At 36.7% G+C, this 115,343-nt stretch carries 105 protein-coding genes (1 of these 105 running past the window's edge); 78 read left to right on the forward strand and 27 right to left on the reverse strand.

All coding sequences use genetic code 11. The features are described 5' to 3' along the window. The 29 genes from Q8S25_RS01285 to Q8S25_RS01420 all read left to right on the forward strand — a co-directional run. On the forward strand, positions 1 to 769 hold a 769-nt coding region (locus Q8S25_RS01285; RefSeq protein ID WP_305534103.1), incomplete at its 5' end, for a GDP-mannose 4,6-dehydratase. Next, positions 762 to 1,688: a GDP-L-fucose synthase gene (locus Q8S25_RS01290; RefSeq protein ID WP_305534105.1), complete on the forward strand. Its 927-nt coding sequence runs from the start codon at positions 762 to 764 to the stop codon at positions 1,686 to 1,688. The genes Q8S25_RS01285 and Q8S25_RS01290, both read left to right, overlap by 8 nt. A 12-nt stretch (positions 1,689 to 1,700) precedes the next feature. Then, complete coding sequence (locus Q8S25_RS01295) at positions 1,701 to 2,969, forward strand: nucleotide sugar dehydrogenase (RefSeq protein WP_305534107.1); 1,269 nt, start codon at positions 1,701 to 1,703, stop codon at positions 2,967 to 2,969. A 26-nt stretch (positions 2,970 to 2,995) separates the two neighbouring features. Next, a complete protein-coding gene (locus Q8S25_RS01300; RefSeq protein WP_305534109.1) occupies positions 2,996 to 4,225 on the forward strand; it encodes a class I SAM-dependent methyltransferase in 1,230 nt (409 codons plus the stop codon). Between the two features lie 22 nt (positions 4,226 to 4,247). Next, positions 4,248 to 5,129, forward strand: coding sequence for a GDP-mannose 4,6-dehydratase (locus Q8S25_RS01305; protein ID WP_305534111.1), 882 nt, complete (start codon positions 4,248 to 4,250; stop codon positions 5,127 to 5,129). 29 nt (positions 5,130 to 5,158) lie between these two features. Next, positions 5,159 to 6,532: a lipopolysaccharide biosynthesis protein gene (locus Q8S25_RS01310; RefSeq protein WP_305534113.1), complete on the forward strand. Its 1,374-nt coding sequence runs from the start codon at positions 5,159 to 5,161 to the stop codon at positions 6,530 to 6,532. Further along, positions 6,529 to 7,614 carry a hypothetical protein gene (locus Q8S25_RS01315; protein WP_305534115.1) on the forward strand — a complete coding sequence of 362 codons (1,086 nt, stop codon included), beginning with the start codon at positions 6,529 to 6,531 and terminating at the stop codon, positions 7,612 to 7,614. The genes Q8S25_RS01310 and Q8S25_RS01315 overlap by 4 nt, the downstream gene beginning before the upstream one ends. Further along, positions 7,614 to 9,026, forward strand: coding sequence for a hypothetical protein (locus tag Q8S25_RS01320; protein WP_305534117.1), 1,413 nt, complete (start codon positions 7,614 to 7,616; stop codon positions 9,024 to 9,026). The genes Q8S25_RS01315 and Q8S25_RS01320 overlap by 1 nt, the downstream gene beginning before the upstream one ends. A gap of 20 nt (positions 9,027 to 9,046) precedes the next feature. After that, on the forward strand, positions 9,047 to 10,957 hold the full coding sequence (gene asnB / locus Q8S25_RS01325; protein WP_305534119.1) for an asparagine synthase (glutamine-hydrolyzing): 1,911 nt from the start codon (positions 9,047 to 9,049) through the stop codon (positions 10,955 to 10,957). Next, positions 10,948 to 12,093 carry a glycosyltransferase family 4 protein gene (locus Q8S25_RS01330; RefSeq protein ID WP_305534122.1) on the forward strand — a complete coding sequence of 382 codons (1,146 nt, stop codon included), beginning with the start codon at positions 10,948 to 10,950 and terminating at the stop codon, positions 12,091 to 12,093. Before asnB ends, Q8S25_RS01330 begins: the two co-directional genes overlap by 10 nt. Positions 12,094 to 12,097: 4 nt before the next feature. Next, on the forward strand, positions 12,098 to 12,922 hold the full coding sequence (locus tag Q8S25_RS01335; RefSeq protein WP_305534124.1) for a class I SAM-dependent methyltransferase: 825 nt from the start codon (positions 12,098 to 12,100) through the stop codon (positions 12,920 to 12,922). 7 nt (positions 12,923 to 12,929) lie between these two features. Beyond that, positions 12,930 to 14,021, forward strand: coding sequence for a glycosyltransferase family 4 protein (locus Q8S25_RS01340; protein ID WP_305534126.1), 1,092 nt, complete (start codon positions 12,930 to 12,932; stop codon positions 14,019 to 14,021). After that, on the forward strand, positions 14,018 to 15,151 hold the full coding sequence (locus tag Q8S25_RS01345; RefSeq protein ID WP_305534127.1) for an N-acetyl sugar amidotransferase: 1,134 nt from the start codon (positions 14,018 to 14,020) through the stop codon (positions 15,149 to 15,151). The genes Q8S25_RS01340 and Q8S25_RS01345 overlap by 4 nt, the downstream gene beginning before the upstream one ends. Then, complete coding sequence (gene hisH / locus Q8S25_RS01350; RefSeq protein ID WP_305534128.1) at positions 15,148 to 15,762, forward strand: imidazole glycerol phosphate synthase subunit HisH; 615 nt, start codon at positions 15,148 to 15,150, stop codon at positions 15,760 to 15,762. Before Q8S25_RS01345 ends, hisH begins: the two co-directional genes overlap by 4 nt. A 2-nt stretch (positions 15,763 to 15,764) precedes the next feature. After that, the gene (locus Q8S25_RS01355) at positions 15,765 to 16,526 is read left to right on the forward strand and encodes an AglZ/HisF2 family acetamidino modification protein (protein ID WP_305534129.1); all 762 of its coding nucleotides are present in this window, start codon (positions 15,765 to 15,767) and stop codon (positions 16,524 to 16,526) included. Positions 16,527 to 16,552: 26 nt separating this feature from the next. Further along, the gene (locus Q8S25_RS01360) at positions 16,553 to 18,679 is read left to right on the forward strand and encodes a bi-domain-containing oxidoreductase (RefSeq protein ID WP_305534130.1); all 2,127 of its coding nucleotides are present in this window, start codon (positions 16,553 to 16,555) and stop codon (positions 18,677 to 18,679) included. 12 nt (positions 18,680 to 18,691) lie between these two features. Next, positions 18,692 to 19,792 carry a non-hydrolyzing UDP-N-acetylglucosamine 2-epimerase gene (gene wecB, locus Q8S25_RS01365; RefSeq protein ID WP_305534131.1) on the forward strand — a complete coding sequence of 367 codons (1,101 nt, stop codon included), beginning with the start codon at positions 18,692 to 18,694 and terminating at the stop codon, positions 19,790 to 19,792. Positions 19,793 to 19,797: 5 nt separating this feature from the next. Continuing rightward, positions 19,798 to 19,947: a DUF5989 family protein gene (locus Q8S25_RS14695; RefSeq protein WP_305547726.1), complete on the forward strand. Its 150-nt coding sequence runs from the start codon at positions 19,798 to 19,800 to the stop codon at positions 19,945 to 19,947. Positions 19,948 to 19,955: 8 nt separating this feature from the next. After that, positions 19,956 to 20,321: a hypothetical protein gene (locus Q8S25_RS01370; RefSeq protein ID WP_305534132.1), complete on the forward strand. Its 366-nt coding sequence runs from the start codon at positions 19,956 to 19,958 to the stop codon at positions 20,319 to 20,321. Continuing rightward, entirely contained in the window at positions 20,321 to 21,502 is a 1,182-nt protein-coding gene (locus Q8S25_RS01375; protein ID WP_305534133.1) for a hypothetical protein, read from the forward strand. The genes Q8S25_RS01370 and Q8S25_RS01375 overlap by 1 nt, the downstream gene beginning before the upstream one ends. A 47-nt stretch (positions 21,503 to 21,549) precedes the next feature. Next, positions 21,550 to 23,415 (forward strand): carbamoyltransferase, encoded by a 1,866-nt coding sequence (locus tag Q8S25_RS01380; RefSeq protein ID WP_305534135.1) that lies wholly within the window; start codon positions 21,550 to 21,552, stop codon positions 23,413 to 23,415. A 96-nt stretch (positions 23,416 to 23,511) separates the two neighbouring features. Then, positions 23,512 to 25,284: an alginate lyase family protein gene (locus Q8S25_RS01385; protein WP_305534137.1), complete on the forward strand. Its 1,773-nt coding sequence runs from the start codon at positions 23,512 to 23,514 to the stop codon at positions 25,282 to 25,284. Then, positions 25,281 to 26,513 (forward strand): glycosyltransferase family 4 protein, encoded by a 1,233-nt coding sequence (locus tag Q8S25_RS01390; RefSeq protein ID WP_305534139.1) that lies wholly within the window; start codon positions 25,281 to 25,283, stop codon positions 26,511 to 26,513. Before Q8S25_RS01385 ends, Q8S25_RS01390 begins: the two co-directional genes overlap by 4 nt. 4 nt (positions 26,514 to 26,517) lie before the next feature. Next, a complete protein-coding gene (locus Q8S25_RS01395; protein ID WP_305534141.1) occupies positions 26,518 to 27,141 on the forward strand; it encodes an acetyltransferase in 624 nt (207 codons plus the stop codon). After that, a complete protein-coding gene (locus Q8S25_RS01400) occupies positions 27,128 to 28,273 on the forward strand; it encodes an aminotransferase class I/II-fold pyridoxal phosphate-dependent enzyme (protein ID WP_305534142.1) in 1,146 nt (381 codons plus the stop codon). Before Q8S25_RS01395 ends, Q8S25_RS01400 begins: the two co-directional genes overlap by 14 nt. Positions 28,274 to 28,280: 7 nt before the next feature. Next, positions 28,281 to 28,889: a sugar transferase gene (locus Q8S25_RS01405; protein WP_305534144.1), complete on the forward strand. Its 609-nt coding sequence runs from the start codon at positions 28,281 to 28,283 to the stop codon at positions 28,887 to 28,889. Positions 28,890 to 28,928: 39 nt separating this feature from the next. Beyond that, a complete protein-coding gene (locus tag Q8S25_RS01410; RefSeq protein ID WP_305534146.1) occupies positions 28,929 to 30,881 on the forward strand; it encodes a nucleoside-diphosphate sugar epimerase/dehydratase in 1,953 nt (650 codons plus the stop codon). A gap of 55 nt (positions 30,882 to 30,936) precedes the next feature. Next, positions 30,937 to 32,385, forward strand: a complete 1,449-nt coding sequence (locus Q8S25_RS01415) for a capsule assembly Wzi family protein (RefSeq protein WP_305534148.1) — start codon at positions 30,937 to 30,939, stop codon at positions 32,383 to 32,385. A 2-nt stretch (positions 32,386 to 32,387) separates the two neighbouring features. Beyond that, positions 32,388 to 33,971 (forward strand): capsule assembly Wzi family protein, encoded by a 1,584-nt coding sequence (locus Q8S25_RS01420; protein WP_305534150.1) that lies wholly within the window; start codon positions 32,388 to 32,390, stop codon positions 33,969 to 33,971. A gap of 1 nt (position 33,972) precedes the next feature. Here the strand turns inward: Q8S25_RS01420 and Q8S25_RS01425 are convergent, their stop codons facing one another. The 13 genes from Q8S25_RS01425 to Q8S25_RS01485 form a co-directional block, all read right to left on the reverse strand. Beyond that, positions 33,973 to 35,043, reverse strand: a complete 1,071-nt coding sequence (locus Q8S25_RS01425; protein WP_305534152.1) for a Wzz/FepE/Etk N-terminal domain-containing protein — start codon at positions 35,041 to 35,043, stop codon at positions 33,973 to 33,975. 1 nt (position 35,044) lies between these two features. Next, the gene (locus Q8S25_RS01430; protein WP_305534154.1) at positions 35,045 to 37,336 is read right to left on the reverse strand and encodes an SLBB domain-containing protein; all 2,292 of its coding nucleotides are present in this window, start codon (positions 37,334 to 37,336) and stop codon (positions 35,045 to 35,047) included. A 26-nt stretch (positions 37,337 to 37,362) separates the two neighbouring features. Beyond that, on the reverse strand, positions 37,363 to 38,988 hold the full coding sequence (locus Q8S25_RS01435; RefSeq protein WP_305534156.1) for a hypothetical protein: 1,626 nt from the start codon (positions 38,986 to 38,988) through the stop codon (positions 37,363 to 37,365). After that, a complete protein-coding gene (locus Q8S25_RS01440) occupies positions 38,978 to 40,384 on the reverse strand; it encodes an undecaprenyl-phosphate glucose phosphotransferase (protein WP_305534158.1) in 1,407 nt (468 codons plus the stop codon). Before Q8S25_RS01440 ends, Q8S25_RS01435 begins: the two co-directional genes overlap by 11 nt. Continuing rightward, entirely contained in the window at positions 40,347 to 41,483 is a 1,137-nt protein-coding gene (locus Q8S25_RS01445; RefSeq protein ID WP_305534160.1) for a glycosyltransferase, read from the reverse strand. Before Q8S25_RS01445 ends, Q8S25_RS01440 begins: the two co-directional genes overlap by 38 nt. Beyond that, on the reverse strand, positions 41,483 to 42,646 hold the full coding sequence (locus Q8S25_RS01450; protein ID WP_305534162.1) for a glycosyltransferase family 4 protein: 1,164 nt from the start codon (positions 42,644 to 42,646) through the stop codon (positions 41,483 to 41,485). Before Q8S25_RS01450 ends, Q8S25_RS01445 begins: the two co-directional genes overlap by 1 nt. Before the next feature lie 19 nt (positions 42,647 to 42,665). Then, complete coding sequence (locus Q8S25_RS01455) at positions 42,666 to 43,253, reverse strand: DapH/DapD/GlmU-related protein (protein WP_305534164.1); 588 nt, start codon at positions 43,251 to 43,253, stop codon at positions 42,666 to 42,668. A 140-nt stretch (positions 43,254 to 43,393) separates the two neighbouring features. Continuing rightward, entirely contained in the window at positions 43,394 to 44,890 is a 1,497-nt protein-coding gene (locus Q8S25_RS01460) for a Fic family protein (RefSeq protein ID WP_305534166.1), read from the reverse strand. Positions 44,891 to 44,971: 81 nt separating this feature from the next. Beyond that, a complete protein-coding gene (locus Q8S25_RS01465; protein WP_305534168.1) occupies positions 44,972 to 46,129 on the reverse strand; it encodes a glycosyltransferase family 1 protein in 1,158 nt (385 codons plus the stop codon). Positions 46,130 to 46,145: 16 nt separating this feature from the next. Then, the gene (locus Q8S25_RS01470) at positions 46,146 to 47,027 is read right to left on the reverse strand and encodes a bifunctional 2-polyprenyl-6-hydroxyphenol methylase/3-demethylubiquinol 3-O-methyltransferase UbiG (protein WP_305534170.1); all 882 of its coding nucleotides are present in this window, start codon (positions 47,025 to 47,027) and stop codon (positions 46,146 to 46,148) included. 5 nt (positions 47,028 to 47,032) lie between these two features. Then, positions 47,033 to 48,391, reverse strand: a complete 1,359-nt coding sequence (locus tag Q8S25_RS01475) for a hypothetical protein (protein ID WP_305534172.1) — start codon at positions 48,389 to 48,391, stop codon at positions 47,033 to 47,035. An 18-nt stretch (positions 48,392 to 48,409) separates the two neighbouring features. Further along, entirely contained in the window at positions 48,410 to 49,081 is a 672-nt protein-coding gene (locus Q8S25_RS01480; protein ID WP_305534174.1) for a methyltransferase domain-containing protein, read from the reverse strand. Between the two features lie 6 nt (positions 49,082 to 49,087). After that, complete coding sequence (locus Q8S25_RS01485) at positions 49,088 to 49,750, reverse strand: hypothetical protein (protein ID WP_305534176.1); 663 nt, start codon at positions 49,748 to 49,750, stop codon at positions 49,088 to 49,090. 67 nt (positions 49,751 to 49,817) lie between these two features. Between Q8S25_RS01485 and Q8S25_RS01490 the strand changes: the two genes are divergently transcribed. After that, a complete protein-coding gene (locus Q8S25_RS01490; RefSeq protein WP_305534178.1) occupies positions 49,818 to 50,774 on the forward strand; it encodes a class I SAM-dependent methyltransferase in 957 nt (318 codons plus the stop codon). 45 nt (positions 50,775 to 50,819) lie between these two features. Here Q8S25_RS01490 and Q8S25_RS01495 read toward each other — a convergent pair whose 3' ends face one another. Together Q8S25_RS01495 and Q8S25_RS01500 are read right to left on the reverse strand one after the other, a co-directional pair. Then, positions 50,820 to 51,728, reverse strand: coding sequence for a glycosyltransferase family 2 protein (locus Q8S25_RS01495; RefSeq protein WP_305534180.1), 909 nt, complete (start codon positions 51,726 to 51,728; stop codon positions 50,820 to 50,822). 10 nt (positions 51,729 to 51,738) lie between these two features. Further along, the gene (locus tag Q8S25_RS01500; RefSeq protein ID WP_305534182.1) at positions 51,739 to 52,986 is read right to left on the reverse strand and encodes an oligosaccharide flippase family protein; all 1,248 of its coding nucleotides are present in this window, start codon (positions 52,984 to 52,986) and stop codon (positions 51,739 to 51,741) included. A gap of 54 nt (positions 52,987 to 53,040) precedes the next feature. Between Q8S25_RS01500 and Q8S25_RS01505 the strand changes: the two genes are divergently transcribed. The 4 genes from Q8S25_RS01505 to Q8S25_RS01520 all read left to right on the forward strand — a co-directional run bounded on the left by Q8S25_RS01505 (position 53,041) and on the right by Q8S25_RS01520 (position 55,751). Next, on the forward strand, positions 53,041 to 53,724 hold the full coding sequence (locus tag Q8S25_RS01505) for an SDR family NAD(P)-dependent oxidoreductase (protein WP_305534184.1): 684 nt from the start codon (positions 53,041 to 53,043) through the stop codon (positions 53,722 to 53,724). Beyond that, positions 53,699 to 54,793, forward strand: coding sequence for an FAD-dependent oxidoreductase (locus tag Q8S25_RS01510; RefSeq protein WP_305534188.1), 1,095 nt, complete (start codon positions 53,699 to 53,701; stop codon positions 54,791 to 54,793). The genes Q8S25_RS01505 and Q8S25_RS01510 overlap by 26 nt, the downstream gene beginning before the upstream one ends. Positions 54,794 to 54,849: 56 nt before the next feature. Beyond that, on the forward strand, positions 54,850 to 55,293 hold the full coding sequence (dut, locus tag Q8S25_RS01515; protein WP_305534190.1) for a dUTP diphosphatase: 444 nt from the start codon (positions 54,850 to 54,852) through the stop codon (positions 55,291 to 55,293). A gap of 290 nt (positions 55,294 to 55,583) precedes the next feature. Beyond that, positions 55,584 to 55,751, forward strand: coding sequence for a DUF6364 family protein (locus Q8S25_RS01520; RefSeq protein ID WP_305534192.1), 168 nt, complete (start codon positions 55,584 to 55,586; stop codon positions 55,749 to 55,751). Between the two features lie 329 nt (positions 55,752 to 56,080). Here the strand turns inward: Q8S25_RS01520 and Q8S25_RS01525 are convergent, their stop codons facing one another. Then, the gene (locus tag Q8S25_RS01525) at positions 56,081 to 56,626 is read right to left on the reverse strand and encodes a hypothetical protein (RefSeq protein ID WP_305534194.1); all 546 of its coding nucleotides are present in this window, start codon (positions 56,624 to 56,626) and stop codon (positions 56,081 to 56,083) included. Positions 56,627 to 57,026: 400 nt separating this feature from the next. Here Q8S25_RS01525 and Q8S25_RS01530 point away from each other — a divergent pair, with 400 nt between their 5' ends. The 8 genes from Q8S25_RS01530 to Q8S25_RS01565 all read left to right on the forward strand — a co-directional run bounded on the left by Q8S25_RS01530 (position 57,027) and on the right by Q8S25_RS01565 (position 64,960). Then, positions 57,027 to 57,854, forward strand: a complete 828-nt coding sequence (locus tag Q8S25_RS01530) for a DUF4292 domain-containing protein (RefSeq protein WP_305534196.1) — start codon at positions 57,027 to 57,029, stop codon at positions 57,852 to 57,854. Between the two features lie 86 nt (positions 57,855 to 57,940). Beyond that, positions 57,941 to 59,377, forward strand: coding sequence for a murein hydrolase activator EnvC (locus Q8S25_RS01535; RefSeq protein ID WP_305534198.1), 1,437 nt, complete (start codon positions 57,941 to 57,943; stop codon positions 59,375 to 59,377). A 41-nt stretch (positions 59,378 to 59,418) separates the two neighbouring features. Beyond that, complete coding sequence (glpK, locus tag Q8S25_RS01540; RefSeq protein ID WP_305534200.1) at positions 59,419 to 60,903, forward strand: glycerol kinase GlpK; 1,485 nt, start codon at positions 59,419 to 59,421, stop codon at positions 60,901 to 60,903. A gap of 122 nt (positions 60,904 to 61,025) precedes the next feature. Beyond that, entirely contained in the window at positions 61,026 to 61,223 is a 198-nt protein-coding gene (locus Q8S25_RS01545) for a helix-turn-helix domain-containing protein (protein ID WP_305534202.1), read from the forward strand. Positions 61,224 to 61,227: 4 nt separating this feature from the next. Continuing rightward, the gene (locus tag Q8S25_RS01550) at positions 61,228 to 61,563 is read left to right on the forward strand and encodes a HipA N-terminal domain-containing protein (protein ID WP_305534204.1); all 336 of its coding nucleotides are present in this window, start codon (positions 61,228 to 61,230) and stop codon (positions 61,561 to 61,563) included. Continuing rightward, complete coding sequence (locus Q8S25_RS01555; RefSeq protein ID WP_305534207.1) at positions 61,556 to 62,521, forward strand: HipA domain-containing protein; 966 nt, start codon at positions 61,556 to 61,558, stop codon at positions 62,519 to 62,521. The genes Q8S25_RS01550 and Q8S25_RS01555 overlap by 8 nt, the downstream gene beginning before the upstream one ends. Before the next feature lie 105 nt (positions 62,522 to 62,626). After that, positions 62,627 to 64,243, forward strand: a complete 1,617-nt coding sequence (locus tag Q8S25_RS01560) for a glycerol-3-phosphate dehydrogenase/oxidase (RefSeq protein WP_305534209.1) — start codon at positions 62,627 to 62,629, stop codon at positions 64,241 to 64,243. Between the two features lie 9 nt (positions 64,244 to 64,252). Continuing rightward, positions 64,253 to 64,960, forward strand: coding sequence for an MIP/aquaporin family protein (locus Q8S25_RS01565; protein WP_305534211.1), 708 nt, complete (start codon positions 64,253 to 64,255; stop codon positions 64,958 to 64,960). A 23-nt stretch (positions 64,961 to 64,983) separates the two neighbouring features. Here the strand turns inward: Q8S25_RS01565 and Q8S25_RS01570 are convergent, their stop codons facing one another. After that, on the reverse strand, positions 64,984 to 66,048 hold the full coding sequence (locus Q8S25_RS01570; RefSeq protein ID WP_305534213.1) for an AI-2E family transporter: 1,065 nt from the start codon (positions 66,046 to 66,048) through the stop codon (positions 64,984 to 64,986). 30 nt (positions 66,049 to 66,078) lie between these two features. Here Q8S25_RS01570 and Q8S25_RS01575 point away from each other — a divergent pair, with 30 nt between their 5' ends. From Q8S25_RS01575 to Q8S25_RS01635, 13 genes are all read left to right on the forward strand, one after another. After that, positions 66,079 to 66,321: a YtxH domain-containing protein gene (locus Q8S25_RS01575; RefSeq protein ID WP_305534215.1), complete on the forward strand. Its 243-nt coding sequence runs from the start codon at positions 66,079 to 66,081 to the stop codon at positions 66,319 to 66,321. Positions 66,322 to 66,351: 30 nt separating this feature from the next. Continuing rightward, the gene (locus tag Q8S25_RS01580; protein WP_305534217.1) at positions 66,352 to 66,690 is read left to right on the forward strand and encodes a hypothetical protein; all 339 of its coding nucleotides are present in this window, start codon (positions 66,352 to 66,354) and stop codon (positions 66,688 to 66,690) included. Continuing rightward, complete coding sequence (locus Q8S25_RS01585; protein WP_305534219.1) at positions 66,690 to 66,953, forward strand: hypothetical protein; 264 nt, start codon at positions 66,690 to 66,692, stop codon at positions 66,951 to 66,953. Before Q8S25_RS01580 ends, Q8S25_RS01585 begins: the two co-directional genes overlap by 1 nt. 55 nt (positions 66,954 to 67,008) lie before the next feature. After that, a complete protein-coding gene (gene atpD, locus Q8S25_RS01590) occupies positions 67,009 to 68,511 on the forward strand; it encodes a F0F1 ATP synthase subunit beta (RefSeq protein WP_305534221.1) in 1,503 nt (500 codons plus the stop codon). Between the two features lie 3 nt (positions 68,512 to 68,514). Continuing rightward, positions 68,515 to 68,766: an ATP synthase F1 subunit epsilon gene (atpC, locus tag Q8S25_RS01595; protein WP_295186623.1), complete on the forward strand. Its 252-nt coding sequence runs from the start codon at positions 68,515 to 68,517 to the stop codon at positions 68,764 to 68,766. A gap of 306 nt (positions 68,767 to 69,072) precedes the next feature. Next, positions 69,073 to 70,359, forward strand: coding sequence for a Fic family protein (locus Q8S25_RS01600; RefSeq protein ID WP_305534223.1), 1,287 nt, complete (start codon positions 69,073 to 69,075; stop codon positions 70,357 to 70,359). 233 nt (positions 70,360 to 70,592) lie between these two features. Continuing rightward, the gene (locus Q8S25_RS01605) at positions 70,593 to 72,020 is read left to right on the forward strand and encodes an ATP-binding protein (protein ID WP_305534225.1); all 1,428 of its coding nucleotides are present in this window, start codon (positions 70,593 to 70,595) and stop codon (positions 72,018 to 72,020) included. Between the two features lie 301 nt (positions 72,021 to 72,321). Next, positions 72,322 to 72,510 (forward strand): hypothetical protein, encoded by a 189-nt coding sequence (locus Q8S25_RS01610; protein ID WP_305534227.1) that lies wholly within the window; start codon positions 72,322 to 72,324, stop codon positions 72,508 to 72,510. 18 nt (positions 72,511 to 72,528) lie between these two features. Next, positions 72,529 to 72,726 carry a hypothetical protein gene (locus tag Q8S25_RS01615; protein ID WP_305534229.1) on the forward strand — a complete coding sequence of 66 codons (198 nt, stop codon included), beginning with the start codon at positions 72,529 to 72,531 and terminating at the stop codon, positions 72,724 to 72,726. Positions 72,727 to 72,807: 81 nt separating this feature from the next. Beyond that, complete coding sequence (locus Q8S25_RS01620) at positions 72,808 to 73,293, forward strand: type II CAAX prenyl endopeptidase Rce1 family protein (RefSeq protein WP_305534231.1); 486 nt, start codon at positions 72,808 to 72,810, stop codon at positions 73,291 to 73,293. A gap of 7 nt (positions 73,294 to 73,300) precedes the next feature. Further along, entirely contained in the window at positions 73,301 to 74,449 is a 1,149-nt protein-coding gene (locus Q8S25_RS01625) for an HlyD family secretion protein (RefSeq protein WP_305534233.1), read from the forward strand. After that, positions 74,439 to 76,598, forward strand: coding sequence for a peptidase domain-containing ABC transporter (locus Q8S25_RS01630; protein WP_305534235.1), 2,160 nt, complete (start codon positions 74,439 to 74,441; stop codon positions 76,596 to 76,598). Before Q8S25_RS01625 ends, Q8S25_RS01630 begins: the two co-directional genes overlap by 11 nt. 11 nt (positions 76,599 to 76,609) lie before the next feature. Next, on the forward strand, positions 76,610 to 77,170 hold the full coding sequence (locus Q8S25_RS01635) for a hypothetical protein (RefSeq protein ID WP_305534237.1): 561 nt from the start codon (positions 76,610 to 76,612) through the stop codon (positions 77,168 to 77,170). Here Q8S25_RS01635 and Q8S25_RS01640 read toward each other — a convergent pair. Then, on the reverse strand, positions 77,167 to 77,715 hold the full coding sequence (locus Q8S25_RS01640; protein WP_305534239.1) for a YqgE/AlgH family protein: 549 nt from the start codon (positions 77,713 to 77,715) through the stop codon (positions 77,167 to 77,169). The genes Q8S25_RS01635 and Q8S25_RS01640 overlap by 4 nt on opposite strands. A 123-nt stretch (positions 77,716 to 77,838) precedes the next feature. Between Q8S25_RS01640 and Q8S25_RS01645 the strand changes: the two genes are divergently transcribed. Further along, positions 77,839 to 79,164, forward strand: a complete 1,326-nt coding sequence (locus Q8S25_RS01645; RefSeq protein ID WP_305534241.1) for a sensor histidine kinase KdpD — start codon at positions 77,839 to 77,841, stop codon at positions 79,162 to 79,164. Positions 79,165 to 79,174: 10 nt separating this feature from the next. Here Q8S25_RS01645 and Q8S25_RS01650 read toward each other — a convergent pair whose 3' ends face one another. After that, positions 79,175 to 80,521 carry an S-adenosylmethionine:tRNA ribosyltransferase-isomerase gene (locus Q8S25_RS01650; RefSeq protein WP_305534243.1) on the reverse strand — a complete coding sequence of 449 codons (1,347 nt, stop codon included), beginning with the start codon at positions 80,519 to 80,521 and terminating at the stop codon, positions 79,175 to 79,177. Positions 80,522 to 80,692: 171 nt separating this feature from the next. On the opposite strand from Q8S25_RS01650, the gene mraZ reads away from it, so the two are divergent. From mraZ to Q8S25_RS01720, 14 genes are all read left to right on the forward strand, one after another. Next, a complete protein-coding gene (mraZ, locus tag Q8S25_RS01655; protein ID WP_295186642.1) occupies positions 80,693 to 81,196 on the forward strand; it encodes a division/cell wall cluster transcriptional repressor MraZ in 504 nt (167 codons plus the stop codon). Positions 81,197 to 81,201: 5 nt separating this feature from the next. Continuing rightward, positions 81,202 to 82,119 carry a 16S rRNA (cytosine(1402)-N(4))-methyltransferase RsmH gene (gene rsmH / locus Q8S25_RS01660; protein WP_305534246.1) on the forward strand — a complete coding sequence of 306 codons (918 nt, stop codon included), beginning with the start codon at positions 81,202 to 81,204 and terminating at the stop codon, positions 82,117 to 82,119. A 10-nt stretch (positions 82,120 to 82,129) separates the two neighbouring features. Further along, a complete protein-coding gene (locus Q8S25_RS01665) occupies positions 82,130 to 82,441 on the forward strand; it encodes an FtsL-like putative cell division protein (RefSeq protein ID WP_305534248.1) in 312 nt (103 codons plus the stop codon). Beyond that, positions 82,441 to 84,552, forward strand: coding sequence for a penicillin-binding protein (locus Q8S25_RS01670; protein ID WP_305534250.1), 2,112 nt, complete (start codon positions 82,441 to 82,443; stop codon positions 84,550 to 84,552). The genes Q8S25_RS01665 and Q8S25_RS01670 overlap by 1 nt, the downstream gene beginning before the upstream one ends. Positions 84,553 to 84,562: 10 nt before the next feature. Further along, positions 84,563 to 86,026, forward strand: a complete 1,464-nt coding sequence (locus Q8S25_RS01675) for a UDP-N-acetylmuramoyl-L-alanyl-D-glutamate--2,6-diaminopimelate ligase (RefSeq protein ID WP_305534252.1) — start codon at positions 84,563 to 84,565, stop codon at positions 86,024 to 86,026. A 9-nt stretch (positions 86,027 to 86,035) separates the two neighbouring features. Further along, entirely contained in the window at positions 86,036 to 87,352 is a 1,317-nt protein-coding gene (gene mraY, locus Q8S25_RS01680; RefSeq protein ID WP_305534254.1) for a phospho-N-acetylmuramoyl-pentapeptide-transferase, read from the forward strand. Positions 87,353 to 87,355: 3 nt separating this feature from the next. Then, positions 87,356 to 88,696, forward strand: a complete 1,341-nt coding sequence (murD, locus tag Q8S25_RS01685; protein WP_305534256.1) for a UDP-N-acetylmuramoyl-L-alanine--D-glutamate ligase — start codon at positions 87,356 to 87,358, stop codon at positions 88,694 to 88,696. Continuing rightward, a complete protein-coding gene (locus Q8S25_RS01690) occupies positions 88,696 to 90,054 on the forward strand; it encodes an FtsW/RodA/SpoVE family cell cycle protein (RefSeq protein ID WP_305534258.1) in 1,359 nt (452 codons plus the stop codon). The genes murD and Q8S25_RS01690 overlap by 1 nt, the downstream gene beginning before the upstream one ends. Continuing rightward, positions 90,047 to 91,138, forward strand: a complete 1,092-nt coding sequence (murG, locus tag Q8S25_RS01695; protein ID WP_305534260.1) for an undecaprenyldiphospho-muramoylpentapeptide beta-N-acetylglucosaminyltransferase — start codon at positions 90,047 to 90,049, stop codon at positions 91,136 to 91,138. The genes Q8S25_RS01690 and murG overlap by 8 nt, the downstream gene beginning before the upstream one ends. Beyond that, positions 91,135 to 92,505 carry a UDP-N-acetylmuramate--L-alanine ligase gene (murC, locus tag Q8S25_RS01700; RefSeq protein WP_305534262.1) on the forward strand — a complete coding sequence of 457 codons (1,371 nt, stop codon included), beginning with the start codon at positions 91,135 to 91,137 and terminating at the stop codon, positions 92,503 to 92,505. The genes murG and murC overlap by 4 nt, the downstream gene beginning before the upstream one ends. A gap of 6 nt (positions 92,506 to 92,511) precedes the next feature. Further along, positions 92,512 to 93,339: a cell division protein FtsQ/DivIB gene (locus Q8S25_RS01705; protein WP_305534263.1), complete on the forward strand. Its 828-nt coding sequence runs from the start codon at positions 92,512 to 92,514 to the stop codon at positions 93,337 to 93,339. Next, positions 93,336 to 94,733, forward strand: coding sequence for a cell division protein FtsA (ftsA, locus tag Q8S25_RS01710; RefSeq protein ID WP_305534264.1), 1,398 nt, complete (start codon positions 93,336 to 93,338; stop codon positions 94,731 to 94,733). The genes Q8S25_RS01705 and ftsA overlap by 4 nt, the downstream gene beginning before the upstream one ends. 19 nt (positions 94,734 to 94,752) lie before the next feature. Beyond that, positions 94,753 to 96,732: a cell division protein FtsZ gene (ftsZ, locus tag Q8S25_RS01715; protein WP_305534265.1), complete on the forward strand. Its 1,980-nt coding sequence runs from the start codon at positions 94,753 to 94,755 to the stop codon at positions 96,730 to 96,732. 121 nt (positions 96,733 to 96,853) lie between these two features. Continuing rightward, positions 96,854 to 97,846 (forward strand): TIGR01777 family oxidoreductase, encoded by a 993-nt coding sequence (locus tag Q8S25_RS01720; RefSeq protein WP_305534266.1) that lies wholly within the window; start codon positions 96,854 to 96,856, stop codon positions 97,844 to 97,846. An 18-nt stretch (positions 97,847 to 97,864) separates the two neighbouring features. On the opposite strand, the gene Q8S25_RS01725 is transcribed toward Q8S25_RS01720, so the two are convergent. The 3 genes from Q8S25_RS01725 to Q8S25_RS01735 are packed head-to-tail and all read right to left on the reverse strand — an operon-like array spanning position 97,865 to position 100,701. Then, complete coding sequence (locus tag Q8S25_RS01725) at positions 97,865 to 98,692, reverse strand: ABC transporter permease subunit (RefSeq protein WP_305534267.1); 828 nt, start codon at positions 98,690 to 98,692, stop codon at positions 97,865 to 97,867. A 17-nt stretch (positions 98,693 to 98,709) separates the two neighbouring features. Beyond that, positions 98,710 to 99,606, reverse strand: a complete 897-nt coding sequence (locus Q8S25_RS01730) for an ABC transporter ATP-binding protein (RefSeq protein WP_305534269.1) — start codon at positions 99,604 to 99,606, stop codon at positions 98,710 to 98,712. A 9-nt stretch (positions 99,607 to 99,615) separates the two neighbouring features. Continuing rightward, positions 99,616 to 100,701, reverse strand: coding sequence for a glycoside hydrolase family 5 protein (locus tag Q8S25_RS01735; protein WP_305534271.1), 1,086 nt, complete (start codon positions 100,699 to 100,701; stop codon positions 99,616 to 99,618). Positions 100,702 to 100,750: 49 nt separating this feature from the next. On the opposite strand from Q8S25_RS01735, the gene Q8S25_RS01740 reads away from it, so the two are divergent. From Q8S25_RS01740 to Q8S25_RS01755, 4 genes are read left to right on the forward strand one after another with little or no spacing between them, the layout of a single operon-like run. After that, entirely contained in the window at positions 100,751 to 102,121 is a 1,371-nt protein-coding gene (locus Q8S25_RS01740) for a sensor histidine kinase KdpD (RefSeq protein ID WP_305534273.1), read from the forward strand. Positions 102,122 to 102,138: 17 nt separating this feature from the next. Beyond that, positions 102,139 to 104,160 carry a cellulose biosynthesis cyclic di-GMP-binding regulatory protein BcsB gene (locus tag Q8S25_RS01745; protein ID WP_305534275.1) on the forward strand — a complete coding sequence of 674 codons (2,022 nt, stop codon included), beginning with the start codon at positions 102,139 to 102,141 and terminating at the stop codon, positions 104,158 to 104,160. A gap of 27 nt (positions 104,161 to 104,187) precedes the next feature. Beyond that, positions 104,188 to 106,056 (forward strand): glycosyltransferase family 2 protein, encoded by a 1,869-nt coding sequence (locus tag Q8S25_RS01750; RefSeq protein ID WP_305534277.1) that lies wholly within the window; start codon positions 104,188 to 104,190, stop codon positions 106,054 to 106,056. Next, positions 106,056 to 107,624 carry a hypothetical protein gene (locus Q8S25_RS01755; RefSeq protein WP_305534279.1) on the forward strand — a complete coding sequence of 523 codons (1,569 nt, stop codon included), beginning with the start codon at positions 106,056 to 106,058 and terminating at the stop codon, positions 107,622 to 107,624. The genes Q8S25_RS01750 and Q8S25_RS01755 overlap by 1 nt, the downstream gene beginning before the upstream one ends. On the opposite strand, the gene Q8S25_RS01760 is transcribed toward Q8S25_RS01755, so the two are convergent. After that, the gene (locus Q8S25_RS01760; protein WP_305534281.1) at positions 107,621 to 109,996 is read right to left on the reverse strand and encodes a 3-hydroxyacyl-CoA dehydrogenase/enoyl-CoA hydratase family protein; all 2,376 of its coding nucleotides are present in this window, start codon (positions 109,994 to 109,996) and stop codon (positions 107,621 to 107,623) included. The genes Q8S25_RS01755 and Q8S25_RS01760 overlap by 4 nt on opposite strands. Positions 109,997 to 110,492: 496 nt before the next feature. Here Q8S25_RS01760 and gatC point away from each other — a divergent pair, with 496 nt between their 5' ends. From gatC to Q8S25_RS01775, 3 genes are read left to right on the forward strand one after another with little or no spacing between them, the layout of a single operon-like run. Continuing rightward, the gene (gene gatC / locus Q8S25_RS01765) at positions 110,493 to 110,783 is read left to right on the forward strand and encodes an Asp-tRNA(Asn)/Glu-tRNA(Gln) amidotransferase subunit GatC (RefSeq protein ID WP_305534282.1); all 291 of its coding nucleotides are present in this window, start codon (positions 110,493 to 110,495) and stop codon (positions 110,781 to 110,783) included. A gap of 7 nt (positions 110,784 to 110,790) precedes the next feature. After that, positions 110,791 to 111,483, forward strand: a complete 693-nt coding sequence (locus tag Q8S25_RS01770; protein ID WP_305534284.1) for an ABC transporter ATP-binding protein — start codon at positions 110,791 to 110,793, stop codon at positions 111,481 to 111,483. 51 nt (positions 111,484 to 111,534) lie between these two features. Next, the gene (locus Q8S25_RS01775) at positions 111,535 to 112,095 is read left to right on the forward strand and encodes a cob(I)yrinic acid a,c-diamide adenosyltransferase (protein WP_305534286.1); all 561 of its coding nucleotides are present in this window, start codon (positions 111,535 to 111,537) and stop codon (positions 112,093 to 112,095) included. An 18-nt stretch (positions 112,096 to 112,113) separates the two neighbouring features. Here the strand turns inward: Q8S25_RS01775 and Q8S25_RS01780 are convergent, their stop codons facing one another. After that, positions 112,114 to 112,764, reverse strand: coding sequence for an ABC transporter ATP-binding protein (locus Q8S25_RS01780; RefSeq protein WP_305534288.1), 651 nt, complete (start codon positions 112,762 to 112,764; stop codon positions 112,114 to 112,116). A gap of 107 nt (positions 112,765 to 112,871) precedes the next feature. On the opposite strand from Q8S25_RS01780, the gene Q8S25_RS01785 reads away from it, so the two are divergent. Continuing rightward, a complete protein-coding gene (locus Q8S25_RS01785; protein WP_026751298.1) occupies positions 112,872 to 113,093 on the forward strand; it encodes a DUF2795 domain-containing protein in 222 nt (73 codons plus the stop codon). A 40-nt stretch (positions 113,094 to 113,133) separates the two neighbouring features. Here the strand turns inward: Q8S25_RS01785 and Q8S25_RS01790 are convergent, their stop codons facing one another. The 3 genes in view from Q8S25_RS01790 to recN are tightly spaced (at most 24 nt apart) and all read right to left on the reverse strand, a layout consistent with a single transcriptional unit that may run on beyond the window. Continuing rightward, the gene (locus Q8S25_RS01790; protein WP_305534290.1) at positions 113,134 to 113,397 is read right to left on the reverse strand and encodes a SemiSWEET family sugar transporter; all 264 of its coding nucleotides are present in this window, start codon (positions 113,395 to 113,397) and stop codon (positions 113,134 to 113,136) included. Positions 113,398 to 113,421: 24 nt separating this feature from the next. Beyond that, the gene (locus tag Q8S25_RS01795; protein WP_295186693.1) at positions 113,422 to 114,246 is read right to left on the reverse strand and encodes an enoyl-ACP reductase; all 825 of its coding nucleotides are present in this window, start codon (positions 114,244 to 114,246) and stop codon (positions 113,422 to 113,424) included. An 11-nt stretch (positions 114,247 to 114,257) separates the two neighbouring features. After that, positions 114,258 to 115,343, reverse strand: partial view of a DNA repair protein RecN gene (gene recN / locus Q8S25_RS01800; RefSeq protein WP_305534292.1) — the 3' portion only. 591 nt of this gene lie beyond the right edge of the window; only the last 1,086 of its 1,677 coding nucleotides appear in the window; the start codon falls outside the window, past its right edge; the stop codon is at positions 114,258 to 114,260.

Genomic DNA, 115,343 nt, shown 5'->3' on the forward strand with positions numbered 1-115,343 from the left:
TCGATTATTAGGGTTAACTAAAAAGACCAAATTTTATCAAGCATCTACTTCTGAATTATATGGTTTAGTTCAAGCGGTTCCACAGAGTGAAACCACTCCTTTTTATCCAAGGAGTCCTTATGCAGTAGCTAAATTATATGCCTATTGGATTACGGTGAATTATCGTGAAGCCTATGGTATGTATGCTTGTAATGGAATTCTATTTAACCATGAAAGTCCTTTGCGTGGAGAAACATTTGTAACCAGAAAAATTACTAGAGCAGTGGCTAGAATTTCGATGGGATTACAAGAAACTCTTTATTTAGGAAACCTAGATGCACAAAGAGATTGGGGCCATGCTAAAGACTATGTAGAAGGCATGTGGCGCATGTTACAACAAGATACTGCAGAAGATTTTGTATTGGCAACAGGCATTACCACTTATATTCGTGATTTTGTTAGAATGGCATTTGAAGAAGTGGGGGTTGAATTGAGTTTTACAGGAGAAGGAGTGAATGAAGTGGGTGTGATTTACAAAATATCCAATACCCAAGCCCATGGAATGAAATTGGGCCAGGTGGTGGTTAAAGTAGATCCACGCTATTATCGCCCTACTGAAGTAGATTTATTAATAGGAGACCCTACAAAAGCCAATACCAAAATAGGCTGGAAACCCAAGTACACATTGGCTGCTATGGTAAAGGAAATGGTAGCTGCGGATATAGAATTATTTAAGAAAGAACAATTTTTAAAAGATAGCGGCTTTACCATTAATAAGGAACATGAATAAGGATAGTAAAATATATATTGCTGGACACCGTGGTATGGTAGGTAGTGCCATTTTTAGAAAGTTAACTGCAGAAGGCTATACCAATATCATTACGAAAACTTCTGCTGAATTGGATTTGCGCAATCAACAAGCAGTTGCTGATTTCTTTGCAAAAGAAAAACCCAACTATGTTTTTTTAGCTGCAGCAAAAGTGGGTGGTATTGTTGCCAATAACACTTACCGAGCAGAGTTCATTTACGATAACCTGATGATGGAGAGTAATATTATTCACCAGAGTTATGTAAATGCAGTAAAAAAATTATTGTTCTTAGGCTCTTCTTGCATTTATCCAAAAATGGCACCACAACCATTAAAAGAGGAATATCTATTAAGCGGTTATTTGGAAGAAACTAATAAGTCATATGCCATTGCTAAAATTGCGGGAATTAAGTTGTGCGAAAGTTATAGAGAAGAATATGGCTGCAATTATATATCGGCAATGCCTGCCAATTTATATGGCCCCAATGACAATTATGATTTAGAAAAAGGTCATGTACTAGCAGCATTAATGCGAAAATTTATCACAGCTAAAAAGAACAATGACCCTTCGGTTACTATATGGGGAACAGGTACTCCTAAAAGAGAATTCTTGCATGTAGATGATTTAGCCGAAGCCTGTTTATTTTTGATGCAACATTACAATGAAAAAGGTCTAGTAAATATTGGAACAGGTATAGATGTGACCATACTTGAACTGGCTGAGTTGATTCGAAAAATAACAGGATATGAGGGTAGTACAGTTCTAGATGAATCTAAGCCTGATGGCGCACCTCGTAAATTATTGGATGTGCAAAAAATTAATAACCTTGGTTGGCAATCTAAAATTAAACTTTATGATGGTTTAAATAAAGTATATATTGATATTAAAAATTTATTTTAAAAATTAAAAATAATGAATGACTTCTTTATTGAGAATAAAATTGCTGTTATAGGATTAGGGTACGTTGGATTACCCCTTGCTGTAGAGTTTGGAAAAAAGTTTGAAGTACTAGGATTTGATATTAATAAAAATAGAATTGATGAATTAAAATCAGGAATAGATAGAACACTAGAGTCAAATTTTGACGAAATAAAAAGTGCTAAATTTCTTAATTTTTCCAATGATATAGTTGAATTAAGAAATTATAATAGATTCATTGTAACTGTCCCAACTCCTATTGACAAATTTAATGCTCCTGATTTATTACCATTGATTAAAGCTTCTGAAATGATAGGTCAGGTCTTGAAAAAAAATGATATCGTTATTTATGAAAGTACAGTTTATCCTGGTTGCACTGAAGAAGATTGCGTTCCTGTTTTAGAGAAAGTAAGTGGGTTGAAATATAATATTGATTTTTTTTGTGGGTATTCGCCCGAAAGAATAAATCCTGGGGACAAAATAAATACGTTAACAAAAATCAAAAAAGTAACATCAGGCTCTACAGTTGAAGTTGCAAAACTTGTTGATGAATTATATAAAAGTATTATAAAAGCTGGCACTCATTTGGCTCCGAGTTTAAAAGTTGCAGAAGCATCAAAAGCAATTGAAAATGCACAGAGAGATTTAAATATTTCTTTTGTAAATGAATTAGCCTTGATTTTTGATAAACTTGGAATTGACACAACCGATGTTATAGAAGCAGCAGGTACAAAATGGAATTTTTTAAAATACAGGCCGGGATTAGTGGGTGGGCATTGTATAGGAGTGGATCCATATTATCTAGCACATAAATCTGAAGCGATGGGTTATCATCCTGAAGTAATATTAAGTGGCAGGAGAGTAAACAATAATATGGGTCTATTCATTGCTAATAAAGTAGTTAAATTAATGATTCAGAATGGCATAGTAATTAAAGGAGCTAATGTTCTGGTTTTAGGTGTAACCTTTAAGGAAAATTGTCCAGACATTCGTAATTCTAAAGTTGTTGACATTTACAATGAATTAGTGCAGTTTGGTTTAGAGGTGGATGTGTACGATCCACACGCAAATCAAAATGAAGTATATGACGAATATGGAATTAAAATTACTCAAAAAATGATTGCTTATGAGGCTATCATATTAGCTGTATCTCACAATGAATTTTTAGCTCTAGATTATAACAAATTGAAGTTAAACTCAAAATCCATAATATATGACATAAAAGCTTTTTTGCCTAGAGATTTAGTTAACGCCAGATTATAATTTATTACCACATTATAAAAATTTATATGTATTCAGAAATCAAAAAATGTAGAATTAGTAACAGTACAAATTTAATTACAGTATTATCATTAGGGGAACAGTATTTAACAGGTGTTTTCCCAAAGAATAAAGATGAAATAGTTACAAAAGGCCCCTTAGATTTAGTTTGGTGTCCTGATAGTGGATTGTTGCAAATGAAACAATCTTATAGTTTAGATGAAATGTACGGGGAAAACTATGGTTATAGATCTGGGTTAAATAATTCTATGGTCACTCACTTGCAAAACAAAATCAAATTTCTTGAAAAATTAGTTAAACCCAATGATCAAGATTTGGTAATTGACATAGGTAGTAATGATGCTACTTCTTTAAAAGCATATACAGGCAAACATCGAAAAGTTGGCATTGACCCAACAGGAAACAAATTCAGACAATACTATTCGGATGGTATAGAATTGATACCTGATTTTTTTAGTTCTAAAAAATTCCATGAATTTTTTCCTCAGGAGAAAGCTAAAATTATTACATCAATCGCAATGTTTTACGATTTAGAAAGTCCCCTTGATTTTATTCGTGACATTGAAATCTGCTTAGCTGATGATGGAGTCTGGCATTTTGAACAAAGTTATATGCCAAGTATGCTAAGAACAAATAGCTACGATACAATTTGTCATGAACATTTAGAATTTTACTCATTCAAGGTAGTAAAAAGTATCCTCGAACAAAGTGGTATGCGTGTAATAGATGTGCAGATGAACGCAATCAATGGTGGAAGTTTCGCAATTACGGCTTGTAAGGATAGCGCACCTTATAAATCAAACCTACCAATTATTAATTGGCTTTTACGTCAAGAAAACGATATGGGCCTTGATACTGAGAAACCATACCGCGACTTTGAAGAAAGGGTATTTAGGCATAGAAAGAATTTGAAGGAATTAATAGAAGCTTTGGTGGCGGATGGTAAAAAAGTATTTGGTTATGGTGCCAGTACAAAAGGAAATGTATTACTTCAATTCTGTGGATTTACTTCAAAAGAAATTCCTTACATCGCAGAAGTAAATGAAGAGAAATTTGGAGCATTCACCCCAGGAACATTAATTCCGATTATTTCTGAAGCAGAAGCAAAAGCGATGAAACCTGATTATTTCTTAGTACTACCATGGCACTTTAAAGACAATATTCTTTCACGAGAAAGGGAATATTTGGAAAACGGTGGAAAGTTTATCTTCCCTCTTCCTGAAATAGAAATTATTTAGTTTATATATCGTTTAGTAAATTTTGAAAGCAATCATTTTCGGCGCTAATGGACAAGATGGGTATTATCTTGGCTTATTACTTAAAGAATCAGGAATAGAGGTTCATGAAACCTCACGCACAGCTGGGAGGTATATTGGAGATGTTGCAGATTATTCTTTTGTATCGAGTCTGATAAAAACGATTCAGCCTAGTTATATTTTTTCTTTTGCAGCTAATTCTACTACCAACCATAGTGCACTTTTTGAAAATCACCAAACAATCTCGACAGGTACTTGGAATATCCTTGAATCTGTTCGTTTGTATTGTAATGATTGTAAGGTTTTTTTATCTGGAAGTGCAATGCAGTTCCAAAATACAGGAAAACCTATTAATGAATCAACTTCATTTGAAGCATCAAGTCCATATTCAGTAGCAAGAATTCAATCTACTTATGCAGCTAGATATTATAAAGATAAATTCTCCATGCATGTATATGTAGGCTATTTTTTTAATCATGATAGTCCGCTTAGGTCAGACCGTCACATTAACCAAAAAATCGTTTCAGCAGTTAAACGAATAGTAAGAGGGTCAAGCGAGAAAATTGAAATCGGTGATTTATCAGTAAGAAAAGAATTTGCTTTTGCTAAAGATATTGTGGAAGGAGTATGGGTACTAGTTAATCAAGAACAAGTTCATGAAGCTGTAATAGGAGTAGGGGTGGACCATTCAATTCAGGATTGGATTGAGATCTGTTTTAAAACATTTGGTTTAAACTGGCGAGACCACGTAGTTCAAAATGTAAGCTTTAAACCTGAATATAAAAGATTAGTTAGTGATCCCAGTTTAATTAGGAGTTTGGGATGGAATAGCGAAACAGATATTTTTAAACTAGCTGATTTAATGATTCGTTATTCAACTATTTAATAGCTTCTTACAATTCATAATAATAGTTTTTGCCAAAAATTACCAGTCTTCTTAAAAATGTAGCAGCAAACTCAATCACAATGGGTTTGATGATGTTGTTTCAGCTTTTGTCTGTTCCTATTTTCTTAAAATATTGGGGAGTTGAACTTTATGGAGAATGGCTCACATTGAATACATTAACTGCCTATTTCCAAATGACTGATGTCGGTTTAAATACTGCTACGGGAAATAGTTTTACGTTTAATTATTTAAGAGGCCAGTTTGAAAAGTGTACAATTCTAATCAATAACAATATCTTCTTTATTTTATCGGCCTTTGTAATTATCTTCTTACTTATAGTTGGGTTAGGAGAAATGGGTTTTTTTATACGATTATTTCATTTCTCATTAATAGAATCTTCTGTTGTAAATACCTGCCTATTGCTTTTATTCTTTCAGGTAATGATTGGTACGTTTAATAATTTGCTAAATACCTTCTATACAGCTACTAATAATTATGCTAGAGGTATTATGATAGATAATTTAATCCGCTTTTCTGAGTATGCTGTTCTAGTAATTGGAGTTGTTTCTCGTATTTCTATTGTTTATGTACTAGTTTTTGGAGTTTTTGTCAAGCTTGTAGGGTTAGTTTATAAATTTATTGATTCATCTCGTTTTTACCAATTGTCGTTAGGTTTTCGTTTTTTACGTAAAACAGAATTAAAGGAGATATTCTTACCTGCTATATCATTTTTTTCATTCCCTGTGGCTAACTCACTTAGTTTTCAAGGGGTCACTCTTCTGATTAATTTTTTTCTAGGAAGTGCATCAGTTGTTGTATTCAATACAACCCGGACATTGGTGAATTTTTCTAGGTCTACTATAGACATTCTTCATAAATCAGTTTGGCCGGAAATCTCTATCTCTTATGGGAAAGAGGATTTATTCAAATTACGTCAAATTCATTATCGTACAATGGGCTTTTCTATTTTATTGGCTATTGGTACTACCTTGATACTGTTTTTTACTGGTGATTTTCTTTATACTACCTGGACTAAAGGAGCAGTTAAGTTCGACCTGATTTTATTTACACTATTACTACTAGCATTAATTACAAATACGATTTGGAATTCAAGTGCAGTCTTATTGCAAGCCACTAATAATCATAAGAATTTTTCACTTTTTTATCTCTTTACTGCCATACTCATTTTCCTTACAAGTCTTTTAATTTTGACAACCATTAAGCAAGTTCAATATATTCCAATTTCGATGTTATTTGTTGATATTTTATTAATGGCTTATGTTATAAAAAAAACATTACGAATTACTGAAGACTCTTTTTCGCATTTTTTTGCCGGGACACTAAGTTCAATAAGGGCAGTCTTTAAATCATTTCCCACTGCATTTTCTAGTTTTATTAAATGATGACCGTCTTATATATTGATACATTTTCCCAGTTTGGTCACACAAACTTGAATAAAGTATTTATCCAACAATTCAGAAATAAAGGATATAAAGTTTCAGTAATTGCTCGTACTAATTATTTAGAAGATATTGAGGTACCTATTGAAGATATTTTATTAAGAATCCCTGAAACTTATTATAATAGTAGTGCAGGGAGAATTAGAGACCGGTTATTGCAATTTCGAATACTTCAGTTTATTAAAAAACGGGTTTCTTTAAGAAAATACGATATAGTATTCTTTTCATATTTTGATGAAATTGTATTTCCCTTATCTGTAATTAAGGGTAATCTTATTTTCATGAACCATTCAAATGTAACTGGGCTCGAGAATACACTTAAGCGCTTTTTCTTAAAATGTATTGCTAAAATGGGCACAATTTTAGTCTTTCATGAAACGATTCGTGATCAATTTTTAAAATTTGGGATCACTAATGTAATTGTTGAACCTCTGGGCTTGACTTTACCTTATGATAATGATTCAGCGAATAACAGAAATTTGTTAAATAAAATTGATACTCGGATAGTTAGCTTGGATTATAGGTTAAAAATCTTTATCCCTACGGTTTCGAAATACCAAGATGATTTTTTGTACAAAGTACTATCAAATGATTCTTTTCTTAATTTTTTGATATTAAATAAGGTTTTGCTAGTACTAAAAGATAAGTCTATTGAAATTAATCATCCCAATATTTGCCTACTAAAAAGTTTTTTATCCGAGGAAATCTATCAAGCTGTTTTTATAAGTGCTGATTTTTTAATGTTGCACTATCCAGCTTCTTTCAAATACAAAGTTAGTGCTTCACTCTTTGAATGTTTCTCTAATAATAAACCCTGTTTTTTGTCTGACATAGATGCTTTTCGTGTTTTTCAATCGCATTTTAATTATGATCCCTATTATAATTCTATTGAAAAATTTACAGAGTTAATACAAGTTTCACTTGACCGTAAAGACCTGATTGTTAAGTATCCTTACAATAACACTTCATTATTGAATCCTTCTCTTGAAACTATATCAAGCAGTATGAACCAATTAACTATCTAATGACCCTAAAGAAGGATTTTATATTATATAGGTTTGAAGTACTTTTCTTATTTGTTCTTCTGGAAGTCTTGCTCTATGATAAACTACCTCTTGTTCAGGCAATTATTTCAATTATTGAGTACGCATTTATTTTCGCATGTGTAGTTTTCAATAAACGTGTTGGTATCATGTATTTGATTTCATTCACTCTATTGTCTATGGGTGCATGGAGCTATGTTACACAAGAAACACTTCCCTATAATTTTTGGGGTTTACGATTATTCGGGTTCTCGGCAAATGTTTTATTCTATATTGCTATTTCCTTTTATTTATTTTTTTCTAATCGATTTAGGATAAGGCTATATATGCAAAATTCAGCAGGTCGCTTCTATATTTATTTTATTTTATATTCCTTTTTAATTGGTTTATTGTTTACGATACTTTCAAAAAATTATTATGATAATTTTTTGAAAGATTTTCTAGTTTATTTGCCATTCTTCTTTTTTTTATATTTAATAAGTTTTTTATCTAGCGATGATACACGATTAATTTTAAAATATGGGATAGCATTATCAATTATTGCAATGTTGATCTCTTACTTTACGGGACAACTTTTTGATTATGGAGCGGGTAATACCTTTGTATTAATGAATGCTTTTGCATTCTCAATTATTTTCCCGATTTATTTCTTTAAAGATCTTTTTAAGTGGACACATCTTTACTTTCTTATATTTTCAGTTTTGTTTTTATTGATTCAAGGTAAAGTGTTTATTGGAAGTAAGTCAATTATTCTTATTATTTTCTTGCTAGTTTGGGTACTTACATCTTCATATAAAGTATTCAAGTATTTTCTTTTAATTTCTTTTTTTTTAATTCTTTTAATTGGTCCATTAATTACATGGATATCGCAGAATGTTGATCCTGATCTTGTTGTTTCATATAAGTTCAACCAAATTTTTAGCGTATTTGAAATTGTCGATCTTGAGTTAATTGCATTATCGAATACTAGTATGGGTAATATTGTAGCAGAAGCAATTACTATTGTAAAATGGATTAGTAATAATTTTGGGCAATTTTTAATTGGTAAAGGTTTTGGAGGAGGTCTTAACGATACAACTGGGTATTTAGCTACGTATGTAGGACCTGGAGCGGGATATAGTGAGATAGATTTATCTCGCGACCAATTTACTCGACTCCATCTGCCATTATTTGAAGTTATTGTTAAGGCAGGATTTTTAGGTACATTAGCTTATTTATGGGCTCTCGTACTTTTATTTCGAGAAAAAAATATTTTTTCTTTTTCTTTTTTTATGATTCTAATGTCTGTGTTTTCGAATTCTAAGGAAATGATATTGCTAAGTTTGGTTTTCAATCATTTAGCAATGTCATTTGTAAATGATAAAAAGACAAAATCTTCACTTATAGTGAAATAATGCAAATAAATAATTGAATCATGTGTGGGATTTTTGGAATTTATAAAACAACTAAGTTATCAATTGATATTGATAAACAAAAAGTTAGGGACTCGACGCTTTTAATGAAACATAGAGGGCCAGATGCGTATGACCAATGGGGCATAGATGGTCTAATTGAGTTTGCGCACGTCCGATTAGCAATTATTGATTTAGCTGCCGTAAGTAATCAACCTTTTATTTCTGATTGTGGTAATTTCATTGTCGTATATAATGGAGAAATATACAATTATATTGAACTCAGGAAAGAATTAACAAATCAGGGGGTTAAATTTAGAACTACTAGTGATACTGAAGTTTTATTAAATGGTTATATAACTTGGGGAGACAAATGTGTTGAAAAATTTAATGGTGATTGGGCCTTTTGTATATATGATATTAAAAGAAATCGAATCTTTTGTTCAAGAGATAGATTTGGGATTAAGCCTTTCTGCTATACCTTTCATAATAACAGTTTTGTGTTTTCATCAGAAATTAAATCTATTATAAATTATTATCCTGATTTAAGAGTCCCCAATTTTAATGTAATTAATAATTATTGTAGAAATAGTTTGGGCGCACAACATAATGAGACTTGGTTTAAAGATATTTTGCGATTAAAACCTGCACATAATTTAGTTATTGAAAATGGGAATGTTAGTATAAATCGTTATTGGGACTATCCAACAAAAGTAAATTCATCTATACAATTACTTAATGCCAAAGATGAATATCTTCAACTATTTAAGTCGTCATTAGAAATACGAATGAGAAGCGATGTTCCTGTTGGAACAACATTGTCTTCGGGTATTGATTCTGGCTCTATTGTGTCTGTTTTACGTGAATGGAACTCAGATAATCACAAGACTTATACTGCAGTATTTAATAGTAAAGATTATGATAAAAGAGAGAAAAAAGCATATAGCTCGAATATTGAAATTGATGAAGCTAGTTTGGTCATAAAATTGGCTGAAGAATTAGATCTTGAGACAAATTTTATTGATTGTAGTAATATTGATTTGATCAAAGAACTCTCTTTTGTTCTTTACCATTTAGAATCAGGCCATTCTTCTCCTGCTGTTCTTCCGCTTACTAAAGTTATGGATAGAGCATCTAATGATGTTAGAGTTGTATTGGAAGGTCAAGGAGCAGATGAATTATTGAGCGGCTATATTGTTAATACGTTTCCTACATTAATTTTTGAATTACTAAAAAAATGGAAATTTCACCAAGTTGTTAAAGAAGTCAGGGCTTTTAGTAAACTCTATTCACTTAAATTCGCACTCATTCAATTTGTACGTTTATTCAATTCTAATTTCTTAGAAAAAATCTATCATCGATTTGTGGGAATCGACACAATTTTCACAGGGGCAATGAAAAATTATAAAAGAATTAATGATTACCCTAAGGAGAAAATTTCCTTCAGCGAAAAGTTTAATGAGGTTTTATACAGATCACATATTGGGGGGTTAGTTAATTTGTTGCATTATGGAGATGCTATATCTATGTCTAAGTCAATTGAAAGTCGATTACCTTTTTTGGATTATAGGTTGGTTGAATTTGTTTTTCAACTTCCATTTGAATTTAAAATGCAAAATGGAGTAGGGAAAGTAGTACACCGAAAAGCATTGGAAGGGATTGTACCCGATTTTATTTTGCATAATCCCCTTAAATTTGGATTTAATACTCCGTTATCTGTATTTTTCATGGACCGAAATAATGAAGCTATACGAATACTATTATCTGAGCGAACAAGCAATCGTGGTTTGTTTGATAAGAAGTGTTTAAACAAACTTATCGAAAGGCACATTTCAAAGAAACATGATTATTCTACTTTTTTACTACGTTTGTTAAGTGTAGAACTCTGGTTCAGATTATTTATTGATGAGAAAAAAGATCAGAAATGCGTGTAGCTATACTTCAACGTGTATGTACATCTTATCGCGTACCATTATTTCAGCAATTATCTGATGATCCGGAAATTGAGTTTAAACTTTTTATTGGAGCAAACGTTCCAGATAGCAAAGTCAAAAATGCTTCGGACTTAAGTGGGATTAATTTCATTAAATTGAAATCTTTTTTTGTAAAGCTACGTGGACATTATTTTCCAATTCATACCAATCTTATAAAGGAACTTAAGCGGTATCAACCAGAAGTTATCATTTGTGAAGGTGAAAGTAATTTTTTCGGGTATCTACAAGCAATTATTTTTAAGATTCTATTCAAGAGGAATACCAAGTTAATTCATTGGTGTTTTATAGCTTTACCTGGTGAAGATGTATCCAAAAAGCAGATTATAGCTAGTGTTAAATCTTTTTTTCGAAATTTCTTCAGCGGGTTTCTTTTATATTCTTCTTATAGCAAAATGCGACTACTACAAATTGGTGGTGTACCAGAGGAGAAAATGTTTGTTGCTACAAATGTTGGTAATACTGAGAAACTAATCAAAGCTTATAGGGAGTGTAGTTTCTCGAAAAGTGAATCTCGACGTCAACTTGGATTATGTGATCAATTTACTATTTTATATCTCGGTACTTTAGATAGGAATAAGCGACCTGAATTGTTATTAGAATTACCTAGATCTTATGACTGCTTGCGTAAATATAATTTTGTAGTAGCAGGGGAAGGGCCCATGTTTTCTTATTTAGAAAGTGAAAAAAAAAGATGGGAACTAGACAATGTTTATTTAGTTGGAAAAATTACATCTGAAATATTTTCATACTTAAATGCTGCTGATGTTTTAATTATTCCTGGTAGGGGCGGTATTGTTATATCAGAAGCTTTAGCCTTTGGAGTGCCTGTAATAGTTCATCAAGCTGATGGCACTGAATATGATCTGATTAAACCAGGTGAGACAGGAATAATATTGGGAAATGGAGCAATTGAAGATTTTAAAAATGCGATATTAAGTTTTTCGAATCTCCCTATTGAAAAACTAGAACAGATTAAAATTTTATGTCACCAAACTGTGTTAAGTGAATTTAATTCTCAAAATATGGTTAATCAAATAAAAATTGCAGTGAATACTGTTCATTCAATCAAAATGTAAATTTATGGATAATATTGAAGAGTTTTTTTCTGGAAAGAAGTTGTATGGAGATGATTTTACTATTGACCAAATCAAAAGTTGGTATAGTGCAGAAGAGGAGGGCTATGCAGAATTGGTTAAAAAAAAGAGTAAGTCTTCGAAAGATGACTATAGATATATTTATAATTCTATGAATATTGTATTTGGATTTGGTTATATTGATAAGAATAGAAGATTCTCAAATGCATTAGGTTTCGGGTCTGCTTTCGGGCACGAGTTTTTTCCAGTTATAGATCAAATTGATAAACTTACAATTATTGAGCCTTCAGAGTATTTAATTAGTAAGACGTTAGGTCACCTACAACCTAAATATGTAAAACCTGAAATAAGTGGTAAGCTATCATTCGAGGATAATAGCTTTGATTTTATTACCTGTTTTAGCGCCTTGCATCATGTACCTAATGTTGGTTTTGTGTTAAGTGAGCTTACTCGTGTTCTAAAACCAGATGGTATAATGATAATCCGTGAACCTATAAGAACAATGGGTGATTGGAGATATGTTCGTAATGGATTAACTAAAAATGAGCGAGGAATACCTTATCAATATTTTGATGCATTCTTTGATGAAAAAAAATTAGAGGTTATTAAAAAAACTTATTGCGATTCAAATTTCGCTTATCAGATAATATCTAAATTTTTGCCAATTAAACGCGATTCAATACTTTATCAAAAATTTGATAAAGTGATTTCTAAAATATTCTCATTTAATATACACTATCACGCAAATAATAGTTTCAAGAAACTTGCACCTGCAAGCGTTTTTTATGTATTAAAAAAGGGATATAATTAGTAATACAATGAGAATACTATTTATAGCCCCGCTTCCACCTCCAATTAACGGTCAATCAATAGCGGCTCAGTTGCTCTTTGATAACCTAATAAAAAGAGTGGATGTCGATATAGTTAATATGAGTAAAACTAGCCACAAAGACGGACTGACTAGCTTTACAAGGGTATTAGAGGTGTTTAGATTTTTAATGAATGTAAACAAGTATAAAAATACAGCGGATGTTATTTATTTGCATATTTCAGAGTCTTTATTTGGTAACCTAAAAGACCTTCTGATTTATTTTCTTTGTCGAAATAAATTAAACAAATTTTATATTCACTTACACGGCGGAAGTTTTGGTAATCAGATACTTAAAAAATATACATTCCTTGCGAGAGTAAATGCATACTTTTTGAAGAGAATAAATGGGGTAATTGTACTCGGTCCTAGCCATAGGTTTTATTTTGATAAATATTTGCATTCTAGTAAAATTCATAGTATACCTAATTTTTACCTTCCTGAATTTCTAATCGAGGATGAAAAAATATCAAAAAAATTTGATTCCCTTAAAAAAATCAATTTTTTATTTTTAAGTAATATGATTCCTAAGAAAGGGTATTTAAACCTTTTGAATGCGTTTATACTTCTTGATAAAAATTTAAAGGAACGAATACAAATTGATTTTGCTGGACATTTTAATTCGGCAATAGAAGAAAATATTTTTCGCGAGAAAATCAAAGAGCTAAGCAATGTTTCATATCATGGAGTAGTTTCAGGTGTAGCAAAAATTAAATTATTAGCAAATGCCAATGTGTTTGTTTTGCCTACTTCATATAGTGAAGGACAGCCTATTTCAATTTTAGAAGCTTATGCCTCAGGTTGTGCTGTTATAGTAACAATGTCGGGAGGAATTCCAGACATTTTTAAGCCAGGTATTAATGGCTTTGCATTGGCTAATGATACTCCAAATGAAATCGCTAAATCATTAAAATATTGTATTGATAAAACTGATGAAGTTAAGGCAATGGCACTAACCAATCATTCTATCTCAAAGACTTTTTACTCAGCAGATCTTCATGTTAAAATGTTATTAGATTTATTATTAAAAAAAGATAGATGAGAACTTATCAAATTTGTACAAACTGTGTAATGGATACATCAGATACGAGAATTGTTTTTGATGATAACGGTGTTTGTGATCATTGCAACGATTTTAACAATAATATAAAACCTAATTGGCATACCGATGGACGCGGCAAAGCCGAATTAACTAGTATCATTGAAAAGATCAAAAAAGAAGGTAAAGGTAAAGACTTTGATTGTATCCTCGGTTTAAGTGGTGGTGTGGATAGTTCTTACATGTTGCATATTGCTGTTAAAGAGTTCGGATTACGACCATTGGTATTCCATGTAGATGGAGGATGGAATTCTGAACTTGCGGTACACAATATTCAAATGTTAGTGGACAAACTTGGCTTAGATCTATATACTGAGGTGATTAATTGGGAAGAAATGCGTGATTTCCAATTAGCGTTTTTTAAATCTGGGGTTCCTCATATTGATATACCCCAAGACCATGCTTTTGTGGCTACTCTTTATAATTTTGCATATAAATATAACATTAAGTATATACTTAATGGTGGAAATATATCTACTGAGTGTGTCCGTAATCCAATGGAATATCTTTATTACGGTACTGATATGACTCAGATTAAAGACATAATTAGTCAGTTTAGTACTGTTGAAATGAAAACATATCCGTTCAGTTCTATATTTCGACATAAGTTTTTCCTTCGTTATATTAAAGGCTTAAAAGTAATTCGATCACTGAATTATATGCCATATATCAAAGCGGATGCATTGAAGTTGTTAGAGTCAGAATATGGCTGGAAACCTTATCCACAAAAACATTTTGAATCGCGATTTACTAAATTTTATGAAGGTTTCTGGCTGCCTGAGCGTTTTGGTTTTGACACGAGACGTGTTCAGTATTCAAGCCTGATTCTAACGGGGCAAATGAGTAGAGAGGTTGCATTAGAGTTATTAACGAAAAAGGCGTATAATCCAGAAACTATTGAGGATGAATTTAATTATATAGCTACTAAAATTAGAATTACACCTGAAGAATTAAGGGGTTATTTCACTATGCCTAAGAAGTTTTATTGGGACTACAAGAATCAAGAGAAGGTATTTAATTTAGGAGCAAAAGTATTAAAGTTCATAGGTGCTGAAAAATCAATTAAAAGATGATCTGTATTATTAACTATGGTTCAGGGAATGTAAGAGCGATTGGGAATATTTATGATCGCTTGAAAATATCTTATAAGATTGTAACTAAGCCATTAGAGATATTACACGCAGATAGAATTATTCTTCCTGGTGTTGGTGCATTTGATGAGACAATTGGGATGTTAAATAAATCTGGTTTTCGAGAAATGCTCGAACGAAAAGTAAGTCAAGAAAATGTGCCTGTTTTAGGTATATGTGTAGGCATGCAAATTTTATCTGAAGGAAGTGAAGAAGGCTCTCTGGATGGTTTAGGTTGGATTAAAGGAAGAGTTCATAAGTTCGACAAAGAAATTATAAAGCATAAACCGAAAATTCCACATTTAGGTTGGAATTCCATTCGTTCAACTAAGACGTCTAAACTTCTAGAGGGTATTGATGAAATGCTAGGTTTCTATTTTATTCACAGTTACTATTTTAAATGTGCAAATGAGCAAGATATTTTGACAACCACACATTATGGTGTTGACTTTTCTTCAGCTGTAAATCATGATAATATTTATGGCGTTCAATTTCATCCTGAAAAAAGTCATCAAAACGGAATAACCTTACTTAAAAATTTTGCATCTCTTTAGCTATGCTTCGATCAAGAATTATTCCCTGTTTGTTAGTGCATCAACGAGGGCTTGTAAAAACAGTTAAATTTAAGGATCCGAAATATGTTGGTGATCCTATTAATGCTGTTAAGATTTTTAATGAAAAAGAAGTAGATGAGTTAATAGTGCTTGATATTGATGCTACCGCTGAAAATAGAGGGCCTGATTTCGAACTTATTAAAAATTTAGCAACTGAGTGTAGAATGCCATTTTGTTATGGTGGTGGTATTACAACAGTAGAGCAGGCTAAAACAATCATCAATCTCGGTGCTGAAAAATTAGCAATTAGTGCTGCTGCAGTTCGGAATTTTCCTTTATTGAAAGAAATAGGCCATGCTGTTGGAATGCAAAGTGTAATAGTTGTTATTGATGTTAAGAAAAAAGCATTACTTGGAGGATATGATGTATATATAAGGAATGGGAAAGAAAAAACCGATTTGAAGTTGAAACATTTTTTAGAAGATTTAAATAGAATTGGGGTTGGTGAAATTGTAATTAATTCAATTGATAGAGACGGGACAATGTCTGGATATGATTATGAATTGGCTGATATGGTTCGAACAATTACTGATATGCCTATTACCATACTGGGTGGTGCCCGAGATTTTGAAGACATTAAAAAGATGATCAAACAATATAAAGTTATTGGTGCTGCTGCGGGTAGTTTATTTGTTTTTAAAGGTAAATATCGTGCTGTATTAATTAGTTATCCTGATAAGCAAGAGAAGTTGAATATTATTTAATTTAGGTAAAGGTAGATAGTTGTGTTATGAAACAGATTATACAAAATCTAAAGAACGGTAAAACTATATTAGAGGATGTACCCGCACCTTTAGTGAAAAGTGGGCATGTTCTTATACAAACGCATAGGAGCTTAGTTAGTTTGGGTACAGAAAGAATGTTAGTTGAATTTGGCAAGAGTAGCTTGATAGCAAAGGCAAGGCAACAACCAGATAAAGTAAAGCAGGTCTTAGATAAAATTAAGACTGAAGGCTTATTGCCAACTTTAGAGGCTGTATTCAACAAGTTAGATGAGCCGTTACCACTGGGTTATTGTAATTCAGGTGAAGTTATTGCTGTTGGGGAAGGTGTTACGGAGTTCTCGGTTGGCGATAGAGTTGCATCTAATGGGGCTCATGCTCAGTTTGTTTGTGTTCCTAAGAATTTAGTTGCAAAAATACCTGATGGAGTTTCTTATGAGGAAGCCTGTTTTACAGTAATTGGATCAATTGGATTACAAGGTGTTCGATTAGCGGTTCCAACTATTGGAGAAACATTTGTTGTAATTGGTTTGGGGCTTATAGGTCTTCTAACATCTCAATTATTATTAGCTAATGGATGCCGCGTAATAGGATTTGATTTTGATGAAAGTAAAATTGATTTAGCTAAAAAAAGTGGAGTTGAAGCATTTAATACTGGTATAATTGATCCAGTAAAAATAGTTGATCAAGTAACAGAAGGTATTGGCGCCGATGCTGTAATAATTACAGCATCAACAAAAAATAATGAAGTTATCAGTCAATCAGCGCGAATGAGCCGAAAGCGAGGTCGTATTATTCTAATTGGTGTGATTGGTCTCGATATACAGCGATCTGATTTTTATAAGAAAGAATTGACTTTTCAAGTGTCTTGCTCTTATGGTCCTGGGCGATATGATGAAGAGTATGAATTTAAAGGCCATGATTACCCCCTTGCTTTTGTAAGATGGACTGAGAAAAGAAATTTTGAGACTGTTCTTCAAGCAATTTACAAGAAGCAAATAAATGTAACATCATTAATTACAGAAAGGATCTTGTTAGATGATTATTTAGATATTTATAATAATTTAAAGGGGGGATCAATTGCTTCTATAATAGAATATCCGAATCCTTCTATTTCTGATTCAGCTAATAAGGTAACTACTTTAATAAATCGATCAATTAGCTCTGCTAGAGGTGTTGTTGGCGTAATTGGTGCTGGGAACTTTACGAAAATGACAATGATGCCAGCGCTCAAAGGAACTAAAGCGGCATTAAAATACATAGCAAGTGCAGGTGGTTTAACAGCTAAATCGTTAGCGAATAAATATGGGTTCGAATTTAGCACAACCGATTATCAAACAATTCTTAATGACCCCCAAGTTGATCTTGTGCTCATTACTACAAGACATAATCAACATGCATCAATGGTAGTAAGTGCGCTTAAAGCCGGAAAACATGTTTTCGTCGAAAAGCCATTAGCAATAACTCAATTAGAACTTGATGAAATTATTTCTGTTTACAGCCAATTGCCCACACCATTATCTATAACGGTTGGATTTAATAGAAGGTTTTCTCCATTTAGTCTAAAAGCTAAACAATTATTAGGTGTCAATACCCCCCCAATTAATATGATTGCGACGATGAATGCAGGGTATATTCCAGCTGATGTATGGGTGCATGATATGAAGACTGGGGGGGGGAGAATTATCGGTGAAGCTTGCCATTTTATTGATTTAATGTCTTTTTTTTCAGGATCCTTTGTAAAGGAAGTATACATGTCAGCTTTGGGTGTTAATCCAATGGAGAATACTGATAATGCAATTATTACTTTAAAGTTTGCCAATGGTTCACAGGGGGTAATTAACTATTTTGCAAATGGCAATAAACGTTACCCAAAAGAACGTTTCGAGATATATTCTCAAGATAGAACATTAGTAATCGATAACTTCAGGGTTATGAAAGGGTATGGATTTAAATCGTTTTCTTCAATGAGTAGTTCAATTGATAAAGGGCATAAAGAACAATTTGCATCTTTGTTTTGTCAGTTGGAGAAAGGTGGAGAGCCCTTAATTGATTTTACATCAATTATTAATACTACCCAAGCAAGTGTATCTGCTATTGAGAGTTTAAAGAGTGGACAACGTATTTCTATATAATTTAAGATGACTATGAAGATCACGATTATCGCAGGTGCTAGACCTAATTTCATGAAGATTGCACCAATTATTGAAGCAATTAATACAGCACGCTCAAAAGGAAATAATATTAGCTATCGACTGGTTCACACAGGACAGCATTATGATAAAAACATGAGTGATAGTTTTTTTGCTCAGTTAGGTATTCCCCAACCTGATGTAAACCTTGAAAGCGGGGGAGGTTCACAAGCAGAACAGACTGCCAATATTATGATCCGGTTTGAAAAAGAATTAATACAAAATCCTGCTGATTTGGTATTGGTAGTTGGTGATGTAACCTCAACTATGGCATGTTCAATTGTGGCTAAAAAGCTTGTGACAAGAGTTGCTCATGTTGAGGCAGGAATTCGATCTGGCGATATTAGTATGCCCGAAGAAGTAAATAGAGTTGTGACAGATGCTTTAGCTGATTATTTTTTTACAACTAGTGAAATTGCAAACGATAATCTTCAAAAATCTGGAATAGATAGTAAAAGAATCTTTTTCGTAGGTAATACTATGATTGATACTTTACTCAAGAATGAAAAAAGGTTCATTCCCCCGCTAATATGGGAAGAGGCTTCTCTAAAAATGAAAAATTATTTTGTGTTAACCTTACATCGACCTGCAAATGTGGATGATGGGTTAAATCTGAAAGAGTTAATGAATGAAATCATTACTTCGGCTCAAGGCTTACCAATAATTTTTCCTGTGCATCCCCGTACAGCGAAAAATTTAAAGGAAGTTGGAATTGCGGCAAGTAATCTATATTTGGTAGACCCATTATCATATCTTGAGTTTAATTACTTAGTTAAAAATGCGAAGGCTGTGATTACTGATAGCGGAGGAATTACTGAAGAAACAACAGTAATGGGAGTGCCATGTATTACTTTGCGGGATAATACTGAGCGGCCAGAAACGGTTAGAATAGGGACAAATGAATTAATTGGGACAAACCCAAAGAATATACGACCAGCAATCGATCGAGTTTTTTTAGGGACTTGGAAAAAAGGGGGGATCCCAGAATTTTGGGATGGGAAAGCAGCTGAAAGAATCATTAGTAGTTTGATAACGTTGAAATCATCTATTCAATAAAATTTATGCAAACATTAAAAGATATTTTCATGTTCCTTAAACAGAGAAAGAAACTCTGGTTATCACCTGTAATATTAGCTTTATTACTTATTGCTATTTTAGTTGTGCTTGGAGCAGGTAGTGCTTTCGCACCTTTTGTTTATACATTATTTTAAACTTGCCTATGAAACAAAGTGAGGAAAGATATAAGACAATACTAATAATTACATTGGGGGTTTTGATTTGGTATTTTTTAGAACCTCGACAGTCTCTATTAATTCTTATACTAGTTCTAGTAGCTTTATCTTCTATTTCAAGTTTGTTTTGTCTATGGATTCATATTGGATGGATGAAACTAGCTGAGATACTTGGCTATATAATGCCTAATATTTTATTGACAATTATATACTTTGTTCTTTTATACCCTATGGCAAAATTAGCAAAGATATTCAGAAGCGAAGATCCTCTTCAATTAAAAAATTTTCGATCAACTACTTTTATAGTGCGTAATAAAATATATATGAAAGATGATCTTATAAATCCTTGGTAATGAAATTACTTCCTTTAATTAAAAATATACTACTTCAATGTTGTATATTTTTTTTTATTTTTTGCATTGCAGATTTAGTCTATAGTTATATAAAGAAAGAAACTGCACAACAAGTTGTAGACCCTAATAAAGGTTTGCATAAACAAAATCAGTTCGGATTTTATTGGCTTGATTCCTCAATAAATAAAGGTAATTACACATTTGGGTCTATCAATTTTCCAATTTATACCAATGAATATGGTTTTAGGTGTAGTAAAATGCAAAGTTTAACCAAAGATTCTATTGAGTATGTTTTTTTGGGAGATTCATTCACATATGGCGAGGGTGAGTGGGAGGAATCGTTTGTTGGAATTTTTGAGAAAAAATTAAAAGCTCAGTTATTTAATTGTGGAGTTCCAAGTTATAGCCCCTCGGTGTACTTGTATCAATATAAAAAAGCATTATTCACTGGGAGATTGAAACAAAGACATAACGTTATTATATGTTTAGATATCAGTGATGTTCAGGATGAAAGTACTCGATGGGTTTATCCTGACTCGATCATTGGTAATAGTGATGCTAATGGTATTGTTTTCCCTATTCTGAGAACCGGTCCTACTTATAAAGCACAAGACAAACAGGTTAATCAACAAACTAACAAAATAGGCAAGGAAAAAGGAATAAAAGCTTTTGTAAGTAGCAACATGCTTTTGACCTCATATATCTATGTGGCATTTAAAAAAGTGTTATATAAAAAACAGCTGATAGCGGAAGAAGATGAGGCATTCGCAGCTAACCGTTATTTAAATAGATCTGGTTTAACGCACATTCCATGGAATGAATTAGATTCAGCAGACACAATGGGTTATAAACCTCTTGGTGTTCTTGGTGGATTAAAAAAAATAGAGTCTAGTTTAATGGAAATTCAGAAATTAGCTAAAAGAAATAATTCTAAAATATATTTAGTAGTTTATCCTTGGCCTGCGCAATTATTATCAGAACAGCGAGTCTTTAACTGGGAAAAGCATTGGAGTTCTTTTGCTAGTGATAATGGCATTCACTTTATTAACTGTTTTGATGAATTTCGAGCGCAAATAAAGAGAGGGACTAATCCTAAAGATTTTTATATCAGGCAAGATATTCATTTCAATAAATATGGAAATGAATATGTAGCTAATGCAATCATGAAATCATTAAAATAGCTACATCTATCCTATGTTATAGGTGATATATTAATTCAATTTACTTCATGCAAAAAATATTAGGGATATCCGCTTTTTATCATGATTCCTCAGCCGCTATTATAATAGATGGGATTGTGGTAGCAGCAGCTCAGGAAGAGAGGTTCACCCGTATAAAACATACTGCAGATTTCCCAGCTCATTCAGTTAGGTTTTGTTTAGAAACTGCGGGTCTTTCAATTGACGAGTTAGATGCTGTTGTTTTTTATGATAAGCCCTTACTCAAATTTGAGAGATTAATAGAAACTTATTTTTCTTTTGCTCCAGCGGGCTTATTATCTTTTTTAAAAGCAATGCCTATATGGATGAAGGAGAAAATTTTTTTAAAAAAAATAATTCGAGATTCTCTTGCTGAAGTAGGTTCATACAACAATAGAAAACTTACATTGTTGTTTACGGAACATCACTTGTCACATGCAGCAAGTACTTATTATGTTTCACCATTTGATGAAGCTGCTATTTTAACAATTGATGGAGTCGGTGAATGGTGTACTGCTTCTATTTGTCATGGTAAGGGTAATGAATTATCGATGCTAACGGAGATGAATTTTCCACATTCCGTAGGTTTACTTTATTCGGCTTTCACTTATTTTCTTGGTTTTAAAGTAAACTCTGGTGAGTATAAATTAATGGGATTGGCTCCCTATGGTAATCCAGATAGTACCCAAACTCAAGCATATGTCAAAACAATAAAAGAGAACCTTGTAGATATTAAAGATGATGGATCGATTTGGCTAAATCAATCATATTTTAGTTACGCTACAGGTCTAAGAATGGTTAAAGATAATTTATGGAATGAATTATTTGGTTTTCATAGGCGCGATTCAAAAAGTGAACTTGAACAGCATCATTGTAATCTAGCTTTAGCTATTCAGTTAGTGACTGAAGAAATTGTTATTAAAATGGCTGTTGAGGCTAAGCGGCTGACTGGTTCTGATAATTTATGCATAGCAGGTGGTGTTGCCTTAAATTGTGTAGCTAATGGGAAGTTATTGCGAAGTGAAATATTTAAAGAGATATACATACAACCTGCTTCTGGAGATGCAGGTGGGGCAATAGGGGCAGCTTTGGCTGCATATTATATTTATTATAGGAATGTAAAGTTAAAAACAGATTCATATGATTTAATGCGTGGGGCTTATTTAGGTCCAGAATATTCTGAAAAAGAAATTGAATTAATGTGCCGAAAAAATAAAGCAATCTTTAAAAAAATTTCTGAAACTAATAAGCTATGTACTATTGTTGCTGAAAAAATTGCTGAAGGAAATGTAGTAGGGTGGTTTCAAGGTAGAATGGAGTTTGGCCCTCGTGCTTTAGGCAATAGAAGTATTCTAGGAGATCCACGTAACATTGATATGCAACAGCGTATCAATATTAAAATCAAATATAGGGAGGGCTTTCGTCCATTCGCCCCCTCTGTATTAGAAGAGGATGTTTATCAATTTTTTGAAATTGAAAACCCTTCCCCATATATGTTAATGGTAGCTCCTGTAAAAAAAGAAATGCGATTTGATTTGCCTCCTGATTACATGGAAAAATCCTTAAAAGAAAAATTATCTTTTAAACGAAGTCGAATACAATCCGTTACCCACATTGATTATTCAGCTAGAATTCAGACAGTAAACAAAGAAACAAATCCGAGATATTGGCAATTACTCCAATCTATTAAAACAATAACAGGCTTTGGGATGGTTGTGAATACAAGTTTTAATGTAAGAGGAGAGCCAATTGTTTGTACTCCACACGATGCATTTAGATGTTTCATGAGCACAGATATGGATTTTCTAGTTATCAATGATTATATTTTTTCTAAAGTAGAACAAACAGAATGGCAGAACAAAGAAAAATGGGTGCTGCAATTCAAAGAAGATTAATTTGATATGATCGCAAAATATTTTAATCTAATAAGTAATATGGGGTTGCGTTACGTCCTATATAGGATTTATCTTCTTCTCTCAATACGGTTTAGGTTGTATGAAAAAAAATTCCCAATAAATCCAGTAGAAAAAAAATTTGATTCGTTTGAAATTTGGTGTTCATCCGCAGGTTTATTAGATGGTAATCGATTAATAAAAACCACTGTTAATTCTCGAATAAATAATGTACTTGATGGATACTGTTTATATTTTAATAAGCAGTGGTATTTTCTAGGCGAGCATTATGATTGGGTGACTAATCCCTCAAATGGATTTAGTTATGATAAAATGCAACATTGGACAAAAATCAAAGACATTAATGAAAAGGACGGAGATATTAAATATGTATGGGAACCATCTAGATTTACATTTATTTATGATGTCATTCGTTATGATGAACAAAATAAAACAGACCATAGCGAATGGGTATGGAAGCGTATAGAATCTTGGATTAAGGGTAATCCTATAAACCAAGGGCCGAACTATAAGTGTAGTCAAGAGATATCTCTAAGAGTGCTTAACTGGGTATATAGCTTAAATTATTATAAGCACTCTAAGTCGCTAACAGAAGAAAGATATCAAATTATATTGAATGCTATTTACTGGCAAATGAAACATGTATTTGATAACATACATTTTTCAAGGATTGCTGTTAGAAATAATCATGCTATAACTGAAACACTTGCACTATATATAGTAGGCTCCTTATTCCCCTTTTTTGATGGGGCATTAAAATGGAAAGCAAAAGGCAAGAACTGGTTTGAAAAAGAAATTATATATCAGATATATGAAGATGGTACTTATTTGCAGTTTAGTCATAACTATCATCGCGTAGTTGTTCAATTATTGAGTTGGGCATTTATGATTGCAGAGAAAACTCAAGACCATTTTCATTATCTTGTTTATGATCGTGCATATTCATCACTCGATTTTTTATATCATGCTCAAGACGAAAATACTGGTTGGCTATCAAATTATGGTTCGAACGATGGGGCTCTCTTTTTCCCATTAACTGAATGTGACTTTAGAGATTATAGGCCCCAATTACAAACACTTCATATTTTTTTAACCGGGGAACCTCTTTACGGAGATGGACCATGGAATGATGACTCTTTTTTTATGAATTCAAAACTTCATTCCCCAGTTAAATTTAAACCTATCAAACGGAGAAATGGTTGGAGTAAGTATCCTATAGGTGGTTTTTATATACTTAGAGAGTATTCTACAATAACGTTTATAAAATGTGGCGGATACAAAGATAGACCTGCGCAAGCAGATGATTTGCATATTGATATCTGGCATGAAGGAAAGAATGTTTTATATGATTGTGGTTCATATAAATACAATACTAATAGATCTTTAATTAAATATTTTAGTGGCACACGATCACATAATACTGTAATGTTAAATGATTTTGATCAAATGCTAAAAGGAGCAAGGTTTATTTGGTACTTTTGGACAAGGTTACAAAATGTATCTGTAAGTGAAACGAATGATAGTTATATTTTCAATGGAAGAATAAATGTATTTCGATTTATAAAAAAAGGTATAACTCATCAAAGAACAATTATTAAGAAAAAATATAGATTATTTTGGGAGGTAACTGATAACATTGATAATATGCCAAAAGGTTTGCAACTAAATCAAATTTGGCATATTGATGGTAGCCTGAACATAAATAGTTCTATTGCTAGAAATGGTGAAATTGTAGTCCCAGAAATAAAGAAAGGATATAAAAGTAATTATTATGGAGTAAAGGATGAAGTATTATATCTTGAATGCAAGACTAATGAATCTTTGATAAAAACTGAGTTAAGTTTATTATGAAAATATTATTAATTCACCAGTATTATCTAGAACTTGAAGATCCAGGAGGCTCGAGATGGAATGAGATTACACAAGTTTGGAAAACTATGGGATGTGAAGTTACTGTAATAGCAGGAATGATGCATTACAATGGATTTGAAAAATTACCTCGCTATAAAGGAAAATTATTTGTAGTAAATAACCAAGAGGATATAGAGGTGATTCGTTGCCATGTATCAGAGTTTTATAATTCAAATTTTATTGGACGACTATGGGGGTATTTTAGTTTTGTATTTTCATCTATATGGGCAGGCTTATTCAAGGCTAATCGTAAATATGATATAGTTATAGTTTCTTCACCTCCATTATTTATTGGTATTTCAGGCTATATTATTTCAAAATTTAAACGAATACCTTTAGTTTTTGAAATTAGAGATCTCTGGCCAGAGTCAGCAATTGACACAGGAATTGTTACTAATAAATTAGTAATTAAGCTTGCCTATTTTCTTGAAGCATTTATTTATAAGAAGGCGAAAATGATAAATGTTTTGACCCCAGCCTTTCGAACAATATTAATTGAGAAAAAGGAAGTTCAGCCTCAGAAAATTATTTTAATTCCTAATGCTGCAGACTTCTCATTTTCTGATCAATTACTTAATAATTTTGATTCAGTAACTTTCAGAAAGCAAAATGGCATTGATGATAAATTTGTTATCACCTACGTAGGAGCACATGGAGTAGCAAATCACTTAATTCAACTAATTGAAGCTGCAGAAAACTTACAAAATACTAATGTAATATTCCAATTAATTGGGGATGGGATGCAGAAAAAAATGTTGAAGGAAGAGGTAATGAAGCGTGGTTTAAAAAATGTTATTTTCTTAGATAGTGTCCCTAAAAATGAAGTATTTAAATATATAATAGCTTCTGATTTAGGCACATCGGTTCTAAAAAAAGTTGATACTTTCAAAACTGTATATAGTAATAAAACTTTTGATTATATGGCTTGCAAAAAGCCAATTTTGTTACTAATTGACGGTGTTTCTAGAACCTTGGTTGAAACTGCAGTTTGTGGTATTTATGCAGAGCCAGAAAATGTTAATGAAATTGTATCAAAAATTAAGTATTATCTAAATAATAAAACATTGCTTGCTCAACATGGTGAAAATGGTTATCACTATGCAAAAAATAATTTCGATAGAATAAAACTGGCTGAAAAATACTTTGATGCTATTTCGAAAATACTCTAGTTAAATGCAAAAGCAACTATTAAAAGTTTTTGGTGTTGGTGGGCACTCTAAAGTTGTTATAGATACAGCAAAAAAGGCTGGATTTCTAATTGAACTTTTATTTGATGATAATCCTATTGTAGCAAACATATTTTTGTACGGGATCAAAGTTCTTTATCCAATAGATAATTCTGTTTGCGGAAATGGTATTATAGCTATAGGTGATAATACCATTCGGAAAAAGATTAGTCTAAAGCTTGATAATATCTATTGGGAAAAAATAATACACCCATCAACAGTTATTGCCGATGATGTAGAAATTGGAGAAGGTACAGTAATCATGGCAGGTTGTGTAATTCAGCCAGGTTCACGAATAGGCAAACATTGTATTATCAATACAGGATCATGCATAGACCATGATTGTGTAATTGGTGATTTCTCTCACATTGCACCTAATTCTAGTATAGCGGGTGGGGTATTTATTGACGAAGGAACTTTTATTGGAATAGGGTCGTCAATAATTCAAAATATTAAAATTGGCGCATGGTGTAAAGTTGGTGCTGGATCTGTTGTTATTTGTAATTTAGAATCCAATTGTACTGCAGTTGGTGTGCCTGCTAAAAAAATTAAATATCATGATGAGCAATAATAAAATTTGGCTATCATCTCCTCATATGGGCGGGGATGAAAAAAAATACGTAAACGAAGCGTTTGATACTAATTGGGTTGCACCTTTAGGCCCAAACGTAAATGGTTTTGAATCTGACATAACAAGTTATTTAACTGGTAAATTAGAAATGCATGCTGCTGTACTCACATCAGGTACTGCAGCACTCCATTTAGCTTTAAGGTTATTAGATGTTGGTCCAAAAGATATAGTAATAGTGCAAAGTTTCACATTCTGCGGTACAACAAACCCAGTCTCATACCAAGGAGCTGAAATTGTTTTTATAGATTCTGAATCAGATACATGGAATATGTGTCCTATTGCTTTAGAAGAGGCATTGAAAGCTTATCAGAATAGATCAGTAAAAGCAATTATACCTGTTCATTTGTATGGGATGCCTGCTAAAATGAACGAAATTCAAGCAATTGCTGATAAGTATTCTATACCGATTATTGAAGATGCAGCAGAGGCTTTAGGTTCACTCTATAGAGGTCAAAGTTGTGGAACTTTTGGGAATATGGCAGCATTGAGTTTTAATGGTAATAAAATTATTACAACAAGTGGTGGTGGTGCCCTAATATCAACAAACAAAAAATATATAGACCAAGCTAGATTTTTAGCCACCCAAGCAAGAGATGAAGCACCTCACTATCAACATTCCCAAATTGGATATAATTATAGAATGAGTAATATTGTGGCTGGAATTGGTCGTGGGCAAATGGAAGTAATAGATTTACGAGTTGCGCAAAGACGTGCAAATAATCAAAAATATCGTGATTTCTTTAAAGATATTCCCGGAATCACATTTCAAACTGAGCCCAATGATGATTTTTATAGTAATTTCTGGCTTACTGCAATTCTAATTGATTCCAAATTAACAAGTGGTATATCAAGAGAAACGATACGACTTAAACTAGAAGAAGAAAATATAGAATCTCGTCCTTTATGGAAACCAATGCATATGCAACCAATTTATGAAGGAACAAGTTTTTTTGGAAAAGGGGTTTGTGAAAATTTTTTTGAAAATGGTTTGTGCCTACCAAGTGGGTCCAACCTTACTGAGAAAGAATTTGAAAGAATTTTTTCTGCCTTGACATCAATATTTAAAAAATAGAAATTAATTGTATAAAAAAATTATAAAGCCAACTGCTGATTTTATAATAGCCCTTTTTTTGTTACTTGTATTATCTCCAATAATTCTTTTGACTATGGGGTTACTAACAATAGTAAATAATGGGAGTATCTTTTTTCTTCAATTACGTCCTGGCTTGTATGGGAAACCATTTAGAATTATCAAGTTCAAAACTATGAAGGATGCGATTGATGAAAATGGCAATCAACTTCCTGACGAACTTCGACTGACTAAAATTGGTCAATTTGTAAGATCCTCATCTTTAGATGAATTATTGCAATTAATAAATGTTATAAAAGGAGATATGAGTCTTGTTGGTCCAAGGCCTTTGCTAATGCAATACTTGGAACGGTATAATAAAGAACAAGCGCGTCGTCATGAAGTAAAACCTGGAATTACCGGCTGGGCTCAAGTAAATGGTCGAAATGCTATAAGTTGGGAAGAAAAATTTAGTTTAGATATTGAATATGTTAAAAATCAGGATTTTTGGATGGATTTTAAAATTCTTTTGAAAACAATTGTAAATGTGATTCAAAGGAAAGGAATTAATGCCAATGGGCAGGCTACAATGGCAGAATTTCAGGGCCAAATTGATTAATTGACATATCTTTAAAGATGATTCCGCAAAAAATAATCTATGTTTTCTAGATACCAGTTACGTCGAATTAAAAACCTCTCTATAATCCCTAGGTGGGTGATTTTTATTTTAGATATGTCTGTAGGTACTTTTTGTTTCTTATTAGCTTATCTGATTAAAAATGAGTTCAACTTCGGTGTATTTCAAGAAGGTCAAATAGGTCAAAACTTATTGATATTGCTAGCTTTTAATATATCCCTTTTTTCACTATTTAAAGTTTATGCAGGAATCATACGTTTTACAGGTTTACAAGATACTTTTAGAATATTCTTTGTAGTATTTTTTGCTAATGTTGGATACTATGTTTTAGATTTATTCATTCTACAATGGTATGGGTTTCGATTAATTCCAGCTTCTGTTTTGGTTATAAATATGCTCCTTTCCTTTGTAGGATTAAGTTCGTATCGTGTTATTATAAAATATTTCTTCTCTTATATCACTACCATCAATGTTACCAAAAAAAGAGTAGCGATATTCGGTGCAGGGGACGTCGGTATTTCTACAAAGCGTGCTTTAGAGCATGATATGACTGCAAATATTCAAATGGTTTTGTTTATTGAAGATGATCAGCGTAAAGTGGGAAAAAATATAGATGGGATAAAAATTTGTTCTTCTTCTCAGTTGGAACTTTTATTAAAGCAATATTTAATTGATGAATTAATTATTGCTACTACTAAGTTACCTTCTAAGCGAAAAAATGAAATAGTCGATTTTTGTTTGGATAATAAAATTGAAGTGTTTACGGTACCGCCATTGAAGAGTTGGATCAATGGTCAGTTAAGCACCAAGCAACTGCAGAATGTGAAGATTGAAGACTTATTAGAGCGGGAACAAATTAAGTTGTACAACGAAATTTTATTCAAACAGCTAAACAATAAAACAGTTCTAGTTACTGGAGCTGCTGGTTCTATAGGAAGCGAGATTGTGCGTCAGTTATTACAGTACAAACCCAAAACAATTGTATTGAATGATTGTGCGGAAACCCCTTTGCATGACCTTAAGCTAGAATTAGAAGAGCTAGGTTGCAATAATTTTATCTTGGCTTTGGGGGATGTTCGGAATGAGCTATTTGTAGATAAAATCTTTCAAGATTTCCATCCCCAATTTGTTTATCATGCAGCAGCATATAAGCATGTTCCAATGATGGAAAATAGCCCTTTGGAAGCCATTTGTACGAATGTAGGCGGAACTAAATTGTTGGCAGATTTATCCATTAAATATGGAGTAGAAAGATTCGTAATGATTTCTACTGATAAAGCAGTGAACCCAACCAATGTTATGGGGGCTTCTAAACGAATAGCAGAAATGTATGTGCAGAGCCTATACCAGAACCAAGAACTACAATTCCAAAGTAATTTATCAACTACCAGAACAAAGTTCATTACAACTCGTTTTGGAAACGTTTTAGGATCGAATGGTTCAGTAATCCCAAGATTCAAAAAACAAATTGAAGCAGGAGGACCTGTTACGGTCACCCATCCAGATATTACTCGTTATTTCATGACTATTCCGGAAGCCTGTCAATTGGTATTAGAAGCTGGTTCTATGGGCAATGGGGGAGAGATTTTTGTTTTTGATATGGGACAACCAGTAAAGATTGCTGATCTAGCTAGGAAAATGGTTAGGTTGTCTGGATTGGTGCCCGATGAGGACATTAAGATTGAATATTCAGGGTTACGACCAGGTGAAAAACTCTATGAAGAGTTGTTAAATAATGCAGAAAACACACTCAATACCTATCACGAGAAAATCTTAATTGCTAAAACCCGGACTATTGAATATGCTAGCTTATCTATTCAAATAGACGGCTTAATTGGCCCTGCAAAAAGGCAGGAATCAGTTAACTCAATCGTTAAAGCCATGAAAGAATTGGTACCCGAGTTCATCAGTAATAATTCCGAATTTGAGCAGTTGGATGCGCCTAAAGTGATTAATATGAATAAAGTTGGGTAATCCATTTATGAAGTGTTCTTATAGATTTGTTTTAATAGGTTGCTCAATATTTTTTTTGAACAATTTACAAAGTCAATCCTATACATTAGAATCCATCAATCAAAACCAATTGAGGAATCAACAGTTATTGGGCAATCACGATTCTACTGTTTCCTTTTCCAATCAATTTAATACTATCATAGCAGTAGGAAAGAGTAACTGGAAAAAGTCTTCTTTTACACTTTTACCTTTTGTTTTCACCCAACAATTGAATACTCACCATCCCTTCGGTTGGAATGATGGAGCAATGATTCAGGCAAAAGGCTATCAGGTATTAGCAAGACCTGGTGTAAACATGCAATACGGTATTTTTGAAGTACAGCTTGCTCCTGAATTGGTGTTTGCTTCCAATGGCAATTACGCCACACCCCAATATGGCAATCACAATAATAATTCTTATTCCAAAATATTCCCTGGTCAATCTTTTGTTAAAGCCAACTATGGAGCAATTTCATTAGGGGTATCCACCCAAAATCTTTGGTGGGGCCCTGGCATTCATAGCTCTTTATTGATGAGCAATAATGCCCCAGGTTTTTTGCATGCATTTATAGGCACCCGCAAACCCATTAAAACGCCCATTGGAAATATTGAATTCAACTTGATAGGTGCTCGTTTAACTTCAACTTCAAGCATTGGCTTCGAGAACAATCATTTACAACCACGTTATAATGGCAATATTTGGCGTTATTTAAACTCCTATGTAATTAGCTGGCAACCCAAATGGATTAAGGGATTGTTTCTAGGTATGACCCGTTCCTTACAACAATATGGGGAAGAATCATTGAATAGACCAGCTGGTTTTATTAGTAAATATTTACCCATCATTGGGCTACCTCTTGAGAAGGCAAATTATTTTGGAGACGACACGCTCAGACGTGACCAATTGGCATCATTCTTTTTGCGCTGGGTTTTACCCAAAGCCAATGCGGAGTTTTATGTTGAATACGGTAAGAACGATTATGGCGTGAATTTCAGGGACTATATCAATGGCCCAACCCATTCTTCTGCCTATACAGCGGGGTTTAGAAAATTAATTCCAAAATCAGCGGAGAAATATATTCAATTAGAAACAGAGATTACTCAAATGAGTCAATCGCCAGATTATTTAGTAAGAGATGCGGGAAATTGGTATGTTCATGGACAAATTGGGCAAGGTTATACCCACGAAAACCAAATCATGGGTGCGGGTGCAGGTTTCGGGGCCAACCTGCAAACATTTTCTGCAACTTGGGTAAATGGTAATCTCCGCAACGGATTTTTAATACAAAGAATAGAAAGAGACCCAGAAAATCGGGTCAATAAATGGACCGATTTCAGTATTGGTTGGATACCTCAATGGAGGTATAAAAACATGATTCTGGGGGCCAAAGTTCAATTGATTCGTTCCAATAATTACAGTTGGGAAAAAGGAAACAATCCTTTCAACTTGCACAGTCGTTTAATGATTCAATACAATTTTAAATAAGCATGCTCAAGACTGTTCATGGTTTTTTCCTAATATTGAGCTCTCTGTTTTTACAGCCGATATTGCATGCGCAATCCAGTTCTTTTTTAGGTGATGGAATGCAAGACATTGTTAGAAGAAACCAATTATTGGGTAGGGTTTCCCCACGTGCTGCTTTCATGATCAATGGCTTTGCTGAAATCAATACTGCCATTGATAGTCTGTACCCAATCAACAAGAAAAATAATAAAACTAAATTATTTCAATACCTACCCATCCAAATCATTCAACAATTCAACAGTGGGTATCCGCATGGATTGAATGATGGTGCAATGATTCGTGCCAAAGGTTTGCAACATTTGGTGGCATTGGGGATCAAAGGAAACATAGGGAATTTTTCTTATCAGTTTAGACCAGAATTCATAACAGCAGAAAATCCAGCTTTTGAAACTTTTTCTACGGAACAATATCCTAAAATTTGGGAGAGTTATTATCGTTGGTTGAATAAAATAGATCAGCCCGAGCAAATGGGTAATGGACGGTACAATAAGCTATTTGCTGGTCAATCCTTTCTTCAATACCATCATAAAAATTTGGCTCTTGGCATTTCCAATGAAAATATTTGGTGGGGACCGGGTAGATTCAATGCCTTGGTCATGAGCAATAATGCCCCTGGCTTTACCCATATTAGTGTAAAAACCACCAGTCCATTTCAAACGGCTATCGGTCGTTTTGAAACACAATTGATTGCAGGTACTTTAAAAGCTTCGAATATTTTACCCCCCGATCGCAATCGTTTCAATGATTTGGGGCAACCCCTCTATCAACCCAAACCCACCCAATCTCGTTCCTTAGTAGGCTTGAATATCAGCTGGCAACCCAAATGGACCAATGGCTTAACCCTTGGATTGAATGCGGTTAGTTATGGGTACAATGGGGCTGCTGCACCCTATAACAAGAATGCAATCATTGGTTCTTTATTTGCCCGCTATTTAATGCCTGCAGAACATGCAGAACTCTATTTTGAATACGGTCGCAACGATAAAATTCCCACGCCCTTTAACCTAGCTTTCGAAACTGGTTATCCAAGGGCTTATGTGGCTGGTTTTAGAAAATTATTTGCTACCCGTAAAAAACATTTCTGGGAATTTGCTGCGGAGTTTACCCAACTGCAATTGCCTACTGCAGAACTGACCCAAACCACCAATAGTTGGTACACCAGCGTACATGTACCGCATGGTTATACCCATCAAGGTCAGGTGCTGGGTGCAGGCATTGGACCGGGTAGCAATAGCCAAATTATGGACATCAGTTATGTGAATGGCATGAATAAAATAGGCGTAAAATTCGAGCGCTTAGTACACAACAACGACTTCTATTATTACACTTGGCAAGGCCTAAATGAGTTTGCTCGCAGATGGGTTGACCTTTCCACTACGGTTCATGCCAACTGGCAATTCAAGCAATTGATTTTGTCTGGTCAGTTGGGGTTGATTCGTTCTCAAAACTACCAATGGAGAACCTTGGAAGCACCCCTATTTTATTTTAGTAGGGGATACGACCGAATCAATATCCATAGTAAGGTTTCTCTTATCTATCGCTTCTAAATTATTTTCTTTTGGGTGCAGTATTTAATAAATAAAGGATGCCCATGAATCCTCCAATGGCAGCTCCTGCCAGTAGCCCCATCCACCATTTCAATTTATTTTCTTTTAAAGGCAATTCAGGTTGATCCACTACTTGTACCGTAGGGGTTTCTTGTATTAAAACGGTTTTACTGGCTTCTAAATTCTTGGTCAATTCTCCAAATACGGTAGACTGTACCAATTTATCCCTGGAGCTAATTTCTGCACTCACTTCTGGTGCGGTGAACGCGGGGTTTCCATCCAACAATTGTCTGTTGGCATTGGCCGCCGAATAAGTTTTGATATTTAAAATTCTTCCCAAACTATCTACCCGATGTTGCAATCGGTCTACATTCCCCTTTAGCCTTTTCGTTTTAGTATCTACATAAAAATCAGTAGTCACTTGTAATAATCGCTCGCAGAGTTGTTGGCTCACGGCTTCATTGCGGGTGGTAATTTCTAATGCAAATATGCCCAGTTTTTTATCGGGCTTGGCAATCGATAATTCTTTCTCAATAATGCGCTTCATAATCACTTGCAACAAACTATCTTCTGTTCTACTGAATTTTCGAACGCCCACGCCAAATTGAATGGGGCTTCCCAGTTTACTGCTCTTCAACCATTTTTTCTTCCATTCATAACTATTGGCATACACATCGGCCAATGAATTCTTGCTTGAACTATCTGATGCACTAAGCAATGCTTTTTTTAATAAGCTTTTGCTCTTGAGTAATTCCAATACATTGTCTCCTTGTAACACTCCTGAACCCCCTGTTAACCCGCCAATATCCATTCCCAATTGACCAGCTAATACCGATGCCAATCCGCCACCAGCACTCTTGCTGTCTTCCACTACAAATGTTAAGCGTGCTGTATAAGTAATGGGCTTATACCAAGCATAGCCCAGTCCTGCCAATGCCCCAAGCACTGCAATGCCCAAAATCAATTTCCATTGCTCCAATAAATAGGGAATCAATTGTTTCCAATTGTTCAGCATGACAGCGAAGGAATAACTCGATTCTTCTTCGTTTATGGAATGTAGTTGATTACTCATATTATCTGCGTAATACACTGATTAAACTAACCAATGCGGTTAAGGATCCAGTAATGGCGGAGACTTCTAAAATAGACAAGCCCCTTCTTTCCGTTCCTGATTTTTCTGGTACAATAATTTTAGACCCAGGTAATACCGTTGGGTAAGTTCTAAAAAATAAGAATCGCTTAATCTGTTTATTAATACCATTGCTGTATTGCACATAAGCCCTTTTATGATCGGCCTTCTCTGTAAATCCGCCAGCTTCTGAAATATACTTTTTAAAGCTGCCCGATTCATAACTCAATAACTGTGGATTGAATACTGCCCCCTTTACTTCTACAAAAGGTTCATTGCGTGGTATAAAAATACTGTCTCCGGGTTGCAATAAAAATGGTGCATTCGATTGGTCCAATACATTGGTTCCCACCCTGAGTTGATTACGAAAAATTTGCACATCATTCATTGAAGCCAATGGGGTAATACCGCCTGCTCGGCTAATTAATTCTCTCAAGGTTTCGTTGCGCTTTTCCAATGCATATTCTCCTGCATACAATACTTCACCACCCAATTTTACATTCCCCAGTTTTTTATAGTTCACTAATCTTGGCACAAAAATATAATCCAGTGGTTCCAAATAAGTGCGGCTATTGGTGTTCACCAACATAGAGTCTACGCCAACCGTCATCACGGTGAGCAATTGGTTGGCCAAGGTATCGGCCCTGTTTTTTTCTAGTCTAGAAATTTCTACTTTATGGTTGGCAGCATCATTGGTAAATCCATTGGCCATTAATAATACATCTTCTAATTGCATACCCCTACTATAAGGATACACGCCCGGATTTTTTACTGCGCCACCTACGGTTACTTGTAAACTGGCTTGTAAATTTTCTCTAGAGGCAATGACCACAGAGTCTTCTCTTTCCAATACAATATCTGCACTGGTTCCCGATAATAAACTGCTTACATCAAAAGCCAACATGGTAGGCTCTGTGCCTGCATTGCGTCTGTTGATAAATCCTCTATTGGCATAAGCTTGCAACTTCAACCCATCGGCTTTCTTAATCAATTGTGAAAGCGTTAATCCCTTGGTTAATTCATAATTACCTGGTCTATACACGGCTCCTGTTAACACCACTCTATTGGTATAACTGCTGAGTACCCTGTCTACAAATACACTGTCTCCATTGCGTGGGATGGTATAACCAAAATCGCTGGCAGCAATATCTTTCATTTGCAATTCCCTATTGGATATCTGCACCATTTTAGCCAAGTCTTTCAATGCCCATTCGGTAAATCCCCCTGCATATTGAATACCATCGGCCAACGTTTCTTTGTCTAATAATTCATAAATGGCTGGTCTTTTTACTTCACCACTCAAGATCAATTTTTTCTGGTATAAGGGGAAGCGAATAATGTCTTGGTCTTCTAATCTGATATGTTGATCTAATATTCCTTTTTGTAAAAACTGATAAAAATCGACCACCTGAAATACCTTGTTATTTCTAATGAGTTCTATCTGTCTCAATGATCCATTAATAGTTGGCCCGCCCGATAAATACAATACATTGAACAAGCCCGCCAATCCGTTCACTACATAGTCTCCTGGAATTTCTGCTTCACCAATTACCGTTACTCTGATGGAACGCACTTTAGCTAATGTTACATAGAGTTTGGTTTGTCCTGAATTCAGCGCTGGATAAATGGTTTTTAATTGGTCTTTTATTTTTTTACTTGCTTGCTCAATGGTTAATCCATTCACCGCCGATTGTCCTGCATATTCTAAATCAATTCTTCCTTCGGGGCTAACAGTGGGTTCTAAAGACTTAATATTAACGCCCGTTAAACTGATCGACAATTGATCACCTGGTCCAAGAATATAATTTTGTGGAGTAGCTACCCTTGCATTGGGTTGTAAAATGGCATTGGGATTACTAAAATACTCGTATCCATAATAACGGATTCTTTTTTTCAACAAGGGCACTTCATTCACCCAGGTACTATCACTCAAAAACAAAGCAGAGTCGGTTACCAATGCCTTTGCCCCTGAATTATTTAACTTAGACATGCCCTGTATTTTCAACAAGCGCTTCTTAAAATCATTTACATCGGTAGGAGCCATGCCGCCTCTCACCAATTGGCTAATGGCTTCTGATTCAGACAAACCAGACTGCTGGGTTTTCTGCCAGTATTGCAAAATTTGCTGGTCGCTCATTTTACCCAATTGCATGGGCGCTTTTCCGGTATTATTGAGCTGCGCAAAACCATTGTTTGCAACCAACACCAATAACCATACGAAAATGTATTTGATCATCCTATTCATCATTTAACAAATATACATTAAAGCCCGTAGCCTACACCCAAGCTCCAAGTCTTGCCCGTAGTATTCCAGCTGCTGTACCAGCCAGTGAACGTGAGGTTATTCAACCATTCATAAGAAGCCCGCAAAAAGAACTCTTTCTGGGTTGGGCCTTGGTTAAACAAGAAACGGGGCTGGGGCTCTGCAAAATACTGGTCGGCCAAGGTACCCGATCCACCCTTTCTAATGACTTGGTACCGCATTTGTAATTTCAATTTAGGGATGGGTGTATAGCGTGCCGTAAAAATCATTCTATCAAAATTATTGCCCATCCAATCGCCCATTACAAACCCTTGGTGGGTATAGTTTTGGGCCTGGTATAAATTGCGGTACACAAATGGATTTACTCGGGTGTATTCAAACCCTGCTGTTAAATAAGGCACAAACAAATCGGTAACCGATGCTCCAATATTAAAGCCGATTTGGTTCCTGCTTTTATTGCGATTAAAAATAGTGCTCTGTCTAATTTCATCCACAAATAAAGTACCGTAGATATGCGTGTTCTTTATTTGGTTCCTGCTGCTGGCCATGATAAACAATTGCCCATTAGAGCCTGCTCTTATATCGGAATTATTAGACAAATTATCGTAGAGCTTAAAGAACATCACGGGAATTAAATAGCCCGCATCCATTCTGTCGCTGTATACAATGGATTCTCCCAATGAAATATCCAAGCCCTTCATGGCTTTGATTTGGATGCTATGGGTGGCAAAATATTTGGGCACAAATAATATTCGATCACCCCCATAAATACCCCCATTTTCAGAGGGGTAACTATTGGTAGAATCAATCATTCTCGAGTTTAACCAGGCATGGGTATAATGAAATTTCAACCAAGGAAACAATTGATAGTCTAAGCGTATAAAAGGAAATGCAGGTGCTTTATCCGATAAGACGGTTCTTCCATTTTCGCCATAGCCCCATAACAAATGGTCTTGCCCAATAGCTATTGATCCATTTTTAAAACTATAGGAAATACTTCCCCTAAACTGAGAATAATTCAAGGTTTTAAAAGCGGTAGTATCTTTTCTGATATAACCAGTTTCAGGCCCCAGAACCCCAGTGGTATCATAGCCATTGCCCTTGAGCAACACATCCTGATAAGCAAATTGAAAAGCAAATCTTTTCCCTGCTCTTCCCCAAAGTCTTAAGCCGGTACTGCGGGTTGTATAATTTTTATTAGTACCTCCCACTTGTGCACCAGTAATAGTAGGGTCAAAATAAAAAGATGCGTCTTTACCAATGGCGGTGGCCATTCTAAAACGCCCATTGGCATCTTTTTTAAACCAATTTAATTGTTCTGTAGCTTTTCCTGGATCAGTATCGAATTGGTCTCTGTATTCTTGTAGATAAAAATTCAATTCGCTTTTTTCAATGGGGCTTAAAACTGTTTGATGTTGTTGTAAACTGTCTAAACAGGCCCCAATATATACCCGGCTTAATGGCCGAATATGATCATCAAATTGTATCAATCCCTTCTGTGCCATTCGCCCCAAGTAATTGTAAATTTCACTTCGATGATTCTCGTACACCGTTTGTGCTTGCAAAGAGGTACTGCCTAATACCAATAGTAAAACGCATTGGTAAATAATTGTTTTAATACGCATTCTGGTCCCCCCTGATAATATTAATAATGGTTTGAAGTATAATTTGACAGTCTAACCAAAATGTCCAGCGATGGATATAATACAAATCAAAATTGATGCGCTTTTGCATAGAACCCTTTGCCTTGGTTTCTCCCCTTGCTCCGTTTACCTGCGCCCAGCCCGTAATGCCCGGCAATACGATATGTCGCAACATATAATTGTCTACCGTATGCATCGATTCTAAATTCAATGGAGTAGGGTGGGGTCTGGGTCCTACTACCGACATATTGCCTACCAATACATTCCAAAATTGGGGCAGTTCATCCATATTGGTTTTGCGCAAAATCTTTCCAATCCAAGTAACCCTTCCATCATTTTTAGTGGCTTGTTGGTATTGACCATTGGCGTCCAAATCGTGGTTGCCCGCAGTCATGGTTCTGAACTTGTAACAAATAATTTGTTCGTTCTGCAATCCCCATCTTTCTTGTTTAAAAATAATCGGACCCTTAGAACCCAGCTTGATGGCTAGTGCTATGATGGGCATGATCCACCAACCCAAGAGTATGAAAAAACAAAGCGAAAAACTGATATCAAAAAATCGTTTTAAAATCTTGTTCTCTATTTTATCTAAGGGCAGTTCCCGTATATTAATCACGGGCATCATACCAATATTATTCACTTGTATATTGCTGGCTGTGTATTGGTGCAAATTAGGAATGATGCGGGTTTTAACGGAATAGGTATCGCATACATCTATGCAGTCTTGTATCTGGTTAGAGTACTTATTGGGCAATGCTATCACTACTTCGTCTACTCTTTGTTTTCTCAATACTTCGGCCAATGCTTCTGTTTTTCCAAAATAAGCACAGCCATTCATTTTGGCTTGCTGATTGTCTAAAAATCCAATGCACTTGTAGCCGTAGTAATAATATTTATTGATGGTTTCGTAGTAATCCATGCCTGCTGGAGTGGCGCCCACGATTACAATATTGTCGTATAATTTTCCCTGATAAATGGCCGAGTGCAAATATTTGCGCACCACATATTTGGTAAATGTCAATAACGCAAATAGGGTGCCTACATAAATGGGAAAAAAATTGGTGTTGAACTGGTAATAATCGCGCAGGAAAAAAGAAACCGAGCTCAATAAAATGGTAAATAAGATTAAGCTATAGGTAATGAAAATAATTTCTTCTGAAAATTTATTGGATCTTCTATCGGTGTACAATTTGGCAAAAGAAGCGGTAATATACCATACCGTTAATAGGATTAATAAGAATCCAATGCTGTTGATGCTATTGTTGTGAATGTTTTCGGTTTGGGTAAACTGCAAGGCCAACAGGTACGACATACCCACTACCGGGGCATCTATTATGTATCTAATGAGTGTGTATCTGTTGTAGGCTTTCTTGGCCATGCTGCTTTAATACTTTAAAAACGCTAATATATGCTTCCGTTACATGATCCCATTGATACCGAAGGCCTATTCCCTCCCTGGCGTGCAATCGAAGCTCATTTATTAGAGCATCATTTTGTTCTGCACGTTGCATCAATTGTGCAACAGCTTGGGGGGTCTGCTGAAACAAGAGCCCAAATATACCATTTTGTAGCATTTCTCGGCTAAATGGGGTATCAATTGCTAATATAGCGCATCCATATGCCATGGCTTTTAATAAGGTAGGGTTGGTGCCCCCAAATGCATGGCCATGTAAATAGGCAAAACAGTGGTGGTACAATTCGGCCAATTCGTTGGGATTATTGATATAGCCCAAGAAAATAACCCGATCACTGGCTTTGGCTTTCATGCTTTGGGCATAATCGTCTTGATAAGGCACATCGCCCACTATCACGAGTTTTTTGCTTGAATTGGATTGCAAAAATCCTTCTAACAGCAAATGACTATTGTTATCGGGGATTAATCTTCCTACTATTAAATAATATTCCTGTGGGGCAAGGTTAAAGCGGTTGATTAAAGAGGGATCTTGGCTGTAGCGCAAGCTGGCCCCGTATGCAATCACCGTAGAGTCTTTTTGAAATAGGTCTAGGTACACTTGCCGCATGGCTTCGGCGTCTGTGATAATGCGGTCGTATAATTTGGTGCTGAGCCAAGCTGCAAACTTAAAATACTTGGCCCCCAAACCTTTCCACTTGGGTCTTAACCACTCCATGCCATCTACATTTATGAGGGTGGGCTTTCTGCAAATCTTGGAAATGATTCCCCAGGGTCCATTGGCTGCATTCACGGCTAAAATAATATCAGATCCCGTGGTGCAGGCATGCCACATTGATAAAAAGGAATGGATCAATTGGCTCAAGGATTTGGTTTCGATGGTGGGGATATACACCAGCTCAATGCCATTGACTTGCTTGGGTTTTTCTTGAAATAAATTCTTGTGGCAGTAGACCCTTACTCGATAGCCTTTCTTCACCAATCGTTCCGACAACTCTTTTACAAAAGTTTCATAACCGCTGTACACATAAGGATAACCTCTAGAACCTATAATTGAAATGACCATTACAATAGTTTTAAAATCCGTTCTTCAAAGGCTTGCAATGAAAATTCGGCGCGCACTTTTTTTGCAGCAGCTGCTCCCATGGCTTTTCTTAATGCGGCATCGGTAATAATTGGCTCCATTATTGCTGCGGCTGCTTTGGCATTGTTCCATGGTATTAATAATCCTTCTTTACCCGACTCAATCATTTCGGTGGCTCCACCATGATTGGTTGCAACAATGGCTTTGCCTGCAGCCATGGCTTCTAATACCACCGTTGGAAAAGGGTCTGGTAAAATGGAAGGCAGCACAAATATATCCAATTGCCCTAGGATGGCGGGTATATTGGTTTGATAGCCTAAGTCTTTTACGGCTTCTACTAGGTTCAGCTCCGTTTTTAAACGGTTGATATTTTCGTATAAATACTCGTTGCCCGGGAATGCATCACCCACCATCACAAATTGTAAATGGGGATGGGTTTTAATGAGCTCCCCCGCAATCTGCAAAAAATAATCTTGGCCCTTCCAGTGGTGTACACGGCCAATCATGCCGATAACTAAGCGGCGCAGCGCGGCGCTTTCGCTCTGCGCGGTTTGCCGCGGCTCGGCGCTATCGCGCGGCCCGTCCGACGCAGCGGCCGGCGAACCGTATTCGCTGTAATCGATGCCATTATATACCAAAAGTATTTTGCTGATGGGTATATTTTTTGCCCAATGATCCTGAACCGCTTTAGACACCACGATAATTTTATCTGCATAATGTTTCAGCAAATAACTCAAGCCCCTAAATAAAAAATAAGGTCGCTGAATAATTTCGTGAACATGCCAAATATGTTTGATGCCCAATTGCTTGGCCGCAAATGCCCCTGCCAATACCGCAGTGGTATTAGAATAAACCAGCTCAATTTTTTCGGCAACAATAATTTCTTTGATGGCTTTGATGGCTTGGCGGGTGGCTTGCACCCGATTCACCAAACCCCTTGGGTTCATGTATTTTCTGCGAATAATGCCCAAGGGCATATATATAACGGCCACATCCATTTGCGCCAATTGTTCGGATAGTTCGCCCTTTGCACTCAACACTACCATGGCTTCATGGCCGTGTTTTTTAAAGAGGGCCAAACTGGTCAACAATATTTTACTGGCTCCATATAAGTCGGAGGAACTATGCAAAATCAGCAGCTTCATTACTTCCTCTGTTTATTCATTAGTTCCTTTGTTTAATTACTTTAGCCGGTACACCAGCTACCACACTATAAGGGGGTACGCTTTTAGTAACCACCGATCCCGCAGCAATCACCGAGCCCTTGCCAATGGTGACGCCTGCTAAAATAATGCTATTGGCTGCTATCCAACAATCGTCTTCAATGGTAACAGCAGACTGTGTTACGCCTTGCTCTTTCATAGGGATATTGGCTTCATCAAATACATGGTTCTCTGCATAAATGCTCACCCTCGGAGAAATCATTACATTGTTGCCAATGGTAATTTTTCCAGAACAACCAATATAAGAGTAAGGACCAATATTAGAATGGTCCCCCACTTTTAATCCTGCACCAATTGCACCCCCATAAATATTCGATGGTCGAATGATGGCGTGCTTGCCAATGGTTACTCTATTACCCAGCACAATATTTTGCTCGCTCAAACAATTGATTTCGGCATTGTCTTCAATGATCAGGTCTTTGCCCGCCATCAATTGATGCGCGTATCGTACCGATACATTGCAGCCCACCAAAACCAACCCTGCGCTTTTTCCAAAAAATAAACGGTGCCCCATTCCACGAACAAACATCACTGCTAGTCTGCAATAAGTAATGAGCTTATTGCGCCCACTCCAATTACCCGGAAATCTGTTTGATATGGAAGGATTCGTTTTGATACTGCAAATATTCTATTTTGAAACGAGACTATGAATTTAAATTCTTGTTTGCGCTACACTTTGGCAACGGGTTTCCCTTTCATGCTTTCACTCACTAAGTGACTGATGAATTTAGCAAAAGGCAATATATTCAAGTTCACACTTGCTTCTTCTAATGCATGCATGTATTGTTTTCTTTTTTCTACAGGAATCACCGTCCATGGATACCCTCCAGATGCCAACATCAGGTTCATAATAAATCTGCCCATTCTTCCATTGCCATCCATATAGGGGTGAATGAACACAAAAATAAAATGGCCTAAAACGGCTCTCACTGATGCTTCTGTTTCTTGTTCTAGTAATTCCATTAATTCAGGCATCGCATCTCTAATGGCTTCTTTGCTCAGAGGAACGTGCATTGAATTGCTGATATATACCTGGTTATTTCTGTAACGACCCCCGTACCAGTCGCCGTGGTCATCATCCAATACTTTACCTGCATTCTTTCCCGACAATACTTTGCGTATGCTTTTTTCTACAATTTGAAATGCATCCCAATATCCCCTTGCTGCCATTGCATCCCTTTGTTTGCGATCGGCTTCGTTATTTTTAGCATTCCAGCTGCCGCTTCTAACACGTTCTATCAAGGCTGGTGTAACTTGGTATCTTTCAATAGACAATGAATGATAGGCATCTGTTACATAAATTTCTTTTACCGCTTTTATATAAGCATCAACCTTTTTTGGTAAACCTGGTGCTTTGGGAAATTGATTAATAATTATTTGTCTGCATTCACTCCAAATAAGCCTCACTCTGTTTGCATAAGGGGACACATCTTTTGAATTGAATAAAACAGGCAGTTGATCTTTAAAAGGATCTGATTCGCGAACTGCGTATCCTGCGTCTTTCATCGTTTTAATGATGTCGTTCGCTATTTTATCTTTTTTAATATTTCTAAATGCACCTGCTAGCCTACCTGCAACAATGGAATGCCCTCCGTTTAATAGGATGGCTAAAATATCGGAAGATGATTTTATAACAGATAATGCAGTGCGTACATCTGTAGCATTTTGCGTGAAAGTGTTGGGTGCAGCATTAACTAGCGCAGTCGACACACTCATCAGCCTTAATCCATCTATAACAACAATCTCTGATTGTTGAGGCAGGGTAGATTTTATTTGAAAAAAAGAGGTGTCGAATGGTAAATCGGTCTTGAAATTATTTGCTTTCGCCGATTTGATAATTAATTGTTTTGGCACGGTCCAATTACCAGCATGAATCATCAATGATTGCTCAGCAGAAATGAACCACTGATTCTTGAATTTATGATTTAAGTATTCTGCACAAAATTTCCAATAAGAACTGTACCAGTAAGTGCTATCTCCATCTTGTTGGTCAGGCGATGAAATAATATACCAGCCGGAATGCACTTCCTTGATGAAGCCATTTTTTAACAGCCGTTCCCGATGGGTACGCGTTAATTGGCTTGTTCTTATGGCTACAATATTTTTATCTTGTAAGCCGTTTAATATTTCTAGCGAACTAGCTAGTTTTTCTGATGGGGTTGCCATTTACCAAAATTATACTTTTTTGTTGTACCAAAACTATAATTTTGTGTTGTACGTAAACTATAATTTCATGTTGTACTAAAACTATAGTTTTGTGTTGTGGGCCTGCTTAAAAAGGCCTTTTAGTTCTGCGGCGGCAGATTCCCAGGTAAATTGTTGCAGTCGCTCTTTGCCTTTGGCAATAAGGGTTTCACGTAGGCTTTGATTCGTTAGGATAGTCTTGAGTTGCGCCACCAGTGCGGCCTGATTGGTTGGGTCAAATGCCAATGCGGCATCACCAGCCACTTCGGGTAAACAACTGTTATTGGCAATTAATACGGGTGTTCCATATTGAAATGCTTCTAAAATTGGGATGCCAAATCCTTCGTTCAACGATGGAAATACATAACATGCCGCGTGTGTATAATAGGCTGGTACGGCTTCGTCGGGTAAATAGCCGGTTAAAATCACTCGGTCTTTTAATGCAAGTGCTTCAATGGTTGCCATTATTGTAGGTGCATCGTTAATGGTGCTTTTATTGGTAAACTGACCTGCCAAAACCAGACAAAGATTTTGGGGGATCATATCCGCCGCAGCATTGTTTTGTTCGACGGCGTTCGACAACTCGCGAGATTGAATCAACTCATGAAAAGCCTTGATTAAAAAGGGTAGATTCTTTCTTTTTTCCGCAGTACCAATATGCAAAATATAGGGTTTGCCTACTGGATTACCAGTGCCCGAACCATCAAATCTTTTCGGGCCCTCGTGAATAGGAATAATTTTTTCCTTTGCAATCCCCGAGTATCGCGCAATCTGCTCCTGCGTATATATTGTGGGTGTAACAATGAACGCTGCTTTTTTGGCTGCCCTCAATCCCAATTGAATAAATAAAGTCCTCCAATATTTATTGTAATGTGCAGGGTACTCCCAAAAAAAAGCGTCGTGAAATACGGGGACGGTTTTAATCCCCCAACTAAAAACGGGTACAAAAAAATCGGTGCAGAACAATACATCGCAGCTTTTCATTTTAGCTTTAAAAGGGAGCATGATTTGCTTCCACCATTGAAACCGAATATGCTCTAATAATTTACCCCATGGGTTATTACCTGTGTAAACGGGTATGCGATTTCGAATGAAAACAAATTCAATGGATGCGTCTGGTTTTGCAAATTCTTTACATAATTCTTCCAAATAGGTTTTGACTCCTGATTTAGAAATTTGTAAATCTCTCACATCTACACCTACAATCGTTTTTCTTTGCATATTCCAGGTTTCAGTCCTATTTTTTTTTCGCAATTAATACTTGATTAACAGGCAAAAAAGTTTGAATATAGCGAACAATTTTTTTTCTGAGGCTTAGGTTGCTTTTAAAAATTGAATTAAAACCATCATTCACTCGCTCGTTCATTTGTTCAATAATATTGAATCCATTGTCAGCAAATAATTGTTTTAAATTTTGTTTATTAAACACCACTGTATGTTCTAAACCGTCTACAATCGGCGGTATTTTGCCTAATACTAAATTCAATTTTCTAAAAACTCGATATGCCCAGCTGCCGCTATCGGGTGTGCCTATCATCACTATTCCACCTGGTGTTAAAATTCTATGCAGCTCTTGTACATATTCAATGGGTTGTATCAGGTGTTCTATTACATGATACAGGTTAATGATATTAAATTGATTGTTTTGATAGCCTGCTTGCAACAAGTCTCCATTAAATAATTGGGCTCCTGCAATTTCAGGTTCAATAAATGCAATGCAGTCTGCATCGTACTCGGTTCCATAAACGCTAAATCCCAGTTGTGCAAACGAAACCAATTCTTCCCCTAAACCAAAACCAATATCTAAAAACTGTCCGGTTGGTTGGTATTGTAAAACCAATTGTTTGGCCAACTTTATTTTTTCTAATGGGGTGGCTTTTATTTGGCTAATTTTTTCTTTGATCTTTTTTTTATAATCCAGTGCGCCAAAATTTCCTTTGCTGTAATAATTGCTATAAAATTCCATCAGCTCTTGTTCATTGGCCATGGGGTTAGCAAATTGCACCTGGCATTGTGTACACTGGGTTCTTGATATATGTGGAAAGCCCGCTTGGTATTTCATTGAAAAAGGAACAATCTGTTCGCTTTTACAAATAGGGCATTGGTGCAATAATTCCATTAGTACTAATTAATCTTGTTCAATACTTGTGCCTTCATGTTAAACAATAGACCTGTTAAAAACCAAGTAGTGTAACTAATATAAATATACGATTCTACTTCGGCAGTAAATAAGGGTATAAATAATCCAATTTTTATTAAGAGTACAAACAGCGCTAGTCGTCTAATTTTACCTGTTTGGGTTTTAATGGTTTTGATGGCATGTTTTATGGTGAAGATATAAGCCGCCAAGTACAGTCCCAATCCCACCAAACCCAATTGCACCCCAATAATAATGAATTGATTTTCTCCTCCTGTATTCACTCCTTCAAAGGCTGATAATCTTCCTGACTCTCCCAAACCCATGCCCAATGGTTGCCTACCTATTGCTTCAATGCCATTCACCCATTCTATAATATGACCTACACTTGATGCATTGGAGAAAGTAATGGTGTTGATGACAAATTCAATTAAATCATTTTGAATTGCAAATAATGTAATCAACACAATAACACCTATCATACCCCAATGAATAATTTTGATGAGTTGTTTTTTATTGGTTACCCATGCATACACGTACACAATAATTCCATAACTGGCAAAAGAAGCCCTAGACAGTGCAAATACAATTGATGCTACAGTGCCAATTAATACTATTTGTGTAAAAGGGGTAAACCTGATTTGATTGTTGTTATTCGTAATCAATGCTGCCAATGCCGCTGTAGCCACCAATGTGGCGGCTGAAAACTCTAAAGGAGTAGAAAAAAAACTGGCAAAACGTTTCATGCCATTCTCAATTTCAAAAGTCCAGGTTAATCCATAATTACCACTGGGATCTTGATTGTAAAAATGTTGATTATACAATGCATAACCTGTATGGGTTTGTAAATGGGTATAGGTTACCAGTTCATACACCAGTACCAATGCCGCTCCAATGGTTAATAAACCAATAAAGCTGAAAATCTCGTTTAAATTGATCTTCTTAAAATTGATGAGTCTTCCAGTAAAATAAATGAACGGAAAAAAACTAATGCTTTTGAATGCCAATAACTTTTGTGTTAATCCATAAGATCCAATGGGTAAAAGCGCATATAAAAATGCATAAATGGCAAAGCCTGCCATTATTTTATCCATCCATTGCCATTTAAATTTTTGTTGAATATTTAAAATGCAATAGCCTAAAAATAAAACAATCGTGATTTCTTTAAATGATTGCAAATAAGGTATCCATTCGGTGAAGCCATATAAATGCGTTACTGAAAGGGTAGTAGTATAAATGGGTAATGCAAATACTACAAAAAGCATAATTCCCTTCACTTTATCGGCCGCAAGACTTCTAAGTGTAGCAATGAAAAAACTGATATAAAGTATAGGGAATACAAACATGCTGCTACAAGTTAAGGCTTAATCCATTTTTACCACTGTATAAGACTTTGGAATTCCAAACAGGGTTTCTGTATGAAGTGTTGCCTCTGGAAATAATTGTTGAAATCGAGAACGGGTAAACATTAATGTAGAGTGCGAAACAGCCAATGCCTCTTGATAGGTAGATTTTTTGGGAAAATAATTAATATTGAATCGCATGATTAAGAATGCCCTTATTGCATGGGGCAAATATTGAAAAAATGGAATCAAACTATGCGGCTCTAATGGAAACCACCAAGAAGGGGTTTGAATAATATATTTGTGGCAAACTCTTCTTACTTCTTTCGCAAAAATACTTTGATTGGCATAACTGCCCACATGTTCTATAACCGAGTTGGAAAAAATTAAATCAACATCACCCGGTTCAAAAGGTAATTCCAATGCACTGCCAGTAACCCTTACAAAACCGGGTACGTCTGCTTGGCCTGGTGCGGTTGATAAGTTTAATAAATAAATGGTGCAATGCTCATTCTTCCAACCTATATATTTCCAATAATCGGTTTCGCCTCCAATGTCTAATATCTTTATATGGCCTTTTTGTGCAATCAATTGCTCTATTTGATCTTTCAATAAAGCAAATCGCTTTTTACGCAATTGATTAACAAAGGAATCTTCCTTTTGGTGATTTACCCACAGCTTTAACAAACCCATGATTCCTTATTGATTATTTAGGACTGTAATTTTAAGATTGTCTACCGACCAACTTCTATTGCAGGTATCATTCAAAGTACCTCCCACATCACTTACATCGAATTTGAAGCTGGTTTGCGTATGGGCCATCGAGTGAATCATTTTGTAACGATTGGTTCCCCTTGCAACATTTTTGCCGCAAGGGCTTGGTAAATAGATTTCCTGTGCCAAGTTACCTGCTGGGTATTCTATTGAGCCATTGCCCACCCAATTGGGATAAGCTTGTTTTACTGTGCTATCAGTGGAAAATCCGGTAATCAATCTAAATTGGTCATCAAAACGCATGACGAATACATCGTTTCTCCAAGTTTCATGTACATAAAGGTCAAACTCTACCCTTACCACATCGTGTTCGGGTAAGGAGTTTACCGTAACTTCTGCTCTGCTATTGTTAAGCCTTCCAATCATAGTTGACCCCTGGTAATTAAGGAGTTTGGCCGTTTCTGGAAATATGCCAGTTGAAAAATTGCTGATCCACCCAACTATTTGTAAACCTTTTAAATTGCCATCATTAAAATCATTCTCGTAAACAGTGGTTACCTCGGTTAAATTCTTGGTACAAGCACTCAATAAAAGGATGGCTGCTACCAAAGCAATTAAAAATGGAGACTTTTGATGGATGCTTCGCATACTCAAAAATAAGGAATGTTGCTGCAATCCTGACTATCTTTACGCCGTTTTGTATAAATTCCGTTGCATGAAGTTAATTGTGAAAAAGCTTGCTTTTAAAATATACGATGTCCTTTTGTTGCCCCTAACATGGATTTATTTACCCTTGGTTAAAAAAATGCGCCACCACGGTGTGGAGCATTTTCCCCAACATATTAAAAGCTTTGAGCAACTAGGCGTATTCCCTATTAGAGACCATTACTATGATCCTCGCTTTGTATTCGATAAAAATTTTGATGCTACCGTAGAACGGTCGCTGCATATTGATTTTAAAGTACCCCAACAGTTAGCCCTTTTGGCTGAGTTAAAGTACACCGAAGAATTGGCCGCATTTCCTGCTAAAGGGAATGTGAAACTGCCCCAGTTTTTTTATGAAAACCCTGCATTTAGTTATGGCGATGCCGAAATGTACTATTTGTTTATTCGCAACTTAAAGCCCAAGCGGATTATAGAAATTGGTTCTGGTTTTAGCACCCTTATTGCAGTAGATGCCATTAAGAAAAATAAAGCGGAGGGTTTTATAACCGAACTTACTTGTATTGAGCCTTATGAATTTACTTGGTTGGAAACCATTCCTGAAGTAACTATTATGCGTACCAAAGTGGAAGAAGTTCCGCTCAATTTTTTTGCATCTTTAAATGCGGGCGACTTTTTATTTATTGATTCTTCTCATATTATTCGCCCAGGCAACGACGTACTCTTTGAATATTTAAATGTATTGCCCATCTTGAAGAAAGGCGTCATTATTCATATTCACGATATTTTCTCTCCCCATCATTATTTGCAAGAATGGTTGGTGAATATGAAGCGTTTTTGGAACGAACAATATTTATTAGAAGCCTACTTGTATTACAATGATGCTTTTGAAGTTAAAATGGCGTTGAATCTATTGAAGAATCAACATTACGATGCTTTGAAAAAAACTTGTCCGGGCATTAGTGCTGCTACCACGCCCGCTTCTTTTTGGTTACAAAAAACCAAGTAGATTATTTAACGGGTAACCAAATTTCCAGATAACGGTTGCCCACTGTTATATGGAGTCTGAGAGCCCGTCTTTAATGGCTTTGAATGCTGTTTTCAATTTTTTGAATCTGCCCCTTACGATAAAATAACCCATGAGGCTGAGATTGTAAGCGACACTGGTGAGTATTACCGTGGGTGCATGGTACCAGTTCGTATATTTTTTTAGCAACCAGATTTTATTGCGAATATTCAAGTAGTGCACAAAGGGGGTTACATATCCTTCCTTGCCTTTTACCAATGATTTGTTAGACATGCCCGCAATATGATAAATCACCGAATCGGGATGATAAATCAATGTATAGCCCATTGCTTTTATTCTAAATGATAGGTCTACATCTTCGCTGTAAATAAACATTTTTTCTATCAAGAGTCCCGACTCTTTTAACACTTTATTTCGGGTAAGAAAACCACAACCTGTTATCCAATCTACTTCTTTAATGGTTAAAAATTCTTGGGTTGGTTTTTTGTTGTATCCCTTGGTATAAGCGTATCCCAGCCATTTTGAAAAATAGGATCCCCCATCCCATAGCAAGGTTCGGTCGTGATTAAAATGAATCCTTGGTTGTATAATACCCGTGTTGGGGTTTGCTTCCATATAGTTCACCAAGGGTTCTAAAAAATTCGGCTCCACAAATGTGTCGTTGTTGAGCATCATTATATAATCAAACCCTTGTTTAATGGCATAGGCTAACCCTGTATTATTTCCTCCTGTAAATCCGGTATTTTTTTCATTGTACAAAACGGTTGCTGTTGGGTGTTCCTTTTCTAAAGCAATACCTGATCCATCTGTTGATCCATTGTCTACCACTATAATGGTGAAGTTGGAATAAGTGGCATCGTATAAAGATTGAATGCAATCCTGCGTAACAGCATAACTATTCCAATTAACTAATACGATGGCTACTGATGGTTGCATATTGAATGGCTTAGCTTATTTTCTTGATGTAAAAACTGGTAATAGCTAGTGCAGCTATTTCGATGAGTAGCGTGTATAATCCAAACTGAATGGGCTGCATATTTTTGATGAATAAGCTGCCCACTATAATTGCAACCAATAATAAAAACCCACTACAATAAAATAATCCCTTGTATTGATTTTTGATGAGCAACTCTACCATGTTCAATGTATTCAACGCCATGAAAAAAGGAACCAGTGCTGCGGTTTTAATATAGGTTTCTGCTAATTCATTATTGGTTCCAGTAAGCAATTGCACAATGAGTTCACTGCCAAAAAATAATCCTATCGCAAACAACAAGAAAAAAACTGCCAACCATTGGTTCACTTGTTTTTTATATTGTATCCAACTGTTTCGATTGGCTTCGTATTGTATGGCTACATTGGGGTAGATGGCATAAGTAAAAGCTACAATCATCATGCGAACCGATGCCATTATTTTATCGAGAATAGAATAGGCCCCCAATATCAACGGCGTACTAAATCCTTGTAAAACGAATAGGAAAAACGACTGTTGTAAGTGAACGGTAATATTGTTGCTGATTAAGAAACTATTCTCTTTTAAAATCTTTCTTATTCCATCTTTAGCAATCGGTTGCCACTCTAGTTGATATTTACGAATGGCATACAATAACACAATGGCATACAATACCAAATTACCCATGCCCAAATAGAAGTTCACCCACCAAGCACCAGCAGCTGGGTTGAATAAAAAAATAATCATGCAGGCTGAACTTATTTTAGCCAATAAGTTGGCCGTATTGTACAGTGTCAATTTTTCAATTCCGGTAAAGAAAAAAATGGGGTTAATGGTTTCAGCTAAAATAATCGGGATGGCAAATAATACGTATTTGATATTGGGTAAATCAATTGCATAAAGAAAAAGGATGACCAGTATACTGAGTAGGAATAAAAGGATTCTTGTTTGATATATGGTAAAAAACAGTTTGGATAATTGGGTGATATCGGTTTTGACGAGGGCAATATCTTTAATGCCCGATTGATTGGTTCCATAATTGACTAAAACGCCTATCATGAGTGAATAAGCATTAATGACCGTTACCAATCCAAAAGATTCAATGCCAATGATGCGTAAAATAATGGGGAACAGCAGTAATTGAACCGCAATATTCGAGATTTGTATGAAGCCCAGATTGAAAAAATTCAGGAAAATACCCGATTTGTGCTTGATTAAATGAATATACCCCGCTTTTTTCATTTACTTGTATTGTTCAAAAGTAAGGATATTCCTTAAAATGCTAATTTTGGCCAAATGGATACTGTTTTAATTGTTGGAATAAATGGGGCAATTGGTAATGCAACTGCTCGTTTTTTTAGGGAGCAAGGTTTCCATTGTATTGGAACAACCAGTAAAATGCAACAGCGCAAAGCTGCATCATCCGACTTGCTTTATTTGGATTTGAATAACCAAGATTCAATAGTTGGGTTGTCTAAAAAATTACCAGCTTTATCGGGGATTGTTTTTTGTGCGGGATTAAAGCCGAGTAACAACTTAGCGGATACTTCTTTGGCGCACCACCAGCAGATGATGAATATGCATGTAACAGGTCCATTGTTTGTTGTGCAGTCCCTTCAAAAAAAGCTGAAGAAAAATGGAGCGATTGTATTTATCTCTTCAATAGCTGCGCAAAAAGGCAGCTATGATCCGTCCTATGCCATTGCAAAATCGGCTGTGATAGGGATGACCAGAACTTTGGCCAACGAATTGGCTGAGAAAAAAATTCGCGTGAATGCCATTGCGCCGGGTTTAGTAAAAGATACACCCGTTGATAAAGGAATGACTGCCGATTTTAGGGCAAAACATTTAAAGCAAACCATTCTAAATAAATTGACCACTGCCAGTGATTGTGCAGAAGCCATCTATTTTTTATTTTCACAAAAACAAATGACCGGACAAGTAGTTCATGTTAATGGAGGGCAGTATTTTGGAAACTAAGCAACAGGTTTTGATAATAGGAGGTGGGGTGTTTGGATTAACTGCAGCAATCGTTTTAGGAGAAGCAGGTATTAAAGTAGTAGTGGTTGAAAAAGAGCAAGACATTATGCTGGGTGCGAGCCTAGTGAATCAAAATAGAATTCATTACGGTTATCATTATCCCAGGAGTAAAGACACTTGTTTAGAATCTTTGGAAGGGTTGGATACGTTTAAAGATTTTTACAACGATTCCATTTTTACTTCTTTCAAAAAATTCTATGCCATTGCTAAAGAAGGCTCCCATATTAATGCCAATCAATTTCATGCATTTTGTGAAAACCTTGGTTTGCATTTAGAAGAAGCCTACCCAGCTGAAACCATCTTACGAAAAGAAATGGTAGAGCAATGTTGGCTTACGTACGAACCCATTTTTGATTACAATATTTTAAAGAAGCAAGTCATTTACCGTGTTGCGGTGAACAAAAATATTACGGTATTAAGAAATGTGCAGCCAGTAAGCATTCAGCATGCAGGAACAGAGAAGATAGTAAAACTCTCTAGTGGACAAACCATTGTTTGCGATACTATTGTGAACGCTACTTATGCGAGTATTTCAGAAACGGCTCAATTGCTCGAGCAGGAGCCCATTCCGGCTAAATACCAACTTTGTTTGTTGCCCATTTTAAGTACTTCTAAAAAATTAGATTCATTTGGTATCACTATTATGGATGGACCATTTTGTTCCTTAATGCCCAAAGGGATTAGCCCCGATCAGTTTATTTTATACCATGTTAAGCATTCTGTTTTAGAAACACATGTGGGCGATAAAAATATTCCTTGGATGCCTATTAAAGGGTTCCCAGATTTGGATATTATTGAACAGTCCAAACAATTTTTTCCGTTGTTGGCCGATATGGAATTAATTGATTCTTGGATTACCACCAGAATTGTATTGCCACAGCAGGAAATTGATGATGCAAGACCAACGCTTACCATACAGCATGGCAATGGTATTTATAGTTTGTTCAGTGGCAAACTCACTACCTGTGTATCGGCTGCAAAAGATTTGTTGCGATTGATTCAACCATAGGAGATGATTTTTTTCGATCGAGATTCATTTAATACGTTCACGAATAATTTTACTTTATGAGTACCCTTTCTATAAAAATTGTAAATCAATCGAATAATGAATTGCCCTCCTATGCAACCCTAGGTTCATCGGGTATGGATATACGTGCTTTTATGACCGATCCGATTGTGCTGCAACCCTCTGAGCGGGGATTAGTACCCACGGGTTTATTTGTAGAAATACCTCTTGGTTACGAAATTCAAATACGTCCCCGCAGCGGTCTTGCAATTAAGCAGGGTATTACATGTTTGAACAGCCCAGGTACCATTGATGCCGACTATCGTGGAGAAATTAAAGTGATACTCATTAATTTATCTAACGAGCCGCAGACGATTAATCCCGGCGATCGAATTGCGCAAATGGTGGTGCAGAAAGTGGAGTTGGTGCAATGGCTGCCAGTTAGTGAATTAAATGAATCTGAAAGAGGCAGTGGGGGGTTTGGGAGCACTGGCAAAAGTTAAGTATCCTATTATTTAGCAAATTCAAAAACTCGTTAGCTAATTTTTGTTTCACAAAAATTAAATGCCTCGTTTTTAAATTTGCTCAACAATATCTTACTCTAACACGTACCCCCAAATTCATTGACAATTTAGCCTCGTTTTTAAATATTCTAGCACTATTGACTATCAATAGATTTTCTAATAAACATCCAACCTTATAATAGCTGTATTCTTTCTTTCCTAGTGCTTCAAAAGCCTTGATGCTTTTTGTTATGTATAAATAATTTAATTTGCTGCTATAAATGCTTATTATGGGCGCAAAAAACAAGAATACCAACCTCTCAAAATTGACTGAATCTTACAATGCCAAAGAGAATAGCCCTCTTGTGAAAAGTTTGTCTGCCATAGTAAAACTGCCCAAGAACTTTGATGAAAAAAAAGAATATAGGAAGCATTTGGTAAGCAAATACGGAAAATAAGGTTTAACGCAGGAGCAGCTTTAACTTTTGACCTTTGATTTAAAAAGTGCCAACACTTTTTCATATTGATCTCCAAAATCGGATGGGCGGAGTAGTATATCACCGACTCCTTCGGTTTGATAGTTATGGAATTTTTGGCCGAATTCCACTACATATTTGAGTAGAGGCGCATAAGCTGCATTGTTATATGTCTCGGGATTTTTTAATTTAATTCCTATGACTGGCATTAAAACTGGTCCATTGTTAACACCCGAGCCAGACAAGACAGTACTTTCAGCAACTTCGGCAATATCCTCCCAAAGTATCCAACCTGTACTTATGCCGGTGGGCTAGTAACAAAACCCTTTCTCTGTAGCGATAAATATGGGTGGCATGCCTTTGAATAAGCGCTGGCCGAAAACGATTATTAAGAAGTGTGCAATGATATAGAAGAAGCCGAAAACTACTTTTTCAATAAGCTTAAATGCCTTGATTTGTGCTGGTTCAAAAATGAAATCCGGTTTAAAAAGTATGATATTGAGTAATACAGAAAAACCGATGGCTACAGCAAACAATAAGAGTTGCGCTCCCACCTGTTGGGGGGGATCAATTTTTATCAGTTGCTTTGCAGCGCTTGCATCTTTTGCATGAAAGCTTCTAGGAAGCTCTTTGGTAAAAAACTGTTGAATCAAACCCAATACGCCTATTGATACTGTTACCAAAACCAACACCATGATGCCTGTTTCAATATACTCAAACGGTGTATTGCTATTATCACTGGCTTCAAAAGGTGCGTAGTTGAAGAATTTGATAAAAAACTCAACAACCATGATCACCACTATTGGATAGATGATCCATTGTAATTTTCTAATGATATTTTGTTGATTATTGGTCATTTCTACGATGAATTTACAAATTTTGACTTCACAAAACCTACCCTTAAATAGGTATATTTTACTCTGTAGTTTACCGATTCACCCCCTCAATCCTTGTGATTTTGGTTATCTTTGCGCCGCATTATAAACCAATGATTATGCCTTTGGCATGATTTGTGGCTTACAAAGCCGATTTGATTTGATGAGATTATAATGTGGATGATTTGGGAAAATGCGGGAGTAGGATTGTAAGAGTCAATTTGATTATTATGTGCGGGACGGGAAAATGAGGCATTTGAATTTGATTAATTGATTTGATGAGATTATAGGATGGTGGGATTTGGTAAGATGAGGCATTTGATTTTTTGAAAAAAAATCAGCTAACGAAGATTACCAAATCCCACCTCGTAAAACTAAACAAATGAAAATATTTAAGATATTATTATTACTTGCCATTTTCGCCAGCTGCAAAACAGTCAAGAAAGTAGCCACAATAGAACAAGCCATTGACAAAAAAGACACAACCCAAACCGTTGTGATCACCGAGACGCCAAAGGTTGACTCTGCCAGCATTGTACGCGGCATCATGATGAAAGTGCTCACCAACACCATCGATTTTAAAACTTTCAACGCTAAAATCAAGATTGATTACGAAAGTGCGGAGAACAGCGAAAATTATACGGGCTATTTAAGCATTGTAAAAGATTCGTTGATTTATATTAGAATAAGGGGCTCGTTCTTGGGTATTTCTGCAGAAGGTTTGCAAGTGAAGATTTCGAAAGATTCGGTGGTATTGGTGAAAAAAGTGGGCGATAAATATGTGCAGTACCGCACCATTGATTATTTAAAAGAAGCTACTGAAATTCCTTTTGATTTTTATACGTTGCAAGACCTCTTGATTGGGAATCCGGTTTTTGTGACCAATAATATTGTTTCTTATCGCGATGGTCCGCAAAGTTTATCGGTGTTAATGGTGGGCGATATTTTTAAACACTTGATTTCTTTGTCTACCGATAATTTTAGGGTGATGCACAGCAAGCTGGATGACGTGGATATTCAGCGCAATAGAACCTGTGCCATTAGCTTTAGCAACTATCAACCCATGGGTACTTACCTGTTTGCTACCCAAAGAAAAATTGTGGTGGCCGAAAAGAGTAAATTGGATATCAACCTAGATTTTAAGGAGTTCAGCCTAAACGAACCGTTAAAATATACTTTTGAAGTGCCTAAAAATTACAAACGAAAGTAATTTACAGTAGCTTTTAACGTTATTTGAAAGTTGTTGACTGAAATTGTGATGTAACCTTAGTATTAATTTTTGTTTAATTGTTCAATATGTTTAAAAAAGTCTTTGTTCTGTTGTTTGTGCTGCTATTGGGTGGCTTGGTAGCCAATGCGCAAAACAGGGAAGATTTACAAAAACAAAAACAAAGCATTGAAAAAGAGTTGGCCGAGTTGAATAAACTCTATCGAGAAACCCAAAAGAATACCAAAACTTCTGTAAAGCAACTCGCCATTATCAAGCGCAAAATTAATGCGCGTGAAGCTTTGGTAAACAGCATCAATAGAGAAGTAAAACAATTAGACGAAACCATCTATTTAAACGAAAGAGATATTTATCGCTTACGCAAAGAACTAGATACCCTTAAAGTTAAATATGCCAAGAGCATTGTTTTTGCTTACAAAAACAGAAGCAGTTATGCTTACCTCAATTTCTTGTTTTCTGCGGGTAGTTTTAACGATGCCATGAAGCGGGTAACTTATTTAAAAAGTTATCGCCAAAACAGGGAAACCCAGGCCAATACCATTGTAAAGAGTGAGAACTTATTGCAAGAAAAAATTGGGGTGTTAAGCTTGAATAAAAAAGAACGCTTGAGTACCCTTGAAGTGCAGAATAAACAACTCATCGATTTACAAGAAGATCGCAAAGAGCAAGACCAAGTGGTGGCTCAACTTAAGGGCAAGGAAAAAGAACTGAATAAACAAATTCGCGATAAAGAAAGTCAACGTCAAAAAGTAGCGGTTGCTATTAATGCCGTTATTAGAAGAGAAATTGAAGAAGCAAAAAAACGCGATGAAGCAAAGCGTTTGAAAGCTTTGGAAGATGCGCGTAAATTAAAAGCCGCGCAAGATGCGGCGGCGGCTGCTGCGGCATTGGAGAAAAAAAATGCTGCTGGTACAACTGCGAAACCCGCAACTGGCACTACTGTAAAGCCTCCTGTAAACACTACGGTGGCTGCCAATGGAGCCAGCAATAATCCCCCTAAACCTAATTTGAACGACCCTGTTTCGGGTGTTTCATCTGCTTCAAAAGACCGCACTTATTCTCCTTTAGAATCTACGCCTGAGGGCATGGAAATGTCTATCAATTTTGAGAACAACCGTGGTCGTTTGCCTTGGCCGGTGAGCAATGGTATTGTTACGGTGGGATTTGGAACGCAAAGTTATGCGGGCACCAAGTTGATGCAAAAATCGGATGGGTTGGAGATTGCCGTGCCTGTTGGTTCTGCGGTTCGTTGTGTGGCCGATGGCGAAGTGGTTTATGCGGGTGAAGTGGCCGATGAAAATATTGTGCTTGTTAAGCATGGTAAATATTTTACGGGCTATAAAAATTTATCAACGGTGGCTGTTTCGCGTGATCAAAAAGTGAAAGCGGGTACCGTGCTTGGAAAGTCTGGAACTTCTATTGATGGCGAAGGCGGCATTTTATTCATGATCATGAACGATAAAAGTGTGGCGCAAAATCCGACGCCTTGGTTAAGATCAAAGTAGATTCATGAAGCTAATTTCTGTATCTTGTTGCAAAGCTTACCATGCAACAATATATTCTAACTTTTGATCAGGGTACTACCAGTAGTAGGGCCATTGTTTTTGATAAAGCAGGCGCTATTTTTTCTACTGCGCAAAAAGAATTCACCCAAATATTTCCGCAGCCCGGTTGGGTAGAGCACGATGCCAATGAAATTTGGAGTACACAAATTGGTGTTGCCGCTGAAGCCATTACCAAAGCGGGTTTGAGCATTCAAAACATTGCTGCTATTGGCATTACCAATCAACGCGAAACCACTGTTGTGTGGGATAAAAAAACAGGCATTCCGGTGCACAATGCCATTGTTTGGCAAGACCGTAGAACGGCCGATTATTGTGATCAATTAAAAGCAGCGGGTCATGCAAAATCGATTCAAGAAAAAACAGGACTAATTGTTGATGCTTATTTTTCTGCTACCAAAGTGAAATGGATGTTAGACAATGTTGCTGGTGCGCGCGAGCGTGCGGTGAATGGGGAGTTATTAATGGGCACGATTGATACTTGGTTGGTTTGGAAATTAACCAATGGGCAAGTGCATGTAACCGATGTGTCGAATGCTTCTCGCACCATGCTCTATAATATTCATTCATTACAGTGGGATCAAGACTTACTCGAACTCTTCGGTATCCCTGCGGCTATGCTCCCTCTGGTAAAAAGTTCCAGTGAAATTTATGGCACTACTCAAAGTATTTTGACTTCTCATCCTGTACCTATTGCGGGTATTGCGGGTGATCAACAAGCTGCTTTATTTGGGCAACAATGTACGCAACCGGGCATGGTGAAAAACACTTATGGTACGGGTTGTTTTATGTTGATGAATACAGGCGAAAAATCGGTGGCTTCTACCAATCAATTGCTCACGACTATTGCTTGGCAAGTGAATGGCGTTACGCATTATGCGCTCGAAGGTTCGGTGTTTATTGCGGGTGCGGTGGTGCAATGGTTGCGTGATGGATTGAAAATTATTCGTACTTCTGCGGAGATTGAAACCCTTGCTGGGCAAGTGTCTTCGGCCGATGGAGTATATGTGGTTCCTGCTTTTGCTGGTTTGGGTGCACCTTATTGGAATCAACATGCACGTGGTACCATTGTGGGCATTACTCGTGGTACTACTAGTGCGCATATTGCGCGTGCTGCGGTTGAAAGTATTGCCTTTCAAACCATGGATGTATTAAAAGCAATGGAAGCCGATTCGGGTATTTCCATTAAAGAATTGCGCGTAGATGGCGGTGCCACCGTGAACAATATGCTCATGCAATTTCAAGCAGATTTATTGCAAACTTCGGTGGTGCGTCCTACCACAGTGGAAACAACTGCATTGGGTGCTGCTTACCTTGCTGGGTTAGCGGTTGGTTTTTGGAGCTCTGTTTCCGAAATTCAAAGCATCTGGGAAAAGGATCGGGTGTTCTCCCCTGAAATGTCGTTGGCTTCTCGCGATGCATTGGCAGCAGGCTGGGCTAAAGCAGTGGGGGCGGCAATGAGTTATTAGATAGCACTTTATCGTTAAAAATTATATGTATTTAGATATAATTACTTTTAAATTTCTAAAATTATATCTAAAAAGATATAATTGAACGAAAATCATTAATTTTATATCTAATAGCATATAAAATGATTCTAATTTCTCAATTTGTCAAAAAGAGAAGAAAGCAACTTAAACTTACGCAAGAAGAGTTTGCACTACGTGCGGGCGTGGCATTGGTTGTAATTAGAAAAATTGAACAAGGAAAAGAAAATTTAAACTTATCTAGCGTAAACCAAGTATTAAAAATGTTTGGACATACTGTAGGTCCTGTCAGTGAAAAATAAATACATGAGACAAGCTATTATTAAATACAACCATGTAGAATGCGGTATGCTGAAAGAGTTGGATAATGGTGAATACGAATTTACCTATAGTGAAATGCATGTAAAAAATCATAGTGATCTATTGATCAATTTCAATATGCCTGTTCGCAAACAACCTTATGTTAGTAAAAGATTATTTCCTTTTTTTGATGGACTTATTCCTGAAGGTTGGTTGTTGAATATAGCTTCAGAAAGCTGGAAAATAAATAAGGCTGATCGCATGGGGTTATTGTTGGCCTGTTGTCAAAATGCAATTGGTGCAGTAAGTGTTCATCCAATAAAAGAATCAATTGATGCGTAAATGTCTTTATTGTTATGGTGAATTAGAGGCTACAGTTGCTGCGGATTATCATGCCGCTTGTAGTAAAAAATTTTACGGAACATCTGTTGCCCCTAAGCTTCCATACCAATTAGATGAGATGGAAAAATTAGCAAAAGAAATCATTGATTTATCTATTACTGTTCCTGGGGTACAACCCAAATTATCACTTGGATCAATAAAAACTAAATTAAATAACGGGCAAGAAAATCGATTGACTATTATGAATGCTTTAGATGGGAATTATATTTTAAAACCCCCAAATGCAATTTATAGTCAAATGCCAGAGAATGAACACCTGTCTATGAAGCTAGCTGAGCTATTTAAAATAAATGTTGTTCCTTCTAATTTAATTCGATTGGCTTCTGGTGAATTGTGTTATATAACCAAACGTATTGATCGGAAAGCCAGTGGAGCTAAAGTGCATATGATTGACTTTTTGCAAATATTTGAATTGGAGGATAAATACCTGGGAACAATGGAAATGTTGGGTAAAAAAATTGGTGAATTATCTGTGAACACTTTAATGGATAAACTTCGTTTTTTTGAGCTTGCTGTTTTCAATTTTATTATTGGGAACAATGATATGCACTTGAAAAACTTTTCAATGATTGTAAGCGAATATGGTTGGACTTTGTCTCCAGCTTATGATTTAATCAATGTTAAAATAATTTTGCCCAAAGATCAAGAGGATACTGCTTTGAAGCTGGGGGGTAAAAAGCATAATTTCAACAAAAGGTATTTTGATCAGTTGGGAAATGTGCTTGAGCTTAATGATAAACAGACTGGATCTGTTTATAAAAAATTACAAATCTGGTTGCCGAATGCCGTCCACTTAATTGAGCAATCTTTTTTGCAGGAAGCTGCTACGAAGAGATACATCGATTTAATTGAGAAAAGATCAGCGATATTTCAAGCCGAAAATTACTCAGTATATTGAGTAAAATTTTAAATAGGCGTTTTATCAATCAAATAATCCTAGTTTTTGAACCATTTAGATGCTTTTATGATTGATAAATCATACGTTTATGATCGATAAAATAGAATGGATAATCTTACATACGACATTGTAATAATAGGCGGCGGCGCTACTGGCCTGGGTTCCGCAGTGGATGCGGCTTCGCGCGGGTACAAGACTTTACTTATTGAGCAGCATGATTTTGGTAAAGGCACTTCTAGCCGTTCCACTAAATTGGTGCATGGTGGTGTGCGGTACTTGGCGCAAGGGAATATTAAATTGGTGCGCGAGGCGTTAGCCGAGCGCGGTAGGTTACTCAAAAATGCGCCACTCATGACGAGCACACAACCCTTTGTGGTGCCGGTGTTTAGCCTTTGGGAAAAAATTTATTATAGTGCGGGTTTAATGCTGTACGATGTATTGTCAGGCAAATTATCATTGGGTAAAACCCGTTTGCTTTCGCGCAAAAAAACCTTGGAATTATTACCCAATATCAATCCTAAAAAAGTGGCTGGGGGTATTTTATACTACGATGGCCAGTTTAATGATGCGGAACTCTGTATTGAATTAGCAAACACTGCGGAACGTTATGGTGCTACTGTTTTGAATTACACCAAAGCAGTTGGCTTTATAAAAGAGAATGGCGTTATTGTTGCGGTGGAACTGGAGGATACGCTGTGGGCCGCTGTGGGTGCGGGTTCTGAGGCGGCCGCGGGCGGTGCTGCCGAGGCGGCTATTGCTGCCGCGTCGCAACCGAAACGAAGAACCGTTGCTTGTAAATCGGTCATTAACGCAACGGGCGTTTTCACTGATGCTGTTTTGCAAATGGATGATCCGCAAGCAGACACTTTAGTGTATCCCTCTCAGGGTATTCACTTGGTAGTGAGTCCTCAGTTTTTCAGAGGAGGCAATGCCATGATGATTCCCAAAACCGATGATGGTCGCGTACTTTTTGCCGTGCCTTGGCAAGGTAAAGTAGTAATAGGTACCACCGATTCACATGTGGATCATATTGACCTAGAACCCTTGCCACTTGCCGAAGAAATTCATTTTGTGCTAGAACATTTTAATCGCTACACCAATACGGCCATTACGAAAGATGATGTGCTCAGTGTTTTTGTGGGGCTTCGTCCCTTGGTGCGTTCTGCTAATGCGGGTTCCAATATTACTTCTTTATTGTCTCGTGATCATACTTTGGTGGTTTCTCCTAGTAGAATGGTAACCATCACTGGTGGCAAGTGGACCACCTATCGCAAGATGGCCGAAGATGCTGTGAACAATGCAGTGTTTACAGCGAAGCTCGACGGGGCTGAAGCGGGCCGAACGCGCGACGCTAAAAAATGCATAACCAAGAATTTGCCCATTGGTGATTTAGGTGCTGCTAGAGAATTAGCGGCGCAATTGACTTTAGATGAACCATTGTTGGGAGATTATTTGGATCATGAATTTGCCGCTTTTCATCATATTACTTACGCTATTCGGGTTGTTGACGTGGTTGTTGCGGCGCGCTGCAAATACGTACGAACCGTGGAAGATTTTCTAGCGCGCCGCAGCAGGCTGCTCTTCCTAGATGCCAGAGCCGCCATTTATTTAGCTCCCGGTGTTGCAAAAATTTTGCAAAAAGAATTAAATTGGTCTAACGAGCAAAGAGATGCTCAAATAGAATCATTTATTCAATTGGCCAACCAATATATTATTCATTAAATATTTTTTATGACTCCTTTTATTGCTGAATTATTGGGTACTGCATTCATCATTGCATTTGGTAATGGGGTAGTGGCCAATGTGGTCTTACACAAAACCAAGGGCCATAATGGTGGTTTAATTGCCATTACATTTGGTTGGAGCATGGCCGTGTTCATGGCTGTTTACATTGCAGGCGCTGCAAGTGGTGCGCACCTCAATTCTGCAGTTACCATTGGTTTGGCTTCATTAGGAAAATTTGATTGGGCATTGGTTCCGCAATATTTATTGGCGCAACTATTAGGGGCTATGTTGGGTCAGTTAATTGTATTCATGATTTACAAAGACCATTTTAATGCTACTGCTGCTGGTCTTACACAACGTGCTTGCTTTTGCACCGACCCTGCTATTCGCAATCCGATTCAAAATTTTATGACCGAATTTTTGGCCACTTTTATTTTTATGTTGGCGGTGTTATTTATTACCAAAGCCAGTAGCAGCCTTGGTTCTCTAGATGCTTTGCCTGTGGCATTAGTAGTACTAGCCATTGGCTTGAGTTTTGGCGGGCCCACGGGATATGCCATCAACCCCGCGCGTGACCTGGGCCCGCGCATTATGCATTTTATTTTGCCCATGACCAATAAGTCATCCTCAGATTGGAGATATGCTTGGGTTCCCATTGTTGGGCCAATTCTTGGAGCTGTAGCGGCTGGGTTTATTTATACTTCGTTGCTGTAAGCAAGGCTTACAACAAAAAATGCTTACTTCAAAAACGGTAATTTAAACTGCGTTTTAATCACGCGTTTTTTCTTCATTACCGTTGGGGTATGCTGAAATTCTTGGTAGTATATTTTCAGGAGAATTAAGAAATAAGAAATCAACAATGGCCCAAAGATTAAGCCCGTGATGCCAAAATATTTTAATCCCATGATTACGCCCAATAGCGTTACCAAGGGATGCACATCGGCCATTTTTTTTGCGAGTACAAATCGGACTACATTGTCCATCACCCCCATTAACAATGAGCCCCAGGCAATAAGGCCAATTCCTTGTCCTATGCCTACATTAGCCATTAAATAAATGCTAATAGGCACCCATATTAATCCCGCACCTACAATGGGTATGATGGATGCTAAACCTGTGAGTACGGCCCAGAATCCGGGTTGGCTTAAATCTACCCATAAAAAATATACCCATGCCAATCCTCCTTGTATAATGGCAATCAAAGGAACACCTACTGCATTACTTACCGTTTGTGCATGCAACTCATTGGCGAACAACATAATTTTTTCTCGCTTAAATGGCAAGTAAAAAACAATAGCTGCTTCCATTCTATTCAAGTTGGTGATCATGAAGAATAAAATAAAATACATCATACCTATTGAGCTCAATAAATTCAATCCTTGGCTTAATAAATTGCTGATGAAATTGGTGAAGTATGCTTCTAGTCCGTTCAAGTTTTTCTCGGACAATAATTGAAAATGATAATCGGCTTGTAATTTTTTATCTAACTCTTTTAATGGTTCTAAAAATGCATCGGTGTTTCCTGCTATTAACAATGCTTTATTATAGAGCATTCCGGCCAATAACGAAAAGGGTAAAAGGATAATAAAAAAGGAAACAACTATTACCAATGCTGCTGCGGCCGATTTGCTCCAGTTTTTTTTCTTTACTAAAGTTTCTACAGATGGTTTACTGAGTACATAAAACAATACTGCTGCTAAAAAAGCAGTGAAAAACTGTTGCAGGGTATAAAACAAGAATCCTGCAAAAATCAAAATGACTCCCAGAAAGATATAACGGTTTATTTTATGTTCTTGCTGCATTTTTCGTAACTTGTATCAAATGTATTATTTATGAGCGAGAACAGTAAATTCATTTCAGGTTTGTTGCTCGGTGCGCTTGCAGGTACTGCTTTAGCACTTTACTTAAACACCGATAAGGGCAAAGAATTATTGGCCAGCTTAAATGTGGAGGCAGATCATTTAAAAGAAGAAGCCCAAGAGGGGTATGGTCATGTTAAAGAGGGCGTAGAAGATTTATTGGCTAAGGCTAAAAACTTAGTGAAAGAATTAGAACAAAAAATTGCCGAAGCATAAACTTTTATGCCTGCACATTAAATTTATTGTATGTCTGAATCGGAAGATTTTTTTGGAAAGGCCAAAAAGGAATTGGAAGATTATATAGCCAATCGCATCCTTTTGGCTAAAATGCAAGTAACCCAACAAGTCAGTCACAAAATGGCTTCGGTGGTGGTGCTCATGTTAGTGGCTACCATTTTTGCTTTTGTGTTGGTTTTTGGGGGGATTATGGCTGCCTATTATTTGACCGATCTCACTGGTAGTTTGGTGAAAGGCTTTGGCTATGTAGCTGCTTTTTTTCTGGGTCTCTTGCTTATAGTGGTTTTGTTCCGTAAAAAACTGGCTACTGTAGTAGTAGATGCCCTCATTAAAAATTTATTTAAGTAATGCCCCGTTATACCCAACCTCCTATAAAGAACCAAGCCGACCTGCAGCATGCTATGGAGCAACTAAAAGTGCAAGTGGCTAATCAGGAAAAAGAATTGGCTAATTTAGCCGGAAAAGTACCCGGACAGCTGTTCAAACAGGCTTCTGGGGCTATTGTTCCTGCTATTCTAAACACCGCCACCCTCAGCGGCGCTTGGAATATTTTGAAACTGGTTCCAGTAGCTCAATCCCTCTTTTCGCTACTAAAGAAAAAAAAGGACTAGTTCCCTCGCTTTTTTTTGCTCCTTACCCTTACCTTTGCGGCCAAATCAACCATTTATGGCAACAACAGGGAAGATTAAACAAATTATTGGTGCGGTTGTAGACGTTCATTTTCAGGACAGCGCACTGCCTGAAATCTACAATGCCTTAGAGATAACCAAAGAAAACGGCGACAAGCTTGTATTAGAAGTGCAACAGCACTTAGGTGAAGACAGTGTACGTACCATTGCGATGGACGGAACAGAAGGTCTAGTAAGAGGTATGGCAGTAGTGGATACTGGTATTCCAATTGCAATGCCTGTGGGTGAAGGTATCAACGGTCGTTTGTTTAACGTAACTGGAGACGCTATTGATGGTCTTCCTCAATTAAGCAAAGTAAACGGTCGTCCTATTCACAATAAGCCACCATTATTCGAAAACTTAAGTACTGCAACAGAAATCCTGTTCACTGGTATTAAGGTAATCGACCTAATTGAACCATACGCAAAAGGTGGTAAAATTGGTTTGTTTGGTGGTGCGGGTGTAGGTAAAACCGTATTGATTCAAGAATTGATCAACAATATTGCTAAAGGCCATGGTGGTCTTTCTGTATTTGCTGGTGTGGGTGAGCGTACTCGTGAGGGTAACGACTTATTGCGTGAGATGATTGAAGCTGGTATCATGAAATATGGTGATGCTTTCAAACATAGCATGGAAGAAGGTGGATGGGATCTATCTAAAGTAGATATGGAAGGATTGAAAGATTCTAAAGCTACTTTCGTATTTGGTCAAATGAACGAACCTCCAGGTGCACGTGCTCGTGTGGCCTTGAGTGGTTTAACTATTGCGGAATATTTCCGTGATGGAGATGGTACTGGAAAAGGTAAGGACATCTTGTTCTTCGTAGATAATATCTTCCGTTTCACACAAGCTGGTTCTGAGGTATCTGCCTTGTTAGGTCGTATGCCTTCTGCGGTAGGTTACCAACCAACCCTTGCCACTGAAATGGGATTGATGCAAGAGCGTATCACTTCAACCAAGAACGGTTCTATCACATCTGTTCAAGCGGTTTACGTACCTGCGGATGACTTGACTGACCCGGCTCCTGCAACTACTTTCGCGCACTTAGATGCTACTACCGTATTAAGCCGTAAGATTGCCGACTTAGGTATCTATCCTGCGGTGGATCCATTGGATTCTACTTCTCGTATCTTAACTCCTGCAATTGTAGGTGATGCGCATTACGATACTGCTAACCGTGTTAAATTAATTCTTCAGCGTTACAAGGAACTACAAGATATCATTGCTATCCTTGGTATGGATGAATTAAGCGACGAAGATAAAATGACTGTACAGCGTGCTCGTAAAGTACAACGTTTCTTATCTCAGCCTTTCCACGTTGCTGAACAGTTCACTGGTCTAAAAGGTGTATTCGTTAGCATTGAAGATACCATCAAAGGTTTCAACGCTATCATGGATGGTGAAGTGGATGAGTATCCAGAAGCTGCATTCAACTTAGTGGGTACACTAGATGATGCAATTGAAAAGGGTAAGAAAATGATGGAAGCTGCAAAAGGATAATTTATGATTTTAGAAATATTAACTCCGGAGAAAAAACTATACAGTGGTGAAGTGTACGGTGTACAATTGCCCGGTATTAGTGGTTTATTCGAGATACTTGACAAGCACGCACCAATGGTAAGTGCCTTGGGTAAGGGTAACCTAAAAATTTTGAAGGATAAAAAGGAAGTAGAAAGCTATTCTATCCAAAGCGGTTTTGTTGAAGTAATCAACAACAAAGCAACTGTGTTGGTAGAGGGTGCAGTAGAACTGTAAGCGAACTTTGATTGCGCTGCGGCTTTAATCCCTTTAGCTAATTTCTTTATATAATTTGAACAGCTCCTCTTTTGAGGGGCTGTTTTTTTATGCCCATGTTTGAGCTTTCCCAATACCCAGCTTATCAGCTTTGTGTCTAGCCCTTTCTGGCCCTTACGGCTCCTGCGGTAATGCGAAAATAAATAAGGGGCGAAAAAATATACTAAAAGTATATATAGCAAAAAGACAGAGGCCTTTAAATGATTGAAATAGCGAGATATTGCGAGAATCTCGCAATTTTTACTAAATTTGCGCTGACTTTATTTTATGATTGAAAAAGCGCCTAAACATATTAAAGAAGAAGATACTATTAAAGTAATGGTAGACTTAGAAAGGAAGGGGGTTTTAAAGACTTTTCAAGATGACTATTTGTATTGGGATAAAATTAAATACAAGTCTAAAGATCACCCTCCTGAAAAAGTATGGAATGCGGTAAAACTTCATCGTTGGTTGAGAAAAACTACTATTCAGTTTGGAAAGTATCAATTTAGTTTTGTCATTACTGATTATATGCAACGTGTTTTGCATCAGTTCGATTTGCATATTGGGGGAAATTTGAGCAGTAATATTGGGATTGCTGAAACAGATAAAATAAAGTTTGTAATTAGTTCAATAATGGAAGAAGCTATTTCGAGTAGTCAAATGGAAGGCGCTAATACAACTCGAAAAAAGGCAAAAGAAATGATTCAGAAGGAGCAAAAGCCTACTAATAAATCTGAGCAAATGATTCTGAATAACTTCATCACAATGAAGCATATTGTTCAGCATAAAAACCAATCTGTTACTCCGAATAGGATTCTTGCTTTGCATCAATTAATTATAAAAGACACACTTAATAAAAAAGTTGAAGAAGGAAAATTCAGAGATACGAATGATGTTTATGTAGTAGATCATAGCTCTAGCGAAGTTGTTCATCAACCCCCATCTCATGAGGAATTAGCCTTGTTAATAAACGACCTTTGTGAATTTTGTAATAAAGAGTCTGAAAATTTTATTCATCCAGTTGTAAAGGGCTGTATCATACATTTTATGTTAGGATGGATTCATCCATTTGTTGATGGTAACGGAAGAACAGCTCGCGCTCTTTTTTATTGGTACATGCTTAAGCAAGGATATTGGCTTACTGAATATTTATCAATATCGAGGATAATTAAAGATTCAAAAGCTCAATATGAAAAAGCTTATTTGTATTCAGAGATAGATGAGAATGATCTTAGTTATTTTATAACCTATCATATCAAAACATTAGAGAAATCAATTGAAGCTTTAAAGCAATATATTAATACAAAACAGAAAGAAGTTTTTCAGGCAGCTCAATTTATGTCTATACCAGGTGTAAATGATCGGATGGCACAAATTATCAAGCTTGTTCATGATGATCCTGAAAGAATTCTAACTGTAAAAGAGATTGAATCAAGATTTAATATTTCCAATTTTACTGCAAGATCCGATTTGAAAAATTTAGTTGAGTTGGGCTTTTTACAGGCAATTCAAGTGAATAAAAAGAAACAAAATTTTATCAGAGGAAACAATTTCAATTCATTAATTAATTAATATAAAATTGAGGATAGACCTTCTTAGTTTCAAGTGTATATTTTATTGGATTTAAAGATATAGTATCTTTTTTATTTGAAGGTTTTGGGGAGATAAGGGTTGTTTATATTCCGCCAAATCCACTTTTATTTCACTGATTTGGCAGAATATAGTTATTTTATATCTCGCCAAATTGGCTAAAATTTCATAGATTTGGCAGAATATAAATTATCCGATGATTTAAATTTCAACCAATGGAAAAAATTATAGGTAGGGAAATAGAACAAAAGCAATTAAAAAATATCATTGAATCAAATGATGCGGAGCTGCTTGCGATATATGGACGCCGTAGAATTGGTAAAACTTATTTAATCAGGAATGCCTATGAGAAGCAACTGATATTTGAACTATCAGGAGTACATAATGCTACATTAAGTCAGCAATTGGAAGTATTTGGTAATGCAATGTCTCGAGCAACAGGTTTCCCAATCGCTAGTCCTAGAAATTGGTCACAAGCGTTCACGCTTCTGATTGATTATATAAAGCCATTAATCAAAAAAGAAAAGAAAGTAATATTTATTGATGAGTTCCCCTGGCTTCATACTCCTCGATCTGGATTTATACAAGCTTTCGAAAACTTTTGGAATACATGGGCTTCAAAAGAAAAAAACTTGGTAGTAGTCATTTGTGGGTCAGCAGCAGCATGGATGATCAAGAATATTATTTATAATAAAGGGGGGCTTCATAACAGAGTTACCAGAAAGATACGCCTCATGCCATTTACTTTAGGTGAATCAGAAGAATTTTTGAAAGAAAGAAAAATCATACTTGATAGGTATCAATTAATTCAACTTTATATGGTGATGGGGGGAGTGCCTCAATATTTGAAAATGATAGAAAGAGGGGAAAGTTCAATGTTGGCGATTGACAGAATTTGTTTTACCAAAGATGGATTTTTAAATGATGAGTTTAAAAATTTATTTAGCTCTTTATTTGATGATGCTGCTATTCATATGAATATTATTAAAGCATTAGCAAAAAAAGGGAAAGGTCTTACACGGAATGAAATTATTGAAACATGTAAATTGAAATCTGGTGGAGGAACTTCTCAAGTATTAGATGAGCTTGCAGAATCTGGATTTATAGGAATATTTAACCCTTATGGCAAAACAGCAAAGGACAGTGTTTATAAATTAGTAGATGAGTATACACTGTTTTATACAAAATTCATTGAGCATGGCAAACTAAAAGGAGCTGGTAGTTGGGCAAAATATTCAAGAACACAATCTTGGATTAGCTGGAGCGGCTATGCATTCGAAAATATTTGTTTGAAGCATATCATACAATTAAAAAATGCATTAGGTATTAGGAGTGTACATACTGAGCATTATATGTGGCGTTACATACCCAACAAAGATGAAAAAGGCGCTCAAATTGATCTATTAATTGACAGACAGGATATGTGTATTAATTTATGTGAGATGAAATTTTCAAGTACTGAGTTTGAGATAACTAAATCTTATGCAAAGGAAATTCAATCAAAAATGAATGTCTTTATCGAAAAAACTAAAACACGTAAAACCCTCTTTTTAACGCTGGTTACAACGCATGGTGTTAAAAACACTGGAAATTATATTGGGCTAATTCAAAATGAGGTTAAAATGGATGCTTTGTTTAAATAACCTCCAAATGAAATAATTCTTTACCGTTAAAAAACGGTGGGTCTCCGTATTTCTACTCTTTTATATTTGGTAGATATGATTTTAATTGGGAAGGTGAAAATGATTTTTTACTCCCGTTAAATAACCATCAGAATTTGATAATACTGCCCTACCGCTTCGCTATTGTTATCCGTTCCTTCGTCTTGTTCAGAACAAAATCTTGTTGCAACAAGTAAACTAAACCCGAGTTCACGGTAGCGGGACTTCTGCGTGACGCTGAAATAACCATGGCGAGAGACAGGTCATTTTAAATTGTACTAAAATGAAAAAAGTATCATTCGAACAACTAGGGTTGGTGAACCTTAGTGCGGAGGAATCTCAGGAAATTAATGGAGGGGCTTGGCCAAAATGGCTAAAAGGTGTTACATGGGTAACTGTTGCTAGTGAAGTCATTGACAACTGGGATGAAATCAAAAAAGGCTTGAAGGACGGCTGGAATTCTATTAAATAATCAATTAAAATCATTCACATGAAAACTAAAAATCTTGACCTTAAAAACTTTGATGGTCTAAATGAATTATCCATTAACCAATTGCATTTAATTGATGGAGGGGGTTTCTGGTATGACATTAGTTATGTTACTGCTGTTGCTGGAAAACTCATATTAACTTTTGCAAAGGATGCAGTTGAATATCAACACTCATTACCTCCGAATTTGAAAAAGTAGTTAGTAAAGGGCTGGGTTAATTAATCTGGCCCTTTAATCATGGTTTAATAAAAGTTCAGTAATAAATAATCGTTTTTAAGCATGGATAAAGTAAAATTTAACTCTACCTATATTAGTCTAATTGAATACATAAGTTCATTTGATTTAGTAAAATCAACTTTCTTGGTTATTCTTATAAACTTATTAGTCACTATTTTATTTTCCTATATATTATTTCCAAAAGTAAATATTGGTGCTAATGAAAAATTAAGTTTACTAGCTTTTACTTTTGCTGTTATCATTATTCCAATGATTGAAACATTGGTATTTCAAAACTTTTTTGTTGGATATTTTATTAAGAAAGACTTTTCAAATATTTTATTGGTTACTTTCATATCTTCTTTACTTTTTTCTTTTGCGCATTTTTATTCAATTGCCTATATTTTTAAAACCTTTGTTTCTGGTTTTTTATATTGTACATTATTTTTAGTCGCTTTTAGAAAAGTAAGATTCCCATTTATTTCGGTTTTCATTGCACACGCAACTTTTAATTGCATAGGGTTTTGTATTGATTATTTCCTAAAATAATTTCCCCATGTTCCTGTCAGAAATCAATATCATTTCTCATAAACCTCGACCTTGGATTTATCTATTGATCATTGTGATGGTGGTGAGTTGCCTAGCCGCTTTACCCTTCATTAAAACGACCATAGCGATTCGCTCTAGCGGTATCATTAGACCAGCCAATGAACGGACGGAAGTGAAGCCAATCATAACGGGGAATCTTGATCGGCTATATGTTCGCGAGGGAGATACGGTTAAACAAGGGCAGTTGATTGCGGCTATCAAAGACAATATCAGTCAGCCTAAAATCATATTAAATCAAGTTGAGCAGAATCAGCGAAAACGCTATGTGGATGATTTAATCAAATTGACTTCTAATGATAATTTCAATGCCATCTTATTAGAAACGCCGCTCTATAAAGAACAGTTGAATAAGTTTGTTCATCAATTGGCTGATCATCAAACGGGCATTAAAAAAGTATCCAATGAGTTGCAAATTTTTACTTCGCTGCTCAAAGACAAAGTAATTGCGCCTAAAGAACATTTTGATAAAGAAATTGAATTGGAAAGATTAAACAATATTTTGAATGCTTTTAAGAATGAGCAACTCGCGCTTTGGCAAAATGATTTGCAGCGTTATCAATTAGATATTTCTCAGTTTCAGTCTCAGAAAAATCAAATTTATATTGAGCAAAAGAACTATTTCATTCTTGCGCCTGTTTCTGGGGTAATTCAGCAAATCAATACCAGATATATTGGCGGCTTTATTGCTGCAGGAGAACCCTTATGTATTATTTCGCCATTGAGTGAATTACTGGGGGAGTGTTACTTATCCACTAAAGACATTGGCTTATTGAAAATTGGTCATACCGCTCGCTTTCAAGTGGATGCTTTTGACTATAACTATTTCGGAATACTGACTGGTAAGGTAATTTCTATAGAGAATGATTTTTCACTCATCAACAATAAGCCTGCTTTCAAAGTTCACTGCAGCTTTGATAGTACTCAATTGTTTTTGAAAAATGGGTTTAAAGGAAGTCTAAAAAAAGGACTCAGTTTTCAAGCAAGATTTGTTGTTGCTGAAAGAACGCTTTGGCAACTTTTATTTGATAAAGTAGATGACTGGTTTAATCCTGTTGCGCCGAATTCTATTATAACAGCAGCTGTTTATGAAAAATAAAACCTGTATCAAACAGAGGGATATAACCGATTGTGGTGCCGCTTGCTTGGTTTCGGTGGCTATGCATTATCTATTGGAATTACCTGTTAGTAGAATTAGACAGTTTGCTGGTACCGATAAACGGGGCACCAATGTGTTGGGATTGATTGAAGCCGCCGAGCGACTTGGATTTCAGGCTAAAGCTGCAAAGGGCGTTTTGGATAGTTTGCAAAAAATTCCTTTACCTGCCATTGCGCATATTGTATTGAAAAATGGATTACATCACTATGTGGTGATTTATTCCATTAATTCAAAGTTCATAACTTATATGGATCCTGGAGAAGGTGTATTTATAAAAAAATCACTCAATGATTTTCAAGTATTATGGTCTGGTGTGATAGTATTGGTTTTGCCTGGGGATGGTTTTGTAACGGGTAAGCAAAAAATAAGTAATAGTGAAAGGTTTTGGCAGTTAATTAAGCCGCATACTTCCATTATGATTCAAGCTTTAATAGGGGCTTTACTCTACACCATTCTTGGCTTGTCTACTTCAATTTACATGCAAAAGATTATAGATTTTGTATTAGTAGAAGGGAATACAAGACTATTGAATCTATTGAGTTTGGGCATGATTTTTATTTTAGTATTTCAATTGGCCATTGGTTCTTTTAAAACGGTTTTTGGTTTGCAAACAGGTCAAATGATTGATGCTAGGTTGATTCTGGGTTACTATAAACATCTATTAAAATTGCCCCAACGTTTTTTTGATACGATGCGTGTAGGTGAAATCATCAGCAGGGTGAATGATGCAGTTAAAATAAGAGAATTTATTAATTCGGTTGCTTTAAGCTTAATCGTTAATGTGCTGATTGTAATTTTTAGTTTGTTGGTCATGTTCTTTTATTATTGGAAGTTGGCGCTTATCATGCTTGCTATAATCCCCATTTATGGGTTGATTTATTGGCTTAGTAATAAGGTAAACAAAAAATGGCAAAGACGTTTAATGGAGGAAAGTGCTGAATTAGAAAGTCAATTAGTAGAAAGCTTGAATGCGGTTGGCACTATTAAAAAATTTGGTATTGAACAATTTGCCAATGACAAAACAGAAAGTCGTTTTATTAGTTTGCTTAAAACAATTTATAAGTCCAGCATTTACAGTTTGTTTATTGGAACAGGAGCAGAATTCTTTACAAGATTATTTACGATTTTGCTTTTATGGATTGGATCTTATTTTGTAATTAATCGAGAGTTATCTCCAGGTGAACTTTTATCGTTTTATGCATTGGTTGGATATTTTACTGGTCCAGCCACCTCTTTGATTGGGGCTAATAAGAATATACAAGATGCTATCATTGCTGCTGATCGCTTATTTGAAATTATTGATTTAGAAACAGAATCAAGTAATGATCAAAAAATTGAGTTAGTTCCTGAATTAATAGGTGATATTGAATTGAAGCATGTTCATTTTAGATATGGAACAAGAACCACTGTATTTGAAGATTTAAATATTCGTTTTGAAAAAGGAAAAAGCACTGCTGTAGTAGGGGAAAGTGGAAGTGGTAAATCAACATTGCTTTCTTTAATGCAAAATCTATATCCGCTAAACAATGGCAATATCACGATTGGTCAAATAGACTTGCAACATATTAGTAACCGGAGTTTAAGAGATAGAGTAGGTGTAGTTCCCCAACATATTGATTTATTCAATGGAACTATTATAGAAAATATTGCTATTGGTGATAGTGAACCAGATATGCAGAAAATCCTTTTTCTTTCTACTATTCTAGGTACTGATGAATTTATTAATCATTTACCCAATACCTACAACAGCATGGTTAATGAACAAGGCGTTAATTTGTCGGGTGGTCAAAAACAGCGCTTGGCAATTGCTCGGGCACTATATCGTAACCCTGATATTTTAATTTTAGATGAAGCTACTAGCAGTCTTGATCCTACTAGTGAGCAAAAAGTACAAGATGCCCTCAATTGGTTTAAGGAGCAAGCTAAAACCATCATCATCATTGCCCATCGATTAACTACTATAAAAAAATGTGACACCATTTTAGTGCTCAATAAGGGTAAGTTAGTTGAACAAGGATCTCATGATTATTTACTTTCTATGAAAGGTCATTACTCGAAACTTTGGGGATACCATACTGCCCATATTTAAACTTCATTCTAATGATAAAAGAAAACAAAAAACATTCTGGGGTTGTAGTATTATTATTTCATGCAGTTTTGTTCAACCTTATCATATTGCCTGCTGGATTTCTTTATTCCATTTTATTTAAGGTAGACTATGTGAGCTGGGATGAATGGGTAAACAGTATATGTTTAAATGTAATTACTTGGCAAGTTTTTGATTATGCGCTAAAGGAAGATGATTCTCCTAACGGACTGAAATATGAATTGAAAAAATTTCACTTTATACATGCAATTGACCAATGGCTCCAAAAAAAACTAACAACACCAAAAATCAGATACGCTTTATTTCGAAGTTTATTTTGGTTGTTCATCTTGATCATTTTTGTAATCCCCTCGATTTCAACATTCATTTTTGAGGTTAGAATGCCTTACACTTCATTGCGATTTACTTTTGTATTCTTACAGCTACTTTGTTTGGTGTATTACTATATTCAAAATAAATATCCAAATGATGCATTTGTACAAAAAGAACCAATTGCTAGTCCATGGATGTTAGAATTGCTTTTTTTAGCTATATTCAAAAAGAAAAAAAGCTAATTCAACTGCGGATCAATGGGGTAGTTGGTCATTTGGGCGTATTCGCCGCCGAGTAATTGCATGCTGCGTTTCCAAATTTGTTCGGCGTCTAATGAAAAACTGATGCCTACATCTGGGGTTGTGATGATCCAACTTTTTTCTTCTACTTCTTCTTGTAATTGACCTGCACTCCAACCACTATACCCTACAAAAAAGCGAATTTGCAAATCGGTAATTTCTTTATTGTGCAACGCTGCAATGGCTACATCAAAATCTCCTCCCCAATATATTCCTTTAGATATTTCAATTCCTTCTGTAATGATATCGGGTCTTCTATGAATAAAATGTAGGGTATGTTGTTCTACTGGTCCTCCTTCGTACACCGGCAATATTAATCCATCTGCAATCTCTACTACATCTCCTAAAACCTGATCGGTTTTTTTGTTGAGGATAAATCCAATATCACCTTCTTCATTATGGTCGCATATTAGCACAGCTGTCCTTATAAAATTCGGATCCTTTAAAAACGGGTCGGATAGCAATAAAATTCCTTTGTTTAGTTCCATATTGATCAAAAAGATAAGAATAATATTTATTTTCCGTGCTAAATCTAAAAAATCTAGTTAAAAAAAGCCCTTGGTTGCCTTGCTGCTATTGGCTAGGGTTAAATAAATCTATATTTGTTGCGCATGAAGAGAACTTTCCCCATCATTGTCATACTGATTTCACTTTCGCTGCTAGGACTTTTCCTATTGCAGGCTTCTTGGTTTGATAACCTTATGGAAGTAACCAAATCTCAGTTGAGTGAAAAAATTAATGCTGGGGGGGTAAGCGTAGCCAATGATATTGGCAAATCCACTCGTTCTTCCCAACCACTTAGATTAAATAGAAGGGGGGGATTATTGCTGGGCTCCGAGTTGCAAATCAAATTATTTCGCCAGCCCACCGTAGAGGAAAGGTTTACGATGGAGGAAGTGCGGGAAAAAATTGAAAAAGAATTTGAGCGGGTACAATTAGGTAAACTAAAATTTGAGTTTGCTATTTCTGATGTGGAAGGCAACTATGAATTTTATTCTCCGGGTTATGAACAAGAGTTTTGGGATACCATCAACAACAAACGAAACTACTACGCCATTTTACGCGATACAGATAACCTCGCTTTTACTGAAACCAACGAAGTCCTTATTATTATTGTTCCTGATGTTGAAAATCAAGTATGGGCTTCACTTCGCTGGATTTTAGTGGGGGCCATCACTTTCATGTTGATTATTATTGCTGCGTTTTACGTAACGGTTAAAACTTTGTTGAACCAGAAAAAACTGTCTCAAATCAAAAGTGATTTCATCAACAATATGACGCATGAATTCAAAACCCCTTTGGCTACTATTTCTTTAGCGGTAGATGCGTTGCGTACGCCTAAAGTTCAGGCCAATCCAGAGAAAGGTGCTTACTTCACTAATATTATTAAAGAAGAAAATATCCGCATGAATAAACATGTGGAAACCATTTTGCAAGCGGCTTTCTTAGAGAAGCAAGAACTCAATTTAAATTTATCTAAAATTGATGTGCACGAAATGATTCAAGAAGTGGCCAGTACTTTTGCATTACAATTGAACGATAAAAATGGTAAGATTGATTTCTTATTGAATGCAAGTAACGATTTGATCAGTGGGGATGATGCACATTTTAGAAATATGATTTCTAATTTAATAGACAATGCCATTAAATATTCTCAAGACCCTGTGCACATTAAGATTTCTACTCATAGCACCAAGAATCATTTAGTGATTCGCATTGAAGACAATGGTATTGGTATGAGTAAAGAATCTGTTAAGCGCGTGTTCGAAAAATTCTATCGCGCTCATACCGGTAATTTACACAATGTAAAAGGTTTTGGATTGGGCATGAGTTATGTTAAAACCGTGATTGATGCGCACAAGGGAAAAATAAAAGTAGACAGCGTTGTTGGCAAGGGTACTTCATTTACTGTTGAAGTGCCGCTAATGCATGACTAGATTGTTAATGCTAATTTTCGACCGATTCGGGTTTTGCAACCCAAAGTATTGATCCGTCGCCATACGATAAAAAACGATACTCATTTGCCAATGCATATTGGTATATTTTTTTCCAATTTTCTCCTACAATGGCTGATACCAATAACAATAGCGTACTCTGTGGCTGATGAAAATTCGTGATCAATGCACGAATGATTTTAAAGGAATAGCCTGGTGCAATAATGATTTGCGTTTTCGTAATTATTCTGCTTGCATTATTTTTTTGCATCCATTGTAATAAAGATTGTAGCGACTCTGTAGCAGTATATTCTTTCGGTATATTTTCCGCCGTCTCATATGGTTCCCACTGAGTTACATGTAAATTGTCTGCTGCAATATGCGGATTCCGAATCGTCTTAACGCCAATCCAGTAAAGGCTTTCCAGCGTTCGTAGCGAAGTTGTTCCCACCGCAATAATTCCTTTTTCTACATGCGCTAATAATTGCTCAATAGTCTCAAGGGTTACATCAATAAATTCCGCATGCATTTCATGATCTTTCATCTGTTCTGCTTTCACTGGCTTAAAAGTGCCTGCTCCTACATGCAGTGTAACATATGCTTTGATTATATTTTTTTCGGACAATTTTGAAAACACGCTTTCAGTAAAATGCAAGCCTGCTGTTGGTGCTGCTACCGATCCATCGTGCTTTGCATAAATGGTTTGGTATCTTTCTTTGTCGGCTTCTTCTGTGGCTCTATTTAAGTAGGGGGGAAGGGGAATGTCTCCTGCCAGATGCAAGACCTCTGCAAAGCTTAGCCCTGCTGGCTCCCAGCGGAATTCAATTAAAAAACAATCGGGCAAAGACTCCACTTTGGTTGCCTCAATTCTCAGGCCCGCGCCACCAGCCGCCGCGCTGACGTCCGCATCCGCGCCGCCCGCCGCGCCAACGCCCGAAGGCGCTGCCACACTCAGCTGCACCGATCCCTCCTTCCATTTCTTTGCACCACCAACCAGGCATTTCCATTGCACCGATCCCTTCTGCAACATGGCAGTGGTAATATCTTCATACTGATCGGCTGGCTCCAAGCAAAACAATTCTATTAATCCGCCCGTTGGCTTTTGAAATAGCAATCGAGCTTCCACCACTTTGGTATTATTGAAAACCAACAAACTTCCAGCGGGCAGTTCATCGGCAATATTCGCGTAGGTATTTTCCCGAATTGGGGCGAAATCTTGGGCAGACGGCGCCGAATCCTGCCCGGCTCGCCAAATCAGCAATTTGCTCTGGTCTCGCTGTTCCAGGGGGTAACGGGCTATTTTATGGTCGGGAAGCTCATAAGTAAAATCGGAAATATGCAGTAATGACGGGTGTTTCATGGGTTTTCTTTAGTAATTCACGGCTTATCCACAGCTATTCACAGGTTATACAGTACCATAAGCGCCAAATTGTCTGAAACGCAAGATAGGAAAGCATTACAGCTCCACAAATCTTGTGGATAAATACAACACCCCCATTTTTGGGATAAAAGTGGGAAAAAGTGTTATTTTGTGTCAACAAGTGGTAATCTTGGAAATATTTATTCACTTATGATCGGATTTCACGGAGAATATGAAGCAACGGTAGATGCCAAAGGGCGCTTCCTTCTTCCAGGCGGACTGAGAAAACAGTTGCCTGAAGGAGAGAGTCGCTTTATTCTGGGCCGTGGCTTCGAAAAATGTCTCACGCTGTATCCAATGAAAAGTTGGGAATTAATTATTGCCAAGATTAGTCAGTTAAATGATTTTGATCCAAAAGTACGTCAATTCAGACGTCAGTTTTTAGGTGGTGCTACCGAAATAGAATTAGATGCGGCGGGTAGAATGTTATTACCTGCTTCTTTAAAAGAATTCGCTGGCCTTTCTAAAGACATTGTACTTGCTGCCGCGATGGACCGTTTTGAAATTTGGGATGCAGCCAAGTACAAACAGCTCTTTGAGGATTTCTCTTCGGAGGCTTTTAGTAGCCTTGCGCAAGAAGTAATGCAGGAAGCAGATAAAAAACAAGATAAATAACCAGCATGGAAAACTTACCTGCTAGCGATTATCATGTTCCTGTTCTGTTCCATGAAACCATTGATGCATTATCTATTAAACCCGACGGGGTTTATGTAGACTGTACTTTTGGTGGTGGTGGTCATAGCAAAGGCATTCTAGATAAATTAGGCCCTAACGGTAAGTTGGTGGCTTTTGATCAGGATGCAGACGCACAACAGAATATTCAGAACGAACCAAGGCTTTTATTTGTTCCGCAAAACTTTAGACACTTGCATCGCTTTCTTCGTTTGCATGGAATTATGCAAGTGGATGGAGTATTGGCCGACTTAGGTGTGAGCTCTCATCAATTTAATGAAGGCGAGCGTGGCTTCTCCATCAGATTTGAAGGTCCGATGGATATGCGCATGGACAGAAGGCAGGGTGTTACTGCGGCTGATATTATTAAAAATTTCAGCGAACTGCAGTTGCATAAAATGTTTGAACAATACGGTGAAGTAACCAATGCAAAAACTTTGGCTGCACATATTGTTCAACAAAGAACGCGCTTGCCTTATGCTACGATTGATCAGTTTAAAGCAATGATCAGCTCCGTTGTAAAGGGAAATCCAAATAAATATTTAGCACAGGTTTTTCAGGCATTGAGAATGGAAGTGAACGATGAAATGGGTGCCCTGAAAGAAATGTTGCAGCAATTGCCCGTGGTGTTAAAACCCGGTGGCATAGCGGCTATCATCACTTTTCATTCTATTGAAGATAGAATGGTAAAGAACTTTTTTAAACAAGGAAGTTTTGATGAAGTAATAGACAATCCATTTGTTTCGGTAGAAAAAGTGGAAGTGTTTAAACTAGTGAATAAGAAGCCTATCACGGCTGGTGAAGTTGAATTGAAAAGGAATACAAGAAGTAGGAGCGCAAAGCTACGTGTAGCAGCGCGCGTTTAATATATATACCGTGCCCGAAAACAAAACAAATCCCAAGAACCCTTTAAGGGGGTTGCTCAACTATGAGTGGATTGTGAAGAATATTGGTTTCTTCCTTTTCCTTTCTGTTTTAGCAGTATTGTATATAGCCAACGGTCATATGGCCGATAAAACCATACGCCGTATTAACGCCATCAACAACGAATTAAAAGAGTTGCAGTTTAAATACAAAACACTCAAAAGTGAGTTGATGTATAAAACAGAAGAATCACAAATTGTTCAGTTGGTTGCACCAATGGGTTTAAAAATAAGTAAAGACATGCCTGAGCGCATTAAACAATAATGGAAGTAAAACGCGACATATTATGGAGAGTCTACCTCAGTTATATACTGATGGTGATTGCTTGCGTAGCCATTTTTGGTAAGGCGGTTTACATTCAACAAGTGGAAGGTGCCAAGTGGAGAAGCATGAGTGATAGCTTACACCAACGCATTGATGAAATTGAAGCTGAGCGTGGTACTATCTATAGCGAAGACGGTCAAATGTTGAGTACCTCCATTCCTCAGTTCGATATTTTTATTGATTTTAGGGTGGCTGGTTTAAGAGAAAAAAATGGTTTGCGTTTTAGAGAAAATATAGATTCATTAAGTTTTCATTTAGCGCAATTATTTAAAGACATGAGTCCCGTTGAATACAAGCGCGTATTGCAACAGGCTTATAAAGCACAGGACGGTTACTTTCCGCTCAAGAAAAAAATCAGCTTTACCCAATACGATTCTTTACGCAATTTTCCTTTATTCAAATTGGGTCGTTACAAAAGCGGCATGATTGCCAATGAAAGAACCATTCGCCTGAATCCCTATCAGATGCTGGCTTTCAGAACAATTGGCTTAGCGCGTGATTCTAATAAAGTGGGTTTAGAAAAAACCTACGATGCAGTATTAAAAGGGCGTAATGGTAAGCAAACAGTTCGTTCTATTGCCGGTGGGATTGGAGTGCCCGTGGATGATACTTACCTCATTGAGCCAGAAACCGGAAAAGATATTGTGAGTACCATTGATGTTTTCATTCAAGATATTGCTGAAGCGGCACTCATGAAAATGATGGTGCAGAACGAAGCGGAAAATGGTTGTGCCATTGTTTTAGAAACCAAAACTGGAAAAGTTAAAGCAATTGCCAACCTCGGTAGAATGGCGAATGGCACTTACTGGGAAAATTTGAATTATGCCATCACCCCAAGTGAGCCTGGTTCTACATTTAAGTTGGCTACTTTAATGGCTTTATTAGAAGACAAAAAAGTAAACTTAAATCAAACCATCAATTTAGAAAATGGTGTTTGGCGTATTGCTGGTCAAACAGTGTACGATTCTGAAAGACACGCAGAAAATATTGTTACGGTTAAGCAAGCATTTGAGTTAAGTTCTAATGTAGCCATGGCTAAAATGGCGGTATCTCATTATTCAAATAATCCTCAACAATATTTAAAGCATTTGCGCAAAATGAGAATGGATACCATCACTGGTATTGATTTAGTAGGTGAGCGCAAGCCAGTGATTCATCGCCCTGGTTCTAAATTATATGGTCCTACTACAATTCCTTGGATGAGCTTTGGATACAATTTGGCCATTAGTCCTTTGCATACCGCTATGTTGTATAATGCCATTGCGAATAATGGTACCATGATGCGTCCTTATTTAGTGAGCAGTATTAAAGAAGAAGGAGTGTTATTAAAAGAAATTCCACCTGCAATTTTAGATACACAAATTTGTAGTCCTGCAACGCTAGCTATGTTGAAAGCAAGTTTAGAAGGAGTTTGTATTGCAGGCACAGCAAAATCTTTATTTGCTGGTACGCCTTATAAAGTAGCAGGTAAAACGGGAACTGCATTAGTGGCTGATGGTAATAGAGGTTATGCCAATAAAATTTACCAAAGTTCATTTGCTGGTTATTTTCCTGCAGACAACCCACAATACACTTGTGTGGTAGTGATCAAGAACAAACCATTCGCTGCTAATTTTTATGGTGCATCTGTTGCAGGTCCAGTGTTTAAAGAAATTGCAGATCGTTTGTATGGCACTTATATTAAGACCAATAAAACCTTGATTGCGGGTACCAATAAAAAAGACAGTACTTATTTTAAATACAATGGCTACAAGGCAGACCTGGCTTATTTATCGGAGAAATTGCAATTGAAAATTTCCGATTCAACTGGTAGGGCCGATGAGTGGACCAGCTTAAATAAAAATACAGCTGCTGCAGTAATGCAGAAAATGCCCGTCAATAAAAATGCCATGCCTCCTTTAAAGGGCTTGGGATTAAAAGACGCCCTGTATCTCTGCGAAGAAATGGGATTGATGGTGCAGGTGAAAGGAAGAGGTAGGGTGTTAGATCAATCTATACTTCCTGGTCAGCCCATTGCAAAAGGACAATTGATTCAAATAAACTTAAACTAGTACGCATACCATGAAAACACTTCAGCAACTACTCGTTCAACTAAAGCCACTGCAGGTTGCAGGTTCGCTTGAATTGAGTATTGGTGCTATTGAAATTGATTCAAGAAAAGTGGAACTGGGTACTGCGTTCATTGCCATTACTGGTGTGCAAACTGATGGGCATGTATTTATTCATAAAGCCATTGAACTGGGCGCAGTAGCCATTGTTTGTGAAACAATGCCTGCTGATTTAGTAGCCGGTATTACTTATGTTAAAGTAGCGAATACACAAGAAGCAGCGGCTCGTATGGCCGTTGAGTTTTATAATCATCCATCTGCGCAAGTAAAATTAGTGGGTGTAACTGGCACCAACGGAAAAACGACCATTGCTACTTTACTGTTTAAATTATTTCGTCAGCTTGGATATAAATGTGGTTTAATTAGTACGGTGCAAAATCAAATTGATGATGCCATTATTCCAGCTACGCATACTACTCCAGATGCAATCAGTTTGAATGCATTGTTGCAGCAAATGGTGAACGAAGGTTGCAGTTATGTATTCATGGAATGCAGCAGTCATGCCATTCACCAACATCGCATTACTGGATTGCAATTTGATGGCGCTTTGTTTAGCAATATCACACACGATCATTTAGACTACCATAAAACTTTTGACGAATACATTCGCGTTAAGAAAAAATTCTTTGACGATTTGCCTGCTACTGCATTTGCTATTTCTAATGCAGACGATAAGCGTGGTGAAGTAATGTTGCAAAATACTGTTGCTGCTAAATACTTGTACAGCCTTAAAACAATGGCTGCTTTCAAGGGAAAAATATTAGAAAATGCATTGACCGGCTTAGTGATGACCATTAACGACCAGGAAGTGCATTTTCGCCTAATTGGAACTTTTAATGCCTACAACTTATTGGCTGTTTACGGTGCAGCCATTTGTTTGGGTAAAGAAAGTCAAGAAGTACTTACTGCATTAAGCATGCTTACTGGTGCAGAAGGTCGCTTTGATTATATCATTAGTGCCAATCATATTATTGGTATTGTAGACTACGCGCATACCCCTGATGCATTAGAAAATGTATTGGCCACCATTAAAAAATTGCGCAAGGGATATGAGCAAATTATCACCGTAGTAGGTTGTGGTGGAGATAGAGACAAAACCAAACGTCCTATTATGGCGCAAGCTGCCTGCGATTTAAGTGATCGCGTGATTTTGACGAGTGATAATCCTAGAACAGAAGATCCTGAAGCCATTCTGCGCGATATGGAAACAGGATTGTCTAGTTCGGCTAAAAGAAAATACATCACCATCGTTGATAGAAAAGTAGCCATTGAAGAGGCGGTTAAAATTGCAAAACCCGAAGACATCATTTTGGTGGCTGGTAAGGGTCATGAAAAATACCAAGACATTAATGGAGTGAAACATCCTTTTGACGATAAACAAATTTTACAAAACGCATTTAGCATCGTTACCCCTTAAACCAATAGTATGTTATACCAATTATTTAACTGGCTAAAACAAAGCTTCGATATCCCCGGGGCAGGACTATTTCAGTTCCTGACTTTTAGGATTGCAATGGCTATTGTGTTGAGCCTGGTAATTGCAACGGTATATGGTAAGCGCATCATTTTGTTTTTACAAAAAAAGCAAATTGGCGAATCGGTTAGAGACTTAGGACTCGCCGGTCAAGAACAAAAAAAGGGAACACCTACCATGGGTGGTATCATTATCCTATTAAGCATTTTGATTCCAACATTGTTGTTTGCCAACTTAGATAAAGTATACGTGCGCTTGATGATTTTGTGTACCGTCTGGTTGGGATTAATTGGTTTTTTAGACGACTTATTTAAAATTCGAGCTAGAAAAGCTGCTCTACAAAAAGGAGAAACCTACAAGAAAAAAGACTCCGATGGTTTAGCGGGTATTTCAAAAATTATTGGTCAGATAGGTTTAGGAATCATCATTGGTACTACGCTTTACTTTAGCAATGCAGTTACCGTAGAACGCGAAATCATTGGCTCTGATAGAAAAGTATCTGTATTACAAGAAGGCGATCGCTTTGTAAAAGACTCTTCCATTATTGTTCGTCAAATGAATGGCATTGAGCGAAAGTTTGTTAAAGTAAAAACACCCATCACTACTATTCCATTTGTGAAGAACCATGAATTCAACTACAGTAAGTTGATTAGTTGGATGGGTGATGGTGCGGAGAAATATACTTGGATTGTGTATATCCTGATTGTGACGTTGATTATTACTGCCGTAAGCAATGGTGCCAACTTAACCGATGGATTAGATGGTTTGGCCGCTGGTGTGAGTGCCATTATTGGTGCGGGCTTATTGGTTTTCATTTATGTAAGTTCTAACTACGTTTTTGCCGATTACTTAAATATCATGTACATCCCTAACCTTGGTGAGCTAACCATTTTTGTGGGTGCTTTTGTTGGAGCATGTATTGGCTTCCTTTGGTACAATGCCTATCCTGCTCAGGTTTTCATGGGCGATACTGGAAGCCTTGCACTAGGTGGCATTATTGCTTCTTTGGCCATCATTGTGCGCAAAGAATGGTTGATTCCTATTTTCTGTGGCGTGTTCTTGGTAGAAAATTTAAGTGTGATGATTCAGGTGGGATATTTTAAATACACCAAGAAAAAGTATGGCGAAGGTAGAAGGGTTTTCTTAATGAGTCCCTTGCACCATCACTACCAGAAAAAAGGCTTTCACGAAAGTAAGATTGCGGTAAGGTTTTGGATTATCACCATCATGCTCGTGGTAATGAGTGTGGTATCATTAAAAATACGTTAAGCAGTGAGTAGCAATATCATCATATTAGGCGGAGGTGAAAGCGGTGTAGGCGCTGCTGTGCTGGCAAAGTACAAGGGCCATCGCGTATTCTTATCCGACGGTGGTAAGCTAAAAGAGATTTATAAAGCCGAGCTAACTGCCAATGGAATTGAATTTGAAGAAGGTGGGCATAGTGTTGAACAAATTTTAGCTGCGGATGAAGTAGTTAAAAGCCCGGGTATTTCTGAAAAAAATGAAATGGTAAAAGCCATTCGTGCCAAAGGAATTCCCGTAATCAGTGAAATAGAATTTGCTTATAGGTACAAGGGCGATAGTACTATTGTTGCCATCACAGGCAGCAATGGAAAAAGTACCACCACTGCATTGCTATACCATATTTGTAAAACTGCTGAATTGGATTGTGCCATGGTGGGCAATATTGGTTACTCTTTTGCACGCCAAGTTGCCGAAGATCCAAAGCCTTTGTACATCATTGAAGTGAGTTCCTTTCAATTGGATGATATTAAAACATTCAGACCGAATGTGAGTATTCTCTTGAATATTACCGAAGACCATTTAGACCGATACAATTACCAATTTGAGAACTATATCAATAGCAAATTCAGGATCATTGAAAACCAAACCATGGATGATTATTTCATCTATTGTTTAGACGACGAAACGATCATGCAAAAATTCCCATTACTAACTATCCATACTAACCCACTACCATTCTCTATGAAACAAGAAGTAAAAAAAGGCGGCTACATCAAGGGCGACCAGATGATGCTGCGCATCCAAGAAGAAAGAGTAAGCATGAGTATCTACGATTTTGCCCTTAAAGGGAAACACAACAATTACAACACCATGGCAGCGGGTATTGCAGCATCTACCATTGGCATTCGAAAGGAAAAAATTCGTGATGCGGTCAAGAACTTTCATAGTCTAGAACACCGCATGGAATTTATTGCGATGGTTCGTGGCGTTGAATTTATTAACGACAGTAAAGCCACCAATGTAAACAGTACCTGGTATGCTTTAGAGAGCATGAATAAACCTACTGTGCTAATCTTGGGTGGAGTAGACAAGGGGAATGACTACTCTTTAATTGCCGACTTGGTAAAAGAAAAAGTGAAAGCGATTATTTGTATGGGAACAGATAACAGCAAAATCATTGCGGCATTTAAAGACATCGTACCAATGATTTTTGAAACGGATAGTGCAAAAAAAGCGGTGAACGCAGCCTTTAGAGCCGCTACCAAAGATGATGTGGTATTGCTTAGCCCAGCATGTGCCAGCTTCGACTTATTTAAAAATTACGAAGACAGAGGAACCCAGTTTAAAGAAGCCGTTAAGGAATTATAATGTCTGAAATAAAAGATACCCTATTTTCTCAAATACCTTCGGTGGATGGTGTGCGCAAGCAACTCCTTACCCGAACCAGAGGTGATAAATATATATGGGGTATTGTAGTGGTATTGTCGTTGATTTCTATTTTAGTAGTGTACAGTGCTACTGGTTCATTGGCTTATAAAATGTACAAGGGCAATACCAATATCTATTTATTCAAGCAATTGTCTTTTACCATTTTAGGGTTAATTATTATGTACTTCTTGCATAGGGTTAACTACACGGTATTTTCTAAAGTGGCTACTTTCTTATTTTTTATTTCCATTCCTTTATTGTTGTACACATTATTTTTTGGTGCAAGAATTAATGAAGGAAGTAGATGGATTAAATTGCCCATCATTAATTTAACCATTCAAACCAGCGACTTTGCTAAGCTGGCCCTGTTTATGTACATCTCTAAGATGTTGAGTAAAAAACAGGAAGTCATTAAAGATTTTAAAAAGGGTTTTATTCCGGTAGTAATGCCTGTAGTCATTATTTGTGCGTTAATTATGCCTGCCAACTTATCGAATGCTTTACTCACAGGCGCCACTTCACTCTTGTTGATGTTTATTGGTAGAGTAAGTATGAAGCATATTTTACTTACGGTATTGATTGCAATGATTCCCGTTGCATTTATTGTATCGGTTGCGGTATTAAGCTACGACGGTAAAAAAACAGAAGATATTGCCAAGCCAATTGTGGCAGAGAAAATGAAATCGGTTGGTCGATTTGGTACTTGGGTAAAGCGGGTACAAGATTTCATGTATGCCAAAGACAGTGAAGTGCCTTATCAGGTTCAGCAAGCTAAAATTGCTATATCGAATGGGGGCATGTTAATTGGCTTAGGTCCGGGCAATAGTCAACAAAGAAATTTTTTACCCCAAGCTTACAACGACTTTATTTATTCCATCATCATAGAAGAGTATGGTCTTTTAGGTGGTGCATTTATGATATTTATTTACCTGGTGTTTTTATTTAGGTGCATCAGTATTTTCCGACGATGTCCGTATGCATTTGGTGCATTCTTGGCACTGGGATTAAGTTTTACATTGGTTATTCAAGCGGTTGCCAATATGGCCGTGAATGTAAACCTGGTTCCAGTTACCGGGGTTACGCTTCCTTTAGTAAGTATGGGGGGCTCTTCTTTCTTGTTTACTTGTGCCGCCATTGGTATTGTGTTAAGTGTGGCGCGCAACGTTGAACAAATTGAAGGTAAAGCGCCTTTAGAAACAGGCGTGAATCCTGTAGCGGCAACGAATGAAGATTTGGCTCCGGCGGCCGCCACAGCCAATCCTTTTTCCTCAACTCAAAATACTAGCACCAATGCATAATCGCTTTATCATAGCTGGTGGGGGTACGGGTGGTCATATTTTTCCCGCCATTGCCATTGCCAATGCAATAAAAAACAAAGTGCCTACTGCAGAAATTTTATTTATTGGTGCAAAGGGTAAAATGGAAATGGAAAAAGTTCCTCAGGCAGGCTATGAAATTAAAGGATTGGATATTGCTGGGTTTAATAGATCCTCTTTATTAAAAAATATTTCTTTGCCTTGGAAATTGATTAAAAGTTTTATTCAAGTAAGAACCATTTTTGCTCAGTTTAAACCCACTGCGGTAATTGGGGTTGGCGGATATTCTACTTTTCCTGTTTTGCGTTATGCGCAGAGCAAGGGCATTCCCACTTTTATTCATGAAGCCAATTCTTTTGCTGGTAAGAGCAATATTTTATTGGGTAAAAATGCAACGAAGATATTTGTTACAACGCCAGGGATGGAACGGTTTTTTCCAAATGAAAAAGTATTAGTCTCTGGAAATCCTGTTAGAGATAGCATTGAAAATAATTACCTCTCGCGCAAAGATGCGTTGGCTCATTTTAAATTGGATGAATCTAAAACCACCATTCTTGCTGTGGGTGGTAGCTTGGGTGCTGCCAGCATTAACAATGCATTGATGGAACATTTAGCCGCGTTAGAAAAAAATGATTTACAACTGATTTGGCAAACGGGTAAAACCAATGCAGCTCTTTTTCAAAAAGCTGCTGCTCCATATAAAAATGTATGGGTAGGCGAATTTATTACCCAAATGGAATATGGTTATGCTGCTGCTGATATGGTTATTAGCAGAGCAGGGGCTATGGCGGTTACTGAGTTATGTGTATTAGGTAAAGTGGCTATTTTGGTTCCTTTTCCTTTTGCAGCCGAAGATCACCAAACGGCTAACGCCATGCAATTAGTAAACAATGGGGCTGCCATATTAGTGAAAGACGCTGATGCAAAAAATCAATTGGTTCAAACCGTTATTGATTTATCTGCTAACCCTATGGAACAAGAAAATATGAAGGGACAAATTAGAAAAATGGCTTTGCGTAATGCAGCTGATTTTGTGGCCAATCAAATTTTAGCATCTTTATCATGAGCAAGTTAACTACCATCAATAATATTTATTTCATTGGCGTAGGCGGTATAGGTATGAGTGCCATTGCACGATATTTTTTATCGAAGGGTGCTATTGTGAGCGGTTACGATAAAACTCCTACGGTTCTTACCAATCAATTAGAGAAGGAAGGCATTCTGATTCACTATACCGATGATATTAGTTTAGCACCTCAGCAACCGGATGTTATTGTTTATACTCCTGCAATTCCAAAAGATCACCAAGAGCTGAATCACTTTATTAATAATGGTTTCACGGTAATGAAGCGCAGCGATATTTTGCAGTGGATTACCGAAAATGCGTTTAATATTTGTATTGCTGGCACCCACGGTAAAACCACTGTTACTTCTATGGTGGCGCATTTGTTGCGTCACTCTGGTTATGGTTGCAATGCTTTCTTGGGGGGCATTTCTGCTAACTATCATACCAATTTTTGGAGCCATGAGCGCAATGTGGTGGTAGTTGAAGCGGATGAATACGATAGAAGTTTTTTAAAGCTCTCTCCCAATATTGAAGTCATCACTTCTATGGATCCCGACCATTTAGATATTTATGGTACGGCCGAAGAAGTTGAAAAAGCGTTTGTTCAATTTTCGCAAAAATTAAAACCGGGTGGAACCATTGTTGCCAAGTATGGGTTGAGCAGAGCCGCCGAATTACGTGCAGATCACTTGTTTACTTATGATCACCAAAATGAGGCGGCGGATATTCATGTGAAATTGCTTCAAGTAATTGAAGGGTCTTATCATTTTACTGTTCAAGGTAAAAACTGGTCTATTCCCAACTTGGTTTTGCATATGGGTGGCTTGCACAATATTGACAATATGATTGCAGCTATTACTGTAGCAAAGCAATTGGGTATTGATGATGATAAAATTGTTGCTGCTGTTGCCGATTACAAAGGGGTTCGCAGAAGATTTGAATATGCGTTGAAAACAACGGAGCATGTTTTAATAGACGATTACGCGCACCACCCCGATGAATTGAAAGCATTGCTATCTGGGGTAAGAAGTATTTTTCCTGATCGAAAACTAACCCTTGTATTTCAACCACATTTGTTTAGTAGAACCAAAGACCAAGCTGCTGGTTTTTCTGCTACCCTTGATTTAGCGGATGAAGTAATTCTATTGCCCATTTATCCTGCAAGAGAATTGCCTATGGAAGGGGTGAACAGTGAAATGTTATTGAACAATATGAAATTGGCCAGTAAGCAGGTATTGAGTAAAACCGAATTATTAGACTGGGTTAAAGCCAATAAACCTTCCTTACTAGTAATGGCTGGTGCAGGAGATATTGATACGCTGGTGAATCCTGCAAAAGAATTATTAATGAATCATCCCCTTTTATAATTGGTAATGAAAAAGCTGAACTGGAAAAAAATAATGATCAATACTGCTTGGGTGCTGAGCCTGGTAGGGGTATTGGTATTATTGGGTGCTTCCATCCGCCAAAAAAGCAATAAAAAAATTAAAGGGGTAGTAGTTGAAATAAAAGGTGCCGAAAAACATATGTTCATAGATGAACAAGATGTTTTACAAATCGTAAATGATCCTGCACCTGTTACCGGTAGACCTATGCGAGGTGTTCAACTTCGTAAGCTAGAAGAACTGGTGAAGAAAAACCCTTGGGTTAATAATGCCGAAATGTTTTTTGATAATCAATATCAATTACAAGTAAGCATTTTAGAAAGAGAGCCCATCGCTAGAATTTTTGAAACCAATGGCCAATCTTATTTTATAGATACGGCTATGAACAGAATGCCTTTAAGTACCAAATTAACCGCTAGAATACCTGTATTTACTGGGTTTCCTAGTACTAAAAAAATAGATACTGCCTTAATTAAGTCGGTTATTCGTTTGTCTTCTTTAATAAATGCAGATTCTTTTTTAACTGCTCAAATTGCACAGATAGACATTGTTCAACAGCAACATTTTGAAATGATTCCAGTAATTGGAGACCACTTAATTGTTTTTGGTGATGCTACTGATGCCGCAGATAAACTAAACCGATTGAAAGCATTTTATGAATCTGCTTGGTTGCAGCATGGAATGAATACGTATAAAATTATCAGCTTAGAATATAAAGGTCAGGTGGTAGGGGTAAAAAATCTGATAAAAATTGTACCCCCTGAAAACAATATTCCAATTCAAATTCCGTTAACAAGTAAAAGAAATACTCTATGAATCACAATGACGCACCTATCATTGTTGGACTCGACATTGGTACCACCAAGATTGCCGCAATTGCTGGCCGTAAAAACGAATATGGTAAACTAGAAATTCTTGGATTTGGACGCGCCAACAGCAATGGTGTTTCTCATGGTCAGGTTCTGAACATAGACCAAACTATTAAAGCCATTCAGGCTGCCTTAGAAAATTGTGCGCTTAGCAACCCCGATTTAGAAATTAATGAAGTGTATGTAGGTATTGCCGGTCACCATATCAAGAGCTTACAAACTCGTGGTGATATTGTACGTCAGGATGCCGATATAGAAATCAGCAGAGCCGAAGTTGAACAGTTGGTGAATAACCAACGCAAAACTTTTATTCCTGCTGGTGATCAAATTATTGATGTGATTGCGCAAGACTTTCATGTAGACAGCAATCAAAATATTAAAGATCCTATTGGATACAATGGTGTAAAAGTTGGTGCAAACTTTCATATCATTACCGGTGATAGAAATGCCATTCGCAATATCAATCGTGCAGTTACCAGAAGTGGTTTGCAAACCAAAGACCTTGTATTACAACCTTTGGCTTCTGCAAGTGCTGTTATGAGTGAGATTGATATGGAAGCGGGTGTTGCTATTTTAGATATTGGTGGTGGTACTTCAGACTTAGCAGTTTTTTATGAAGGAATTTTAAAGCATACTGCTGTAATTCCTTTCGGTGGCGAAAATATCACCAACGATATTCGTTTAGGATTGGGTGTATTAAAAACCCAGGCCGAAGCAATGAAAGTACAGTTTGGTTCTGCTTTAGCAGACGAAGCCAAAGCCAATGCATACATTACTATCCCTGGTTTAAAGGGAATGCCTGCTAAGGAAATCAGTGTGAAAAGTTTAGCACAGATTATTCAAGCAAGAATGGGCGAAATACTTGATTTTGTTACTTATCACTTAAAGCAAGTGGGTTTAGATCATCGCGCTTTAAATGGTGGTATCATTTTAACAGGTGGTGGATCTCAATTAAAACACTTAATTCAATTAACTGAATATACCACAGGATTAAATGCTCGTATTGGTTTGCCAAACGAACACTTAGCTGCCAATCATATTGATGAATTAAAGAAACCAATGTATGCAACATGTATTGGTTTAATCTTAAAAGGATACAACGATTACGATCATCAATACAAAGAGTTCACTGAGAAGTTTGTAAAGATGGAAGTGCCTTCTGCTTTAAAGAAGAACCCAGTTGCCCCAACTGAAGTGCCTACAGCAGCAGCACCTGTGATGCCAACGGTACCAGTTGAAAAAGCTACTGTTGACGTTACTCCTAGAATTAAATTCTGGGACAAATTCAAGAACAACTTAATTGAATTGTTTAAAGAAGAAGAAGACCAAGTAATTAGATAAAAACCCTAACCCTACCACTATGATTCATTTTGATCTTCCTAAACAGAAATCATCCATTATTAAAGTATTGGGTGTTGGCGGAGGTGGAAGCAACGCTGTTAACTTTATGTTTGAACAAGACATAGAGGGTGTTGACTTTATTATCTGCAATACCGATGCTAAAGCAATTGAACAAAGTAAAGTTCCCAATAAAATTCAACTAGGACCACACTTAACGCAAGGGTTGGGTGCAGGTGCTAACCCAGAAGTGGGTAAGCGTGCAACCGAAGAGTCGCTAGAAGAAATCAAACGTATTTTAGAAGTGAATACCAAAATGGCATTCATTACGGTAGGAATGGGTGGTGGTACTGGTACCGGTGGTGCACCCATTATTGCTCAAATTTGTAAAGATTTAGGCATTTTAACCGTTGGGATTGTAACCACTCCATTTGGTTTTGAAGGCCCGCGCAGACAGTTACAGGCAGAGGAAGGCATTAAAGCGTTGAAGCCTTATGTTGATACCTTACTCGTTATTAGCAACGATAAATTGCGCATGCAGTATGGCAATTTGAAAATGAAAGAAGCATTTTCAAAAGCAGACAATGTGTTGGCTACTGCTGCAAAATGTATTACCGATGTAATTAATAGTCGTGGTCATATTATTGTAGACTTTGCCGATGTATGCACTGTTATGAAAAATGGTGGTGTAGCAATTTTAGGTAAAGCAGAAGTAGAAGGAGAGAACAGGGCACAAATTGCTATTGAAGAAGCATTGTCTTCTCCTTTGTTAAACGATAGTGATATTAGAGGTGCTAAGTGGATCTTAATAAATATTAATAGTGCAGAAGGCGAACACGAGTGCACGATGGACGAATTAGAAATCATCAACAATCATTTGCGTTTGCAAGCTGGTGAAGATGCAGATGTAATTGTAGGTATGGGCTATGAACAATCTTTGGATAAGAAAATTGGTATCACTTTAGTGGCTACTGGTTTTGAACACAAAGATCCATTTGCAAAACCTGCTGCTGAAGCAAAACAAGAAGCAAAGCCTGAAAAGATTGTAATGACTTTGAAAGTGGAACATCCTGCTGTTAAGTCGGGTATTATTACTGCTACTACTTCTGCTGAGGCTGTTGAAAAACCGGCAACTGTAGCTCCAGTAGATAGCAATGCACCTACTTTTGAAACTTTAGAAATTCCTTCTGCTCCTCAAACAATTGTATTCGATATTACCCCTCCAATAGAACCTGCAGCGGCTGAAGCAGTTGCTGAGATAGACACTGTTGAAGAGGTTGTTTCAATGGGTGTTTATATGGAAACACCTGCCATTACCGAAGCTGAGCTAGAGTTAATGCCTACTTTGCAAGGACCACCTGAAGTACATATTTTTGATGAAGTAGAAGATTTGGCTCCAATACCTACAGCCATTCATTCCAATTTTGCAACTGGGTTTTTGAATAAGCCTGCTAATATTTACGCAAGTGCTACTTCTTCGGCTTCACAAGAGCCTAATGAGCCAAGCAAGCCTGAAACACCTGCTCAGCCTATTATTCAGCCAAAACCTGAACCAATTTATTCAGCACCTGTAGTTCCGCCTACACCTCCAACCACGCAAACTCCTCCTCCGCCGGTGGCAGAAGATGAGAATCAATTTGATATGCAGTTGGTAGAGAAACCAGAGGGATATAATACACCGGTAACAGGACCTGTTGCTGCTGCACCAGATGCTGCTTGTGCTGGTGGAGATTATATGGATGATGTGGAAGAGCAAAAAAGAAGAGCCGCTGAGCGTATTCAAAAATTGCGCAACCTCTCTTTCAATGTAAACAACACTGCTGATATGAATGGGGAGTTTGACGCAGTGCCTGCATATGTTAGAAGAAATATGGAGTTGTTTGGCAACACCCTTACTTCTGTAGAAAATTTTTATAGTAAATACACCGTAGGGAAGGATGAAAACAATCAAACACAAATTAATACCATCAACACTTTCTTAGACGGTAAAAAACCCGACTAAGCAACTTAGACTAACCCAACCATTATACTTTCGGATGCCCTGCTCTTTTAGAGCGGGGCTTTTTTATTAGGCTTCGTTGATCCTCTAGTCCCTACCTTTGTTAATATATAAAGCATGTACTATGGCAACTATCATGATTACTGGTGGAACAGGAACAGTGGGTAAGCGGTTAACTGAAATCTTGCTCGAAAAGAGACACTCGGTAATTATTGTAGGAAGAAGCGGCAATCCCAAACAGCCGCCGAAGGATGATGCAAACAGCAACAACTTAAATTTAACCTACGCACAATGGAATATTGATGCCCAATCTATTGATGAATGGGCCATTCAGCAGGCTGATTATATTATTCATTTGGCTGGTGCGGGTGTTGCAGATAAACGTTGGTCGGATGCACGTAAAAAAGAAATTGCGGATAGCCGAATTAATAGTTGTGCACTTATTGTGAAAGCTTTGTCCTCTATCCCGAATAAGGTAAAAGGGGTGATTAGTGCCTCCGCTATTGGCTGGTATGGCCCTGATAATCATGACGGGGCAGACAATGTAGAGGGCGGAGAATTAACTGCGGGCGCTAATAAAATTGGCTTCACCGAAGAAGCAAATCCTTACCCAGATTTTTTGGGTAATACTTGCAAAGCCTGGGAAGACAGTATTGCTCCTGTTACAACCTTAGGAAAGCGATTGGTTATTTTAAGAACGGGAATTGTGCTTAGCAATGAAGGTGGTGCATTGGTGGAGTTTAAAAAACCATTATTGTTTAAAACTGCTGCTATATTGGGCTCGGGCAATCAAATGATCAGCTGGATTCATGTAGACGATTTGTGTAATCAATACATTTATGCAATTGAAAACGAACAAATGAATGGGGTTTATAATGCGGTTGCACCTAATCCTGTTAGCAATAAAACCCTCACCATTGAATTGGCTAAAAAAATATGCGGCTCATTTTATATTCCTTTTTATGTGCCTGCTTTTGTATTGAAAATAGTATTGGGCGAAATGAGTATTGAAGTGCTCAAAAGTGCAACAGTAAGTAGTAGCAAAATCGAAAACGCTGGTTTCCAATTTGCTTATCCTACCATTGATGCTGCACTTCAAGCGTTAACGCACAATTAGTTTAGTTGCCGTATTGGTTTAAGCTAAATCTCTTTTGCTGTGTACTTTAAAGCAAACCACCCAAATAATTAGCGTGTACACACAAGTTAATATTACTTGTTCGCCCACTAAAGTAAGTGCCAATTCATAGCCTTCCTTTGCGTCTTTTCCAAAATTGCCAGAGAATGCAGGGGCTACCAATATATTGTCGGATACTTCAATGGGTAAGAATCTGGTGATGGGCACTTTTTTGTATTTTAAATAAGCAACCAATATGTTTTCGACCACTAAATAATAAAACAAGAATATTCCCAATGCAATGAATGCTTTTTTAACTAAGTAGCCCAATAAAAATGCAATAGACAATTGGGCAAATGTTTGCAAATAAAACATGGGTATATAATGCAATTGCTCTGCTATTCGTCCCAAATTATCTGGATCTGCATATAGGCCAAAAGCCAATGCTACCAGCATATACACTGCCATCACTACAAATGAAATGATTGCTACATCTATTAACTTACTCGCCATGAACTCTTTTCTGCTCCATCCATCTATGATGTTTTGCTTATGGGTTCGGTAATTGTATTCGTTGGTAATTAACATGATTACCAAGATGGCGGGTAATAAAACAAAAAAGGAAGAAAAATATGCAACCGTATGAAAGGTTTCTGGAAAAGCAAATGGATTACCCAATAACATTTTAGCAATATTGTTGGTCATTTCTTTTCCCTGTGTAAACTGGTTGTATATATTATAGAACATATAGTTGATGCTGGGATAAGTAAGCATCACTATTGCCAGCATCCACCAAAATGCTGGATACTTTTTTATTTTCAACCATTCTATTTTTAAGAGCAAGCTCATTGTATTCAATTTAATTGTTAGTCGTTGGTTAATTCAAAGAATTTAGATTCTAGTCGCTGCTTTTTATTTAATAATAAATTCAATGTAATGCCTTTACTAAAGCAGAATTGATTTACTTCTTCTAAATTGGCTGTACCTGCTGGAAAATGAATTTGTATGCGTTGATTGTCTTCTTTGATGCTCAATACATTTTGCATCCCCTCTATACATCCTTTGAGGGCTTGCATATCTGTTGCTGCTACTTCTACAATGTCTTCATTACTCAATACTTCATCAACTGGCCCACTGGTTAATAGTGTTCCTCTTTTGAGGATGGCTACATGCGAACAAATTTTTTCTACCTCATCCAATAAATGACTCGCTATAATAATAGTAATGCCTTTGTTTGCCAGCCTTCTTATTAATTCTCTGATTTCTAGAATTCCAACAGGATCTAATCCATTGGTTGGCTCATCTAATAATAGTACTTCGGGATTACCTAATAATGCCGCTGCTATTGCCAGCCTTTGTTTCATTCCCAAACTATATGTACTGAATTTGCTTTTCTTTCGCTCGGTTAGTTTTACAATTTCTATTACTTCGTCAATGGCTGCATCGTTTCCTCTTCCGCTAATGGCAGAAGTGATTTTTAAATTATCTACCGCAGATAAATAATGATAAAAATTGGGCGTCTCTAATAATGAGCCAATTCTTTTTCTTGCTGCGGCTGTTGGGGGTTGATTAAACCAACTATAAGTTCCCGTGTCTGCCCCTAATACATCTAATACAATACTCATTAAAGTGGTTTTTCCACTTCCATTTGGTCCCAGTATTCCAAATACACTTCCCTTTGGTATGGTTAATGAAACCTGCTTTAGGGCTTTTACTTTACCGTAGGCTTTGCTCACCCCATCTACTTGCAATACTGTTTCCATATAATTATTTTAATCCTTTAACCAGTTTTTCAGTTGCTTGATTACTTTTTCTCCTTTCAAAATACCAAACTTATCGTTGTAATCCCAAAGCATCACTGGTATATCAAAACCTTTCATAATGCCAGTGATATCTCTAAGATAGGCAGATTTTGCTTTGGCTGATGCTAAATTGATGACCCCCGTTTCTGTACAGATAAGTGGTAAATTTTGCTTATCGGCTTCTGCTTTAATCTTTTTAATGCGCATAAATAAGTACTCATAATTGGATTCCCTGGGAAACCGTTCAAATTCCTTAATCACTTCTGAGTCGGCTGCTGCGCCCACCAATTCTGGCATTTTTCTTTTCTTAAAGGGATATGGCAGGCCGGTCATATAGGTTTTCTCCTTGGTCCAATCGGCTCCTTGGTGCGTAAACACATAGGGTTCATAAAAATGAAATGTATACAATAGTTTTCCATCATCTGAAGACAGTTTGCCCATGGTGAGCAATTCATTAATGCCATTGTAATTGGCTCCTCCAATAATGAATATTCTGTCGGGGTCTTCTTTTCTTAATTCTCTTACCAATGTAGTTGCGGTTGATTTCCAAATATCCATATCGGTAGTGGGTTCGTTATACAGTTCTAAAAACAGCTTCTCGTAAGAAAACTCCCGCATATAGTTGATGACCTGTTTCCAAATTTTAATGATTCTTTCTGTCTCTGTTTCCCTATTTTGGTTGTTGAGCTTGCCATAATGGTACACAATTACCAGTTTCAGGTTCAATCTTCTACAGTTCATATAGGTTTCATGCAATTTTTGAAGAATCTGTTCGTTTAATTGAACAGATCCCTCCCTCATGAAGTAATCAAATGCCACTGGTAACCTTACGGTTTCAAATCCAGCTTCGGCAATTGATTCTAACATTGGGCGAATATTGGTCTTTAAAAGTTGCTCCTGGCTTTGCCAATGCTGCTCTAATAAAGAAATATTTACCCCTTGTCCTAGTGATTGAGAGATCTTACGAAGTGCTTCGGTGGTTTGAGTTTGAGCGGGTTTTAATCCAACCCCAAATAGGAAAAGGTAAATGGTGAGTACTAAAGTTCTTCGTAACACGTTTTAAAATTAGTTTGAATAATATTTTACCAGTTGTAGATAAGTACCCATGATCGACTACCATCGGATTCCTTATGTAAATATAGACCGCGCTAAGCTTTCTAACGAATTAGTTAAGCGCGGTGCCTACTATTCTAATGTGGCCGTTTGGACCCTGATGTTCTCACTTCCGCTTTTCTGGCTACTCGATGTGCTTTTTATGAAGGAAGATTGGGTATTTCTTCTGATTATTCGATTGATTTTCTTCAGCATTTCTTATTTCTTTTACATTTTTGGCACCAAGAAAAGATGGGGCCATGAACTGATATTAAACTTAGTGGTTGGGGTAAATATTGCATTGGTCTCTATGATTTGCGGTATTGTTCCTGTTTCGTTGGCCATGCCTTACTATTTGTTGGCATCTATCATGATGCTCTTATTGAATACCATTTTATTTTGGAGGCCCATTTTTGCTCAACTACATGCGGCCATTTCTTTCACTATTATTTTATTCATGTACTCACTCAATAACCAAACGGGTGGCTACAGTAGTTTAATTTCTAATGGGGGAGGTGTTTACTTTCTGGTTTCTGCTTTTTCTATCATGATTGCCTTTAATAGGTACCAAATAGTAAAAAGAGAAACAGAAAAAAACCTAATCATTGAAGAATCTAACCGTCGTTTATTAGAGCAGAACGAAAAAATAAATGACCAGCACCATATTATTGATGAAAAAAATCGTCGTTTAAAGGAGTTAAGCGATTATCGCCAGAATACGCTAAACATTATGATTCACGACCTCAAGAACTTTATTGGGTCTAATCAAATTTCTATTGATTTAATCAATAGAAAGAGCAGCAATTTAACCAGCGATCAAAAAGAAATTCTGAGCTATATCACTATGGGTAATGAGAAACTACATTACCTAAGTCAAAAATTGGCTGAATCTGCCGAAGCCGATACGGGTAAGATTACTTACCATATGGAACAGTTCGACATTATTCCAGAAGTAGAAAAAGCCGCTATTACCCTAGTAGATGCGGCTAGTATTAAGCAAGTGAACCTTCAGGTTCACCTTTCGCCGTCTGAAGTTATGGTCAATATTGATAAAATATTTTTACGTCATATATTATTCAAGCTACTTTCTAACGTTATTAGGTTTATCCAAAAGGGTTCTTCGGTTAGTATTCATGCCAATGACCTCGATGGGGCCTGCATTATTGAAATCATCAATAAAACAGCTAACCCTATTGGGATGGAAAAATTAGATGAATATTTTAGTCGTTTAACCAATCCCAATCAGTCTGATTTGGCCACCAACCAGTCGGGCATGGGATTTTCCATTGCCAAGCAGCTAACCGAAGATATGGGGGGTTCGCTTACGTACGAAAGCAATGTAACTATTGGAAACTATTTCAAACTCAAATTCAAACTGGCTTAGTTTAAATACCCGAAATCATGAAAACAAAATCTTCCCTGCTCGTACTGTTCCTGCTAATGGCAGGTAGTATTATTGCCCAGGATTTTAAAACCCGCTCTTTGGAAGCTATGGGATATAGAAATGAATCCATAATGGGAATTAATGGCGCCATTTCTTACTTCCTTAAAGTGCAACCAAGGGATGATGTGGACCGCACGAATTTGATTCTTCAGGTGAAGCCATCGCAGGTTTTAAGAGAAGATATGTCTACTATAACGGTTTCGTTAAAAGACGAACCGGTATACACCACTCGTTTGGTTGCTGATGCCATTGATTCGGTAATGACCATTGTAATTCCATTAAATAAACGATATGTACAGGAAGATGGTCGTTTCATTAAAATGAGAATTGATGCTAAAATGGCTATGTCTGATGAGTATTGTAAAGACGTAGACAATCCGGCTATTTGGGTTACGGTAAGAAACTCTTCTTATTTAGAAGTAGTAAAGCAAGATAGAACAACCTACTACCATAGTTTAAAAGAAACCATTTCTGAGTTTAATTCGGTTTCTACCCCTGTTAATGCAGACTTAGACGATCTTACCAGTGGCGCCATTGTATTTGCTTTATTAAAACAAAAAGGTGGGTTAGAAGAAATTGCAACTACCAACTATAGGAATACCGATTCTTCTGTTGGAACTACCGTATTAACTGGTTTATATAGCAAGCTCCCTCCATATATTCAGGCTCAATTACCTGAATTCAAAAACGGCCAAGGTCTTATTAAAAATGTTGTACTCGATAATGGTGATTATATTTTCGTTATTACCGGAAAAGACCAAGAAGGATATCGGAAAGCCATCTATACACTTACTAACTATAAAATTATCAATGGTAGCTTTACGTATACCATGATTGTAGATGCTGGTCCTCCTTCTTATTTTGATAAGAATCAATTGCCAGTGGTATTTTCTTTGGAAGAATTGGGGGGTACGCCCAAACTAATGGAAGGTATTGGGGCACTTAAAACCAACTATGCATTCTCTTTGGCCGATTACAATGCCATTCCAAAGAAACTAACTTTCCACTTGGAAGCCATGTTGTCTTTATTAAAAGAGGGTGACCGAGGTTTCTTAAATGTTTACCTAAACGACAACTTGGTATTTAGTACCGACTTGCACGATAAAACCAGCTTTAATGGAGACATTGAATTAAAGCCTTACTTACTTACCAAAAATAACTCCTTGGTAGTTGAAATGCGTTTTCATGGTGCGGGTGGTATTTGTAAAGAAGGTTTCTCTAATTTCTTTGGATTCATTGATACCAAAACATCTAACCTGGTTTTCTCTGGTGAAAAAGTAAACGAGTTCTACAACTTCTTTAACTACCCAGGTGAATTTAGAAAGAAGTCTTTGCGTTGTATTATCACCCCAACGTTAATGCCCTACTTAGCCCCCTCTTTGGGCGAATTGATTTATCAATTAAATACTGCAACACTGGCTGCTAACTATTTATTTATTCCTGAGTTAGTATCTTCTGATAAAGCCAATCTAACTGATATGGCCAATATGAATGCAATTGCATTGTTGCATAGAAATGATCCATTAATTAAAAACTTTGAGAAGAATCTTCCCGTTCAGTTTAATAGAGATTTCCAATTGTATAAAGATATAAGTGGAGAAACTTCCTACTCAATTAATGACTTCTCTAACTCAGGTATTGCACAAATTTTCCGACAGGGTAGCTCTACTTTCTTGCTGGTAAGTGCATTGGGAGATTCCAGTATTAGTGATGCATTTGAAGGGGTAATTAAGAGCTTTGGTTCTCAATACTCTGCAATTGAAAGTAACGTTTGTATTGCCAATAGTAAGGGTAAGAGTAACTTCTTCTTTAAACTTCCAGACAATGCAGGATTGGTTACTTACCGTGGAGATAAAAATAATATGGCAATGCTGTGGAATAAATACAAATACTTTATGTTGGGTGGTTTAGCCATCTTACTAGTACTTGGATTCTTCTTCATTAGAAAGCGTGTTAAAAAATCTCAAGAGATTGTTTAATTGGTTCCTTAAAAATCCGTAGCGTCTATGCCAGTTTGTGCCTTGAATAATATGATTAGTGTGGGCTTGTTTACCACGGCCAAACTGGAAGAAATTGACGTTATTGCCGATGAGTTTGAATATGCGCAAATTAAAGCGGCGCTTAACTTTGGGTACCTAACCCGAAAATTATATGTATCGTTTTTAGAGCGTTCAGGGTTTCCGTTGGTTGATGTGCGAAACGAAGTGTTAGATGAGAGCTTTGTAGAGCAATGCGACCTGCTGCACTTGAACGCTTTTTTATATTTACCTATGCGCAACGACGGCAAAGGTAATTTGTTGGTTGCCGCTGCCGATCCTATGGACGAACGTTTGCAGGGGATTTTAGAAATCAAATTCAACAGCAAAATTAAACTTGTTGCTGCTTCTGACTTAGACATCACTTGGATGGTACACAAATTAAGAGGGGAGTACTATGTAAAAGAATCGGTGTTTAGCTTGATGCGTAAAGATCCAGAGAGTTCTGGGTTAACTACTTTTACTGATGCCCAGTTGTTGTTTATTTTCATAGCAATTGGCTTTGCTTTATTGGTGCTTACCATCAACTTTGTTAATAGTTTTATTTTCTTTAACCTCTTCTTTAGTTTTGTATTTCTTTTCTCTATCGTATTTAAATTATACATCGCTTTAAAAGGGTCTAAATACGAGCTGGTTGAAGTGGTAACCAAAGAGGAAGTAAAAGCCGTAAAGAACGACACACTTCCTGTATACACCATTTTGCTTCCAGTGTATAAAGAGGATAAATTGATTCGTAAATTAATTTGGAACCTACGAAGCCTAGATTATCCTCGTGGAAAATTAGACGTAAAATTATTGATTGAAGAAGACGACGATAAAACCTTGAATGCGGTAAGAAACCTCGACTTCCCCGCCAACTTCGAAACAATTGTGGTTCCTTTTCATATGCCTAAAACCAAGCCCAAAGCTTGTAACTACGGGCTGTTCTTTTGTAAAGGCATTTACTTAACCATTTATGATGCAGAAGATGTACCCGATTCTGATCAACTTAAAAAAGTGGTTAGTCTGTTTCGTAAACTTCCAAAAGATTATGTGGTACTACAAGGTGCCCTTAACTATTTTAATAAGAATGAGAACCTGCTTACTAGAATGTTCACGTTGGAATATTCTTATTGGTTCGATTATATGTTGCCTGGTTTGCAGTCATTAGACGTTCCTATTCCATTGGGTGGAACATCCAATCATTTTAAATTAGATAAGTTAAAAGAATTGGGTGGTTGGGATCCATTTAACGTTACAGAAGATGCCGATTTGGGCGTTCGCGTATTTGAGAAAAGGTATAAAGTAGGGGTAGTGAATAGTACTACTTTAGAAGAAGCCAATAATGAACCTTTTAATTGGATTAGGCAGCGCTCTCGTTGGATTAAAGGGTATATGCAAACCTTATTGGTGCATATGCGAAATCCGGTTAGATTGGTTAATAAAATTGGTTGGAGAGGTTTCTTTGGATTTAACTTCTTTGTTGGGTTCACGCCTATTACTTTCTTGCTTTATCCAGTATTATTGGGTTTCTATATTATATACATCATATTCGATTTGCAAACAGTGCGGATATTGTTTCCAGACTGGGTATTGTATATTTCTATTTTCAACTTTGTGGCGGGTAATACTTTAATGATTTATGTAAATATGTTGGCTGTATTTAAGCGCAGATTTTACGAGTTAATTTTATTTGCTTTAGTGAATCCTTTTTATTGGTTAATGCACTCTATTGCTGCTTATAAAGGGTTATGGCAATTGATTTATAAACCTTTTTATTGGGAAAAAACCAATCATGGGTTAACTAAAATGTCGCATTCATCATCTGCTGCTGCAGCAGCAAATGCAAATGAAGTATAATGAAGTTCAAAAGTCAACAATTAAGAGTAGTGTCTTTGCTGCTGGTAATTTATTACCTCATATTAGCATGGATGTTTAATAGAACGGGATACGAACATTCTGAACGATTGTTCTATGCAGAGAAATTAAAGCTCTTATTTGAATACAGCGAAAATACCTTGTTAACCTTAGGAACTACCTTCCCTACTACTTCTTTTTTAATCAATGTTATTTTTGCTCCTTTTGGATACTTATTTGCACCAGTAGCTTCTTCCATTGTATTAATGTCTTTCTTGTTCTTTTTTATGGCGAAAGACATTAATGGTTCTGGGTTGCCTGCAAGAACAATGATCATTTCATTAATGGCTTTGTTCTTACTTCATCCACAGTTTATTTTTGCAGCAACCAGTGGAAGAAATATTGCAGCTATTATGCTGTTCACTTATTTGCTTTTTAGGAGTTTATTCTTTTATTATAAAAATCAAACTACTTATTATTTATCCTTAGCCAGTTTGTATTTAGGCGCACTAATTTTTTCGGAGATAAAATTTCTCTGGCTAATATTAGGCTTCTTACCCTTTGTGGTATTGGTTTCTATTGAGGGGATTAAAACCGCTAAAGGAGAGCCGGTTGTATTTCAATACTATCAGGCCTTAAACAATCGATCGCTTAGAAGAAAACTGGTGAATAGAACGGTGTCGTTGTATTTTATTCTTTATTTATTGCCGTTGGCTGCAGTGTTTTTATTTAGGGTATTGAATCAATCACACGCAGGTGACCCCACTTACTTTTTAAGCAGTCAGTATTCTAACTGGCGTGTAACAGGGGTTTCTACAATTACCAATATTTTAGAACGAGGATCAGGTGATAATTTGAGTAAGCAAACCCAAATTATTTTTCCGCTTTTCACCATTTTTTTGGCGCCCATTTTTATTTCTGCAATGATTTTATTCAAGGGTAAATTATATGAGCTCTTGACTATTTTTACCCCTTTGATTTTTACTTCTATTGTATTAATTGATATTCAGTATTATTTAACTACCGAATACTTTGTAATCATTCCTGTACTGTCTTTTGTTGCACTCAATTTTGCATCGGGTATTAAACTAAATCGTTTCATGTCTTCAGTAATTCTTTTAGCTGGTACCGGCTTAACCTTATTGGGTGGGTTGTATTATTTTAAAGAAACTTCCGATTTTGATGAACAGCGATTTGTTAAAATGGTTACGGACACACCTAGCTGGTTTGCTACCAAAAAAAATTCTGAAGAAAAAATATTGGCCGACTATATTGGTTCTGTAAAATCGGCTGACAGGCCTGTTTTAATTGATGATGCAGCTGCTTACGGTGTGGTAGCACATTTACCCAATTTAGAAGGATTGGTTATGCCGTTGCAGAAAAACTTTATTACGGTTATTGAAAATCCCGCTCTTTCTGTAGAGTATATTCTCATTGCAAAAAGGCATAACCTCAAACACAATTTTACGGCAATGAACGCCTATAATATGATTGTAATGAGAGATCGGTTGAACCTTAGGTCCAACCGAGTCTTTGAAACAGAAAACTGGATTGTGTATTCTATTCGTTAGTTGCGAATAGGTCTTCCGCTTTTTAATACGCTTTGTATTCTCTCTAACGATTTCTTTTCGCCACATAAGCTTAAGAACGCCTCTCTTTCTAAATCTAAGAGGTATTGTTCGCTTACCATTGTTTGTTCACTCAAATCTCCACCACACATTACATAAGCCAGTTTACGCGCTACCAATGCATCGTGGTCGGTAGCATATCCACCTCTCCACATTCCATTTATGCCCGCCAGCATGGCACCTAATCCTGATTTGCCCAATACTTTAATATCGGTTCTTTGTACTGGTGTATTATAGCCCGCTTCGTGTAATTCTAAAACCGATTTTTTTGCTTCTGCAATTCTTCTTCCAATATTCATGACCACTTCATCGGTGCCTGGTCTTAAAATACCCATTTCAAATGCTTCGTGTGCAGAGGTAGCCACTTTAGCTGTTGCAATGGCAAAGAATCTTTTCTTTAAAGTATTGGTTTCTGGTTCGTCTTCGTGTAATTCGTCGGAAGCACGCAATGCAAATTCTTTGGTGCCACCACCACCTGGTATTAAACCTACTCCCAATTCTACCAATCCTATATAAGTTTCTGCTGCAGCACAAACTTTGTCTGCGTGTAAATTCATTTCGCATCCACCTCCCAATGTTAAACCATGCGGTGCTGTAACAACGGGCACACTTGAATAACGCAAGCGCATCATACTGTTTTGGAACATACGAATGGCCATATCTAATTCATCGTATTCTTGCTCTATGGCCAGCATAAAAATCATTCCCACATTTGCACCTGCACTAAAATTGGGTCCTTCGTTGGCTATCACCAATCCTTTAAAACTTTCTTCTGCTTTACTGATGGCTTTGTTTACTCCTTCTAAAACCTCGCCACCCATGCTGTTCATTTTGGTGCTCCATTCTAATCCTGCCACTCCATCTCCAATATCGTACATTCTACATGCACTGTTTTTCCAAACTAAATTGTCGCTATGGTTTTTCAAGATTAAGAAAGACTCTCCTCCAGGTATGGCTTTAAATGATTTAGAAGGAATATCATAATACATTCTTTTGCCATGCTCTACTTTATAAAAATTGGTTGCGCCAGTGGCCAGCATTTCGGTAACCCATGGTGCTACTGCATATCCGGCTGCTTGCATGGCTTCTACTGTTTTAGCAACACCTACGGTATCCCATGATTCAAAAGCACCAATTTCCCATCCAAAGCCCGCCATCATGGCATCGTCTACGCGGTATACTTCGTCACTTATTTCTGGAATTCTAAATGAAATATAAGAGAACAAAGAATAATGAAATGCTCGGTAAAATTCACCCGCTTTATCAGGTGCAGCACTTAACATTTTAATTCTTTGCTTTAAATCTTCTACTGGTTTTGCTGCTTCAAGGCTTGCAAATTTGGGCTTTACCCTGGCACCATATTCCATGGTTTCCAAGTTCAGCGTTAATATTTCTTTGCCTGTTGTAGATTTAATTTTCTTGAAAAATCCTTGCCCTGTTTTATCTCCTAACCAATTGTTGGTAGTGATGGTATCTAACCAAGCTGGGATAGTAAAAATTGTTTTTGCTTCATCATTGGGGCAATTGTCTGCAACGCCTTTGGCAACTTTTACCAATGTGTCTATACCTACTACATCTGCTGTTCTAAATGTGGCCGATTTGGGTCTACCAATAATGGGTCCTGTTAGTGCATCAATTTCATCTACACTTAGCTTTTGCTTATCCATGATATGGAATATGCTCATGATGCTGAATACCCCAATTCTATTGGCAATAAAAGCGGGTGTGTCTTTACAAAGCACAGTGGTTTTACCCAAATGAACGTCTCCATAATGCATTAAGAAATCTACTACTTCTTGATTGGTAAATGGCGTAGGAATAATTTCTAGTAAACGCAAATAGCGTGGCGGATTAAAAAAGTGTGTGCCGCAGAAATGCTTTTTAAAATCTTCGCTTCTTCCTTCGGCCATCATATGAATAGGAATACCTGAGGTATTGGAAGTAATTAGGGTTCCTGGTTTTCTAAATTTTTCTACCTTCTCATAAATCAATTGCTTAATATCTAAGCGCTCTACCACTACTTCAATAATCCAATCGCAACTGGCAATATCTTTCATATTGTCGTCGAAATTGCCGGTCTTAATTCTGTTCACTACCGACTTAGTAAAAACAGGAGATGGATTACTTTTTATGGCAGCAGTTAATGCATCGTTCACTAGTTTGTTGCGTTCTGCTGGTTTGGTACTTTCTGCTGCTGCAGCGGGAACCATATCTAATAATAAAACGGGTAATCCAATACCTGCAAAATGACAAGCAATTCTGGAACCCATTACACCGCTTCCTAATACCGCAACTTTTTTAATTGAACGTTTCATTATTGTATTATTTATGGTCAAGTATCTGCCAAGCCTGGCATGGCAAAATTAGTTAGTTATGCAACTATTTTCCGAAGATAAGGTAAATTTTTTCCGGGGGCTGCCTTCTGGGCAAAAAAAAATATCAAATCTTTCGAGGGGAAAAATTTGATATTAAATGAATTGGTTTTTCAGGGGATTTTACTCCTCTGATACGGCAGCACCCTTGTAAGCAAAATACAAGCAAACAAGGTAAACTGCTAACAAAACGTATACTAGCATAATCGGGGGGATTTTAGTTATACTAATTTAAGTAGAAAATGCACTCATCAGAATATTTTTATGTTAACATTTGTGAATAAGCATTATTTTACCTTTTTGTGACAAACTATTGGGCACAATTTTTAGAAAAATCTTCTACAGTTAAATACAAACGTTTTTTAGACCGCTGTTTTCAAATAATTGCCATTTAAAATTTAGGGGCGTCTATTCAGGTGGTTAAACGTATTTTTGAAATATGGAGATTAGTCTTAAAACCATACAGCATCTGGCCCATTTGAGCAGGCTTCAAATAAATGAAGACCAATTGGCGCAGTATCAAACAGATATGCAAAAAATGGTTGTTTTTATTGAAAAATTACAAGAGCTCAATACCGATGGGGTAGAACCATTGTTAATGTTATCCGATGCAAGTACTGCTTTAAGAGAAGATCAAATAAGCGAAAGTCTTAGTTCATCGGATGCATTAAAAAATGCACCATCTCACAACCAACAATACTTTAAAGTACCAACGGTTATTAAAAAATAAACCAACTATGTCTGCAGAATCAATTATACATCTTGAAGGAATTGAAAAAAGTTATTTCATGGGTAACCAGGCAATTCCAGTTTTAAAAGGAATTAACCTAGACATTTATAAGAATGAATATGTAGCATTAATGGGTCCTTCAGGTAGTGGTAAAAGTACACTAATGAATATCTTAGGCTGCTTAGATTCTCCTACTGGTGGCAAGTATATTTTAAATGGAAAAGACGTTAGTAAAATGCTAGACGATGATTTAGCAGAAGTACGCAATACCGAAATTGGGTTTGTGTTTCAACAATTTAATTTATTGCCTCGCTTAAGTGCTGCGGAGAATGTAGCACTTCCATTAATTTATGCAGGCGTGTCTAAAAAACTAAGATTGGAACGTGCCTTAGACGCATTAGACAAAGTAGGCTTGGCCGATCGTTCTCACCACAAATCGAATGAGTTGAGCGGTGGTCAAATTCAAAGGGTAGCTATTGCACGAGCTTTGGTGAATAATCCCTCCATATTATTGGCAGATGAACCTACTGGTAATTTAGATTCTAAAACTTCGGTTGAAGTAATGCAGATATTTGGTAAACTACAAGCTGCTGGTAACACCGTGATTTTGGTTACCCACGAAGAAGATATTGCTGCTTATGCACACCGTGTGGTAAGATTAAGAGACGGTTTGGTGGAAAGCGACAATACAAAACCTTAATTTGCCGAACATTTGAGCAACTCTGTTGTAATCTATGCTCACTTATACATTATGGCTATTAAGATTTATACAAAAACAGGCGATTTAGGCAAAACTTCATTAATTGGTGGAACTAAAGTTCCTAAAAGTCATATCAGAATTGATACGTATGGCACTGTTGATGAGTTGAACTCTTGGATTGGAGTTGTTAGCGATTATACCCCCGACGAACATATTAAAGTTGTTTTAAAAGAAATTCAAGACCGTTTATTTACGGTGGGTTCTTCTTTGGCTTGTGATCCTGAAAAAGAACCTTTGATGAAAATTCCCGATTTAAAAGAATCGGATATCGTTTTTTTAGAAAGCGAGATAGACAAGATGAATGAGGAATTACCTGCTATGAAATTCTTTGTTTTACCTGGTGGTCATTTGGCTATTTCTCAATGCCATGTTGCGCGTTGTGTTTGCCGTAGGGCCGAGCGTTGCTGCGTAAACATGCAAGAGCAAGATATTTTTGTTGAACCCCTGGTGATTAAATATTTGAACCGACTCAGCGATTATTTATTTGTTCTCTCTCGTTATTTGGGGCATCAAATGGGCGTTGCTGAAATTCCTTGGAAGCCCAGGGTTTAATTTTACAATTGTTTATGCTCACGCAAATGATCCGTCTCGCATATGCAAGATCCTAGTGCTTAATGCGGCTAACTCTTCGTTGTGCGTTACAATCAAAAATGTGGTTCCAAAATCTTTATTAATTTGAGTAAACAACTGGTGCAATTCTTTTGCATTGTTGCTGTCTAAATTACCCGTTGGCTCGTCTGCAAAAACAATCAACGGCTCATTAATTAAGGCCCTTGCTACTGCTACTCGCTGCTGCTCTCCGCCAGAGAGTTCATTGGGTTTGTGGTTGATTCGATCTCCTAACCCCAAAATTCCTAATAATTCAATGGCTCTTTTTTTCACTTGCTCTCTTGGATTATTGGCAATCCAACCGGGGATGCATACATTTTCTAAAGCATCAAACTCTGGTAAAAGGTGATGAAATTGAAAAATAAATCCAATATGCTTGTTTCTGAACTGTGCTAGCTTACTACTGCTTATATTAAATAATTGTTGCCCATTTATTTCAATGCTGCCACTGTTGGGGCTGTCTAAAGTGCCTAAAATATGCAGTAATGTGCTTTTGCCTGCACCTGATGACCCTACAATACTCACCATTTCGCCCTTTTCAATGGAAATATCCACTCCTTTTAATACGGTTAAGGGGCCAAATTTTTTAGTGATTGCAGTTGCTTTTAGCATGAAAAGGGTTTATTTATGGAGCAAATTAACCATTTCTTCAGAGATGGGTAAAACTCACATTTGGATATATCATTTATACGGTTACTTTTGCAAAAATAATCGAGACTATGTTTTGGACATTAGAATTAGCAAGTTATTTAGAAGAAGCTCCCTGGCCTGCTACCAAGGATGAGTTGATCGATTATTCTATCCGCAGTGGTGCGCCATTGGAAGTGGTAGAAAATCTTCAAGAATTAGAAGACGAGGGTGAAGTGTACGAGAGCATCGAAGACATTTGGCCAGACTATCCAAGTCAGGAAGACTTTATGTTTAACGAAGACGAGTACTAAAAATAAAAATGGCTAACTGAATTTTCAGATAGCCATCTTTTTATTTTTTGGCTGGAAAAGTCATTTTGAAATAAAAGAGTACCAATGATAATGCCAACACAATTAAGTTGGCTGCTAATACTGGTCCGCTCTTTACATTCACTGCATATACCAGCCATACAATACAACTGGTGATTACAATTAATATCATCCAAATACTTAAGTCTCCTACACTCTTACTTTTCCATGCCAACCAAACTTGAGGCATAAAAGTGATGGCACTTAAGAAAGCGCCAAAATATCCCAATAGGTCTACTAAATTCATGATATCGGTTTTGTATGAATTGAATTATTCTTGATTGGCAATACCTAATTTCTCCATTACATCCATGCTTACTCCTGTGGTTGAATATCCACCATCGTGAAATAAGTTTTGCATGGTCACCATTTTGGTTAGGTCAGAGAATAGGGTAATGCAATAATTAGCACAATCTTCTGCACTTGCATTGCCCAATGGTGCAACTGCATTAGCAAAATCATAAAAGTCTCCAAATCCTTTGATACCAGTACCTGCAGTGGTTTTAGTTGGAGATTGTGATACGGTGTTAATCCGTACTTTTTTCTCTAATCCATAATGGTATCCAAAACTTCTGGCGATTGATTCAAGCATTGCTTTAATATCGGCCATATCGGTATAGAAAGGAAAAGTTCTTTGTGCTGCCATATAAGTAAGCGCAACCACTGACCCCCATTCGTTAATCGCATCTAATTTTTTTGCTACCGCCAACATTTTATGGAAAGACATGGCTGAAACGTCAATGCCTTTCATGAAATAATCATAGTTAGATTCTGTGTATGGAATCTTCTTACGAATATTTACACTCATGCCAATTGAGTGCAATACAAAGTCTATTTTACCCCCTAAAATTTCTTGAGACTGCGTAAATAAGTTCGTTAACTCTTCGGTGCTGGTTGCATCCGCAGGAATAATTTGCGAGCCTGTTTTTTCGGCAAGTTTATTAATCTCTCCCATGCGCATTGCAATGGGTGCATTGGTTAATACAAATGTGGCACCCTCTTCGTGTGCTTTTTCTGCTACTTTCCATGCAATAGAATTTTCGTCTAATGCACCTGTGATAATACCACGCTTTCCTTTTAATAAATTGTAAGCCATACAAGGTTAATTTAGGTGCCGAATATACGAATCATTTCTTTGGCATTCTCCATTGCTGCTGCTGTTGGTTTTTCTCCACTAAGCATTTGTGCAATGGCAGTTATGCGCTCTTCGTTATTCAGTATTTTAATATTCGTTTTTATTTGATCGTTTTTATTTTCTTTATAAACAAAGTAATGGGCATTGGCTTTTCCAGCAATTTGTGGTTGGTGGGTAATACAAATGATTTGTCTTTTTGCAGCCATTTGTTGCATAATGATTCCCACTTGTTTGGCTGCTTCCCCTGAAATACCCGTATCTATTTCATCAAAAATCATGGTAGGCAAGTCTATATATTCTGCCACCAACGATTTGATGCAAAGCATAAGCCTGCTTAGTTCTCCACCGCTGGCTACTTTTCGAATGGGTTCGAAGCGATTGCTTTTATTGGCATCAAATAACAATTCAATTTGTTCTACTCCATATGCGCCCAATGCCACTGTTTGCATGCTCACTTTAATTTGCGCATTGGGCATACCTACTTGCTTTAACAGTGTATTTACCGATGCTTCAAATGGGGCGATTACTTTATTGCGTGCTGCTGTAATTTGTTTGGCTGTTTGCTTTAGCTGGTGCATTAAATCATTGGCTTGCACTTGCTTGGCTAAGATGGCTTCATCAATTGCCACCGCTGCAAATAGCTTATTCGATAATTCAGTTTGTATTGCCAGTAATTCTGCCGTACTGCTTACCCCATGCTTTTTTGTGAGTTTATATCCGTCACTTAATCGCTGGTTTACCCAGTCTATTCTTTGGGCATCAAAATGAATATTATTATTGATGCGCTCTATTTCGTCGGCTATATCTTGTAACTCAATTTGACTTGCTTTTAGTCTATCAGATAAAGCTGGTAGCTCTGCTACCAAAGTTTGCATGGTTTGCAAACTATTGTTTAATTGCTTTATTCTTGCAACAACTGGATCGTCTGCACTAGCCAATTCCAACGAAACTTTGTCTAATACCGTTTTAATTTCTTCGGCATTCGAAAGCAATTTTAATTCCTCTTCTAATTGCTCTAGTTCATTTTCTTTTAAGGATAATTCTTCTAGCTCGTTGCA

The organism is Sediminibacterium sp., assembly GCF_030695065.1.
Taxonomy (GTDB): Bacteria; Bacteroidota; Bacteroidia; order Chitinophagales; family Chitinophagaceae; genus Sediminibacterium.

Excerpts from the sequence above, each read along its gene's own strand:
- Q8S25_RS01640 (WP_305534239.1), bottom strand. The coding sequence starts at position 77,715 with ATGGAACTAAACAAAGGAATTTTATTGCTATCCGACCCGTTTTTAAAG.
- Q8S25_RS01295 (WP_305534107.1), top strand. The coding sequence starts at position 1,701 with ATGAATGACTTCTTTATTGAGAATAAAATTGCTGTTATAGGATTAGGG.
- Q8S25_RS01510 (WP_305534188.1), top strand. The coding sequence starts at position 53,699 with ATGGAGGGCAGTATTTTGGAAACTAAGCAACAGGTTTTGATAATAGGA.
- Q8S25_RS01470 (WP_305534170.1), bottom strand. The coding sequence starts at position 47,027 with ATGGAATTATTGCACCAATGCCCTATTTGTAAAAGCGAACAGATTGTT.
- asnB (WP_305534119.1), top strand. The coding sequence starts at position 9,047 with ATGTGTGGGATTTTTGGAATTTATAAAACAACTAAGTTATCAATTGAT.
- Q8S25_RS01545 (WP_305534202.1), top strand. The coding sequence starts at position 61,026 with ATGATTCTAATTTCTCAATTTGTCAAAAAGAGAAGAAAGCAACTTAAA.
- Q8S25_RS01425 (WP_305534152.1), bottom strand. The coding sequence starts at position 35,043 with ATGAGTAATCAACTACATTCCATAAACGAAGAAGAATCGAGTTATTCC.
- Q8S25_RS01525 (WP_305534194.1), bottom strand. The coding sequence starts at position 56,626 with ATGACCAATAATCAACAAAATATCATTAGAAAATTACAATGGATCATC.
- wecB (WP_305534131.1), top strand. The coding sequence starts at position 18,692 with ATGAAGATCACGATTATCGCAGGTGCTAGACCTAATTTCATGAAGATT.
- Q8S25_RS01785 (WP_026751298.1), top strand. The coding sequence starts at position 112,872 with ATGTTTTGGACATTAGAATTAGCAAGTTATTTAGAAGAAGCTCCCTGG.
- Q8S25_RS01650 (WP_305534243.1), bottom strand. The coding sequence starts at position 80,521 with ATGAAACACCCGTCATTACTGCATATTTCCGATTTTACTTATGAGCTT.
- Q8S25_RS01560 (WP_305534209.1), top strand. The coding sequence starts at position 62,627 with ATGGATAATCTTACATACGACATTGTAATAATAGGCGGCGGCGCTACT.
- Q8S25_RS01760 (WP_305534281.1), bottom strand. The coding sequence starts at position 109,996 with ATGAAACGTTCAATTAAAAAAGTTGCGGTATTAGGAAGCGGTGTAATG.
- Q8S25_RS01390 (WP_305534139.1), top strand. The coding sequence starts at position 25,281 with ATGAAAATATTATTAATTCACCAGTATTATCTAGAACTTGAAGATCCA.
- Q8S25_RS01730 (WP_305534269.1), bottom strand. The coding sequence starts at position 99,606 with ATGGAAACAGTATTGCAAGTAGATGGGGTGAGCAAAGCCTACGGTAAA.
- Q8S25_RS01585 (WP_305534219.1), top strand. The coding sequence starts at position 66,690 with ATGCCCCGTTATACCCAACCTCCTATAAAGAACCAAGCCGACCTGCAG.
- Q8S25_RS01430 (WP_305534154.1), bottom strand. The coding sequence starts at position 37,336 with ATGATCAAATACATTTTCGTATGGTTATTGGTGTTGGTTGCAAACAAT.
- Q8S25_RS01485 (WP_305534176.1), bottom strand. The coding sequence starts at position 49,750 with ATGCGAAGCATCCATCAAAAGTCTCCATTTTTAATTGCTTTGGTAGCA.
- Q8S25_RS01615 (WP_305534229.1), top strand. The coding sequence starts at position 72,529 with ATGAAAACTAAAAATCTTGACCTTAAAAACTTTGATGGTCTAAATGAA.
- gatC (WP_305534282.1), top strand. The coding sequence starts at position 110,493 with ATGGAGATTAGTCTTAAAACCATACAGCATCTGGCCCATTTGAGCAGG.
- Q8S25_RS01645 (WP_305534241.1), top strand. The coding sequence starts at position 77,839 with ATGAAGAGAACTTTCCCCATCATTGTCATACTGATTTCACTTTCGCTG.
- Q8S25_RS01780 (WP_305534288.1), bottom strand. The coding sequence starts at position 112,764 with ATGCTAAAAGCAACTGCAATCACTAAAAAATTTGGCCCCTTAACCGTA.
- Q8S25_RS01395 (WP_305534141.1), top strand. The coding sequence starts at position 26,518 with ATGCAAAAGCAACTATTAAAAGTTTTTGGTGTTGGTGGGCACTCTAAA.
- Q8S25_RS01320 (WP_305534117.1), top strand. The coding sequence starts at position 7,614 with ATGACCCTAAAGAAGGATTTTATATTATATAGGTTTGAAGTACTTTTC.
- Q8S25_RS01570 (WP_305534213.1), bottom strand. The coding sequence starts at position 66,048 with ATGCAGCAAGAACATAAAATAAACCGTTATATCTTTCTGGGAGTCATT.
- Q8S25_RS01495 (WP_305534180.1), bottom strand. The coding sequence starts at position 51,728 with ATGCAACCATCAGTAGCCATCGTATTAGTTAATTGGAATAGTTATGCT.
- Q8S25_RS01335 (WP_305534124.1), top strand. The coding sequence starts at position 12,098 with ATGGATAATATTGAAGAGTTTTTTTCTGGAAAGAAGTTGTATGGAGAT.
- Q8S25_RS01690 (WP_305534258.1), top strand. The coding sequence starts at position 88,696 with ATGTCTGAAATAAAAGATACCCTATTTTCTCAAATACCTTCGGTGGAT.
- Q8S25_RS01600 (WP_305534223.1), top strand. The coding sequence starts at position 69,073 with ATGATTGAAAAAGCGCCTAAACATATTAAAGAAGAAGATACTATTAAA.
- dut (WP_305534190.1), top strand. The coding sequence starts at position 54,850 with ATGAGTACCCTTTCTATAAAAATTGTAAATCAATCGAATAATGAATTG.
- Q8S25_RS01520 (WP_305534192.1), top strand. The coding sequence starts at position 55,584 with ATGGGCGCAAAAAACAAGAATACCAACCTCTCAAAATTGACTGAATCT.
- ftsZ (WP_305534265.1), top strand. The coding sequence starts at position 94,753 with ATGATTCATTTTGATCTTCCTAAACAGAAATCATCCATTATTAAAGTA.
- Q8S25_RS01380 (WP_305534135.1), top strand. The coding sequence starts at position 21,550 with ATGCAAAAAATATTAGGGATATCCGCTTTTTATCATGATTCCTCAGCC.
- Q8S25_RS01355 (WP_305534129.1), top strand. The coding sequence starts at position 15,765 with ATGCTTCGATCAAGAATTATTCCCTGTTTGTTAGTGCATCAACGAGGG.
- atpD (WP_305534221.1), top strand. The coding sequence starts at position 67,009 with ATGGCAACAACAGGGAAGATTAAACAAATTATTGGTGCGGTTGTAGAC.
- Q8S25_RS01490 (WP_305534178.1), top strand. The coding sequence starts at position 49,818 with ATGAAGTTAATTGTGAAAAAGCTTGCTTTTAAAATATACGATGTCCTT.
- Q8S25_RS01580 (WP_305534217.1), top strand. The coding sequence starts at position 66,352 with ATGTCTGAATCGGAAGATTTTTTTGGAAAGGCCAAAAAGGAATTGGAA.
- Q8S25_RS01400 (WP_305534142.1), top strand. The coding sequence starts at position 27,128 with ATGATGAGCAATAATAAAATTTGGCTATCATCTCCTCATATGGGCGGG.
- Q8S25_RS01420 (WP_305534150.1), top strand. The coding sequence starts at position 32,388 with ATGCTCAAGACTGTTCATGGTTTTTTCCTAATATTGAGCTCTCTGTTT.
- Q8S25_RS01755 (WP_305534279.1), top strand. The coding sequence starts at position 106,056 with ATGAAGTTCAAAAGTCAACAATTAAGAGTAGTGTCTTTGCTGCTGGTA.
- Q8S25_RS01465 (WP_305534168.1), bottom strand. The coding sequence starts at position 46,129 with ATGCAAAGAAAAACGATTGTAGGTGTAGATGTGAGAGATTTACAAATT.
- Q8S25_RS01475 (WP_305534172.1), bottom strand. The coding sequence starts at position 48,391 with ATGTTTGTATTCCCTATACTTTATATCAGTTTTTTCATTGCTACACTT.
- Q8S25_RS01500 (WP_305534182.1), bottom strand. The coding sequence starts at position 52,986 with ATGAAAAAAGCGGGGTATATTCATTTAATCAAGCACAAATCGGGTATT.
- Q8S25_RS01610 (WP_305534227.1), top strand. The coding sequence starts at position 72,322 with ATGAAAAAAGTATCATTCGAACAACTAGGGTTGGTGAACCTTAGTGCG.
- Q8S25_RS01505 (WP_305534184.1), top strand. The coding sequence starts at position 53,041 with ATGGATACTGTTTTAATTGTTGGAATAAATGGGGCAATTGGTAATGCA.
- Q8S25_RS01745 (WP_305534275.1), top strand. The coding sequence starts at position 102,139 with ATGAAAACAAAATCTTCCCTGCTCGTACTGTTCCTGCTAATGGCAGGT.
- Q8S25_RS01740 (WP_305534273.1), top strand. The coding sequence starts at position 100,751 with ATGATCGACTACCATCGGATTCCTTATGTAAATATAGACCGCGCTAAG.
- Q8S25_RS01360 (WP_305534130.1), top strand. The coding sequence starts at position 16,553 with ATGAAACAGATTATACAAAATCTAAAGAACGGTAAAACTATATTAGAG.
- hisH (WP_305534128.1), top strand. The coding sequence starts at position 15,148 with ATGATCTGTATTATTAACTATGGTTCAGGGAATGTAAGAGCGATTGGG.
- Q8S25_RS01770 (WP_305534284.1), top strand. The coding sequence starts at position 110,791 with ATGTCTGCAGAATCAATTATACATCTTGAAGGAATTGAAAAAAGTTAT.
- Q8S25_RS01720 (WP_305534266.1), top strand. The coding sequence starts at position 96,854 with ATGGCAACTATCATGATTACTGGTGGAACAGGAACAGTGGGTAAGCGG.
- Q8S25_RS01535 (WP_305534198.1), top strand. The coding sequence starts at position 57,941 with ATGTTTAAAAAAGTCTTTGTTCTGTTGTTTGTGCTGCTATTGGGTGGC.
- Q8S25_RS01550 (WP_305534204.1), top strand. The coding sequence starts at position 61,228 with ATGAGACAAGCTATTATTAAATACAACCATGTAGAATGCGGTATGCTG.
- ftsA (WP_305534264.1), top strand. The coding sequence starts at position 93,336 with ATGAATCACAATGACGCACCTATCATTGTTGGACTCGACATTGGTACC.
- glpK (WP_305534200.1), top strand. The coding sequence starts at position 59,419 with ATGCAACAATATATTCTAACTTTTGATCAGGGTACTACCAGTAGTAGG.
- Q8S25_RS01705 (WP_305534263.1), top strand. The coding sequence starts at position 92,512 with ATGAAAAAGCTGAACTGGAAAAAAATAATGATCAATACTGCTTGGGTG.
- Q8S25_RS01565 (WP_305534211.1), top strand. The coding sequence starts at position 64,253 with ATGACTCCTTTTATTGCTGAATTATTGGGTACTGCATTCATCATTGCA.
- Q8S25_RS01290 (WP_305534105.1), top strand. The coding sequence starts at position 762 with ATGAATAAGGATAGTAAAATATATATTGCTGGACACCGTGGTATGGTA.
- Q8S25_RS01435 (WP_305534156.1), bottom strand. The coding sequence starts at position 38,988 with ATGCGTATTAAAACAATTATTTACCAATGCGTTTTACTATTGGTATTA.
- Q8S25_RS01375 (WP_305534133.1), top strand. The coding sequence starts at position 20,321 with ATGAAATTACTTCCTTTAATTAAAAATATACTACTTCAATGTTGTATA.
- Q8S25_RS01670 (WP_305534250.1), top strand. The coding sequence starts at position 82,441 with ATGGAAGTAAAACGCGACATATTATGGAGAGTCTACCTCAGTTATATA.
- atpC (WP_295186623.1), top strand. The coding sequence starts at position 68,515 with ATGATTTTAGAAATATTAACTCCGGAGAAAAAACTATACAGTGGTGAA.
- Q8S25_RS01300 (WP_305534109.1), top strand. The coding sequence starts at position 2,996 with ATGTATTCAGAAATCAAAAAATGTAGAATTAGTAACAGTACAAATTTA.
- Q8S25_RS01750 (WP_305534277.1), top strand. The coding sequence starts at position 104,188 with ATGCCAGTTTGTGCCTTGAATAATATGATTAGTGTGGGCTTGTTTACC.
- Q8S25_RS01370 (WP_305534132.1), top strand. The coding sequence starts at position 19,956 with ATGAAACAAAGTGAGGAAAGATATAAGACAATACTAATAATTACATTG.
- rsmH (WP_305534246.1), top strand. The coding sequence starts at position 81,202 with ATGGAAAACTTACCTGCTAGCGATTATCATGTTCCTGTTCTGTTCCAT.
- murC (WP_305534262.1), top strand. The coding sequence starts at position 91,135 with ATGAGCAAGTTAACTACCATCAATAATATTTATTTCATTGGCGTAGGC.
- Q8S25_RS01555 (WP_305534207.1), top strand. The coding sequence starts at position 61,556 with ATGCGTAAATGTCTTTATTGTTATGGTGAATTAGAGGCTACAGTTGCT.
- Q8S25_RS01790 (WP_305534290.1), bottom strand. The coding sequence starts at position 113,397 with ATGAATTTAGTAGACCTATTGGGATATTTTGGCGCTTTCTTAAGTGCC.
- Q8S25_RS01530 (WP_305534196.1), top strand. The coding sequence starts at position 57,027 with ATGAAAATATTTAAGATATTATTATTACTTGCCATTTTCGCCAGCTGC.
- Q8S25_RS01480 (WP_305534174.1), bottom strand. The coding sequence starts at position 49,081 with ATGGGTTTGTTAAAGCTGTGGGTAAATCACCAAAAGGAAGATTCCTTT.
- Q8S25_RS01450 (WP_305534162.1), bottom strand. The coding sequence starts at position 42,646 with ATGAAGCTGCTGATTTTGCATAGTTCCTCCGACTTATATGGAGCCAGT.
- Q8S25_RS01410 (WP_305534146.1), top strand. The coding sequence starts at position 28,929 with ATGTTTTCTAGATACCAGTTACGTCGAATTAAAAACCTCTCTATAATC.
- Q8S25_RS01725 (WP_305534267.1), bottom strand. The coding sequence starts at position 98,692 with ATGAGCTTGCTCTTAAAAATAGAATGGTTGAAAATAAAAAAGTATCCA.
- Q8S25_RS01315 (WP_305534115.1), top strand. The coding sequence starts at position 6,529 with ATGATGACCGTCTTATATATTGATACATTTTCCCAGTTTGGTCACACA.
- Q8S25_RS01625 (WP_305534233.1), top strand. The coding sequence starts at position 73,301 with ATGTTCCTGTCAGAAATCAATATCATTTCTCATAAACCTCGACCTTGG.
- Q8S25_RS01440 (WP_305534158.1), bottom strand. The coding sequence starts at position 40,384 with ATGGCCAAGAAAGCCTACAACAGATACACACTCATTAGATACATAATA.
- Q8S25_RS01605 (WP_305534225.1), top strand. The coding sequence starts at position 70,593 with ATGGAAAAAATTATAGGTAGGGAAATAGAACAAAAGCAATTAAAAAAT.
- Q8S25_RS01345 (WP_305534127.1), top strand. The coding sequence starts at position 14,018 with ATGAGAACTTATCAAATTTGTACAAACTGTGTAATGGATACATCAGAT.
- Q8S25_RS01795 (WP_295186693.1), bottom strand. The coding sequence starts at position 114,246 with ATGGCTTACAATTTATTAAAAGGAAAGCGTGGTATTATCACAGGTGCA.
- Q8S25_RS01340 (WP_305534126.1), top strand. The coding sequence starts at position 12,930 with ATGAGAATACTATTTATAGCCCCGCTTCCACCTCCAATTAACGGTCAA.
- murG (WP_305534260.1), top strand. The coding sequence starts at position 90,047 with ATGCATAATCGCTTTATCATAGCTGGTGGGGGTACGGGTGGTCATATT.
- Q8S25_RS01620 (WP_305534231.1), top strand. The coding sequence starts at position 72,808 with ATGGATAAAGTAAAATTTAACTCTACCTATATTAGTCTAATTGAATAC.
- Q8S25_RS01330 (WP_305534122.1), top strand. The coding sequence starts at position 10,948 with ATGCGTGTAGCTATACTTCAACGTGTATGTACATCTTATCGCGTACCA.
- Q8S25_RS01775 (WP_305534286.1), top strand. The coding sequence starts at position 111,535 with ATGGCTATTAAGATTTATACAAAAACAGGCGATTTAGGCAAAACTTCA.
- Q8S25_RS01675 (WP_305534252.1), top strand. The coding sequence starts at position 84,563 with ATGAAAACACTTCAGCAACTACTCGTTCAACTAAAGCCACTGCAGGTT.
- Q8S25_RS01575 (WP_305534215.1), top strand. The coding sequence starts at position 66,079 with ATGAGCGAGAACAGTAAATTCATTTCAGGTTTGTTGCTCGGTGCGCTT.
- Q8S25_RS01630 (WP_305534235.1), top strand. The coding sequence starts at position 74,439 with ATGAAAAATAAAACCTGTATCAAACAGAGGGATATAACCGATTGTGGT.
- Q8S25_RS01445 (WP_305534160.1), bottom strand. The coding sequence starts at position 41,483 with ATGGTCATTTCAATTATAGGTTCTAGAGGTTATCCTTATGTGTACAGC.
- Q8S25_RS01455 (WP_305534164.1), bottom strand. The coding sequence starts at position 43,253 with ATGTTTGTTCGTGGAATGGGGCACCGTTTATTTTTTGGAAAAAGCGCA.
- Q8S25_RS14695 (WP_305547726.1), top strand. The coding sequence starts at position 19,798 with ATGCAAACATTAAAAGATATTTTCATGTTCCTTAAACAGAGAAAGAAA.
- Q8S25_RS01460 (WP_305534166.1), bottom strand. The coding sequence starts at position 44,890 with ATGGCAACCCCATCAGAAAAACTAGCTAGTTCGCTAGAAATATTAAAC.
- Q8S25_RS01635 (WP_305534237.1), top strand. The coding sequence starts at position 76,610 with ATGATAAAAGAAAACAAAAAACATTCTGGGGTTGTAGTATTATTATTT.
- mraY (WP_305534254.1), top strand. The coding sequence starts at position 86,036 with ATGTTATACCAATTATTTAACTGGCTAAAACAAAGCTTCGATATCCCC.